The organism is Gilliamella apicola, from assembly GCF_003202655.1.
GTDB classification, from domain to species: Bacteria; Pseudomonadota; Gammaproteobacteria; order Enterobacterales; family Orbaceae; genus Gilliamella; species Gilliamella apicola_R.
Map to the genome: position 1 here is coordinate 57,672 of NZ_QGLR01000002.1, position 90,360 is coordinate 148,031.

Sequence of the window (90,360 nt, forward strand, 5' to 3'; positions counted from 1 at the left end):
TAAAAAAGCTTTTATCGCTGCAACTGCCGGTAGTGCGATTGCCTCAGCCTTCATTGCATTATTTGGGGTAAGGTTATATGGCTATATTCTATCGAGTATCTTTAGTTTACCTGCTTATATTGGTCCTTACTTTATCTTCGCAATATTGGGCGTATTAATATCAATTTGCTCCTCTTTCATCATGGCATATATTTTCGTTGGTAAACAACAGGCCGAATAAAGCAACAGCCCATCGTGTGTGGGCTGTTTTGATCAGGCTAAAAATTTTAAGAATGCCTTTATGATTGTAAAAATGTTAACTTAATAAGTAAATCACATTGGAAATTTTTCGCTGGCGGGATATTAAAAAATTATATTTATAAACCAGAAATTTAAAGAAATAATTAAATGTAATATTACTGATAGATAAACTTTTTATTCAGCATCCGGTTGAATTGAAGGATATTTAAATAACGCGTTGAAAATAAGTGAAAGTTAAAGTGAAAGAGAAAAAGAACAAATAGAACAAAATTATCGCCATTAAAAAAAATTAACCCAGTATAATTACTGGGTTAATCTAACTTATACTACGTAAACATTTAAAATATGTAAATTACATTTTAGTTGTGAAAGTACGAGCAATAACGTCGCGTTGTTGTTCAGCTGTTAGTGAGTTAAAACGTACCGCATAACCAGAAACACGAATAGTTAATTGTGGATATTTTTCTGGATGTTGTACTGCATCTTCTAAAGTTTCACGACGAAGTACGTTTACATTTAGATGTTGACCACCTTCAACTTTAATTGTTGGAGCAATATCTAATGGAATTTCACGATATTCTATTTGACCAAGTTCTGCTGTTGGTACAACTTGATCTTCTTTATAAACTGATTTAGCAGCGACGCAACGTGCTTCTTTTGTTGAATCATCTAATAACCAAAATGAGTTAAGTAGTGCTTGGTTGTCAGCTTTAGTAATTTGGATGCCTGTAATCATTTTTAAATCCTCCTAATGGATTGGGACCTTATTGTCCTAAACTATTTAAGCTTAATATAGCACTTTGAATATTTGATTAAAGTCAAAAAAAACTATTAATCTGATAAGTTTTACCGTTGATTAGCTTTTTAGGATCTTGTCGATATAAATAAAAATATTCCAATAACGCTATGAATTATCAGTGGTTCAGTAATTGACATAAATATGATCGGCTTGAAAGCGAATCTTGTCTTTATCTAATTTCAATAATTCTGCAAGTGTAAAAGCAAATTTAAATGCCATGCCTAATCCTTTACCACTAAAAAGATTGGCATCACAGACAACATCCTGATCAACAAAAATACCGTCTGATACGTTTTTATATAAATCACCAGAGCAGACATATTTACGACCATTTAATAAATTATTCTTACTTAAAACTTTTGCTGCTGCTGAACATATTGGGCAAATCCACTTATATTCTTTATCATGGCGTTTAATGAACTCAATCACATCGGCATTATTACCCAAATTAACCGTACCATCAGGTCCACCCGGTAGAATCACCGCATCATAAAGTGTGTTTGGTTTATTCTTAAGTAACGCATGTGCTCTCATCTCAATACCGTGGTAGCTCTTTACCTTAATATCATCTTGGCAGGCTAATAGATCGACATCTATTTTCACTCGGCAAAGTGCGTCATAAATAATAATGGCTTCGGCCTCTTCAAAACCTTCAGCTAACAAAATGGCTACTTTTGGAATATTCATCATAAGTACTCACAATAACAGTTGAAATTTGAATCATTGTTTCATAAATTTTTTTTGAAAATAGAATTTATTTCATAAAAATAAAATATATGTGAACAAAATCACATCGACTTTCAAAATTTTGCCATTTTTATAGAAAGTAGGCAGGTATATTAAAGTTTCAGGAAAGTTCCCACCATAGACTAGTCACAGTACTTAAAGGAGTTATTTATCTTTTGGAATAAGGAAAAAATGAGTGGGGAAAATATGAAAAAGAGAGTGATAGGATTAAAAAATTACTTAGCCTATGGCGCGGGTGATTTTTTAGGTGCCGGTACAACAGCATTGACGGCTGTATGGTTATTGTATTTTTATACCAATTTTTGTGGACTAACGCCAATTGAAGCCACATTTATTTTCGCGGCCGCAAGGGTTCTTGATGCGGTGATTAGTCCATTAATGGGTTATTTAACCGATAACTTTGGTCGAACTCGATTAGGAAAACGTTTTGGACGTCGTAAATTCTTCATATTGCTTGGTATTCCTCTCATATTCAGCTATAGCGTAATGTGGGCGCCCGGTATGAATTATCTCTACTACTTAATCACCTATCTTTTCTTCGACATGGTATACACCATGGTGCTTGTTCCTTACGAAACCTTAGTCCCTGAAATGACCGACGATTTTAAGCAAAAAACCAAATTCTCTGGTGCCAGAATTTCAATGGCACAATTGTCGGCAATATTAGCTGGATTCTTACCGGGAATTTTGCTCAACTATTTTGGAAAAGATAACGCAATATCATTTTTTTATGCCAGCTTAGTGTTCTCAATCTTATGTTCATTTGCCCTTTGCATGGTATACCTATTTACTTGGGAAAGACCGAATGAGCTTAAATCAAACGAAGCATTACTTGCCGAACAACTGGCTGCTTCATTACCATTTAAAGAAAGTATCCGCCATTTAGTCATCGAACTGTTATCCACGTTCAAAATAAAAATCTTTAGACAGCATTTAGGTATGTATCTGGGCGGATATATTGCTCAGGATGTTTTTAATGCGGTATTTACCTATTATGTAATTTTCGTTCTATTACAAGAACCAACCGTGGCTTCAATGCTAATTGGAACAATGTCTATCACACAATTCGTTGCTGTACTATGCATGATGCCATTATGCATCAAATATGGCCCCGCACCAGCCTACCGGGCTGTGGTCACAATCTTCGGTATAAGCTGCCTTTCGTATGGCGTCATTTGGTATTACAACTTAAGTCACGTTCATACCTTACTCGTTACTATCTCAGCCATTGCAGGCCTAGGTCGAGGCGGTATCAATTACGTTCCTTGGAATATCTATACCTATATTTCCGATGTTGATGAAATTATTACTGGCAAACGTCGCGAAGGTATTTTTGCGGGCGTAATGACCTTCACTCGTAAAGCTTCACAAGCTGGTGCGGTAATGTTGATTGGTGTGTGTTTACAATGGTCTGGTTTTGTTAGTGGTCAAAATCAACAACCTGAACAAGTTTCACTAACCATCTTATTTTTATTAGTGATTGGAACAATCTTTGTGCTCTCATTAGGATTTTTAATTTCATTAAAATTTAAATTAAATTTAACTACTCACAAAATTCTAATCAATGAAATTAATAATATAAAAGGTATTGGTTCTAGTTCTGAAAAACGAATTAGTGATGAGGGTAAACCTGTTGTTGAAATGTTAACCGGTATGCCGGTTTCCCAACTATGGGGAAATAATAATATAGGTTATAAAAATAAATAAATTCGTTTTTAATGATTAGTAGAGGTAAAAAATGCAGATATTTCCTGTAAAACATAGCAAATTACTTTGCAAACCAGAATATATAATTTCGCGTTCTGAATTGAAACAACTGATTCACAAAATTGTTAATAATCTCATTAATATTAAAGATGAAACCGGTGAATTTCTACTACGATTAGATGACGGGCGGGTAATTGATACCAAAGGGTGGAATGGCTGGGAATGGACTCATGGCATTGGACTTTATGGTATGTATCAATTTTATCAACAAACCGGTGATAAACCGACTCTCGACATTATAGACGATTGGTTTATACAGCGTTTATCAGAAGGGACACCAACCAAAAATGTTAATACCGTTTGCCCACTTTTAACTTTAGCCTATCGGTATGAAGAAACCAAAAACCCGGTTTTCCTACCTTATTTGGAGCGTTGGGCTGATTGGGTAATGTATGAGATGCCAAGAACCAAATTTGGTGGCTTACAACACATCGTTTATAACAATGAAAATCACCAACAACTTTGGGATGATACTCTCATGATGAGTGTATTACCTATCGCCAAGATTGGTAAATTGCTTAATAAGCCTGAATATATACAAGAAGCAATTTATCAAATACTGATTCATATCCAATATTTAATGGATCGCCAAACTGGGCTATGGTTTCATGGATGGACATTTGAAGGTAACCATAATTTTGCTAAAGCAAGATGGGCAAGGGGAAATAGTTGGTTGACAATCGTCATTCCCGAATTTATTGAATTACTTGATCTTGATCAACATGATCCTTTTAGAAAATTACTTATTGAAGTACTCAATGCGCAAATAGAAGCGCTTGCTAAATATCAAGATCAAAGTGGATTATGGCACACTATTATAGATGATCCCGATTCTTACTTAGAAACATCGGCAACTGCTGGCTTTGCCTATGGTATTTTAAAATCAATAAGAAAACGTTATATCTCGGCAGATTATGCATTAATGGCAGAAAAAGCAATTAAAGGCGTAATGACAAATATTGACGATAACGGAACACTGTTAAATGTTTCATTTGGAACCGCAATGGGTAGCAATTTAGAATATTATAAAAATATTCCGTTAACATCGATGCCATATGGTCAATCTATGGCGATTTTATGTTTAACTGAATATTTAAGAGTCTTTATTTAACATGGTTCAACATTGATTAGCATTAGGTTTATTATTATTTTTAGGTATAATTATTATCATCTCAATATTAGATAAAATAATAGTAAAGGTAAACTATGAGTAATCAATTAACCTGGAATGATGTTATTGGCTCTGAAAAAGAGAAACCCTATTTTCAACATATAATGCAGTTTGTAGCCACACAACGTGCTGAAGGTAAAACTATTTATCCACCTCAGCACGATGTGTTTAATGCTTTTCGTTTTACTGCATTTAATAACATCAAAGTAGTGATCTTAGGGCAAGATCCTTATCATGGTCCAAATCAGGCTCATGGTTTATCCTTCTCTGTTTTACCGGGAATTAAACCGCCTCCATCATTACTAAACATCTATAAAGAGCTGTCAACCGATATTGAAGGTTTTACTATTCCAAATCATGGTTACTTAGGTTACTGGGCAACCCAAGGGGTATTACTGTTAAATAATGTTTTAACTGTTGAGGCCGGACAAGCTCATTCTCATGCCAAACTAGGTTGGGAAACCTTTACTGATCATGTTATTGAAGCGATCGATAAACATTTGCAAGGTGTCGTGTTTTTACTTTGGGGCTCTCCGGCGCAAAAAAAAGGTCAATTTATTGATCGTCAAAAACACCATGTGTTAACCGCTGTACATCCTTCGCCACTGTCTGCTCATCGAGGATTTTTTGGATGTAAACACTTCTCAAAAGCGAATAATTTTATTTTACAACATGGTAAAACGCCAATTGATTGGCAACCAAGATTACCGGAAAATAAGCAATGAATAAAAAACGTCGACCAGGTTTACAAGAAATCGCCAATTTACTTGGTATCAGCAAAATGACAGTAAGTCGCTTTTTACGAGATCCCAATCTTGTATCGGAAGCACTACGATTAAAAATTTCATCGGCTATCGATAAACTGGGTTATATCCCTAACAAAGCCCCAGACATGTTATCCAATGCTAAAAGTTATGCTATTGGGGTGGTGTTACCCTCGTTAACCAACCAAGTTTTTGCCGACATTTTAAAAGGTATCGAAATGGTCACGGATGTAAAAGGGTACCAAACCATGATCACGCATACCGGATACAGTGCCGATAAAGAAGAGTTACGGGTTCGCTCATTACTGTCTTACAATATTGATGGACTAATTTTGACTGAAAGAATACATAATCCCGCCACACTTAAAATGATCGAAATTTCAGGCGTACCGGTAGTTGAAATTATGGACAGTGTCTCACCTTGTATTGATATGGCTGTTGGCTTTGACAATTTCACCGTCACCAAAAATATGATTCATCACATGATAGATAAAGGGCGACGTAATATTGTCTACTTTAGTGCCAGACAAGATCAGCGAAGCATTATTCGCCAGCAAGGTTATGAAAAAGCTATGCAAGAGGCGGGATTAACGCCAAAAACATTAGCGACAAAAGAAGCTTCATCCTATGAATTAGGTGCAAGATTTTTACACCAAGTTCTAGAAGAAAATCCAAGCGTTGATGGTATTTTTAGTACCAATGATGATTTAGCTATAGGCGTATTACTTGAATGTCAACGTATTGGTATTGAAATACCTAAGCAGATAGCTATAGTTGGATTCCATGGACACAAAATTGGTCAATATATGAATCCGAAATTAGCCTCCATACAAACGCCAAGAATAGAAATGGGTAACATTGCTGCCGAATTACTCCTAAAACGCATCAATGGTGAAAAGATAGATCAAAAGGTAATCGACTTACCTGTTGCATATCTAGAGGGTGAAAGTTTATAAAAAATAAAGACTTTTTTTAAAAATCTAGATTAACGATCTGCTTTGTTGGGATTTCTAGTTTTCATGATTTGATATCTCTGCTATAATTACCTCTCAGTGGTTATTTATACCTACTAATTAGATCATCAAAGAATAACACTGAGGCCCCCCAATGAAAATTGTTGAAGTAAAACACCCTCTAGTTCGCCATAAAATTGGCTTAATGCGTGAACATGACATTAGCACAAAAGATTTCCGAGACCTTGCCAGTGAAGTTGGCAGTTTACTGACTTATGAAGCAACAGCTGACTTACCGACTGAAAAAGTGACGATTGAAGGTTGGTGTGGACCAGTTGAAGTCGAACGCATCAAAGGGAAAAAAATTACCGTTGTTCCTATTTTACGTGCTGGTTTAGGTATGATGGATGGTGTCTTAGAACATATACCGAGTGCAAGAATTAGTGTTGTTGGTTTTTATCGTAACGAAGAAACTCTCGAACCTGTTCCTTATTTCCAAAAACTCACTTCTGATATTGAAGAACGTATGGCTTTAGTGGTAGATCCAATGCTTGCTACTGGTGGCTCTATGGTGGCTACTATTGATCTGCTTAAAAAAGCTGGTTGTAAAAATATCAAAGTACTGGTTTTAGTGGCTGCGCCAGAAGGTATTAAAGTATTAGAACAAGCTCACCCAGATGTTGAACTTTATACTGCATCAATCGATGAACGATTAAACGATAAAGGATACATCTTGCCCGGACTTGGCGATGCAGGTGACAAGATATTTGGCACTAAATAAAATCTCAAATTTTAGACCGGTTTATCCGGTTTTTTTATGTCTGTTAGTTAACAATGAAATTATATTAAACATGAAGTTCAATAAGAGAGGATAACGTGGCTAAAAACACCAATGACGAGATACAAAAAGATATTTCGCAATTAAAGCCATCTTGGCAAGATGTTTTCACCGGCGCACAAATGCTATTTGTCGCATTTGGCGCTTTAGTTTTAGTACCACTTCTAACAGGATTAAACCCAAACGTAGCACTATTTACCGCAGGGGTGGGAACTTTACTATTTCAACTCACCACTAAAGGAAAAGTACCGGTATTTTTAGCTTCTTCTTTTGCTTTTATTGCTCCAATATCTTTTGGGGTAGCGCAATGGGGAATACCAGCAACCTTAGGTGGATTAGTGGCAGCTGGCTTAGTATTTATGTTTTTTGCTTTTTTAGTAAAAATTAATGGTAACAATGTCATTGACCGGATCTTACCTCCGGTAGTCACTGGACCAATTATCATGGTAATCGGATTATCACTAGCGCCCGTTGCTGTTGGGATGGCCATGGGTAAAAACAGTGGACTTCAAGCCGAAAATTACCAACTTATTATTATCTCAATGGGCTCTTTACTAACCACATTAATTGTCGCTATCTGGGCAAAAGGTTTTTTTAGATTGGTACCGATTATTGCCGGTATTGTGGTTGGATACGCGCTTTCTTGTGTTTTTGGTATTGTTAATTTTCAACCAGTAATTGACGCACCATGGTTTAAAACACCCGATTTCACCTTCCCTGAATTTCAATGGCAAGCTATTTTATATATGATACCCATTGTTATTGCGCCAACCATCGAGCATGTAGGTGACATTATGGCAATTGGCTCAGTAACCGGTAAAGATTATACTCGCGACCCAGGTTTACAACGAACATTATTAGGCGATGGCCTAGCTACAAGCACGGCTGGATTTTTAGGGGGACCTCCTTGTATAACTTATGCTGAAGTAATTGGTGCGGTGACTTTAACGCGTAATTTCAAAACACAAGTAATGACATGGGCAGCAATCTGGGCAATCTTAATGTCTTTCATAGGTAAAATTGGTGCCTTTTTAAGTTCGATTCCTACAGTAGTGATGGGGGGAATCATGGTTTTACTATTTGGTTCCATTGCATCAGTTGGCATTAACATTTTAGTCAAACACAAAGTCGATCTTTCCGTATCACGTAATATGTGTATTGTCTCGTTAGTACTAGTATTTGGTATTGGTGGCATGATTTTTGACTTTGGATCTTATGCACTGCAAGGTATAAGCTTATGTGGAATTTTAGCGATTGTGTTAAATTTAATCTTACCTCATAAAACCAAATCAGCTGACTAATTAAGTCAAGTGGCCGTTAATCATTAAATTGATTAACGGCTAAAAGTGTAGATGACGTTTCTCAAAAAAGTTGCGCCATGCCGTTTTTGTCGTTCAATCTCTAGTTTAGCAATAACAAATTTTAGCCAGTAAGTAACAACTTTAATAAAAAGTTTCTTATCAATATGTTGATTTATTAATTGGACTTAATGCGTATTTATTATCAATAACATAATAATCAGTGTGTTGTGGCATAAAGTTAAGTGAGTAATAACTTTATGCGTTAAAAAGATCTTAAAAAAGTTGCGTAATGCTGTTTTTGCCATTGAATCTCTAGTTTCTTAATTTAGTCTTCAAGTAACAATTTTGCTAATAACTCTCTTATCAATATGCTTATTTAGGTATAGGATTTAATGCGTATTTTTTATCAATAACATGATACTTAGTGTCTTGTGGCATAAAGTTAAGTGAGTAATAACTTTATGCGTTGAATAGATTTTAAGAAAGTTGCACAATGCTGTTTTTGCCATTCAATCTCAAGTTTCTTAATTTAGCCTTCAAGTAAAAACTCTGTTATCAATATGTTTATTTAGGTATTGGATTTAATGCGTATTTTTTATCAATAACATAATACTTAGTGTCTTGTGTCATAAAGTTAAGTGAGTAATAACTTTATGCGTTAAATAGATTTTAAAAAAGTTGCGCGATGCCGTTTTTGTCGTTCAATATCTAGTTTAGCAATAACAAATTTTAGCCAGTAAGTAACAACTTTAATAAAAAGTTTCTTATCAATATGTTGTTTTATTAATTGGACTTAATGTGTATTTATTATCAATAACATCATAATTAGTGTTTTGTGGCATAAAGTTAAGTGAGTAATAACTTTAAGTGTTGAATGGATTTAAAAAAAGTTGCGCCTTGTTTTTTTCGGAGGAAGCTAATTGAGGAAAATTTAATATTATTCTATATATTAAATGATTAAAACTTTATTGAAACAAAAAAGTAAAATGAAACACCTAAAAAAACAGCTATGGCTTCCAATGATAACTACTAATTGTAACCTCTAACACAATATTTCTTTTCATCAAAATAGTTCGTTTTTTAACGATAAATAAATGGAGGTTTTCGTAGTTAGAATCGGCACTGGACGATCGATGTTTAGATCCTGTTTTATTGTCTTTACAAAACTTAACAATTAAAAATAACAAAAATATTGCATCGTGTTTTTTCAATCACTATACTTTTTATACCCCTAAGAGGTAAATGTATAAAAAATAAACATAATTTATTTTAAATTTTGTATAAATCAAAATTTAATTTGACAGGAAGTCAAGATGTACCATAATTTGCAACAGGCCGTAAAAGTAGCCTACAATTTAAATTCGTCGATATTACGCTCTCCGAGGTCTTTTTTTAACATAAAAATATTGCCTCATGTTTTTTCAGTCACTCTATTTTTTACATCATCTAGCATTTGCGAGTAAAACTTAATCAATATATAAAATTTAAATAAGTTATTAACCTATTAACCTATTTGACAGGATGTCGAAATGCATTGTAATTTTCAAAAAGCCGATAGACCAATCTATAATTTAACTTCGTCAAAGTTAAGCTTTCAACGATCATCTTTTAGCTTGGTATGTTTTTTATCAAGAGTGAACGCAATTCTGCGAAATTTATTACAATCCTTGCATCGCTCTTCTTTATCCCGACCGATGCTTGTAGTACTATCGTTCGGCCTGTCTCTAATGATGACATCCTATTCTAGTCAGGCGTTAACCGCTGAAACTGTGAATGTTATCCAGGGTAATGCGCCTTATTTTACCATTGATGGGGGGCGAACACGTTTGACTAACCTCGAAGATCTGCTTGAGATAACCCTTTCGAATGGCAAAAAATTTAACGCCTCTAACAGTTTAGATTATGATGAGTTCAACCCTATTTTGGTACCGGGAGGTGATAGTTTTGCCGATATTGCAATGACAATGCCAATTGATGCTGAGCAACTCGAACCTGAAGAGTATGGTGAATACCAAATTGATATGAATACACTTATCGGCCCACCTTATAATTATTGGGGGGATGATGATGGTGATGGAGATCCTACAGCTGACGGTTATTTATATTTGTATATAAGTGATTGGTATGGGAATGGTGTTCCACGTAATGAAGTCCTTAACATTTGTAAAGCACCTTATAATATAGACTTAACCATATCTGATGTTACATTAGAAACACGTTATGGTGTTCCAAAAAGTGATAGTTTTAAGGATTATTTACATGTGATATATACTGTTAGCCCTGATGTACCACCATCTGTGTGCTATGCTAAACCAATTTTAAAGCCTGGTGATAGCGATCGTTGGGAAGCTGAATATGCCGGCCCTCCTTCCATTTGGAGTCGTGATTACGGTTTTCTGACGCAGTCTTATAATCCTTCATCATATGGCCTAAATTTTCCAACTACAGGTAGTAATAATTTATACTTTGACCTAATTATATCCGGTAGTAAAGAGGCTCTTTCTTGGGATCCAGTTGCTCATGGTGGTATAACTGCGACTATGACCAATTCAACAAAAGAAAGTGTTCGTGTTACGTTAACTGGTCCGGTAGCTACACCATCGCAACGGGTTTCGGATAATCCGGGTTATCTACCTAAACCAGTATTACCACAAACTTTCGAGTTAGTCGGTAAAGACAGCAAAGGCAATGCTGTGGTTAAGTATGGTTTCCAGTTAAAGAAGTGGTTTATCACTAAAGGTGATGAATATGATACAAAAGGTGACTGTTTTACAATTAAATCATGGTGTAATAGCATAGGATACCGTATGGTGTTGGTAAATGATGTAACTAACGCGTACTATGAGGAAAATGGTATAAATTTAGGCGCTTTACCTTCCTCACAAAATTATAGTTTACAGCGTAATATTGGCGCAGGACTATTTTCAGAGTGGGGCTTTATGTACCATTATCCAAATGCCCACTATGGTAGCGACGAAAACGATGAGGTCCATTATTTTATGGATCGTTATACGCCGGGTTCTCGGTCGGAGTGTTATTTAGTGTACACTTGGGGTACTATTGACACACAACAAGATAATTACCCTGGGTATGGACTTTGTGTCTATCCTTAGGAATTATTTCTTAGTTCTTAATTGTTAGGTTTAAGCAACATAGACAAAAAAATAGAGTAAGTTTGCTAGAGACATGGTTGACTCATAGAGTCAACCAAACTGATCAAAAGGATAATAAAAAGTGATTTATAGCCTAGCCTCAACCACCAGCCCCAACTACTCAGGTTTATTTTGAGGCAATTTTTTTATAGCAAAAAATTGAGAAACGCCATTTTTATCGTTCAATATCTAGTTTAGCAATAACAAATTTTAGCCAGTATGTAACAACTTTGCTAAAAACTCTCCTATCCATATGTTAACTTACCAATTGGAGTTAATGATTATTTATTACTAATAACATCATAATCTATATATGCTGGCATAAACGTCATTGCGTGGTAGTGTTAAGCGTTGAATGGATTTTAAGAAAGTTGCGGAATGCTGTTTTTTGTCATTCAATATCTAGTTTCTTAATTTAGCCAGTAAGTAACAACTTTGCTAAAAACTCTCCTATCCATATGTTAACTTACCAATTGGAGTTAATGATTATTTATTACTAATAACATCATAATCTATATATGCTGGCAAAAAAGTAATTGCGTGGTAGTGTTAAGCGTTGAATGGATTTTAAGAAAGTTGCGCAATGCTGTTTTTTGTCATTCAACATCTGGTTTCTTAATTTAGCCAGTAAGTAACAACTTTGCTAAAAACTCTCCTATCCATATGTTAATTTACCAATTAGAGTTAATGATTATTTATTACTAATAACATCATAATCTATATATGCTGGCATAAACGTCATTGCGTGGTAGTGTTAAGCGTTGAATGGATTTTAAGAAAGTTGCGCAATGAGGTTTGTGAAACTAAAAAACTCACTTATTTAAAAAATAAGTGAGTTTTATTAAATTAGTAATGACTATTTAACTGGTCGCATCGTCGGGAATAAAATCACATCACGAATAGTGTGACTATTGGTAAATAACATCACGGTTCGGTCAATCCCAATTCCGAGTCCTGCTGTTGGTGGTAAGCCATGTTCTAATGCAGTGATGTAATCTTCATCATAGAACATTGCTTCGTCATCACCAGCATCTTTTTGCGATACTTGATCGGCAAAACGTTGTGCCTGATCTTCGGCATCATTAAGTTCTGAGAACCCATTTCCAATTTCTCGACCACCGATGAAGAATTCAAAGCGATCTGTGACAAATGGGTTTTCGTCATTACGACGTGCAAGTGGTGATACTTCCGCTGGATATTCGGTAATAAACGTTGGTTGGATAAGATTTGCTTCAGCAACTTCTTCAAAAATTTCGGTTACTACTCGACCAAGTCCCCAGCCTTTTTCAACTTTGATACCGACTGATTTTGCAATTGCACACGCTTTATCAAAGTCATCTAAATCGGCGTTATTGGTTTCAGGGCGATAATGGCAGATCGCTTCGCGCATAGTCATTTTGATAAAAGGCTTACCAAAGTCAAAACTGTGTTCGCCATATTGCACTACTGGATTTCCTGTTACGGCAATAGCTAAGCGGCGGAATAATGCTTCGGTTAATACGATCAAATCTTTATAATCGGCATAAGCCATGTACATTTCCATCATTGTGAATTCTGGGTTATGTCTTGGCGATACGCCTTCGTTTCGGAAATTCCGGTTGATTTCAAAAACACGTTCAAATCCACCAACAACTAAACGTTTTAAGTAAAGTTCTGGTGCAATACGTAAGTACATATCTAGATCAAGCGCATTGTGATGAGTGATAAATGGTTTAGCTGATGCCCCACCAGGGATAACTTGCATCATTGGTGTTTCGACTTCCATAAAGTGGTTTTCTAACATGAAGTTACGAATTTCAGTTACCACTTTTGAGCGAGCAATAAAGGTATCGCGTGATTGTTGATTAGTAATTAAATCAAGGTAACGTTGACGATAACGCATTTCTTGGTCAGCTAAGCCGTGGAATTTATCTGGTAATGGGCGTAATGCTTTAGTAAGCAGGCGGATTTCTTCACAATGAATGGATAGCTCACCGGTTTTGGTTTTAAATAAGTAACCTTTAGCGCCAACAATGTCACCAAGATCCCATTTTTTAAATTGTTCATTGTAGTAATTTTCTGGTAGATCATCACGCGTGACATAAAGTTGGATTTGCCCAGTGACATCTTGCAATGATACAAATGAAGCTTTCCCCATAATCCGGCGCATCATCATTCGACCTGCAACGGTTACGATAATTTTATTTTCAATTAACTCTTCGTTAGTTTTATCATCATACAATTTATGAAGATCGCTTGAAATGGCGTCACGACGGAAATCATTCGGGAAAGCAATGCCTTGTTCGCGAATTGCAGCTAGCTTTTCACGACGTATTGTAAGCTCGTTATTTAACTCTTCAATATGGTTTTGTTGCTCTTGCTGTGTTGACATAATTTTACCTTTTATTTTTTACCGGTTATAAACCGGCTTTTAAGCTTTCTTCAATAAATTGATCTAAATCACCGTCTAAAACGGCTTGGGTATTGCGTGTTTCAACGCCTGTGCGTAAATCCTTGATTCGTGAATCATCAAGTACATACGAACGAATTTGGCTGCCCCAACCAATGTCGGATTTGTTTTCTTCCATTTGTTGTTTTTCGGCATTTTTCTTCTGCATTTCAAGCTCGTACAGTTTTGCTTTTAACTGTTTCATCGCCTGATCTTTATTACTATGTTGCGAACGGTTATTTTGACATTGCGTCACAATTCCCGTTGGCACATGGGTAATACGTACAGCAGATTCGGTTTTATTAACATGCTGACCACCGGCTCCCGATGCACGATAAACATCGATGCGTAGATCAGCAGGATTAATATCGATATCAATATTATCATCAATTTCCGGGTAGACAAATACTGATGCAAATGAGGTATGCCGACGGTTACCTGAATCAAACGGACTTTTACGTACTAGGCGGTGAACACCGGTTTCAGTGCGTAACCAACCGTAAGCATAATCGCCAGAGACCTTAATTGTGGCGGATTTTATACCAGCCACATCACCGTCTGAAACTTCCATTACTTCGGTGCTAAACCCTTTTGATTCAGCCCAACGTAAATACATTCTAAGTAGCATCTCAGCCCAATCTTGTGCTTCAGTGCCGCCTGAGCCTGATTGAATATCTAAATAACAGTCTGCACTATCATAATCACCCGAGAACATGCGGCGGAATTCAAGACCGGCTAGTTTTTTTTCTAGTTGTTCTAATTCTTGATTGGCCTCGTCAAAAGTATCTTGATCTTCTGCTTCTATAGCAAGTTCAAGTAGACCTTCAACGTCATCTAGACCTTGGTCTAAAGAGTCGATGGTATTGATGATCTCTTCAAGCGTAACGCGTTCTTTACCTAACGCTTGAGCTTTTTCTGGATCGGTCCAAACTTCTGATTGTTCTAATTCGGCATTGACTTCCTCAAGACGCTCTTTCTTGAGATCATAGTCAAAGATACCCCCGAATGACATTCGTGCGTTCGGTAATTTCGGCTATTTTCAATTTGATAGGATTAATTTCAAACATGTTTGGTTAGATTTTAAATTTTTTTACTAATCGTATATTGTAACGGATTTAAGTATAACTTAGCAATTATTTTACTTGCATCATTTAAGTATAAGCGGGGAATTAAGTAGTGCTCAAAAATAAAAATGACGCATTAAGCGTCATTTTTTAGATTAATTTGCGATGATTATTTTTTGGCTGCTGCGTATAATTCTGCGACTTTGTCCCAGTTGATCACATTCCAAAATGCACCAATATAATCGGCACGGCGATTTTGGTATTTTAAGTAGTAAGCATGTTCCCAAACATCAAGGGCTAAAATTGGTGTTCCCGAAACCCCAGCAAATTTTTCGCCCATAATTGGCGTATCTTGGTTGGCGGTTGAAACCACTTCAAGTTTATCGTTTTTTAGTACTAACCAAGCCCAACCTGAACCAAAACGCGTTGCAGCCGCCGCTGAGAATTTTTCTTTAAACGCATCAACTGAACCAAAATCTTTTTCAATAGCTGTTTTGAGTTCACCTTTAAGTTCAGTTCCGACTTTTAATAACTCCCAAAATAGCGTGTGATTGACATGACCACCAACATTGTTTTTTACACCGGTCACTTTATCTGCAGGGACTTTATCTAAATTTTTTAATAATGTTTCCGGACAGAACTCACTCAATTCTGTAGGTAGCGTTTCTAATAGTGCGTTAGCATTATTTACATAAGTTTGATGATGCTTATCATGATGTAGATGCATGGTTTCAGTATCAATATAAGGTTCTAATGCATCATAAGCATAAGGTAGTGGGGGTAGTGTGTAAGCCATGAAATTGCTCCTCTCATCTAATAGGAATTGTTAACTACTTTATGTTACCGAGTATACGAACTATCAATTCATCTCACAAACTATTATTTAGATAGTTGATGACTATCTAAGTTGTAAATTATGGTTTAAATGGCAAGTCTTAATCTTGCTGATTTTTTAAATAAGGGACGTACATCATAATAGCATGATTTTCGCTAATCAGTTTTTCTTCTGTGTGGTTATCGATCATATCAGTTTTTCGTTGCCATATTTTATTATGCCGGGTGTATCCTCCCCACCATTGTTGTTCAATAATATGATCGGTTTCAAATATTTCATAATGGTGCGATAAAGGGGTATCGGCCAGCAGTTCGCCATGTAAATATTCATCATCTAACCATAAATTAAGTCGATATGTCATATTGGTACGATTAACCAATTGTAAATCAATATAGTTGTAAGATAATGTGGCACCACAAGCAAAGGGAATAGTGCGATTAATATCAGGAAACACATCAAAACTATGTCGCCATCGTTCGATAATGGTTAAATCAGAGTGTAATGCAATCCAGTAAATTAAATTACCCAGTTGACATAAACCGCCACCAATATCTTTACCGATTTGTCCATTATGTAGTGAGAGACCTTCTAAAAACCCACGTTTTTTCGATGGCCGCCCCACTTTTTGCCAAATTGAAAATTGTTGATTGGGCTTAATTATTGCACCGTTGATCTGTTCAATAGCTAATCTAAGGTTAGTAATTTTGTTATATTGCAAATACATATCAACATCTTTTAGTTGCCTTAACAATATAGATTGATGTTTTTTATGGGAATAACAGCAAGTATTATTATTCTTATCAATTACGCAATAGGCGTGACGATTGCGCCACCAATCTAACTTACGTTTAAGAATAAAATATTCTTTACCTAGTTTTAATCTTAATTTACTGCGTTTTTGGGGTTTATTTACCATAAGGTTTTGCATACCACAACTATCCTAACCACTAAATTGATTATTTTTTGATTAGTGATAAATAATTAAGGCTTAATTTATCTAAAAAACCAAAAAGCTTTTGATTCATCTCTGAATAGTCGTGGCAGCGGAGTTGATCGGGGGTATCTACAAAACGGAATTTTGCAGCCTCTTTTAGGTCATTTTCAGAGTGAGCAATAAGTTGTTCAACCACCGCATGGGTTAACTCCATATGGCATTGAAAACCATATACTAATTGATCATAAGCAACGATTTGTCGTGGACAACCTTCACTATAAGCAATAATTTGTGCCTCTTTAGTTAAACCCGGCATATCATTATGCCAATGACCGACGGCTAAACTATTGCCAAAATCGGCAAAGAGGGGATGATTTTGGCCAATTTCAGTTAAGGTGATAGGGAATTTACCGATCTCTTTTTCCGGACTATGGCCATGCGGTGCACCTAATGCTTCACCAATTAATTGCGAACCAAGACAGACGCCGATAACGATTTTTTGCGATTTGATTGCTGATAATATGCTAGCTTGCTCTGCTAGCGAATCAAAATACGGGCACTGTTGTTTGCTGGTAGCTGGCGATTGAGGACCCCCCATGATAATCAACATATCAATTTTATCTATCTTATCGGGAAGAGGTTCCCCAAGATAAACCCGAGAATAGCTGATAGTGTGATGGTGCATTTTTGCCCATTGCTCATAGGCACCAGGTGCTTCGAAATCTTCGTGAATAATAAAATGTATATGCATGGGTTCCTAATTCCTAGTGTGTTAAATTTATTAGATTAATAAACAATAAATTCAGTATTAATTATCTCAAAAACACTTAACAATATAGTAAGCAATAACAGTTATAAAAACAAAATATTACTGTTTCAATCATTGTCATTTGTCATGATAAATTCAATGTATGCCATTATAGTCATCTTCAATCATATTATTTTGAAATAAGAGAAGTAACGTTATCCTTTTTATATAAAATAATCTGCAACATTATTGTTAATAAAAGCTAATTTCTAGCCTTAAAATTAAATGAATAAATGTTACAGTTAATTGACATTCTGTATCCCTTATTTAGCTTGCTAACAGCGTAATTTTAATCATGCTAATAATGGTTATTTGACTATAAATTGATAAAAAAGAACACATAATTAAGTTAAAAAACACAATGACAGGTTGAAAATCATACAAATAAATTATATTCTTTAAACTAAATGTAACTTACTTATATTAAAGATAATATTGGTAAATATTTCATTTTTAAAAATAATAAATAGAATTTAGCTTGTTAGGATATGTAAGGAAGTAATGGAAACATCGTTTTAAAAATAACATTAGCCAGTGTTAAGGCAATCTCTAAAACGGTTTTAAAAAATCGTTACCCACTTAAAATTGATATTATAAATAATAGATTGATTGCTATTTATCTAGTTGCAATAGATGAACAATTAAATCAACTTTGCGATTATTCAATTATTTCCACTTTCAGCTACCAAAAGCTATCGGTCAACCCAATGTTAGATCAAAGTAATTCATTTATTAAAATCAACGAAAAGGAGCAACAATGCCATCACAATATCGCCCACAAATATTAGGCTGGATAGATGATTTAGATAAAGGTGCGAATTACCTTTCAGGTGCTGATGATCGCTTACTGTATGTCAACGATAACTATTGCGCTTTTCTTCGTAAAACCTCATCTGATCAGATTTTTTATTTTTGTATAAGTTTTTTTTGTACAATTGCAAGTATTTTTTCAATACCCTTGTTAAGTTATGCGCTTTCAGATTGTAATAGTAAAACAGTTTACTTTTTTTTATTAACACTTTTATTTTGTTTTATTTTACTTTTATATCTAATGATTCCCGAACTATACCAAAATATTTTTACACGGCGAGGATGTCCAATAATCTTTAATCGTAAAACCAAGAAAGTGTATATTAATGAGAGCTATTTCTTTAATTGTACCACGTTTAAAAATGCGATTTATTTTTTACACCCCAATAAAAAACGGATAAAAGAGTATGATTGGGCCGATTTACATGGGGTTGTGGTGCATAATTTTTTCACTTATTCACTCAATATCACTATTTTAATGGTGTGTGAACCGGGCACGCATAAAACTATTGACCATGTGCTATTAGATCCACTGCGTTCTGGTGTTGGTAGTTATCATGTATGGGGATGGGTCAATAATTTTATGTGCTTTAATGATTTAATTAGTTTAAACGACGGAAAATATACCTGGGAGCAAGAAACAGCCTTTAAAAAGGATATCATTCAAGGTCAAGGTTGGCCGGAATGGATGGTTGAAGCGTTTAACGCCCTATCGCCGGAACATCTGACAGAGATTAAACAAAAATATCATGTGCAATAACCAGATTAGCCAATAAAAACAAAGCAAAAGGAAGAGAAAAGGAATAATTAGGAGCAACAATGCCATCACAATATCGCCCACAAATATTAGGCTGGATAGGGGATTTAGGTAAAGGTACGAATTACTTTTCAGGTCCTGATGATCGCTTACTGTATGCCAACGATAACTATTGCGCTTTTCTTCGTAAAACCTCATCTGATCAGATTTTTTATTTATGTGTTTCTACAATTGTCATTATATGTTCATTTCTAGGGATTTATATATCTTTTCTGTTACTTTTTGAGTTTAATCCCGAAACTGAAAGTTTTTTATTTATTACTTTTCTCATTTTATTTATTACTTGTATTTTAGCTTTATACATTTTTATTCCTGAATTATACCAAAATCTTTTTACACGGAAAGGTAGTCCAATAATCCTTAATCGTAAAACCAAGAAAGTGTATATTAATGAAAGCTATTTCTTTAATTTTACCACGTTTAAAAATCCGATTTATTTTTTACACCCCAATAAAAAACGGATAAAAGAGTATGATTGGGACGATTTACATGGGGTTGTGGTGTATAACTTTTCCACTAAAAAACGGATAAAAGAGTGTGATTGGGCCGATTTACATGGGGTTGTGGTGCATAACTTTTCCACCTATCCACTCTGTACCACTATTTTAATGGTGTGTGAACCGGGCACGTATAAAACCATTGACCATGTGCTATTAGATCCACTGCGTTATAGTGTTGGTCGTTATCAGGTCTGGGGATGGGTCAATAATTTTATGTGCTTTAACGATTTAATTAGTTTAAACGACGGAAAATATACCTGGGAGCAAGAAACACCTTTTAAAAAGGATATCATTCAAGGTCAAGGTTGGCCGGAATGGATGGTTGAAGCGTTTAACGCCCTATCGCCGGAACATCTGACAGAGATTAAACAAAAATATCATGTGCAATAACTAGATTAGCCAATAAAAACAAAGCAAATGGAATAAGAAAAGGAAAAGGAATAATTAGGAGCGACAATGCCATCACAATATCGCCCACAAATATTAGGCTGGATAGATGATTTAGATAAAGGTACGAATTACCTTTCAGGTCCCGATGATCGCTTACTGTATGCTAACGAGAACTATTGCGCTTTTCTTGGTAAAATATAATGGTTATAACTAAGATTTGCTCTGTGATCTGAATAAAACAATCAGGGTTAGATTAAGCAAAAGACTGCCGTATTGAACACAAAACTGATAAAAGTGATAAATTATGCAGATCCATCTATTTTTAACATATTGAATAATTTTAACTATAGTGTGGAGTCAGTAATTTTTATTTATTCGTTTATTTATTATTTTTGAAAAATTGATTAATAGTGAAAAGTTAGAATAATAGTTGAAGTTTAGCGTTTTTATGGCAGATAACATAATGTGAGAAGTTGGCTCCTCCAACAGGACTTGAACCTGTGACATACGGATTAACAGTCCGCCGTTCTACCGACTGAACTATGGAGGAACCGAAATGTAGCGCGAATATTATAGACTTAATGGCGCTGTGTCAATAGTTAATTATCTGAAATTGCTTTTTTTGTTCAATTTTTAACTAATTATCTTTATTTGATATTATTTAAGTGTCAGGATTGTCTTAAATAGTTTTTTTTGTCTTAATAACTGTTGTGGGTGTGAGCCGAGTTCACCTTGAGGAATGGGAGCTTTGAGTTTGCGGTAGTATTCGATCCAATAAGGAAGAATTTGACCGGTGGCTAAATCGTTAAAATTCATCGGATAGCGTTGAAAATAGTCTTCACCAGATGGATACGTGAAGGCATGAGTAATTAGTTCACTACAGTAAAAGCCTTCATCATCCTCACGAAAACTATGGTTATAAGGCAACCCTAGGCAGGTTTGAACTCGCGTTAATGCGTTTTTGATGACGGTATCATCATAGATGGTTGCTAGCAGATTATATTGAGCGCTAGCTAAAAAGTCGTTGAGCTGCTGTTGGATTACGCCATACTTTTGAGTGGCTTCAATGACGATATTATTGCCAATATATAACCCAACATGGCTTATCTGATTGATAATGTCATCAGTGTTGGGTTGAGCACCAGAATGGATAATCGCGCTATTGAATTCGCTTACTTCATTCTGGGATTGGAAAATAATATCGCCAATTTGCATTGTTATTGATGTTTTTTTGCGTGATGGCGCCATAATGAGAACATAACGCAAGTTGCAATAATAAACTTAAGGGCATCCACACCGACAAAAGGCAAATAGCCTACTTGTAGCGCTGCAATAAGTGAAATATGCAAATAACCCATTAGGTAGAGCACACCAAAAACAAATAATAGTTGGTGTGCACAAGCGAAAGCGATTAAGCCAAGAATAAAGTGGCGATCGTAACCTTTTTCCGCCGCAAATCCGGCTAAATAGGCACTAAATACATAGCCATATAAATAACCAGATGATGGTGCAGCCAATGCCATAATGCCGCCGCTACCATTGGCGAATAGTGGTAATCCCATTGCACCTAAAAAGAGGTATTGCACGATGGCTAATGCACCTAGTTTACGACCTAAAAAAGCGCCAATTAATAAAACGGCTAACGATTGAAGGGTAAATGGTACTGGGTAGGTGGGAATGCTGATATTCGCTGCTAGCCCAAGTAGTAGAGCCGCCCCTGTGGTTGCACACAGTTTGCGTTGCCAAGATGATAAGTTAACTAGTGTGTTGAGGTAAGTTGGATAAAAAGTTGTTAATTTCATTATTTATTTACTACCATTAAAAGATAAACAGTAGTGCCATGATAATACAAAAATTTATAATGTAAACCATTTATGGTTAAAATAGTTTACATAAAAATTCCTTGGTTATCATTTAAATGAATAGCGGTGTTACACTAAGTAAGGATTGGTCATCCGTTCATTTCCAAAGCTCGACATCGGCCCATGACCGGGAACAAAGATAAAATCATCCCCCAGAGGAAAAAGTTTATGGGTAATTGATGAGATGAGATCCGCATGATTACCACGAGGAAAGTCGGTTCGCCCAATACTGCTTTTGAATAATACGTCACCAACAAAAGCAATTTTATCTTTAGCATTAATAAATACGATATGACCGGGAGTGTGGCCGGGACAGAATAGAATATCTAAAGTGATATTGCCGACTTTCACTTGTTCACCTTCCTTTAACCAACGATCCGGTAAAAAGCTGTCAATATATGGAAACCCAAATTGCATGCACTGTTGTGGTAAGCTAGACAATAAAAATTCATCTTCTTGACTAGGACCAAGGATCTCAACATTATAATGTTTCGCTAATTCAATCGCTGCGCCAACATGATCTAAATGGCCATGAGTTAGGAGTATTTGTTTGATGTTAACACCAAGCTTTTCAACTGCTTTTTTAAGTAGTTCAGCTTCGCCACCCGGATCGATAAATGCGGCTTCCTTTGTTTCATCACACCAAATAATGCTACAGTTTTCCTGAAAATGGGTAACTGGAATGATTTGATACTGAAACATAGTGTTTTCTCCTTATTGCTTAGTGCCGAGCCGTTAAATTTTGCCCATCTTCTTTGTTTAATTGCGCAAAGATTATGCTTGATAGCATAGTTACGATGCCTAGTATAACAAAGGTTAATTGAAATGCGTGAATGGTAGTTGTTGAATTGCTAAATAATCTTACTAATACCGCACCAAAACCAGTACCAAAACTGATGGCTAATTGTTGATTAACAGCCATCAAACTATTGCCACTGCTAGTACTTTCACCTTGTAAGTTAGCTAACGTTATACTATTCATTGAGGTAAATTGCATAGAATTAACGCCACCAATACAAAATAGCAATACCCCTAATACGGTAAGTGGTGTCGCTAGATTTAATAATGACATGAGAAGGATCAAAATTCCTGCCAAAATAGTATTTGCCACCAGTACAAAACGATAACCTAACCGAGCAAGTACTTTAGTAATAAAGAATCGGGTAAAAATTGAGGCGATTGCCATTGGCATTAACATCATTCCGGCAAACATCGCCGAATAGCCAAAACCAACTTGTAAAAATAGTGGAATTAGAAAAGGTACCCCTGAAATACCCAAGCGACAGACTAAGTTACCGATAATGCCAATTTTAAAGGTGCGGATAGTAAATAATGAGAGTGGAAACAGTGGTGCTTGTCTCTTTTTGGCATAGAGGCGATAAATAAATAGAAATATTAAGCTAATAATAGCCAGTGCTAATGGCAAATAATATTGTTGGCCTTGATTTAAACATTCAATACTCAGCGTTGCGCTAACAAAGGTGATAACAATAAAAATAAATCCAAATGAATCAAAAGGCAGACGTTCACCTTTTAGGTTGGGCATATATTTTAAGCTGACAAGCACTCCTAAAATACCAATTGGCAAATTAATCAAAAACACCCAATGCCAACTTACCATATCAACCAGATAACCCCCTAGTACCGGCCCGAGTACCGGTCCAATTAACCCCGGAATGGTTGCGGTATTTAATGCGGCTAAAAACTCATTACGCTTAAATGCCTTAATCAATACCAAACGTGAAACGGGCACCATCATTGAGCCACCAATACCTTGGATTACCCTAGATATATCTAAGAATATTAGGGAATTGGATAAAGCACACAGCAGTGATCCTAATGTAAAAAGCGATACGGCCATGACAAAGATGTTTTTGGTACCAAATTTATCTGATAAATAGCCACTTACCGGAATAAACAGCGCCAAGGTTAACGCATAGCAGATTACCGCTGATTGCATATTTAATGGCGATTCATTAAGATCTTTAGCCATGGTTGGCAGTGCAGTATTTAAAATCGAGGTATCAAGTGATTGCATAAAAAAAGCAAATGCTGCAATCCAAGGTAATATTCGATAGACAAAAGGTGGTAATTCGCTATTCATGTTATTCAGCCTAATATTGATTAATATGCACACACGATGTGCTTAGTGCTAAGTTTATATTCTCTTACCCTTTTATTATGAGGTAAGAGAATTGATGAATGCTAGGTTACGATGACTGATTATTCGCTTTTTGCTTATTTTTAACCGGTTTTCCTTGCCAATAACCGGCCAATAGTGAGCCTGAAATATTGTGCCAAACAGAAAACACGGCTGCCGGCAGTGCAGATAAGGCTGAAAAATAGGTGTTACCAAGTGTCGCGGCTAATGCAGAATTTTGCATTCCAACTTCTAGTGACATGGTTCGGCAAGTCGATTCATCAAATCCGAATAAACGTCCTCCCCAATAACCACCTAGCAAACCAATACCATTATGGATGATTACCGCAAAAATCACCGTTATCCCCACTTGTGCAATGCGATCATGACTACCTGCAACAACAATGCAAATAATTAATAAAATACATAACATGGATAATAATGGTAAAAAGCGTTCACATTTTTTTACCACTGAATATAAAAAGTGGTGAACCATTAAGCCTAAAACAATTGGAATCAGCACAATTTGGATAATATGCACTAACATCTTCCAGACTGGCACTTCAACAGTGGTACCGACCAGTAAAAGCGTAAGAATTGGGGTTACCACAACGCCAACCAGGGTTGATACCGATGAGATGGTGACCGATAACGCGACATCCCCCTTAGCGAGATAAATCATCACATTCGAGGCGGTACCGCTAGCGACACTACCGACTAAAACCATGCCGACTAATAATTCTGGTCGCATGGTAAATAATTTAGATAAGATTAAAGCAGTCAGTGGCATAACAATATAATGCAGTAGGGTACAAATTATTACCGCTTTAGGTTTGGTGACGACGCGTTTAAAATCATCAATACTTAACGTTACCCCCATAGTAAACATGACAAACATTAATAATTGTGAGGTATATGGACTAACCGGAAGGAAGACGTTAGGTGAAAAATAGGCGACTATCGCGCAAAGAATTGCCCATAATGGAAATAATCGCGTAAGTGAGATAAGGGATTGCACAAAAAGTTGACTATAGCGTTGCGACATAAGTACCACCTTGTGGCTTGATAAATTATTAATTATTATATATTTATCTTTTTATTGGATTTGGAATTTCCATTTTATTGATTCTACTAAATAGCGTCAAGGTATTTGTTAGTATTGTGTCGCGTATTAGCAGAGGATCTTCGCTGCGTAATTGACAAAGGATATTAAAAATATCGACAATGTTTTCCGGCCTATTGATTTGTCCTTGCCGGCCACTTAACGGCATGTCAGGTGCATCGGTTTCTAACACTAAACTTTCGAGAGGTAATTTGGCGATGGTATGACGAGTTTTATTGGCTCTGGCATAACTTATTACCCCACCGACACCAATATAATAGCCTAATTTAATAAATTGCATGGCTTGCTCATAGCTACCAGAAAAACCGTGGATCACGCCACGACACGGCAAATTTGCTAGATGTAATTCATGATAGATAACATCGTGAGTTTTGCGTGAATGAATTAAGACCGGTAAATCATGACGTTTGGCGATAGCCAATTGCCCTCGAAAAAACGCAAGTTGTTGTTGCCACTCAACAGATTGGTCATAACGATCTAAACCAATTTCGCCAATAGCAATTAGCTTTGTAGGGTGAGTACTAACTTCACTTACGATTGCCGTTAATTTTTCAAGATCAGCAGGAGAGTGTTGATAAATAGGGTGCAAGCCAAGTGCCGCATACAGTTCATCATATTGCTCTGTGAGTTGTAAAATTTCGCTAAAATGGTCGGCTAATACCGCAGGAATAATTAGACCAGTAATTTTAGCTTGTCGTATAAGGTTGATTGAATTATCTAAATCGGTAACAAAAGCAGGAAAATTAAAATGGCAATGCGTATCAATAAACATAATGCCTCCTATTGTTCGACTTGATGTATTAATATCGGCAGTAAAAAGCGCTGCGCAAAATGGGTTATTTGCTCAATTAATGAATCGTTCAATTCCGGATATAGTCTGGCGTAATAGCTGTCACATTCAGCCGAGTGGAATTGCCCACCTTGCCAAGTATTTAATAATTTGCTGATGGCTTTTTCGCTAGGCTCAATTTCTGCGGTATTGGGATTATATGCGGTAATTAACCAGCTCCATGCACTTTGTAGTGGGATTAACAGTGGTTGATTAATACCTTGTATATAGCCTTTAACTAAATCGGTCAATATAGTTAAAGCTTGGTTAGCATCAATATGTAAAAAACGCCATTGGTTATCTTCTCGCCCATATAGCCGACTTTGGCTTTCGGTTTTATCCCAATTTAAAATACAGTAAATTAAGTGGTCGATCCATAATGACATACCATCACGAATAGAAAGATTGGCTGGTCGCCAAGTTAAAATTCCATCTTCTTGAATATGGGTTAACCATCCTTGTAATGGATAGTGTTGACCATCTATCGGAATAGTTAAATTCACCTCTAATGTTGACAGATTGGTTCTCTCTTCGAGGATTTTATTGGCTAATGGTTGTAATGATTCGCATAGTTCATCATAAATAATCTCACCAAAAGCACCATCCGGTAATTCACCTGTTAGTGTGAGGCGTTGATAGAAATTATCAGAACCTTGCGACTCTTTGGTGATCATTTCATTTAAAATCTGTAAATTGAGTTGATAGCGTTTTAAGCTATCCAAACTAAAGTTTTCAGCATCGGGCAAGGTTTCATCTAAATAATTGACATAAAAATTAAAGCGTTTTTGTAAAAAGAATCGAATAGAATGTTGATAAAAACGCTTCAATTCATCCAGATTAATACTATCAATAACTATATTGCTAATATCACTGATAAACGATTGGCTAGCCCCTGATTTTAACGCAGCTGGCAACCATTCATCGGCATAACTTTTTGGTTCATTTAAAAAATTTTGTGGATTAAATGGTGTGCGGGTATGCAATGTTCTTAAGCCATCAATTAGCTCAGTTTGTTTATTGTTGTCTATATCAGTAGCATAATACTGCACAATATAATCCCAAAGTTCATCGACTAATACCGACGGGTAACGTTCGCTATCATCTTTCATATCCCGACCAATATAACTGATATAGAGTTGATTTTGTGCTGATAAGATCGCTTCTAAAAATAGATAACGGTCATCAATACGTCGGCTACGATCGCCTCGTCTTGGATTTTGCGCTATTAAATCAAAATCTAAAGGCAAAGAGGTTCTTGGATAATCACCATCATTCATACCTAACAAGCAAACCAATTTAAACGGAATAGAGCGCATTGGCATCATGGTACAAAAGTTTATTTTACCGACTAAGAATCGATGGGCTAAATGATTTTGTTCCAAGCGTGATTGCATTGCATCATGTAAAATAGTTATCGAGATGTTGTCGGTAAAATTGGCATTTAAACCACTACTGATCAGTTTTTGCCACTCTTCTTGAATCATTAGCAAAATCGACTCGCGCGAAGTATCGCTAACAAAAAAGTCATTGATAAGCTCAATACAGCAACTTTGCCATTCTGATAACGGTTTGTCTTCACTTAAAATAGTTAGCCATTTACGCACCGATTTTATAAATTCAGCTAATTGACCGATTAATTCGGCATCTAATCCTGTTGCACCATCATAAGGTAATATCTGCTGCCAACCACCTTGTTCGCTATTCATAGTATAACCGAGCAATAAGCGCTCAAGGCCAAATAGCCAACTGTGGGCATTTTCTAGACCAAAGCGAATACCAGACTCTATAATCCAAGTATGCAATAAGGTTAGTTGTGGCTCACTTATGGCAAATTTTTCAGCAATGGCGGGAATTTCTAATAGATTAAACAGCTCTTCGGCGGTAAAGCGGCTTGCAGTAAAGTTTAAAATAGCAAAAAATCCTTGCACGATTGGATCGATGTTGCGGGCCTTTTGATCGGAAATCGTGAATGGTAAATAACGTTGACCTTCGGCATTGCCAAATACCGATCGAATGTAAGGAACATACTTATCAATATCTGAAACCATGACAATGCAATCACGTAGTTCCAGTGTTGGATCGGCATCGAAGGCCGATAAGAGATAATCATAAAGTACTTCAACTTCACGCTGTTCGCTATGGCAGGCATGAAACGTTATTGATCTATCTGTTTTGTCTACTGAAATTTGGGTTTCATTGGTTTGGTATAGTTCTAAAATATCTTGCTGAATAGCCTGTAATAGACACTGGCGCTTATTATCGACAAAGATATCAATGTCTTGTTTATTATTGAACTCTTGTAATAAAAATAGGTTATCTCGCCCCAATTTCCCCCATGATGTTAGCAGTGGGTTGGGAATATTGTCAGGGCTATTTTGCATATCAGATAACTGTTTTTCAACAATATCACCCCAATACCATTTGCAAGGGTTGTTAAACATTAAGTGGACATCAATATGTTGCCCAAGTGCGGATAATAATGACAGATAGATTGGGGGTAATGAGGTAATACCAAAAATGTAAACCCGCTTCGGTAAATGGTTCAACCGCGAGCGATCAAAATCACTATCTAACATAATATCCAACATCTGTTGATAAATATTGGCACGATGATAAGGTTGACTGATTGAGATGAGTTGACGCCATAATTCTGCTTGCCATTTCTCATCGGGATGATTGTTTAATTCCATTACCGTTTGATTAGCTTCCCATTTTGCAAGCCAATCAGGACGATAGACTAAATATTGGTCAAATAGTCGAGCTATGCGCGTTGCTAATTGATACTGTTTTCGTTCTTCTTTATCAATATTAAGATAATGTTTGATGGTATCAAATTCAGGTCGCTCAATAATTTTCGGCAATAGATAATATAAACGCCAAGTCATTGATTCGACATTATAGCTATTTTCAATCGGTGCTTCAGGCAGCAGAGTTTGATATAACTGCCAAATAAATTGACTGGGAAAGGGAAAATCGACATTAGCTACAATACCCAGATCGTTGGCCAATTCGATTTGTAACCATTGTGCCATGCCTTGGCTTTGCACAATAACCATATCAGGTGTAAACACCTGTTCTAATGGCTCTCTGCGCATTAACTCGCTGACTAATGTTTTGAGTAAATCGACTTGATTTGAATGATAAATAGTAAACATAGTTACATAAATATAGTTACATTAGTATTAATCTAATTGAACTGATTATCGCCGATTGCTATTAATAAATCCAGCTAGCAATCGGTCATGGTTTTTTATAACGCGACAATTTTCATAAAATCAGCTAGTTTTTATAAAAAAGTTGCGTAATGCTGTTTTAGAGAAGGGAAAAATTGTATTTTTCGCTGGCAACATTTGCTTACTTAATTTGCTTACTTAGTTAAGTAAAGACTAAAAAACAGAAATGTTTGATTAATGATTTACGATGGTAAGCGAGAATAAATCAATTATTGCAATGTTAATTCCTCCCAAATTCAAGGGAATTAAAAACGGTGTTAGTTGTAAAAGTTTCGATCTGTCAACCAAGAGATGCAGTGATGTTATAGGTGTGATAGCTCTATATGCCCATATGTCACGGTGAATCTATTATTCTCAATTTTCTGTCTTACCGGCAATAAAATCATAAAAAATAGCTTTTATAAAAAGTAGCGGAACGCGGTTAATGAAAATAAAAATGCTGTTTAACAGATATGAATAGATGCAGTTAAGTTGCTAATGAAAAAGGCTACAATTTATTCATTTGTAACCTTTATTGTTTTGTTAAGTGATCAACGTATATTTATTGACCTATACGACGAGTTAACTCGATAACGCGTATTTTTGCTAAGGCTTTTGAAAGTTCAGCAGATGCTTGAGCAAAAGACATATCATCGCTAGGATGATTAATGTGTTCTTGTGCTTGTCTTACTGCTTCTTGCGCCCTTGCTTCATCTAAGTCTTCACCACGAATCGCGGTATCAGCTAAGATTGTTACTATAGTAGGTTGAACCTCTAAAATACCACCAGATAGATAGATAAATTCTTCTTGTCCATCGGCTTTTACAATCCCGACCATTCCCGGCTTAATGGTTGTCAGTAACGGAGTGTGACCAGGATAAATTCCAAGTTCACCTTCTCGTCCTGTGACTCTGATTCGCTGAACATCACCTGAAAAAAGGTGAGATTCAGCACTAACAACTTCTAATTGATAGGAAGTTAGTGCCATAATGCTCTCTCCGTTCTATAAATCTCTTAGAGAGATTTCGCTTTCTCAATCGCTTCGTCGATTGAACCAACCATATAAAATGCCTGTTCAGGAATATGGTCATAATCACCGTTCATAATACCTTTAAATGCACTGATGGTGTCTTTTAATGGTACGTATTTACCCGGTGAACCTGTGAACACTTCCGCAACGAAGAATGGTTGAGATAAGAAACGTTGAATTTTACGTGCGCGAGCAACAGTTAATTTATCGTCTTCTGATAATTCATCCATACCAAGAATCGCAATGATATCTTTTAATTCTTGATAACGTTGAAGAATTGACTGTACGCCACGAGCACAATCGTAATGTTCTTGTCCAACAACAAGTGGATCTAATTGACGACTTGTTGAGTCAAGTGGGTCAACCGCAGGGTAAATACCTAATGATGCGATTTGACGACTTAATACGATTGTTGCATCCAAGTGAGCAAAGGTAGTTGCCGGTGACGGGTCAGTTAAGTCATCGGCAGGTACATATACTGCTTGGATTGAGGTAATTGACCCAGTTTTTGTTGAGGTGATACGTTCTTGTAATAACCCCATTTCTTCTGCTAATGTTGGTTGGTAACCTACCGCAGATGGCATACGACCTAATAGCGCAGATACTTCGGTACCGGCTAAGGTATAACGGTAAATATTATCGATAAATAATAGTACGTCTTTACCTTCATCACGGAATTTTTCTGCCATGGTTAAACCAGTTAACGCTACGCGTAAACGGTTTCCTGGTGGCTCATTCATCTGACCATAAACTAACGATACTTTATCCAGTACGTTTGATTCTTTCATTTCATGATAGAAGTCGTTACCTTCACGCGTACGTTCACCTACACCAGTAAATACTGAGTAACCTGAATGCTCGATCGCGATGTTACGGATTAATTCCATCATGTTTACGGTTTTACCAACACCAGCACCACCAAATAGACCTACTTTACCACCTTTGGCAAATGGACAAATTAAGTCGATAACTTTGATACCAGTTTCAAGTAATTCTGTTGAGTTAGCCAACTCTTCGTATGTTGGTGCTGCACGGTGAATCGCCCAACGCTCTTCTTCACCAATTGGACCTGCTTTATCAACAGGATCACCAAGTACGTTCATAATACGGCCAAGTGTTTTTGTTCCCACAGGAACTTCAATGCCGTGACCTGTATTTACTACTTTAAGTCCACGTCTTAAACCATCAGATGAGCCCATTGCAATACAACATACAACGCCACCACCTAATTGTTGCTGAACTTCCAGAACTAATTTTTCAGTGCCAGTTTCCACTTCTAATGCATCATATACCTTTGGTACTGCATCTTCTGGGAATTCGACATCAACCACCGCACCGATGATCTGGACAATCTTTCCAGTAGCCATTTTTATTCCTCTACGTCTTTTTCTTAACTATAAGCCAATATTTAGCATTAACCTGAAACAGCAGCTGCACCAGATACAATATCAATTAATTCATTTGTGATAGCACCTTGACGGGCTTTGTTATACACAATTTGTAATTCATTAATTAAATTTGCACCATTATCTGTTGCTGCCTTCATGGCCACCATTCTTGCTGCTTGTTCACTCGCTAAATTGTCAACCACCGCTTGATAGACTTGTGATTCAATATAACGACGTAAAATCACATCTAATAATGATTTTGCATCCGGCTCATAAATATAATCCCACGATGAAGCTTTAAGTTCTTTATCTTCCGAAGCTGGTAATGGTAATAATTGCTGTATTGTCGGCTTTTGCGACATGGTATTAATAAATTTATTGGTTACAATATATAATCTATCAATTTTACCGTTGTCATATGCCTCTAGCATTGTTTTTACCGGACCAATTAAATCAGATAAAGTTGGTTCGTCACCTAAATTAGTTACTTGGGTTAAAATATTCGTTTTTACTGAAGAGAAAAACGACACCCCACGTGAACCAATTAAAGCCACATCGGCTTCAACTCCTTTCTCTTGCCATGCTGACATATCAGCAATAACCGTTTTGAAAAGATTGATATTTAATCCACCACATAAACCACGATCGGTCGAAATGATAAGATAGCCAACTCGTTTTACATCCCTTTCTTCTAAGTAGGGATGTTTGGCGCCTATTTGAGCTAACGCTAAATGTCCAATTACTTCACGAATCATTTCTGCATATGGACGGCTAGCGGCCATTCTGTCCTGCGTTTTACGCATTTTAGAATTGGCTACCATTTCCATCGCTTTAGTGATCTTTTGCGTACTTTGGATACTGGCAATTTTCGTTCTAATCTCTTTTGCATTAGCCATTTGTTACCTCACCCTTACCAAGTTTGAGTTGATTTAAAGCTTTCAAGCATTGCTTTTAACTTACTTTCAATCTCATCGTTGTAATTGCCTGTCTCGTCGATTTGTTTTACAAAATCGGCATATTGACTATGGGCATAAGCAAGAAGTGCTGTTTCAAATGATAATACTTTTGCAAGTTCAACATCTTCTAGATAACCACGTTCAGCGGCATAAAGTACAATTGATTGCTCAGCAACAGTCATAGGAGAATATTGCTTTTGTTTGAGTAATTCAGTTACTTTTTCACCGTGGCTTAATTGGTTTCTTGTTGCTTCGTCTAAGTCAGATGCAAATTGTGAGAACGCAGCTAATTCACGATATTGGGCAAGTGCGGTACGAATACCACCAGATAATTTTTTCATTATCTTAGTTTGCGCAGCACCACCAACACGAGAAACCGAAATACCAGGGTTTACCGCCGGGCGAATACCTGAGTTAAATAAGCTGGTTTCAAGAAAGATCTGACCATCAGTAATCGAAATTACGTTAGTTGGTACGAACGCCGAAACGTCACCTGCTTGGGTTTCGATAATTGGTAATGCCGTTAATGAACCAGTTTTACCTTTTACTTCACCTTTAGTAAACTCTTCAACATAAGCTTCGTTAACACGAGCTGCACGTTCAAGTAAACGAGAGTGAAGATAGAATACGTCACCCGGGTAAGCCTCACGTCCAGGTGGACGACGAAGTAATAATGAAATTTGACGATAAGCAACGGCTTGTTTTGATAAATCATCATAAACAATAAGCGCGTCTTGTCCACGGTCACGGAAGTATTCGCCCATTGCACAACCAGCGTATGGCGCTAAGTATTGTAACGCTGCTGATTCAGATGCTGATGCCACCACTACAATGGTATTTTTTAGCGCACCGTGCTCTTCAAGTTTACGCACTACGTTAGCAATAGTAGATTGTTTTTGTCCGATTGCCACATAGATACATTTAACACCAGAATTACGCTGATTAATAATAGCGTCAATTGCTAATGCGGTTTTACCGGTTTGACGGTCACCGATGATAAGTTCACGTTGACCACGACCGATTGGAATCATTGAGTCAACCGCTTTATAACCAGTTTGTAATGCTTGGTCAACAGATTGACGGTCGATAACGCCTGGAGCAACAACTTCTACAGGTGAGAACCCATCATGTTGAATCGAACCTTTACCATCAATTGGTTCACCAAGTGTATTGATAACACGGCCTAATAAACCATCACCTACTGGTACCTGTAAAATACGACCAGTACACTGCACTTTCATCCCTTCAGATAAGTCTTCGTATGGTCCCATGACCACAGCACCAACAGAATCTCTTTCAAGGTTTAATGCCATTGCATATCGGTTACCAGGTAATGCAATCATTTCGCCTTGCATTACATCAGTTAATCCGTGGATTCGAAGGATACCATCACTTACTGAGATGATTGTTCCTTCATTGTGAGCATTACTCACAATATTGAACTGAGCTATCCGCTCTTTAATTAGTTCACTTATTTCAGTTGAATTTAGCTGCATTATCAGTCCCCTTAAGACTGTAGAACGTCATTTAGTCGATTTAGACGTCCTCTGATACTACTATCAATAACCATATCGCCCGTACGAATAATAAAACCAGAAATGAGCGATTTATCAATATGACATTTTAGTTTTACTTTTCGTGATAAACGTTTTTCGACAGCGACAGAAATTTTATTAAGTTGTTCTTCGGTTAGCTCATTGGCAGAAATTACATCAACGTCTGCTTGTGCTTCTTTATCTAAACAGTATTGCTTAAACAATGTTAACACTTCAGGAAGAAGCGATAAGCGTTTGTTTTCAGCCATAACTTTAATAAAATTAGTGCTATACTCATCAAGTACATCTTTACAGATATTGATGAGTAAGTTAGCCACTGAATCGGTTTTCATGTCAGATGTTAAAACACTTCTGATTTGGGCATCTTTGCTCACTTCAGCGGTTAACACTAACATTTTATGCCATGATTCGATGCTGTTTTTTTCAACAGCAAAGTCGAAAGCGGCTTTAGCATAAGGGCGAGCAATCGTAATTAAGTCAGCCATTGCTCTATTCTCCTTATAGTTCAGCTACGAGTTTATCAATGATGTCGCTGTTAGCGGCTTCATTAACAGAACGTTCAATAATTTTTTCTGCACCGGCAATAGCGAGTGTAGCGACTTGTTGTTTAAGCTCTTCTCTAGCGCGTTTACGCTCAGCTTCAACTTCAGCAAGCCCTTGAGCAACAATCCTTTCTTTTTCACGAGAAGCTTCTTGTTGTGCTTCTTCAAGAATGGCTGCTTTGCGTTTATTCGCTTGCTCAATAATTGCATTAGCCTCAACCTTAGCCTGTTGCATTATGTCAGATGTATTTGCTTTGGCTAATTCCAAATCTTTTTTTGCTGTTTCTGCTGAAGCTAGTCCTTCCGCTATCTCTTTTTGGCGTTTTTCAATCGCTCGGATAACCGGAGGCCAAACAAACTTCATACAGAACCAAACAAACAATACAAATGTAATTGCTTGGCCGAGGAGAGTTGCGTTCATATTCATGAGACAATTCCTCTTAAGTTATTATTAACCAGCAACAGCAAAAATGACATATAACGCAATACCCACACAAATCATAGGGATCGCATCAACTAAGCCCATAACGATAAAGAATTGTGTACGTAACATAGGCATTAATTCTGGTTGGCGAGCAGCACCTTCTAAGAATTTACCACCTAGTAGACCAATACCAACTGCACCACCGATCGCAGCTAATCCCATCATTATGCCAGCGGCTACAAATAACATACTCATACTATCCATTATATACTCCAGTTTATTATCTAAAGAAAAGTTAAAATTAATGATCTTCGGTTGTTGAGGCCATTGCCAAATAGACAATAGTCAATACCATAAAAATAAATGCTTGTAAGGTGATTATCAAAATATGGAAGATAGCCCATGGTAATGATAGTACCCATTGTGACCACCAAGGCAATAATGCTGCTATTAAGATGAAGATAAGTTCACCAGCATACATATTACCGAAGAGTCGTAATCCTAAAGAAACAGGTTTAGCTAATAAGCTAACAAGTTCAAGGACTAAGTTAATTGGCGCAAATGCCCAATGATTAAATGGATGCAAGGTATATTCTTTAATAAATCCTGAAATACCTTTATATTTGATTGAATAAATGATGATGAGTGCAAAGACACCTAATGACATTGACATGGTAATACTAACATCAGCTGTCGGTACGACTCTTAAATGAGATAGACCTAAATATTGCCCTGCGTAAGGTAGAAAATCGACCGGGATAAGATCCATTAAATTCATTAAGAATACCCAGATAAACACAGTAAGTGCTAAAGGGGCGATGAGTTTATTTTGACCAGTAAACATATCTTTGACAGTATTATTAACAAATTCAAAGATCATCTCTACCGCACATTGAAGTTTACTTGGTACACCACTCGTCGCTTTCCTTGCTACACGATGGAAGATCCATAAGAAAAGCACACCCAGTACAATTGAAAAGAACAACGAATCAAGATTAAAGGTCCAAAAACCAGAACCGACTTGCAAGTTCTCCAGATGGTGTTTTATATAAGCTTGCGGTGAAGCTGGAGAGGAAACTGCCATATAACCCTCTTACCTATTTCTAAAAATGAACACTACAGATTTTGTCTTACTTAAAAGGTACGAACAATCACTGCAATAACCGAAGCTATTATTTTAACCCCAATCACCTATAATAAGTCAACAACTGATTAAAAAAATAAAGAATTTAGACACTTTTTCATAATATTGTGTAAATATTGAAAGTATTACTAAATCAGTCCAATAAAGCTATTATTCCTCAATAGCCGAATGAATGATAAAAAAATAGTCTAATTTGAGGCTTCAACTGCACAGGCAATTTGTTCCGCTAATTTTTGCACCTCAGATCGGTTGCTTCCTTCAACCATCACACGAATAAGTGGTTCGGTGCCTGATTTACGAATTAAAACACGCCCTTCATTACCGAGTTGCTTTTCTGCTTGTTCAATTGTAGATTTTACTGTCGCATTAGTTAATGGGTCATGTTTTCCGGCAAAACGGATATTTATTAATACTTGAGGTAGCATTGTCATGCCACTACATAAATCGGCTAATGACATATCATTGCGTATCATGGCAGCGAGCACCTGTAACCCAGCAACAATTCCATCACCAGTAGTGGTTTTATCCAGTAATAGAACATGACCTGAATTTTCTGCGCCTAATCGCCAATTCTTTGCAACCAACATTTCAAGCACATAGCGGTCGCCAACTTTTGCTCTTACAAACGGAATACCAAGATTTTTAAGGGCGATTTCTAGCCCCATGTTACTCATTAAGGTACCGACAACACCACCTTTGAGCTGACCTTGCCTTAAAGCTTCGCGGGCAATAATGTAAATAATTAAATCACCGTCAACTTTATTCCCTTGATGATCAACCATAATAATACGATCGCCATCACCATCGAGGGCAAAACCTAAATCGGCTTTCTCTTCGAGAACTCGTTTGGTTAATGCTTTTACATCAGTTGCACCACAATTTTCATTAATATTGACGCCATCAGGATCACAACCAATTTTAATTACTGTCGCACCGAGCTCACGCAGTACTTTGGGGGCGATGTGGTAGGTGGCACCATTGGCACAATCCACCACGATTTTTAAACCGGCTAAACTTAAATCATGATCAAAGGTACTTTTGCAAAATTCGATATAGCGACCAGCGGCATCAGTAATTCGGCTAGCCCGACCAAGTTGTTTTGATTCAACACAATCGATCTGTTTTTCGAGTTGTGCTTCGATTTCTAACTCAATAGCATCATCGAGTTTGCGACCTTCAGTTGAGAAAAATTTAATACCATTGTCATAAAAAGGATTGTGGGATGCAGAAATAACCACACCCGCATCAGCGCGAAAGGTACGAGTTAGATAAGCAATGGCTGGCGTTGGCATTGGACCAGTAAAAGCGGCGGCAACCCCGGCTGAGGCAAATCCGGCTTCTAATGCCGATTCAAGCATATAACCTGAAATACGGGTATCTTTACCGATGAGGACTTTTTTAACACCATCTTTAGCTAGTACTCGCCCAGCGGCCCAACCTAATTTGAGCGCAAAATCAGGAGTAATAGGATACTCGCCAACTTTTCCACGAATACCATCTGTACCAAAATATTTCCGATTAGACATGTTATTTCCTCATACTGAAATTGTTTATTTGACCAATTGCCAGTTTTATAATGTTAAGTTATTTTTTATTTTATAAAAAATGCAAGCTAAGTAAACTTATTCTCGATTGTCGTTAGCAAATTTTAATAGCACTTGGCTCTCTTTAATAAAACGTTCGGCATAACGACCAAACCATTGGGTTACTTGATTGAAATTCTCAATGAATTTGGTTTTATCTCTTTGTTCAATTAGTTTAACCATTTGTCCAAAACATTGGTAATAGCGTTTAATTAATTCAATATTATCATCTGACGCCATAATGATATCTGCATAAAGTACCGGATCTTGAGCAAACAAGCGACCAACCATCATTAATTCCAAGCGATAAATAGGTGAAGAGAGGGTAATTAATTGTTCTAGATCTGCGTGTTCTCGTTGTAAATTTACGCCATAGGAAAACGAAGTAAAATGGCGTAATGCTTGAATAAACGACATACATTTATCATGCTCTTTCGCATCAATAGCACATAAGTTGGCTCCCCAAATCCGCATCTGTTCAATTAACCATTGGTACTGTTCAGGATATCGACCTTGGCAGTAAACAATAACTTGTTTGGCTAAATTTGGCACATCGGGACCAAACATCGGGTGCAAGCCAACCACAGGACCGGTATGTTTAGCCAACATCGCTTGTAAAGGTTTAACTTTGATTGAAGTAAAATCAGTTAAAATACAATCTTTAGGTAATGGTGGTAATTGTTCAATAATTTCACATGTTTTGTTGATAGGTACGGTAACAATAACGGCAGCAGCATCAGCAACGACTTCGGCTGCTTGATGCATGGTTTTTGAACCCAAGGTTTTGACTGTATAACCTGACAGGGTAAATAGTCGGGCAAATAGTCTACCCATTTGTCCATTACCACCAATGATGACAATCGATCCTTTGCCAGTGTAAACCTTTTTAAAACCTTTGTCGTTTTCACTTATATAAGATTCACGCATTAAGCGGCGTAAAATATCTTCAATTAACGCTGATGAAATGCCTAAATTTTCAGCTTCTTGTTTGCGTTTAGCTATCATATCCGCTTCACGTTTAGGATCGTAAATCGGAATTCCATGCTCGCTTTTCACTTCGCCCACTTTGGCGACTAATGCTAATCGTTGATTAATTAAAGATAAAATTGATTGATCAACTTCATCAATTTTATCGCGCAATGCAAGTAATTCCTTTGACATATTCGGTTATCTCTTTATCACAAGTTATAGCTTTTACTGTAATTGCTTAACAGTATAACGTATTTTTGGTAGCATGGGTCAATTGCAAAATTAAATCAAATACAATAAATTTATGATTAAAGTTATCTCATTTAATATTAATAGTCTACGCGCTAGGATCCATCAATTAGCCGCGATAATTGATAAGCATCAACCTGATATAATTGGATTACAAGAGACTAAAGTTCACAATGATCAATTTCCAGTTGAGGAACTTGCACACTTTGGTTATCACTTACATTATCACGGTCAAAAAGGACATTATGGCGTAGCATTATTGACTAAGCAAAAACCATTATCGGTACAATGTGGTTTTCCGACCGATGAGGAAGGCGCACAATGTCGATTAATTTTAGCGGAGTTGCCAACTAACCAAGGTAATTTAATGGTTATTAATGGCTATTTTCCCCAAGGTGAAAGTTTACATCACGAAATTAAATATCCGGCTAAACGCAAATTTTATCGAGATTTAATCGAATATATACAATCTCAACAACTTAATAGTCAATTATCACTTATTATGGGCGATATGAATATATGCCCAACGGATTTAGATATTGGTATTACTCAAGATAGTCGTAAACGATGGTTAAGAACGGGTAAATGTTCATTTTTGCCGGAAGAGCGTGAATGGATAAATAATTTAATGGCATTGGGTTATACCGATACTTATCGCCATGCTAACCCAGATTCACAAAGATATTCATGGTTTGATTATCGTTCGAAAGGTTTTGCTAGCGAAACTGGATTAAGAATTGATTTAATACTAGCTAGCCAAAAGCTTATGCAATATTGTGGTCAAACCGGTATCGATTACGATATTCGAGGAATGGAAAAACCGTCAGATCATGCGCCAATTTGGGCTCAATTTGATTTAGATTAATTTTTTTACCATAAGGATAATAGTATGCAAAGCAACTCGATTTTATCGGTCAAAGATCTTAACCAAATCGTTAAAGATTTGCTTTCTGATGCTATTGGACAGATTTGGTTAGTCGGTGAAATTTCAAATTTTTCTCGCCCAGCTTCAGGCCATTGGTATTTTACCTTAAAAGATGAAGTTGCCCAAGTGCGTTGTGCTATGTTTCGTAATAGCAATTTTCGTACTGGATTTACCCCACAAAATGGTCAACAAGTGTTAGTTAATGCTTCGGTAACACTTTATGAAGCCCGTGGTGACTATCAATTAGTTATTAATCAATTACAACCCGCTGGCGCAGGCTTGTTACAACAAAAATTTGAACAGTTAAAACAAAAACTGTCAGAAGAAGGGTTATTTGATGCGGTTTATAAAAAGGGGTTACCTGATAATATTCGTACAGTCGGTATTATTACCTCATCAACAGGCGCAGCGCTACATGATATCTGTCAGATATTAAACCGCCGCGATCCAAGTTTACAGGTGATTATCTATCCTACGCAGGTACAAGGTAGCGAAGCGCCAGCCCAAATAGCCAGAATGATCCAAATTGCTAATGTTCGCCAAGAATGTGATGTATTAATTGTCGGTCGCGGTGGTGGCTCAATTGAAGATCTTTGGGCATTTAATGAAGAAGTTGTGGCAAGGGCTATTTTTGCAAGCCAGTTACCGATTGTCAGTGCTGTTGGTCATGAAGTTGATTTTACCATTGCTGATTTTGTTGCGGATGTCCGCGCAGCTACACCATCGGCAGCAGCTGAGTTGGTTAGTCGTGATAAATTAGAACAGATTAAAAGTTTACAAGTTCAAGAGCAATATCTATGTATGGCGATTGATTACTATTTAATGCGTCGACGAGAATTTTTAAATAAGCGTTATCAGCGATTACAGGCACAGCACCCACAAGCAAAATTAGCAAAACAATTAAATCGTTTATTAACTGGTCGTCATGCCTTATTTGAAAATATTCAGCAATACTTATTAAGGCAATCTTATCGCCATAATCTACTTGATAAACGTTTGGTCGCGGTTTCACCACAACATAAAATTGTTTACTATGGCCAACGCCTTGAACAAAAACAGCAACAACTGCTTAATTTAATGCAAAAAAGGCTGACAGATGCTAAGCATCAATTTGTATTAAAAACATCTCAGCTTAATAGTGTAAGTCCACTTGCGACTTTAGATCGTGGTTACTCAGTAACCACTGATCAGCAACAAAAAGTAATACGCAGTGTTGAACAGGTATCGATTGGTGATTTTATTTCAACGCAATTGAAAACGGGTAGATTAATTAGTCAAGTTGTTGAGATTGACAAAAAGGCTTATTGATAATAGTCGTGTTTAAGTTTTAAAAATTAACTCCTGATAATTTAATCGGAAATTAGCGTTTTATTCAGTTATTTTCTTTTTATTAATAATCGACATTTTTAATAAAATTTAATGTTGGAAATTGGATAAAATTGCACCTTAAATAGTATTAAGGATATAATATCCAAAAAATTTATAAAAAATATTAAGAGAATAAAGTGGTTATGCATCCTCCAATAGGTATTGATTTAGGTACTACCAATAGTTTAATTTGTGTTTGGCAAAATGGTCAATCGACGCTTATTCCCAACGCGATCGGCAAAGTGGTTACACCATCGGTAGTCAGCATTGATGAAGATAATTCTATTTTAGTCGGTCATGCTGCTTTATCCCGTTTAACCACGCATCCAAGTCGTAGTGCTGCGGCATTTAAACGGTTTTTAGGATCGAGTAAAGTGTTTACGTTAGGTGATCAAAAATTTACGCCAACCGAGCTTTCGGCCTTAGTTTTAAAATCACTAAAAGCGGATGCTGAAGCTTTCTTAAAACAAGAAATTCGAGATGTGGTGATTTCAGTTCCCGCCTATTTTAATGACGAGCAACGTAAACAGACCCGCTTTGCTGCCGAGCTTGCCGGATTAAATGCGGTACGTCTAATTAATGAGCCAACGGCTGCTTCAATGGCTTATGGATTACATGAAGAACAATCAGGTAATACCTTAGTTTTTGACTTAGGTGGTGGTACTTTTGATGTGACCGTATTGGAATATGCTATGCCTATCATTGAGGTACATGCATCAGCTGGTGACAACTACTTAGGCGGTGAAGATTTTACCCATGAAATTGTTAAGGCATGCCTAAGCGAATGGCAACTGAAACAAGAAGATATTCCAGTTGATGACTATGCGCGTTTATTAGATTTGGCTGAACAGTTAAAGTGTAAGCTAAGTGGTGAGCAGATGCATAATTTGACTTGGTTCTGGCAAGACAAGCAATGGCAATTTTCATTAAACGAAGTAAGAGCTAAATCAATTTGGTTACCTTTGCTTAATCGATTACGAGCACCTGTTGAACAGGCATTAAGTGATGCTCGCTTAAAAGCTAATGAACTTGAACATATTGTCTTAGTTGGCGGTTCATCACAATTGGGTGTGGTTCGTGAGTTAGTGACAAAGTTATTTGGTAAACTACCTTATCGTCATATCAATCCAACAACTATCGTGGCACAAGGTGCTGCCGTTCAGGCTGCTTGTCGTTTGCGTGATGCTGATGTTGAAGAGGTTATTTTAACCGATGTCTGTCCATATACACTGGGAATTGCAAGTTGTTCTAACAATATTAATGGCTTGTTCTCACCGATTATTGAACGCAATACGGTTGTACCAACTTCAAAAGTAAAAACGTTTTATACTTCAGGCCCACAGCAAAAAAGCATTATGCTTTCGATTTATCAAGGTGAAAATCCTCTAGTTGAAAATAATGTTCTAATTGATCAGTTTGAAGTGCCATTAACTCCTATGGAAAAAATTCAAGGGATTGATGTTCGCTTTAGTTATGATTTAAATGGGTTGCTTGAAGTCGATGTTGTGTTATTGGAAACCGGTGCATTGCATGGCAAAGTGATTGATCATAGTCCGATTGGATTAACCGATAAACAAAAGCAAGAAAGCCATGACAGATTAGCGGCAATTAAAATTCATCCGCGTGATGAAATGCCTAATCGAACCTTATTAGCGCGATTAGAGCGAGCATGGGCTCAGGCATTGGGTGATGAGCGACTACTCATCCAGTCGTATATTGAAGCTTTTCTGGAAGTCCTAGAACAGCAAAATCAAGAAGAAATCGAAAAAATACGTAGCGAAATAGAAAAGGATCTTAACGAGCTTAATCGATAAGTTTTGTAAAATTATCCCCTTTATCAATTAGAAAATAGCGTTGTAAAGGGGATATTGAGATATCTTATCTTTGCTTATTATTCTGTTATTGGTGGTCCATAACGGTTTGTCTCATCGACAGATGAAAGCCAACATGGCGACAATAGAATTGGTAGTGCAAGTGAGGCTGATATAAAATAAAAGATGCCGCTATTATAATAACCGTCATTTAAGCGTCGTTTTATCGCAAAAATAATATTGATTATTGCAACTCCCCATAATATATCAGTAATAGTATTATCTAAATTTGTTTGGCTCGCACTTATTAGTAGTAAAAGAATAAGTAAACAAGAAAAGCTCATCTGTTTTAAGAAGCCAATTAAATTGGTTCGACCATTCCAGCGCCAAATTTGCCACCACTTATTGGCTGGAAACGCTTTAGATTTAAGTTTTTTCTGGTGATCCATATTTTTGGCTAGCAGCAATGTTGAGCATAATTTAAGTGTAATATCACTATTATGTTTAATTTCTATAAGTGTTTCGATATCTTCTTTTTCATATATCGCATCATCTTTATTGAGTTTTTGATTTAAATTTTTTAAGGTGTCTATTTTTTGCAATTCATCATTATCTTTTTTGAGAGATGATGGAATAGATATTTTTAACCTAAATGATTCGACGATTTTTTGTAACTGGGTATTATCACCAGCTAGCTTTTGTAGTATTTCTTTTAGTTTTGTTTTTTGATTGGCTTTGTCAAAAACAATTGAATACAGTAACATTAAACCAGCGACAGATTTGTTTGCTAGTTTATTTGCCCATCTTTGTTCAACTATTTGCTCAATTTCATCCCAATTAATTTCATCTGATGCGTAGATAACTGCTTCAATTGAATTTGGGTAATTAACCAACATAGAGCTAATCTGTCGATTATCACTATCGATAAGATTATATAATTCCGTATCATTTTGCCATTGGCCAGACTTAAAGGTATCTATAAGTGACGCAAGAGGATCATTTTCAGAGAGTAAAAATAAGTTATCTTTCTCTCGAATAAAGTTGGCAGCTTTTATTGGTGAATCTGCAATACTGATGATTAATAAACAGTAACGATACCATTGCCAATAAGCATTGTTATCAGCAGCAATAATTGATTGATTAGGTGATTGGGGTAAGGTGTTGTCTCCTCTAAATTCATAGTAGATAGGCCAATCAAACATCTCCATATTTCGATAAGCTACATTGTCATATAAATGTAATTTAGCGATAAATGGGATATCATCGAATCTATCGAGCCATAACCGAGCATATAAAAATAGCTCCCCCTCTTCAACATTCGGATCAAATTTAGTCGGAATAACTGCATTTTCATCACTTTGATACAACCACTCTGTGAACTCTTGTACTGGTGATAGATTGGTTAGCCACTCAAGGTTTTGTCTAGCTTGACGCTGTAAATTTTCTAAAATAAATTGGTCAAATTTATCTTCACATGATTCAGCTAAGATCTCTTGCAATAGTTTTTTATTACCGTGACGTAACATGATTGCATGTCGGTATAAGCGGTATAATCGGCTGTTACCATCATCACATAATAAGGCATAGATGACTTGTCGATAATTCCAATTATTATCGACAGCCCAACTTATAACAGCTGCAATTTCATCACTAAAATCTTGTTTGTTTAGTTCCAGTAATCGAAAAAGGGTAGATGGTGTAAGTTGAGGAATACTAAATATATAGTTTTCAGGATTTTCTTTTTTTAAACAATAAGATTGATTTAATGCAAGAATTAATAATGGCAGATATTCAAACTGATTTTTAGCACACCACAACATTAACCAACCGGTAGCTTTTTCTTGATATTGTGGTAGATGATAGAGTTCTAGCCAAAGTAATAAGGCATTATGTTCGTCTTCAAGCAGTGAATATTGCATTGCGGCGACTGCTTTCCACTCTTCCTGCTTTTGTTGGTCTTGATTAGGATCTGCAATACAACTTAAAGCATAGTCTAATAATCCTCTATTTGGGGTTTTACTAAAATAATGCCAATTGGCTAGTTCTTGTATAAATTCGGAATCATCAGGCAAGTAAACCACGCTATGAATAGATAAATATTCGTTTAATTCCTGAGATGGTTTTTCCCAGAAAAGCCATCTAGCACAACGAGCATAATCGATGGTTACATTTTGTACGGTTTTATTCGTTCTTGGTAAGCTGTCATAATCAAAAAAATCACCACGATCAATATGATCAAAAAAATTGGTATACATCTCAATGTTAGTGGGAGAATGATTAATGATTTGCTGACGCCAGCGTAAATTATCCGCTAATATTTTCACACAAGATAGTGATATCGTTAATGTGTCATAACTGATGTCTAACATCTGCCATTTAGCAATTTCCATTATAGACATTGGATAATCATAAAATGAAGCAACAAATTTATGCCACTCATTAACATTATGACAGCGAAGCGGATCGTCGAGTAAAGCCTGATAATTATCACAGATTTCTTTGACTTGTCGCTCTTCTTCGGTAAGTGGTGTAATAACTTCTTCAGTAGGCTGTTCTTGATTTAAATCATCAGCCATTGATTCGGGTGATTTTGCATACTGCATAGCTGATTCATAGGCTTCGCGTAACGCTTTAAAACCATCAGGATCAGTTTCTGGATGATATTCCGGCAGTTTTGCTCGATAAGCTTGTCGAATCAGCGCGATATCGGTAGTTTTCTCAATTGCTAATAATTGCCAAAAATTGTTATTCATGACCAATCATACTCCATTAATGATTCAGGTTTTTCCAATTCTTCTATCTCAATATACCAAGGCAGGTGATGATGAGGGGAATCTTCATTGTTATATAATTTATTCATGGTCCATACTTGTGATGAGCGGCATAATTCACAACGCAATATTTCTAAATTTTCTTTGTTAGAAAGTGATTTCCAATATTGATAACCAATAAACCAGCCAGAATAATAACTTTGCCAGGACGAATAATAGTATTGTGCGCGCAGTGCAATTCGATAAAAAATCCAGAGGGCTTCTTGTTCAGTAATAAATTTATTAGTGGTGCCATTACGTAATATATAGCCCATACGAGCATAATCCCAACTACGGATGCCACCAACTCCACATTCTAAATAACTCTTTTCAACAAGTTCTAGTAAGACTTTTTGGTAATTAGTATGTTTCTCTGTGTATTTCAACCAATCGATTGCTGATAGGCGAGGGTACATAAAGTAGTGGTTAGATAAAGCTGGTGCATGACCATTGTCGATCATATTAAAGACCATTGCTAATAGCGTTTCTCGCGAATCAATGTCCCAGTCTTTTTTCAAATCGGTATATTTATCCTCAGGAAAAAAAAAGGGTGATGTATAACTAGCGCCACACTCTTTATTTAATGCAACCATTGGTGCCGATAGACCATATAACCAATCGATATAATCTTGATTCATAGTTTTATTCCATTAAATTTTTATACAACTTCTTATTAAAAGATAACAGATTTTATAAAAAAATAAATATTTGTTCTAACAAATCGCCTTATTATTATATTGATATCTATCAATTAAAATTATCGAAAAATTTTTACATTTGCTAACCATAAAATTATGTTGCAAATCACTATCTACAAGGCATAATGACACGTATTCATCAGTGTTTGAATTTTACTGAGCAGTAAATAAAAGGAGTAATAATGAAAAAATTTGTTTTAGTCGCCGCGTTAGTTTCGGGAGCGTTAATGTTGCAAGGTTGTGTTGCTGCCGTTATTGGTGTTGGTGCAGGAGCTACTGCAAAAGTGGCTACCGATCCGCGTACAGCTGGAACGCAAGTTGATGATACAACCCTCAATACCAGAATGAATACAAAATTAAAAGAAAATGCTCCTTTCTTTATCGGTTCCCGTATTTCTTCGAGCACTTATATGGGTAACATTATTTTAACTGGTCAAGCGAATGCTGAGCAAATCGAAAAGGCTGAACGTCTTGCTTATCGAGTCGAAGGTGTTAAAAAAGTTTATAACCAAATCCGCGCCAGTGAGCCAGTTGGTGCAGCAACTATCAGTAATGATATGTGGATCACCACAAAAGTTAAATCTCAATTGGTGATGAATTCCCAAACCAAAGCCCGCAATATTAAAGTTGTTACTGAAGATGGCGAAGTATTTTTAATCGGTATTGTAAGCAGCGAAGAAGGGCAAGAAGCTGCATCGTTGGCAAGTAAAGTTGCTGGTGTGAGGAAAGTGGTAACATTATTTACCCAACGATAATTATTTAGATTTGTTAATAGGGAGAATTTATTCTCCCTTTTCTATGTCATTGACTCTTAATTCGTTCAATCAATTTATCCAGCCCTTGTAGCCTAGATTGGCTCAATTCATCAGTGATTTTTAATTGCTTTAATATCGCATGAAAATCAAGCGCTTTAATCTGTTCCGCTGTCTTATTATTGGCAATAATAATTAAAACTGTGAGTAATCCTTTAACAATTCTACCTTCACTATCACCCTGAAAAATAAAAGTATTATCAGATTGTTTATTGGCTGTTAGCCATACCCGGTTTTCACAACCATAAACCTGATTAGCCTCAATTTTTTTTTCATCAGCAAAATCCGGTAATTGTTTTGCTAAAGCTATCAATTGTCGATAACGATCTTGCCAGTTATGTTGCTTGGAAAATAATTCAAATAGTGTTTGTTGTGATAGCATAATTAAAACCAGTTATATGTTGAAGATTGGGTTTAAAGATAGTAATTATTAATAGATAGTAGTTAATAATTACTAATATAGTCGCTATTAAAAGATAATCGTTAGCGACTAACATGTTAAGCTACGTTAATAGCTCAATAGCATTTTGTAGTGCGCTAATAAAACTATCAATATCTTGCTGATTATTATATGGCATTAGTGAAATGCGCATAACCCCATGACAACCAAGTTTATCCATCAGAGGCTTGGCACATAATTCACCGGTACGGATAGCGATATTTTGTTCGCTCAATAAAATAGCGATATCATTATGGTGAATATTTTCTATAGTAAAGCTTATTATTGGACTATTTTTAACCTGGTAGAACTGAATATGCTTTAATTGCGCTAATTTTGATTCGGCATAATTTACCAACTGTTTTAAATAACAATCTAATTGTGCTTCATCCCATTTTTTTAACCATAATAACGTTGCTTGAAAGCCGAGGATTCCGGCGATATTTTGTGTACCGGCTTCGAATTTATAAGGCAGTTCTTCAACTTCAAATCCTAAAAATGAAGCATTTTTCAACATTTTACCGCCACCTTGCCAAACGTCCATCCGTTCAAGCAAATGTTGTTTTCCGTATAGTACGCCAAGCCCCGTTGGGCCATATAACTTATGGGCAGAAAAAGCGTAAAAGTCGATATTTAACGCGGTAACATCAATTGGCTGATGTACCACGCCTTGTGCACCATCTACTACTAAAATCGCATTATATTGGTGGACTAGCTGACTAATTTTCGCTAAATCAGGACAAAAACCGGTAACATTAGACATTTGGGTGATAGCTACAATTTTGGTTCTGTTTGATAGTAATGATGAAAGCTCATTAACCTCAGCAGACCATTTAATGAGTTTTGCCCCAGTTTGTTTGGCGACGATGAGCCAAGGTAATAGATTACTATGGTGCTCTAATTCACTGACAATAATTTCATCATTAACTTGTAGCAAAGGCCTTGCATAGCTCTGAGCAATTATGTTTATTGATTCAGTGGTTCCTCGTGTCCAAATAATTTCATGGCTTGATTGGCTATGAATAAAATCAGCAACACTCTGCCGCGCTTCATCAATAGCGGCCGTCACCTTTAGCGCATCTTGGTGTAAACTACGCTGAGCAGTTGCGGTGTGATGTGCATAATATTCAACGGTTGCATTGATCATGGTTTGCGGTTTTAACGCGGTAGCGGCCGAATCAAGATAGACATTGTTATCTAGAGCAGGAAAATCTGCTCTAAAAATTTCAGCTAGCGGATGTTTATTGTGTAAGTTCAAGTCCAGCAATCCCATTCCAATAACCATTACAGTCTCGTTTATGTTCAATATGTAGCGGGTTGGTGCCGTCTTCATTAGCTCTAAATTGTTTAACGATATCAAGCGTCTGAATACCAAGTGGTGAAATACGCACAATATCAACTAAGCCATGCATATCCTTTAAATTGTTCCCTAAATTGTAACAATAACCACTTTGCGTTTGAATGCCGTTTAATACAAATACTTTCTGTTGTTCTTGTGAAAATACTTCTCGTCCAACTGGATATTTAATACAGCAAGTTTCACATTTATCTTTTGGTCTATCTTCTGATCTGGCGGTAAAGCAACGCGCAGAGTAAGCTAAGGGTAAATAGCCATAACTAAATACTTCGACCTCAAAATTACGATCAATTTTCAAAGAATCAAATTGTTTTAGCACATTACTCAGCCAATCACGAGACAGTTCGACCGGCATACACCAACGCACCATACCTTGCTTTTGTAATAATTTTAGCGTTAATGCGTTATAACAGTTTATAGCTGGGCCGGCGACAAACGGTAAGTTATTGTCATGGGCAATATTAATTGCCGCCAAATCATTCGCTTCAACTAGGAAGTCACCATTATTGACTAACTGTCTTAAATCAGTCAGCTCTGAAGGCGCTTCAAGTAACGCAAGAGTAGAAAGTACCACTTGCTTACCTGACTTAGCAATTTCTTTAGCTAAATCTAGCCAATTAGGTACTTTCATTTCACGGCGTTTGGTACAAACTGTTTCGCCCATATAAATAATATCCGCTTCACTTTCCTTAGCGGCTTGATAAAAGGCTTCGGTTTCGATTTTAGGCCAATAATAAAGTATTGGTCCTAATGCGTATTTCATAGTTTTGCTCACTATATTTAAATTTCTAAATAGTCAATTTTTTATAGCTAATCTCTGATACTAATGTGAAAAATCACCTAGATGAGTATCGAGTTTTATTTTGGTTGTAAATTTTAATATTAAAGCTGGTCAATTATTGCCATTTACGGTGATAAGCACCTAATGTTGTTTGGGTCCCTTCGGAAACAGATCCTAAAGTATCCATCCAATTTTTTTCAGCTTGGAAGGCTTGAGGATTCGCTTTATAGCGATCAATAGCTTGTCGCCATACTTTCGTGACCTGTTCAACATAAGCGGGGCTGCGTTGTCTTCCTTCAATTTTAACCGAAGCAATATTGGCCGCAAATAGGTCTGGTAACAGTTCAATGGTATTTAAGCTAGTCGGTTCTTCAATCGGATGATAAAGCGCATCGCCAACAAAATAACGCCCTTTACAAAGTGTTGGGTAGCCAGCATTTTCCCCTTTTTTATGGCAATCAATTAAAACATTATTGAGTCGTGATTCGAGCCCTTTATCGGTCTCTTCCCAACGGACAAACTTGGCTGGCGAGCAAGCGCCAACGGTATTGGGTGATTCGCCGGTTAAGTATGACGATAGATAGCAGCGACCTTCAGCCATAATACATAAACTACCAAATGCAAAAACTTCCAAAGGCACAGGCGAAACCTGTGATAATTGTTTTACTTGATGCATAGATAACACCCTAGGTAACACAATACGATGTACTTGAAAGTTATTATGATAAAACTTAATTGATTCTTCATTAGTTGAAGAAGCTTGTACCGAAACATGACGCTCAAGATTTGGATACTTCTGAGCTGCATAATCAAGCATCGCCAAATCAGCAATGATTAAAGCATCAGCACCAATGTTGGCAGCAGTATCAACAGCATATTGCCAGCGTTCAAAATTTTCGGGGTGAGCAAATGTATTAATAGCGATATGTAACTTTTTACCGCGTTTATGAACATAATCTGCTGCTTCAACTAATCGTTTTTCATTAAAATTTAAACCAGCAAAATGGCGAGCGTTGGTATCATCTTTCAAACCAATATAAACTGCGTCAGCACCATTATCAATCGCCACTTTGAGCGATGGTAATGAACCAGCAGGGCAAAGAAGTTCCATATTTACACCTTTAAATTCTGCATTTTATTCGTTGTGTATTATGCAATAATTCTTATTTTAAAGCGAATAGAAAGCGGTTTGTTTATCGCAAAAAGTAATTAAAAACTAATGAAAATTTGATTAATTACATAATGACAACAAGTTGATCGAAATAATTTAGATAACTGTCAAGAAAATCGTGAATAACTCGATAAAGCAAGGTATTAATTTCCTTAATATTGTGGTTTAGGTCAGTAAATTAATTCAATGCGCTTTCGAGTTTACTAAGGTTTTTACTTGATTTTAAGCGACTCATACATGCATTTATCGCTTTGGACATTGCATTTTGTACTCATTGGTAATTATTATTTTCCTAGTCAGTATATGGTTTTGGTTTATCGTCTTCAACATATTGTCAGTTTATTTTTTATCCTCAAAATGACTTAAAATATAGTTAAAGACAAACTGATGCAACCTTGAATAACGCTGTTTTTTAGTATGACAGAGTAAGACTTTCCAATAAATTGGATCATCAAAGCGACGTTCAACAATATTTTGGTTAGAGTAAATATCCAAGATTGGTGATGGTAAAATCGTTATAAATTTGGAATTGGTTGCTAAAAGTAATAAAAAGTCCCAAGATGCAGACATCGTATATTTTTGTGGCTGAATATTATATTCGCTAAATTTTTTCATTAATTTATGATGGATCATAAAACTTGGTTCAAAAATTGCTAACATTTGATCATTTAAATCTGACCATGTTAGCGTCTGTTTTTGTGCAAGGGGATGCTCGTGATTAAAAAAGACAGATAACTCACTTTGTTGTATAAGATGTTCATCAATAATAGTTGAACTAATATTAGTCGGGTCGAGCAAAATAGCAAAATCAAGCTCATCAACCATACACATTTGACTTAATTCATAGGCGCCTTTTTCGATAATTTCAACTTCTATATTGGGATGATTAATAATCAAATCAGCGATCACTGAAGAAAACACCACACCTAAAATTAATGGTGGAATACCTATTCTTACTTTGCCTTTCAATTGACCGGCATCCTCACGAATGGCAGTCAACATATCGTTATATTGAGTAATTAGTTTTTGAACTTGTTCGTAAAAAAGCTCACCGGTAGGAGTCAAACCTTGTAAACGACCTTTATATCTCTCAAACAGTTCTACTTTTTCTGATTCCTCAAAAGATTTAATAAATTGACTTAATGCCGGTTGGGATATGTAAAGTCTTTTTGCTGCCAAAGACAAATTAAAATCGGCTTTGATGATTGCAACAAAATACTGAAAATGTCGAATATCCATATGTTTGTTACCTTTAATAATTCCTATTTAATAAAATCTATAAGATTAACTTATAGATTGTATAATAAATCAGACTTGGACAGAGGTAAATCAATCATCTAGCATAAGTTAAATTTATCATATAAGTAAAAGGATGATCTTATGCAAGATGTTGTCATTGTATCAGCGGTACGCACACCAATTGGCAGTTTTGGTGGGGTTTTTAATAATGTCCCTGTAGTTGATTTAGGTGCTATAGCGTTAAAAGAGGCGATGAAAAGAATAAATCTTGATCCTAAAGAGATAGATGAAGTTATATTAGGAAATGTGTTACAAGCAGGACTCGGTCAAAATGTGGCAAGACAGATCGCAATTAAAAGTGGGATACCTGAAGAAGTCTCAAGTTTTACAGTTAACAAAGTCTGTGGTTCAGGATTAAAAACCGTGCAACTTGCGGCACAAGCCATCGCAACAGGTGAAGCCGATGTTGTAATTGCAGGTGGTGCTGAAAATATGAGTTTATCGCCATATGTGATCCCGAATGCTCGCTTTGGCCTAAAAATGGGTAATGCGCAAATGATCGATACAATGATTTGTGATGGATTAACAGACGCCTTTAATCATTACCATATGGGAATCACTGCCGAAAATGTTGCCGAGCAATATGGTATTTCACGGCAAGCTCAGGATGAATTAGCTTTAGCTAGTCAGAAAAAAGCAGCAATAGCATTACAGACAAACCGTTTTAAAGATGAAATTGTTCCGGTAACCATTGCTAATAAAAAAGGCGAAACGACCGTAATTGAAACTGATGAATATCCAAAACCAAATACCACAATAGAAAAATTAGCCTCTTTACGAACTGCCTTCAAAAAAGATGGTACTGTTACCGCAGGTAATGCATCAGGTATTAATGATGGTGCGGCAATTTTAATTTTAATGAGTCGCAAAAAAGCAGAAAAACTAGGACTAGAACCGTTAGTCACAATTAAAAGCTGTGCAGCGGCGGGAGTAGCTCCAGAAGTGATGGGAATTGGCCCAATTCCAGCTACCCGAAAAGCGTTAGATAAAGCTGGTCTGACTATTAATGATATCGATTTATTTGAAGCTAATGAAGCCTTTGCTGCACAAGCATTAGCAGTTTGTAATACCTTAAATATTCCAGCAGAAAAAGTGAATGTTAATGGCGGCGCAATAGCACTTGGTCATCCAATTGGTGCCAGTGGAGCTAGAATTTTAGTGTCACTTATTTATGAAATGAAAAAGCGAAATGCCAAAAATGGCTTAGCCACGCTCTGTATTGGCGGTGGTCAAGGTATTGCGATGGTGGTTTCTCAATAGGGCAAGTTTTATGGATAAAGTAGTAAGTATTGAGCAAGCACTATCATCAATCAAAGATGAAACCACTATGATGGTCGGTGGCTTTATGGCTAGTGGCTCACCAGAAACATTGATTGATTATTTATGCCAAACAGAGGTGAAAAACTTAACGTTAATTTGCAATGATACTGGCTTGATTGATCAAGGCGTCGGTAAGATGGTTATGTTAAAAAAGTTCAGAAAAATTATTGCTTCACACATTGGTTTGAATAAAGAAACCGGAAGGCAAATGAATGCCGGCGAAACGCAAGTCGAATTAATTCCGCAAGGTACTCTTGCCGAGCGTATTCGCTGTGCCGGTTATGGATTAGGCGGTGTTTTAACCCCAACTGGGATAGGAACATTAGTAGAAGAAGGTAAGAAAAAAATTGAGGTTGATGGTAAACAATATTTACTAGAAACACCATTATTTGCTGATGTTGCTTTACTTTATGCGGCAAAAGTCGATCGAGCTGGCAATATTGTTTATAAAGGGGCAATGAATAACTTTAATAACGTTATGGCAAGTGCCGCTAAACTGACTATCGTTGAAGCTGGTCAAATTGTGGATATTGGCGAACTAAATCCACAAGAAATTGCGACACCGGGTATTTTCGTTGATTATATCGTCAAAGGAAGAGGCTGCTAATGGATAAGGAACAGTTACAAAATTATATTGCATCCCGTGTTGCTAAAGAGTTATCCGATGGCGATATCGTCAATTTAGGTATTGGACTACCAACGCGAGTAGCTAATTTTATTCCTGAAAATATTGAAGTTATTCTTCAATCTGAAAACGGTTTTTTAGGATTAGGCCCTACACCAACGGCGGACAATTATGATCCAAGCATCATTAATGCCGGCGGTCAACCTGTAACCATTTTACCGGGAGGTTGTTTTTTTGATAGTGCAACATCTTTCGGAATTATCCGTGGTGGTCATATTGATGTATCTGTCCTAGGTGCATTACAAGTTGATGAGAAGGGTAATATTGCCAATTATATGATCCCAGGAAAAATGGTGCCAGGCATGGGTGGCGCAATGGACCTTGTTACAGGAGCCAAAAAAGTCATTGTAGCAATGGAACATACAGCTAAGGGCGCACATAAAATATTAAAAGAGTGCTCTTTACCATTGACTGCTGTTAATGCTGTTGACCTAATTATTACAGAAATGGGCGTTATTAAAGTAACCGCAGAAGGACTAAAATTAATTGAAATTAATCCTGAATATACGGTTGAAGATATCAAGGCGGCTACAGAGGCATCTCTAATTATTGAATTATAGTTGTTGATTGCAATTATTATTAATTTTTTACACATCCTAAAGCAAAAATCATTAGTTTCGGCTAATGATTTTTTTTATCTTCTATCAATATAAATAACTTTAGCCTTGCTGATAGCAATCTATTGCATAGCATACTTCTCATAATCATGGGTATTAGCTTTATTGAAGGATTTTTCAAATTGTTATTAGCAAGAGTGATTGAGGGGCGATACTGTTCGATTATTGTTTAAACGCTATGAGGGCAAAGATGTCTAATTTGATAACGCATTTTACTATGTAGATTGCTGGAAATTTTTCAAACCAAGTTAATCAAATGACTTTAGGTTGATGCTTTGATTTTAGGGGGATTAAAGATGAGTGTTATCTTTGAGTTTTGCTAGAAAACTCGATACCTTATATCAAAATTAGTAACGTTATTTTTTAAATATTGGTCAGATCAAGTGAGATCTTGGCCATCTTCGTTAATTTTGGTTTAAAATAATCCTAGTGTTACTGCACAAATAAAACCATTATGATTAAATTCAAAAAGTATCGAATAAGATCCCATATCATATAATATCCAACGTTTAATATAGCCAAGAAAATAATTTGGTTTGTCATCATCTATTATTGATGGTTCTCCCAACAAATTGATAAGCATTTGTTTATTATATTCTGGACCAATACCATCAAGTATTTTCCCTTGGTATATAGAATAACTGTCTGTTTTTTCGAAATAAAAACGAATATAACGTATTACTTCACTGCAACCGATAAGAATCCCGGTGTTAAAAAATTTATAATATTTAGTTCTTTCGGGATCATTCCATTCTGTAAGATTTTCTGAAATTTCAGGTTTCTCTTGCATAAAGGATAATAAATTTAAAAACTCTGCAGAAATTTCAGTTTTCCCTATAACGTTGATAAATTCTTGCCATTCAATCATTTAATTCATCCTTATTCTCTATTTCTTAGTATGATTTTATCTATCACATCTTCAACTTGTTTGGGATGATATCCGGTTTCTATCCTATTTTTTTGAAGGGTTTTTGTATCGCTTTTAATCGTTGCAGAAAGTTTTCTGCATCTTTCTTGATTTGTTCGCGGTATTTTTACCATTATATGTAGGTTCAGCTTTGCGAACATCGTTAGGAACTTCAATTATAGTTGCCAATTATATTGTTTTTTTGTTTCTTCAGAAGTTAATTTCCATCCTTTATCTAATTTCTGTTATTTCGTTAAAGCACCAAATGATGGGGGCATGCTGATTATTAGGATTCAGACGCTGAGCTAAGAACTACAAGCTAAAATAAAATCCTCACGGCTGAGGTGGGATTTATTCATTAGTAGATGGTTTCACACTGTATGCTTGATAGTTTTATTTTTCTTAAAAAAACACCCATTTTTTTTAAATACCAATTAAAATCTGGAATATCTTCCCCAAATAAATACTGACGATTTATTGACAATGACATAGATAAATAGTTAGGGTAAATTAATAAATTACCCCCTGATTCATTATCATAAACCATCACTATACCGACTTTATCCATAACATTATGAGAGTTTATAAACTCGTCTAAATTGAACAGACTCATGTCTATATTCAACCAGTTATAATCATCAATATCATTTGACGATAGATAAGTAACCATATTTTGATAATAAATATTCCAGCCACTATTTATTAGGCATTTTAATATCTCTTTAGGAGAATATTCTTGTGCAAAATTTATATCTATGCTGACTTGCATTCCCATATTAATATTCCTTAAAAGTATGTTCTTTGATGTTAACCAGTCTTTAACATGCTGATAGATTAGTGTGTAAAAATACAGAGCAAAATACGTATCATTTCCTTTCAATACAAGTTTGTGCATGATCTTACCAATCACTACTCTATTTCATGAGCAGCATATTTATTATTTAATAAATCTTCCGCTTTAGCGACAAGTTTATTAAAAATAGCTAGGAACAAATGCTATTATTTCGTCTTTACTCGCGCACCATTATCATACAAATTTAGAAGAGCATTTACATTAACAGGAGCTATTGCAGAATCAATAATATTAAGTTTTAGAAGATTAAACTGTATCTCTTCATGACGAAGACCTTCTGCTTTCTAAGTATCAATTGTTTAGTATTAAGGTGTATTGCCCGCTTACTATTTTTTAGTATCACGTTGATTATATTTATTATAGGAGTTACTTTGATTTGATTGTGAGCGATTAAAGACTAACATTACTTTTTTGTTTTGATTGAATATTCGATACCCTATCTCAAAACTAATAACGCATGTTTTTCAAGTTTCTGTGTAGATTAAGTTAGAACTAATATACTCACATCTAATTTTTTCTTTTATTAGCATAAAATATTCATTAGTAAAAGCTATTTACGGCTGAATAAATTCGGATTCACTACAGATAAGTCCATCACGATTAACACTAAAAAGGTAAGTTAATTTTCTAACTTGCTAAGGAGATCACATAATTGACAAATAACTGATCCAGTTCAGTAATGGAGAACAGTAGAACTGAGGCTTTAAAGTGAAATTTTATTCACTTAATTCTATGACATTAATATCATTGCATATTAATTTGATCATGTAATCACCATAAATATTTATGATATGACAGGGGGCTCCAGAATTATAACTATAAGGATAAATTTCCATATCTTTAGGATCAAGTGCTCTATATTCATGAGAAATATCAATAGTATCTCCAATCTCTTGAAGGTCATTATATTGACTCTCTATTGACATAAACAAAATTACATTAAATTCAATTTGAATAATTTTATCTAAAGCAATTGCTTTAACTTTCAACTGATTATTCGATACATTTAATTCACAAATCCAGCTAATTGATAACTTTCCTATATCTAACATAATTTATTAACCTTATTTAAAATTTGTTGTTTCTGTTGGATGTAACTCATGAGATAAATTTCTTGGAATTTCAGAGCGATTTGAATCAAATCTCTGTCCTTCAAATAGTTTTCTTGCTTCATTTGGTGAGCACCGGTACCACTAACACCTTTTTTATCCCCCTTATTATACGAATCATTTTTATCTTTCTTATCATTATCATCAGGTGGTAAATTTGCACTACTACTTGTAGTTGATAAATTACTAGCTGAAGCATAATTATTGGTATTATTTTTTTATAACAAGCTTTATTCTTCAAATATTGATTGTAGTAAAGTTCACAAGTCCTTAATACAGCATTTACATAATTTTCATTACCACCTAGTTCAATTACCTCTAGATCCATTAATTTTTTATTGATTTATGTTTAAACTCTCTAAAAAGGCTTGTGCTTCTTCAGCATTGTCAAATAAACCTTTTGATATAAGTACTTCTTGAACAGTATTGGTAATTGGTTCACCGCCGAGTTTACTTGGGCAAATTATTTGCCAAGTAACCATAGCAACAGAGCGGATGCTAGTTGGGATAAAATACTGATGGTTTGTTTTTCATCTTAGGTTAACTCGCTGCTATCTTTACCCATATGCCCGGTGTGCAATTTTATCTACTTAGTTAGCTATAGTGTACTGGTGCCAGCAAGGCCGTCGGTCATATCGCTGGTGATAATGCGGTAATAATGCGGTAATAATGCGGTAATAATTTAATTTGCTAAGTTTATTTCTTAATAGATATAGAATTTTGTTGTTGAGCTTAGCTGGAAAAGCTTATATTAGGTCCATTCTAATGTCCCATCATTGTGAACCCATACAACCCCTGCAGGACAAGAGTCATCATAGAACCAATAATCTTCCATCAAGTGTTTAGGGTCATACAAACCATCCTCATTGTTAGGAAACGCATCATGAAATATTTTTAGCTGCTCATCAATTGTACCGGTCAACAGATGACCATTTTTAGCTAATTTAATATGCCCTTCATTCAATAATCTTTGTACAAAATAAAAAAATATTTCTTTTCTTGTTTGAAAAGGAAATTGCTCTCCAGAAAATTTTAATGATGGAATCATATCCGGGCAAATATAATTCCATAATCCCCTAAAAGATCTTAATTCAGAGCATTCAACAACCTCTTTATAATCATGATCATTTATCATAAATTTCTCCTATCTAAATTTAATTTCTGTACCCGTTCTTAATCCTCTATATTCTATAGCGCCTGACAAACAACGAAATAAATAATGACCATTTTCTTCTTTTATTCGCCACCTACTGGGATAGGTTGAAAATTCTCCGGACTCTAAAACAAGCTTAACTGTCATAAAATGTTCTTAACCTTCAAAAACTAATCCCGATTTAGTAATTATTTTAACTTTTTCCCCACATATAGTTTTCCTCAAAAATTATAATGTTTTTTTAATTCAAAACTTCTCCTTCCTTAACTTTGGTTAAATCAAGTAGGATTAACTATGGGGATACACTACTGATTATCCGTATGATGTGCGATATTTTGGTCATCATCACAATGCCTAAGCAGCCAAGTGATAATCGTCAGTTACTCGAAGAGATAAAAAGACTCAACCTCGTATCTGTGATATCACAATTAAGTTTAATTCGTGTAAATGAAAACAACAGACCAACCATTATGTTGAGCCTAAATAATTACAATTTAAGTTGAATAATATTAATTTATATTATTTTAATTTATCAGTTATAGATTACTTAAAGTTTAAAACTCTCTTTAAGATCTTTATATTCTCTATCAGATAATTTATTAACCTTAATAAATATTAACTCATTTTCAAAACCAAAACCCATATCAACTCTCCCCATATTAATGATTGTTTTTACTCTGTTTTTTGGGGTTATAGCGACTGTCACATTATCAACTGTCAAAGATACATAATATTCTGAAAAATAATCGAAGATTTTATTTTTTATCAATGAAATATCAAAGATGGGGATTCCGCTTTTTGTTTCTAAAGCTTCATAGTTTATGCCATTAGTATAGACTTGATTGACCATGGTAAGCGTAATATTTTGCAATATTCCTGATTTTTCTCCAATTCCAATTTCTAATAATGAAGTATCAAAATTACCAGTTCGCCAATATATACTATTTTCATTGGTAAAATTCTGCTCTTTTACATCTACTATAAAAGGAACATAATAATCAATTTCAACATCATTTATTAGCTCAGGGCTAGTATCAATAAATTTAAGCATTATTTTCCTCTTAGTTAGGGTTATATCTGGCATGTTTTACGATAATGTTCTGCCCAGCCTTCCATGGTGCTGAAAGTATAATTATTTTTTTAGATAATGGTTATTCTGATTTGGGTTATTGAGATGTATTGGCGAAAATAATTGAAGATTGTATACCGTTTCATGATTATTTGAACGCTATGATGAAAAAGATGCTCATTTGATAGCACCTCTTTATATGAAGACATTTTGAAATTTTCAGCTCAAGTTAATAAGACAAACTTTATGTCTTATTCTTTAGTAGTAGTATTAAAGATAAGCGTTACTTTTTTATTTTCATTGAATATTCGATATCTTATCTCAAAACTAGTAACGCTCTTTTTTAAATATTGGTCAGATTAAGTCGGAACCAATATATATTATTTCAAATCTTTTTCATTACTTAAGCCATCAGTCCAATAATCTTTATCGATGATATACTCATCAATATGAAAGTCATTTGGATAGTCAATAAAACCTGGTTTATCTTTTATTCTGTTTATAGCCTCTTCGGCTAATTGATAACTAGTATAGGTACCAATTTCTTTAGTGTCTTCATCTGCAGTACCTTTATCTCTAATATGATTTAAAAGATAAACTTTTTGCCTATTTCACCTCTACTATTGTAAAAATTATTTAATCTGATAGATCTATCTAGGTAACAAAACCATCAACCCAACCGTCTCGATTCGGTACATCTTCAACAATTTGGAAATCATCAGGAAAATCAATAAATCCTAATTTTTTTTCATTCGTTCCTTAGCTAATTTAGCCTTTTTACGAGAACTGTAAATACCAATGACCTTTACTTCTTCATCATCAGTATCTTCGTAAATAACATGGTATAGAAAATATACTTTTTGCATTTGTATCTCCATGGCTATCTGAATTATTTTTTCTATTAGATAGATCCCCGTTCAAGGTTAGATCGGGGAGGGGGAGCCTGTAATTCAACTTTGTTGATAGCGTTCGTCTTGAATAATATAAGGCTCAGCAATTTCAGTCCATACCATTTGAGCCATTTTTTGCCACTCTGTTGGATTTTCCTGTTTTGCTATGTAGTCCCTAATTAATCTTACTGACTGGTTGAATTGTTCTTTATTCAATTCAACAAATGAATAAAATTTTAAATATTCACCTTCTTCTGATTTTATGATTTCATGTAATTGAGGATAATCAGGTAAAAATACGGCATCAAGTAAATCACCAAATGCATCCCAATAACTGCTATGAATAAATGTAGAGCTGAATTTATCTTCTGGTTTTTCAATAGATTCATCTTTACTAAAAAAATATTTGCACCCATGTTATTACCTCACAATGATAATTTTGTTTTGCTATGATATAGGTAGTGTTTTTATACATTCTATAAAAATTTTTTGTGTTGATTATCAGGATTGAGGGGCTGAGCTAAGAGGTAAAACAAGATCCCCATGGGTAAGGTGGGAATTTAGCGATCTTAATCAATAAAACTGATAGAGCAGGAGCCCGCCAACTGAGGAGTATTCTACTGAATATCAAAATTAAACCTTTCCTCTAGACCAGATTTTATATCTTGCTCCCGAACTAATTCAAAAATTTTCACAATATGATTAAAAGTATTACCTAAATATTTTTTTGAATAATCCGAGTTCTTCCAAATAACTAGAACCGGGCGATCTAAGTCATAACTTAAGCAGTCCCATAAAGCATCCAGATTCTCACCATAATATTTACTAAAACTCAGTAAAAAAGCTATTTCTTTATGAAAATCAGATTCCGAATGAATATTTTCTCCATTTAATGTTATTAGTTTCATGATTATTTCCATCGTCCAATTTGTGTTGTGGTTTTATAGTGGTCGGTCGTTATATGCAGTATACCGTCATTTGAATACAATAGCCTTGTTCCTTGTTGGTTACTTCTGGACATTGTATTACTTAGACCAATATCAGCTTCATATCAAATACGATCAGGGGCGGTAGATAATACTTCTGTCGTATGAACCCTTTGATTGAGTATGCAACTTTTGAGGTTCATTTCATTAGGCCAGAAGATGATTAGTTTGCCAGTTTTTCTAACTCTAAAAGACGCTTTTTAGCATTTTCGATGAGCTGTAAGAATTCATCATAATTAAATATATATGTATTCTCTAGGGCTGGATAAAAAGAATATTGACCGACTTTCTGTCTTCTGAAAGACAAATTCAGCAAACTGAACACGATTATAAGAGAGCTCCGCATATAATCTTTTCTATCCATTGAACTACCGACACTATATTCTAACATTCTTACTCCTTAACTTATGGTTCTCTGAAACCAATTAATTTAGTCCCGACCTCATTAAATCTTAATGCTCTTCCGTCTGGGGCTGTGGCCTCAATTACTTTGATACGTTGTTTATTTTCTTTAATAATTCTGATTTCTATTTTTGTTCCGGGAATTGTCAGGATATCATCGATAATATGCTGAGCTTCTTTATTTACAGTAAAAGCCTTCTGACCAGTATAGGTATAAACGACGACGACCATGTTTTTGTAATGCTCGACCGACATCAGTTAAACCATTTTTATTAGCAGAAGTCGCTGCTTGACTTAATTAATCTAGTGTAGGGATAGTTCCCTTATTAGTTTGTACTTAAAATAAAAGCCTTGATTATGCATCAACAAAGCTTCTAGTTTTACTTAGTGGATAATGGCGTGTGGTTAACTAACCGTGTTCCTATTAAATTTTTGATATTTGATTAATTCACTCAGATTCAGCCCGTTCAGCTTTATATTGGGCTGATTCTTCTTTGGCTAGTTTTAACCATTCGTCAAAGTTGTTTAAGTGGTATCTCTTGTCCCAATCAGGATACTGCTCGTTATAACCATAGTCATGAAAATATACTTTTGTATTTCCACTATGATCGTTACCATCAAAACATGCTAATTCAACATAACTACTAGGGAAGGAAAATCCTTTTGGTAGAATTGGTTGTTCACACAAAAATAAACCAGACATTTCTTACTTACCTTTAATTTTTGGTATTTGATTAGAGCCATTAAGGTTTTGTTTTCCAAAACCTCCCGTTTGATTCATTATCTGATTATCCTTAGTTATATCTCCTGTTTTATGGGTGTTTTCAGCTTCTTTTATAAAAATTGTCCAGTTTTTGTCTCTATTTTTATCATTTTACCACCAATTTTGCTGTAATTAAAAACGGGTAGGAGCCCCACACATGTATCGCATATTCATCCCATGTTTCAGCATCGCTAAATGCTAAATAATCACTATATGGAATAGTTAATATTGCTACATTCTCAGGTGAATTTTTCAAATCTCTCTTAGATGGGCATACATGAACCGACCTGAGTTCATATCGTCCATTAACTGAATAATTTCTTCCTCTGTCAAATAACCTTGAGCATAGGCATTGAGGTTACTATCTAAATTTGCTCCAGTTTCATGTGGAATTCCTATAAAATCACCGTCATTACCACTAAAAAAAGAAATTGATTGTTGAAATTGCGAGGTAGATCCTGAGTTGATTAATATTCATTATTTTTAATATTTCATTGATATTGTTTAGGTATATTAGCTAATTGTTCATTTAGAGACCAACTATTTGGTTGGCACTTTTTACAATTCCATTTTGCCCCGCCATCTAACCATTTTTTTCTATAACTTTTAATTCCAATCAAAGTACAATCTTCATAACCAAATTCCACGCCGCAACAATCACAAATATTATATGTTGGCGTTTGTTCATCAATTCCCCATTGAGGTTCATTTTGCTTAAGGCCGCAAACACGACAGATATATGCTTCATTATTATTTTTGTGCATTAAAATATTCCAAATTAGTTTTATTCCATGTTCAGCCGGATTAGGCTTAAACATTGTTTTAGGCGTACCATCTGCATTTTTTACAGCAAAAATATTAGAGCTAGGATTGTAAAAAACTGTATCGCCATTTTTTCTAGTAATAACTAGCGTGTCTGCTGGTGGATTATTAACAAAATTATGTGTCGCATCTACATATTGTTTTGCATTTTGGAATTCTGGAAATTCTAACTTATGTTTATTCCAATGGCTATAAGCATTTTCGACAGGATCTTTTTTATTGGTTTCTGTCCAAATTTGCTCATCTTTTTGCTTTCCTGTACCAACAGTATCACTAGCTTTGTTACTGCTATTTGTATTCAAAGAATCAGTTGGTTTTTCCTCGCCACTACCTGCTTGAGAACCCGGATTTGATGGCATCTTGCTCGTAAGTGTACTATTTTTAACAACTGTTGTTTCAACTTGTGTAGATTGGCTAACAACTTGATTCATTAATCGATTGCCTTCTGCTACATTACCAGCCTTGTATGCTGCCTCAGCATCTTTTACTAAAGTTTGTGCTGCTTTAGTTTCAACCTTAACAACTTTTCCTGCTACCTTGATATATTTTGCAAAAGGTAACACTCCAGCAGTTGCTATTGCATAGTCCCCCCAACTATCAGCATCCCTAAAGGCAATATAATCTCCATACGGTGTTACCAAAATAGCAAGATCTTCTGGAAACGTTTAAAATCCTCTCTTAAAGGGTCATACATGAACCGTCCTGAGTTCATATCGTCCATTAACTGAATAATTTCTTCCTCTGTCAAATAACCTTGAGCATAGGCATTGAGGTTACTATCTAAATTTGCTCCAGTTTCATATGGAATTCCAATAAAATTACCACCATCAGCCCAACTCAAACCATTATTTTCCACCGCATTTTTACTACTACTAATAGCCGCACTAGCATCACCAAAATTACCGCCGCCGGCAGCTACCGCAAGGCCGGATGCTAGTTGGGATAAAATACTGATGGTCTGTTTTTCTGCTTCGGTTAAATCTTTGGCTTCTTTGCCATATAGTTGTTTGCGGATGATATCTGCTGCAACTTCACCGACACTGATTGCCGAATGCGTAATATTCGAGAGGTCATAAATGGGGGGATAGCTTCAACGGCGCGCAAGTCAACCCCAGACCACAACTGACCATTAAAGGCTGCTGGCTGGAAGCCTTCGGCTTTACTACCGGTCAGCCAGTCATCATCGATACGCAGCTGGGGGGGGTGATTATCAGGGGGGAGATATTGGTATAGACGCCAAAGTAAGATCCCCACGGGTTAGGTGGAGATTTTTACATATTGCGATTAATCGTGCTCATAGCGTTCATCTTGAATAATATAAGACTCTGCTATTTTGCCTTATACAACCTAAGCCATCTTCTGTTATCCTATAGATAAGTTTCCTGATGGTAAGGCTGAAAATAAGTTAGTTCATTTATAAAAAGTGATTTATAGCATTCATTCTTTCCACATCTTCTTTTAATACTATTTTTGCTCTATCACTCAGTCCCCCTGAATTTTGCTCTGCAAAATGTTTAAGTAATAAAAATGTTTCCTTGGTAATATAACCCTTGACCTCATGACCAACCAATATTCCTAAGGCTTCAATTAAAGATTCTTTAGGTTTTAATTTTAATTCTTTAACTAGTTCTGCCTCTGCTTCAGGGGAGATTCTATTTAAAGCAATACAGGCGGCATAAATATAATCTAGTGCATCAATTTCATCACTAATTTCAATGTGCGAATATTTTATTACATTAAGTAAACCAGAAATCATTAATTGCTTTTCTTCAAATGAAAAATCTCTATTTTTATATGCTTTCCATTCAGCGAAATTAAACGCTGGACATTTTAAATAATGTAATGCACATAGTCCTACTAATATGCTGCCAATATCTTCTCTTTCAGGACATAGGGTAAAAATTTGCCCCAAGGACAAATTTGGCATGTCCTCTATAGAATGGAGAATAAAATCAACTTCAGTAATTGTTCCTGGTTTTGAAAGATCTATTTTTTTTAATTTATTATTAATAATCAATGGAGAACCTCGTTAGTAGATATGTTTTTAATATTTATATTTGATAAGTGTAATTCTATTACATTTAAATTTAAAAATAAAAAAATAGACCTGTTTTATACTTTATTGCATTAGCTAGTAACAATGTTTAGTCTGGTCTGCTCATCCTCTTTATTAAAGATTGGTTTGAGTTTGTTATGGGCATTTTCGGTATCATGACTGAGTTCATTAATATCTTGTGTTTGTTTATCTTGGTCTCGAATGATTAACTCACCGTCACTGATTGCCGCATGGGTAATATTCAAGGCTTGATCGTTGTGGTCATAAATGGTTGGTTACAGACCCAACGTCTAGCAATTCAACCTTAAACCACAACTGACCATTAAAGGCTGCTGGCTAGAAGCCTTCGGCTTTACTACCGGTCAGCCAGTCATCATCGATATGCAGTTGGGGGTGTTGATTATCAGGGGTGAGATATTGGTATAGACGCCAAAGTAAGATCCCCCACGGGTTAGGTGCGATTTTTACATATTGCGATTAATCGTGCTCATAGCGTTCATCTTGAATAATATAATGCTCTACTATTTTGCCCCATACAACCTAAGCCATCTTCTGTTATCCTATAGATAAGTTTCCTGATGGAAAGGCTGAAAATAAGTTAGTTCATTTATAAAAAGGGATTTATAGCATTCATTCTTTCCACATCTTCTTTTAATACTATTTTTGCTCTATCACTCAGTCCCCCTGAATTTTGCTCTGCAAAATGTTTAAGTAATAAAAATGTTTCCTTGGTAATATAACCCTTGAACGAATGACCAACCAACATTCCTAAGGCTTCAATTAAAGATTCTGTAGGTTTTAATTTTAATTCTTTAACTAGTTCTGCCTCTATTTTTTCAGGGGAAATTTTATATAAAGCAATACAGGCGGCATAAATATAATCTATTGCATCAATTTCATCACTACTTTCAATGTGCGAATATTTTATTACATTAAGTAAACCAGAAATCATTAATTGCTTTTCTTCAGATGAAAAATCTCTATTTTTATATGCTTTCCATTCAGTGAAATTAAACGGTGTACTTCTTAAAAAATAAAATGATGCACATAGTCCTACTAATATGCTGCCAATATCTTCTCTTTCAGGACATAGGGTAAAAATTTGCCCCAAGGACAAATTTGGTATGTCCTCTATAGAATCGAGAATTAAATCAACTTCAGTAATTGCTCCTGGTTTTGAAAGATCTATTTTTTTTAATTTATTATTAATAATCAATGGAGAACCTCGTTAGTAGATATGGTTTTAATATTTATATTTGATAAGTGTAATTCTATTACATTTAAATTTAAAAATAAAAAAATAGACCTGTTTTATACTTTATTGCATTATCAACTTGAGTTAATAATTGAATCAACGCTTCGCTATTATTTGATACTATTGAATTTTGAATAATACTTTTAGCCTTTATAAGCTTATCAAGATCGATTATCTTTTCATCTTCATAATCATCAATGTTTATATCTAATTCATTATTAAGTTGATTAATAACATTACTCTCTAACAGATTTGTATAATTATCTTCATCAAGAATTAACTCAATCAAATCACCATCCACACAATTATCCAAATCTAGGCTTTCCATTGCACTTTTATTTACTGGAACGGATATATATTTCATACTATTTATTCTAAGACAATATTTTTGCACTTTTATTCTCTCTGACTAATGATCGTATATTGTTAGCTGAAGCATTAGGCGGTAGTTTAGTCGTCTGGCAAGTCAAAGAACCACTCGTCCCCTTACCAACTAAAAACCACCTCACGCAAAGCACAATGCTGTAAATCCTACGAACGTTATTATACCGCAGGGCATTAATGCCACCCCAAGCCCCTAACTGACGATTAAAGGCAGTTGACTTAAACAACTCGACTTCTACACCGGACTGCTATTTATCGTAAAAGTGGAACAGAATAAACTGATTATTGAGCTGGCTGTTGCGGATTTTGTGAAACAAAAAAGATCCCAGTTTTTACGCGGTGATCTTTTAATTAGCCATGTTTAATTAATTTTTACAATGAGCCCTTCTAAAATACGTTTTACTGGTGGGCTGGCTTTTCCTAATAAAGTTTCTATTTTTGATAATAACCAATCTTTCTTTAAATTATCCAAACTTGATAAATTTAAAAACCTTAATGAATCAACACAAGTAATAAATAAATCGTCATCATCTGTATTAATAAGATCTAAAATTATTTCTAATTCGTAAGGGTTATGCAAATCATCTAAACATTCTACAAGTCTCTTTTGCCAAAAAACAGGCTTAGAATTTAATTGCTTTAATAATAAATCCCAGTCGTTATTATCAAATTGTTTAAGTATTTTAGTGGACTCTAAAATAGCACAATCATACCAATAATCACCTGGTTCACTTTCATGGCTAAAATCAGATATACAAGTATCAAATTTGTTATACATATTTTATCTCTTTCATTTTATAGGACTAAAACCTGGCGTTGGTTTTCCTCCAACAGGATAACCGGCCGTGATATTATTACCACTTTTAATCACATCGATTTCCACCCCATTAACTGTTCCTCGATGAAGAGTCTCTCCAGTTGAAGGTCTTACACCAATAGGTTTAGTATTCCCAATTTAATTAATAGAATCGATTATACTTTTATCTGGCCAATTATCAGGGAATAAAGTACTTGTTTTTATTTTTGACAAATTATTAAAGGAAGCAGGCTTGAGCAGCTCAGCTTTACTACTGGCCAAGTGGTTACGATCACCGCTAAAGAAGCTAAGTTAATTATCGAACTTGCAAACTAGATCTAGAAACGGATAAAAATAAGATTCACACTAATTAGTGTGGAGATATTGTAGATCTAGTTTATTCAACTTCTTTTTTATAAAAACTAAATTTATTAGATCGTGGAGACTCTTCAATTAATAATCTTTTACAAGATGGACATTCGTATACTTCAATGCTCTCTTGATTAAAAGAATCCATGAACTTTTCAGAAGTAAATTCTTCCTTTTCTGAGAATATATCGATTATGTCCCATAAAACATTTTGTGAAATGAGATCATAAGCAAAGTCTTCATCAAATGAGCCAATATTCATTACGTGCCCACATTTGCATGCAATTTTCGGCATAACTAATCCTAATTATTTTCTATCATAATGATGTATCGTACCTTTTGAATCTTGGAAAAATAGAGTTTTAATATTTTGAGCATTTGGTTTACCTCATAATCTTGAGGCCATACCCTGCATTTCATTTCCAGATAGATCCATTTGTAAAATAACGCCGGCTAGGCCGCCGGTCATATCGCCGGTGATAATGTCGGTAATAATTGATACGGCTGAGTCAACGCCTTTACTAAAGTCATTGCCCATTTTGCCATCTTTTGAGTCTTTACCGGCATCTTTATGAATAGTGCGTTCGAGCTCTTTAACCTGCTCTCCTAACTCTTTTAAGCTAGTGATAATGTTTAATCTGGTCTGCCCATCCTCGTTATTCAAGATAGAGAACATGATGACTTCCTTCTAAACTATTATAGAGATCAACCGCCTCTTGCCCTTCGGCAATAAACTCTACATCTATCGGAGCGGGTGGATTATTAGGATCTTCATAGTTCCCTTCTAAAAAGGCTTTATATTGTTCCAGAACATATAAAAGCTGTTCCCTAGTAAGGATAACCTGTTGCTCTTCAACATATTCAGTACCAATAAAAACGTAATCGCCGGTAATTAATACCCAATGAGCATTACCAACACCAAACATGCCGTCCGGTGCTCGACTATTTGCTAAATCGGTTAGATTATTAATCCAGATATTGACTGAGTTAACTGAGTATTGGATTTCATCTAATAGCAAAGATGCAATCTCACATACACCGTAACCTTGTTTAGGTGTGTATCGAATATTTTCCTCAGGCAACATTCCTGATGGACAGAATTCATCATAAAAATCAGACCAATATAAATATATTTTTCTATTTTTCATACATTATTTACCTTTATTATAAATCGGCCACGCCGTTGCGCCAGTACCATTTGGTATTTTATAGAAACCTTGCATTTTTATTCCACTTGAAGATATTCCTATCCACCTCTCTTTATTATTAGGATCTGGTTTTGAATTTTCAAAAGCACTTTTTATTTCCCTTTCAGTTTGACGTTTAGACCAATGCTTAGGGAAGAATGTTGTTTCAGCCTGCTTTTCATACCACTTACCTGTAGCAGGATCTCTGACCGATATATACCCTTTCGTGACACCATTTACATCGGCTTCACCTGTCCATTTATATACTTGAATATTTGGATCTTTTAAATAATGTCCTCCTGTTCCAACCTTCGTGCCGTCTCTATAAGTCTTAATCTCACCATTTAAAATGTGATCGGTATTGATTGTTACCTGAGTATCTTTACCTGCTTGTTGTTGAACTAACTCGGTCGGTGTTGGTTGAAGTCTTCGAGATACTTGGGTTTTATCCCGGATTACCTGTCACCATTAAGATTGAGCAGAACAAGTTAATTATTAAACTTGCGAGCCAGATCTAAGATATTAAAAAAGCCCGCTGATTTATCAAAGGGCTTTTGAGTTATTACTACTCTAATTCGGTTATACTTGCCGATCCGGTTTTTATTTCTTTTGGTAATGTATAAACTATTTCCTTTATATTTTTCGGTAGCTCTCTTAAAGATAATGGACTCAGCGGTTTTGCAACTAAAAAATAACTATTATTTTCATAATTAACATCATAACTAAATAAGCCCCTTGAAGCTGCATCAATATAACTTCTTAAATATTCTTCTCTTTTAATTTGATTGAGAAACTCAGGCAAATTATCCTCAATAATTTCAATACCACATCGTTTCTTTAAATCAAAAAAATAATCATATAGTTCTTCATAATTCTTAATCGAATCAGCTACTTTTTCAGGTACCGCGGTTGTACCACCCGAAGTAAAGTGTGCTAGATTGCCATTATAAAATGCAGCAAACCAGTCAAGATCGGTAGTGCTTATAAACTCATCAGTCATTCTCATTATTTTTCAACTCCAAATATGTTTGTGCAATTTTCACAACGAGGCACGGGGTTCCCATTACGAGGACGTACAGCTTGATTAAATTGAATATCTTTTAATTTAAGATTAGGATTATTTAATAACAATTCGTTAGCTGCTCCAAATTCAGCACAAGCACCTAATACGTTACCACATGAAGTTTTAACACCTAACCCACCTAATTTATCAGCATAAGCTTGTAGTTCTGGCGCTATTTTAGTGGGATCAGTTCCACTTGATGCAGTAACATCAGGATCGGGGATTAAGTTTTCGAACCCACTTTTTATTTCCATTTCAGTTTTATACTTAAGTTAGATGATAAAGTTAATAAAGATAATTTTTATATTACCTAAATTTTAGTTCTCTATTCTTAAGACCCGTCACTAGCCTCATCATTTGAGGGTTCCCTTTTATATCAAAAGTCCAACGTGCTCCACGTTTTGTCCACTAATTTAGTTTATTGAGGTGTATTTGTAAAAATAATTGAGGAGTGTATACGGTCTTATTGATATTTGAATATGAATGAACTGGTCATAATTTGGGGGAATTATGCGTAAAAGAGTTGACTATGACTAAGGCACATTCTACCCTAAAAATCACCGTTACTAAAATCCAAACGGTAAAACCACGACTGAAGCACTGCATAACGGTCGGTTACAGCCCCAACGGAGGCAATTCACCCTAGACCGCAACTGACCATTAAGGGCGCTGGCTGGAAGCCTTCGGCTTTACTACCGGTCAGCCAGTCATCATCGATGCGCAACAGGGGTTATTGATTATTAAACTTGAGATGCTGACTTAGAAGTCAAAATAAGAACCCAGTTTAAAATTGGGATCTTAGGTTTTAGATATTGATTAATTCACCATATTGTTCAGGCGTAACTTGAATTTTGTAGTTTCTTGTATCCAAATCAATAGACTTTCTTAGGTATTCATTAAAAGTCCATTGTGTTGTTTCAACCGTTTCTTCATTTTCATCGTAATGATAAACTAAATTTGGATTATCCGATTTTGTAAGTAAAAAATAAAATTGAGTTTCCCATTCAATAGAAATGAAAAATGGCTTTTGTTTAGTTAACTCATAATGTTGTAACTTTTTTAACTGATCAGTGAAACCAGCTTGAAATAAGATATGTCCCCGGACACTCCATTGATCTCGATAAAATAATAAGGGAACATCACCAAATAATCCGCCACTACAACGCCCCATACAACGAAGAAAATCATATAGCTGATCTGTGACTTTGATATCATAAAGTCGTTCAATCTTAGCTAGTTCGTCATCTGAATAGCCTTTAATAAAGTTAGTATCAATAGGTAATTCAGGATACACTGAATGTAAATAGGTTATTAGTTTTTCATTAATCATGGATTTTTTCCTGTTGTTCCCTGAAAAATATTTATATTAAAATTTTTATTGGCTTCAACAAAATGTTGAACTAACTCGGTCGGTGTTGGTGATGGTTTAAAGTCTTCGAGATACTCTCCTACTTTACTTTCTGTACTCGTCGTTCCCTTTCCAGCATTTGCGCGTCAGGTCTAGAAAACGCTAAAAACCCCCGATTCATAGGAATAGGGGGTACTAAATCGAAGCTATAATTTTAATCAGTAATTAAATCAGACATATGTTTAATGCTAATATCATTAACATCCATCTTTAATTCATTGCAAATACTAATTGCAATATCATATTCTTCCTTTGTAATTGGCACTTCATATTCACTAATTTGATCACAAATTGTCTCAAAGGCTAACCCTCTTTCATTGCAATCAACATAATAAATAGCATCTTGTAATAGATCGTTATCTAAGCGATCTTTAAATAAACCGCCAAATTCTTTAATTTTTTCATCTAAATATTGCATTTTTTACCTTTACTTTATTGGCTTGTAACTATTAGGTATGGGAGCATTGTCAGGGAATGCCGTTATTATTTTTCCATTCGCTGGTTGATAAACAACTCTGATTCTTACCCCATCACGAACTTCATAAGAAACCCAATTTGCAGGTTTACCTTTTCCTGTGTAAATACCGCCAGTACCTGTTTGTGCATACCATTGTGTATTAGGTGATGTTGCAATATCTCCAATTTCGTGAACAGCTTTATCCGCTGACCAGTTTTTAGGAAAATAGTTTTTCCTGGGTTTCCTGGATATAAATGCCCGCCACTGGTTAAACTGTCACCATATAAAATATGTTGCTTAGCTTCTGGGGATAAAATATCTACATACTTCTGATTTTCAGGGGATATTTTTACTGTCGTCCCTTTTCCAGCATTCTCCAAGCCTTTCTCATTTACTACATGTTTATCAAAATTACTGCTTTTATTAGCCTGTTGATTTGCTGCATGATTATTATTTATATTATCCTTTATTTCTTTATAATCACCAAATCCTTGCTCAACATTATTTTTACCATACTGATTTTCAAAATATTCTTTGTCTAATTTGTTAGCATCAGATAATGCCTCATCCAATTTACCTGCTTTATTAGCATCTGAAATAACTTTATCTGATTTATTAATAAGTTTTTCTGTCTTACCTACATTTCCCAATCCTTTAGGCGGTGTAATTATACCAATTAACAATGCCACTGAATTCTCAAGGGCTATCTGAACACCATTAGCAGTTTTAACAAAATTATCTTTAATTGCGTCCCATGCTTGGCCGTTAATGATCGCATTTACGGCGTTTGCTACTGTTTGATCTGCTTTTCTTAGTTGGTTATAGCATCAACGGCGGGCAACCCAACACAACTCACCATTAAAGGCCGCTGGCTGGAAGCCTTCGGCTTTACTACCGGTCAGCCAGTCATCATCGATGCGCAACAGGGGTTATTGATTATTAAACTTGAGATGCTGACTTAGAAGTCAAAATAAGATCCCAGTTTAAAATTGGGATCTTAGGTTTTAGATATTGATTAATTCACCAGAATAATCAAATGTCATATTTTGTATATAATGTCGAGTGTCAGTATTTACTGAATGTCTTAAATACTCATAAAAAGTTTTATTTGTCTGTTTTATCGTTTCTTCATTTTCATCATAGTGATAAACCAAATTTGGGTTATCTGAATCAGTTAACAAAAAGAAATACTGGGTTTCAGATTCAAATGAAAATGCAAACGGTTTTTGTTTAACTAATTCCCATTGTTGTAATGCACATAGATCTTCACAAAAAGAATATTGAAAAAAAACATGAGAACGTACAGTGTTATTTGGTCGATAAAACATCAAGGGATCATCACCAAAAAATCCACCACTACAACGCCCCATACAGGATAAAAAATGGTAGAGTTGTCCTCTAATCTTAATATCATAAAGGCGTTCTATCTTATTTATTTCGTCATCTAAATACCCTTTTATGTAGCTAATATCAATAGGTAATTCAGGATAAACTGAATGTAAATAATTGATTAGTTCCCGATTAATCATGGCCTTTTTCCTGTTGTTCCTTGATACATATGTATATTGGCATTTTCGTCCATTTCTTCAGCAAACTTAACTCCTGAACCATTACACATGGCAGGTTTTATTTTGAAGTATTTTCAACTGATACTTTAATATCCACTTTTTGCCCTGCATAGTTATCTTTAGCATAACTCATTAATTTATGTTCAGCATGGTTAAGGTTAGTTTGTGTTGCTGATGACGGATAATTACGGATGCTTTGCGAGTCTTCAATAATGACTTTGTAATTTACGCCATTAATATTAACAGAAGTTGGAGCATTCCCTTTACAGGATTTACCACTTACAGCCAATACATATTCAGTTTTACCATTTACAGTAATGGAACCTGTGGGATAGAAATATTATCTACTTTATTCCCTTTTACATATGCCCCTAATTGCCCTCTGATTTCGGAAACATTTAATGCCTTATCATCAATTTTTGATAAATCACTAACTTTGTAATTAGGCAAAATATCATTACCTTTTACAGTGCTCGTCCCCTTTCCAGCTAAGGCACAGTCTAAGCTAAAATCAGGCACTTGCAAAGCTCTGGCACCGCAACCCACCGAACGATTTTACACCATTGGTTACACGCCCCAAGGCATAAAACCCAACCCCAGACCTCAGCTCACCATTAAAGGACGCTGGCTTGAGCAGCTCGGCTTTACCACTGGCCAAGTGGTTACAATCATCGCTAAAGAAGGCAAGTTAATTATCGAACTTGCGAAGTAGATCTAAGAACAGATAAAAAGAGGATCCTAGTTTAAAGCACTAGGATCTTATTTTGTTCAGACTTTATAAGAACTACTAATTTTTATTTAACAGGTTCTAATGAAACGGCCATTTCTAAAGCAATTTGATTATATTTTTGACCAAAATTGAGCATTGCCTCTGGTTTAAGTTCATCAAGAGCATAGACGATACTTGTTATATGCCCCTCTTTAAAAAAATCTGAGTCTTCTTCTTGATTAGTATAAATACCAATAGATTGGATAGTTCCATCATCAAGTAATAGATCAATAGTATTATTAAAATCCGAAGGATCTTGCCCTGTTACATAAGCTCTTTTTATTATCCCAGACAAGAATAACAAGGGCATTTTCCCTCGGTTGATACTATCCCACCATTCTTGTGATCCAAAAAGGCCATAAGTCCCATTCAATCCGACATAAGGCCTTGATCGATCCAGTGTTAAAGCTTGAGTAAGAGAAACATATTCAGGATCAGCCTTTAACTCTTCGGAAAGAAGATATACTAATTTCATGGGTACTTTTGTGTTTTCTAACTTTAATAGCATAATTCTTTCCTCTTATTGAACCTTTTCAAAATGAACAATATTTTTATTAAAAATCTCGATTCCTTTACCTTGTCCAAGCTGGGTTGTCATTTGTCCACCTTCAACCTTAAATCGGGTATTAGTATCCATCCATTTTCCGGTTTGGGTCGACATGTTAGGTAATTCTTTTGCTGCCGCTGAATTCGCTGCAATACCTATTTTTTCAAGCTCAGAGAATGTGCCTGGTTTAACGGTTATTTTTATGGTTACTCCATCGTATTTTGATGAGTAACCTAATACTGGTGAAACAGAGGTTTCTGTTGTGGCTGGCATTACACCGGTATTTAAAAATTTCTCGTATTGTTTTTGCGACATAGTCCGATAAACAATCTCATTTCCATATGCATCATATTGCTGTACTGGATTGAACGGTTTTTTAGACTGCGTTGCAGGAACACCAACAGCTTGTTTTCCTGCCTGAGTCGTTCCACTCGTGCCCTTTCTAGCATTCGATTTGCTGAAAAACGGTTAAGCCTACCTATGCGGTGATACTGTGGTTACTTTGCTTATGGTTGATGAACTGGGATAGAGCTATGTTGCGGTAAACAATATGACAACTGGCACCCACACCCTTTATGTTGCCGCCCACCGTGGTTAAGGAACCGCCCTCATCGAGCACACCATTATTGGCAGCAAAAATATCACTGCCCGCAGTATGAGCGTTTTCAGATAGTTTAATTCGTAGTAGGTTATCAATATATTCACTACAGGAGCTTTTGTTACGCACATAAGGCTTATCAAAAGGGTAACTAATGTTAGCAATATCATATGATTTCCTTATGTTTTCAGAAGCGTTCTGATTGAGTTGAACTCCCAACTTTTAGGCTGGGAGTTGGCTTCATTGCTTACGAATAACGTTCTCTTAGCCTCGACATATAATGTTCTACTGTTGCTTTATCCTTGGGATATGCTTCAACATAACTATCTGAAATCACTTGCATGAGTTTGATGAAGTGCTGAGGGGTAATTGTAGCACTCTCATATTCCCCAAGAAAAAAAATAACTTCTACAAATTCGCTAGGATCATCCCAATCATTATCTAATGAATAGCCTGTTCCTTCTGAAGGAAAAAAACCCGATCCTTCACTAGCCATTTTTACGAATGAAATATAACTCATTTTATCATTCGATAAAGTTGAATAAATTATATCATATAAGTCTCTTCCTTCGTTTTGATATAAGTAATCTTGATTTTGTATCAACCAACTTAATTGTTCATCCTTCATTTTGAACCTCTTGGTGGTATAGTAAGAAATGCTTTATTAATTTTACCTATTTTAGCATATCGAGTTACTTGGAACCAGTAACCATCAACTTTGACAGAATACTGCCTATTATTTGGATTCTGTTTAAAATAGCTTTCTGCTTATTGGGCTGCTTTATTTGACATATTTGTAACTTTTGTTTCAGATAATATGTTAGTGTCATAAGTTGGTTGGCTTTATCATCGGTCAGCCCGTCATCATTAATGCGCAGTCGGGGGATTGATTATTAGGATTCAGAGGCTGAGCTAAGAAGTAAAACAAGATTCCCACGGGTTAAGGTGGGGATTATTTATTAGTAGATGGTTTCACACTGTATGCTTGATAGTTTTATATTTCTTAAAAAAACACTCATTTTTTTTAAATACCAATTAAAATCTGGAATATCTTCCCCAAATAAATACTGACGATTCATTGACAATAAAATAGATAAATAGTTAAGTAAAATTAATAAATTACCCCCTGATTCATTATCATAAACCATCACTATACCGACTTTATCCATAACATTATGAGAGTTTATAAACTCGTCTAAATTGAACAGCTTCATGTCTATATTCAACCAGTTATAATCATCAATATCATTTGGCGATAGGTAAGTAACCATATTTTGATAATAAATATTCAAGCCATTATTTATTAGGCACTTTAATATCTCTTTAGGAGAATATTTTTGTGCAAAATTTATATTTGTGCTGACTTGCATTCCCATATTAATATTCCTTAGGTTGAGCAGGATAAGTTAATTATTGAGCTTGCTATACAGATCTAAAAAGAGATAAAAGCTCCCCGACTGGAGGGAGCTTTACTATTTAAAGTAGCTTAATGGGGAACATTACATCATTTCCCTTTATATAATCCCATACAACATTATATAGCTTCTTATATATTGCAGGTTCATAAGGCATTAGTGACATTAATAATTCTGATAATTCATCTGATGAAGTCATTACAGGTATATCACCATCCTTCGGTATTGCCGTAAATGTTTTATGAATATTATTAATAAGCAAGAATAAACTAACAATACCATTTTCATACTTAATATCATTAAGATAAATATTATTTATTGAAGACAGCAACTCCATTCCAAGTCCCCTTAAATTCTTTTTGAGTCATTTTATAACTAGTACCTTTCCAAGGGGCATGAATTAGTACATTACCAGCCTTATCAGTACCTTTTACAACAACCCAGTGACCAACTTTATTACCTTTATCCCACATCATGGCACTCCACGAACCTGTTTTATTTAGTGCATCAAAAGCTTGCTGACCAACAAAACCACCGTCCCAATTTCCACCTTGCTTACTTAGATCTCTTGCCAGTTGTTCTGGACTTTTCAACGAAGTTCTTAGTTTTGTTTGGTTAACAAAGATATTTCTATCCTTTAATAACATTTGACCGCAGGCAGCACCACAAGATGTTGGAGTAACTTGTTTAATCACATTAGGATCTGTTATTTCATCAATCACTTTCCAGTTTCCGCCTGCACCACCTTGAGTTGGTGAACCAGTCGTGCCTTTTCCAGCATTCTCCAAGCCTTTCTCATTTACTACATGCTCTCTAAAGTTAGAAGATTCTCGAGCTTTTCCACTAGCATCAATATTATCTTTAACTCTGTTAGCATCAACACCGGCTTGTTTATTATTACTTCCAGTATCAATTTCTATTTGCTTTCCTGTCGTCTCATCAACTTTCTTTCCATATTTTGATTCATAAAATTTCATCCTATTTTCTAGTGCTTCTGACATGGAAGCTTTTGTGCCATATACTGCCCAATATACTATAGCGAAACTATTAATTAATTCTTGCGTTTTTGAATATTTATTGTTAATTGCCTCATAACCACGCTTTGCCTGTTCATATAAAATAAATTCAGCTTCTTCTCGAGACATATTAGGGTTATCAGATATTAAATTTCTAATATCTTGTTCATAAATGATATTTTCATATTCTCTACCTTTAAAAAGAGCACTTATATTTTCATAATCATTTAGAAAATAATGCTCATATTTATAAAATCTGTCAGAACCTGCTCGCCATTTTTCATATTCTTCTTTGGTTTTTCGGGCTTCATCAAGCAAACTTAGGCAACGATTACTAATTAAATTAAATCCACACAAGCTTGTTCAATCTCCTCATTTGTTATTTTATCTTTCTCATAAATAGATAATAATTCGATCATCTCTTGTTCTGTTAAACTGCCAGTTTTTAATTTAAATTCTAAATCTTTTTTTCTTTTGGCTTCATAAACAGACAAATAATTATTCTCAACCGCATTTTTACTACTACTAATAGCCGCACTAGCATCACCAAAATTACCACCGCCGGCAGCTACTGCAAGGCCGGATGCTAGTTGAGATAGTGCGCTGATGGTTTGTTTTTCATCTTCGGTTAACTCGCTGGCATCTTTACCACCATAAAGGGTGTTGATAATTGCTTTACTCGCTAGCTCTCCGCTTACTGCACCAACACCTCCTGATAATGCTGAGTTGCCTTGTAGTTCAGCCACTACTGCACCAAGTATTGCATGAGCAATTAAGTTACCGGCAATATCATCGGTTTGCCATTTACCATCTTCACCCATATGCCCGGTGTGCAGTTTTATCTGCTCCGCTAGCCATGGCGCACTGGCGCCAGCTAGGCCACCGGTCATATCGCCGGTGATAATACCGGTAATAATTGATACGGCTGAGTCAACGCCTTTACTAAAGTCATTGCCCATTTTGCCATCTTTTGAGTCTTTACCGGCATCTTTATGAATAGTGCGTTCGAGCTCTTTTACCTGTTCGCCTAACTCTTTTAAGCTAGTGACAATGTTTAATCTGGTCTACTCATCCTCTTTATTAAAGATTGGTTTGAGTTTGCTATGGGCATTTTCGGTATCATGACTGAGTTCATTAATATCTTGTGTTTGTTTATCTTGGTCACGAATGATTAACTCACCGTCACTGATTGCCGCATGGGTAATATTCAAGGTTTCATCGTTATGGTCATAAATGGTTGGTTACAGACCCAACGCGGGCAACCCAACACAACTCACCGTTAAAGACCTCTGGTTGGAAGCCTTCAGCTTTACTACCTGTCAGCCAATCATCATCGATGCATAGCAGGGGCTGTTGATTATCTGGATTGAAGGGATGAGCTAAGAGGTAAAATAAAATCCCCGCGGATTAAGGCGGGGGGGATTAAGGAAAAATATGAGTAAAAAATTAGATATTCGCCGCTTTATTAATAGCAAATTAATCGAGGTAGCATGATTATTGGTAAACATATACGTTATATTATTCTCTATCCTTCTTAACTCAATACCCATAAGTTACATTACCATCGAAGTTAGAGATATCACGCTTCGACTGTTTGATTAGGCTTAGCGTATATCTTTATTTCTTATACATTCTCAGAAAGTATTCGTTTATTTTATCATTATCAAGCAATCTATCAGTAGTAAAATCAACCGTGTCAGAAACGGCTATCCCATGTCGAAGTTCTTCAGGAAAATCCTCAATTGAGGCATATACAGTTGGCATTAAATATCTAAAATAATCGCCCATTTTGGTTACTCCCTCATAACCTATCGGGTAATCTTCTCCTTCGATACTACCTTCAATTGCTTGGTATTCAAAAAAACCCTTATTTATTGCTAAATTAACATCACTATAATGGCCAGATTGAATAAAGTCATTTGTTAAATCTGCTAAAACTGTTTTCTTATCAGGTATATTTTTATGACGCCAATAAGAATATAAATCTAATTTAAAATTTCCTTTTTTATTTTTGGGATAATTAGAATAAATGGAAGATTCTTCCCACATATATTCATTTAAATGATCAAGTAATGATTCAACATTTTCTATAGAAAGCAAACATTTTGGTAAATAACCGTAACAATTATTAATCATTACAGCAATTTTTCCATTTTTGTCCATAGCAAACCAAGTAAATATTGCTCCAAATTCCGGTTTCCAATTTATATTTAATATACTCATATCTATTTATCCTTCGGCCATGTTATCTGACAATTTTCACATCTAGGAATGATAGCATCATCAGGGATATGATTTTTTCCCCAAACTTCTCTAGGTCTTACTGCATTTGTAAATTTTATATTTTTAGGATTAGAACCCATCCGAATTAATTTATCAGCTGCAGACACCTCTGCACAAGCACCTGCTTTATTTTTACAAAAATTAGTAAATTCTCCTATTTTAACACCTAATTGAGATTCAATGTATTCTATCGTTTTTGGATGTAGTGCTTCTGCTGATATATTTGCATTACTACTACCAATAACTTTATTTCCTGTTATAGGATCATATGCAGCTACCATTGTTGCGTTTTTTGCTGCTTGATTTTTTGAAGTAAAGCTATTAATTTCATCTATTAACTCTTGTTGTGCTTGCGCTTTGTATTTTTCAGCATTTAAAACTGATAACTCTTTGTTTATTTTATCGAGTTCTTTAACTGATAGTTTACTTGTATTTACGACACTATTTTTAAATAGTGATGATGATCCTTTTAATGTAGCTGTCGCTCCCGCTAAATCAAATATCATTTCAGCATCAGTTTCACTGATATTTAATAAATCTGATAAACTTTTAGCTGTTAACGTTTTATACTGTTTCCCATCAATAATAATCGACCATGCTGTACCACCGCTATCCGCTGCATGCCAAATCATTGCTCCAGAAGCAATACATCCAACACCTGTTTCACAAGTCGGTATTAGGGCTATTCCAGCTGCGCCTTCTGTCAATGCAAAACCTAGTTGAAACGCACCTCCTGCTCGTGTCATGATGCTATATTCATTGTTAGCATATTTTAATGTATCTAGTACTTTATCTGTATCAGTATAATCAAATAATTTCTCAATAGTCTCATAGGTAACGGGCATAAATCCTATCATATCTGGCGCAAAGTTAGTTTTTACATAATCAATATCACGTAATATTTTTCTGTAAGATTCTAACTCTTCGCTATTACCCATTGCCTCAATTTCTTGAAACTTAGCTTTATTTGGGTCATCATCAGCAAGCTCTGCCGAGCATTTTTTTATTGCACATGCTGCTGCATATAATTTTGCAAACTCTTCAGTATTACCATCTGCAAGTTCGGTGATTTTGTTTATATGCTTTTGTTGTAGTAAGGCATTATTCTCAACCGCATTTTTACTGCTACTAATAGCCGCACTGGCATCACCAAAATTACCACCGCCGGCAGCTACTGCAAGGCCGGATGCTAGTTGAGATAGTGCGCTGATGGTTTGTTTTTCATCTTCGGTTAACTCGCTGGCATCTTTACCACCATAAAGGGTGTTGATAATTGCTTTACTCGCTAGCTCTCCGCTTACTGCACCAACACCTCCTGATAATGCTGAGTTGCCTTGTAGTTCAGCCACTACCGCACCAAGTATTGCATGAGCAATTAAGTTACCGGCAATATCATCGGTTTGCCATTTACCATCTTCACCCATATGCCCGGTGTGCAGTTTTATCTGCTCCGCTAACCATGGTGCACTGGCGCCGGCTAGGCCGCCGGTCATATCGCCGGTGATAATGCCGGTAATAATTGATACGGCTGAGTCAACGCCTTTACTAAAGTCATTGCCCATTTTGCCATCTTGTGAGTCTTTACCGGCATCTTTATGAATAGTGCGTTCGAGCTCTTTTACCTGCTCTCCTAACTCTTTTAAGCTAGTAACAATGTTTAATCTGGTCTGCTCATCCTCTTTATTAAAGATTGGTTTGAGTTTGCTATGGGCATTTTCGGTATCATGACTGAGTTCATTAATATCTTGTGTTTGTTTATCTTGGTCACGAATGATTAACTCACCGTCACTGATTGCCGCATGGGTAATATTCGAGGCTTCATCGTTGTGGTCATAAATGGTTGGTTACAGACCCAACGTCTAGCAATTCAACCTTAAACCACAACTGACCATTAAAGGCCGCTGGCTGGAAACCTTTGGCTTTACTAACTGTTAGCCGGTAATCATTAATATCCAACAAAGATTGTTGATTATCAGTAATTGAGGGGCTGAGCTAAGAGGTAAAATAAAATCCCCCACAGGTTAAGTAAGGGGGATTAATTCTATTCCTCATCATCCTCAATCACTGGTATACAAGGCGATAAGAACGTATCTTTTTCTTTTCTAACTTTCCCTCTTGCTAAAACCAAAACTTCAAATTCATTGCAAGCATCTAGTGATTCATCATTTCGAATATATAACAATCCATATGAACCAATAGCTATCCTTGCTATATATTCATAGAGGTTAAAAATCTCTATTACATCCTGAGATAAATGGTTAGTATTTCCACTAACCATTACTTGGTAAGAACCATTTACCTCATGAACATTGATAAATCCAGATGCATTTTGTACTTTATATTCTGTGATGTATGAAGATAATTTATTTAATATTAAACTCATTTCGCCATCATCACTTTCATATGTTGAATCACTTATAGATATCCAACCGTAATATTCAACCATTTAATTACCTTATTATTTTGGGTTAAGAGGTTTAGTATCGATAACAACTTTTACTCCGTAACGGTTACTATATTCATTAAGTTTATTAATTACGGATTGAGACGGTTGCCCCTCAAAGTGATAATATACTGATCTATTTGTATCTTTCGCAGCTTCAAAGGTAGCTTTCATTTGGACTCTAACACTCTTATTTAATTGCTGTAAAGCTGGCTTGGTTTGAGCAATGTACATATCACTGATGCAATCAAATTCCCTTCCATCATTTGCAAACCTAACTCTAGACACTCCACCTATCCTTTGAGCAAGTGCATCTGCTGCTGCATCAGGTTTATTTACTTTAACTAGCCCACCAGAATACTTGTTATTAGATTGAGTAGCAGCTCCAGTCCCCTTTCCGGCAGCATTACTAGCTTTGCCTACAAGTTTATTAAAAATAACAGTAGATGCAAATGCCATTATTTGGTCTTTACTCGCACCATTATCATACAAATTCAGAAGAGCATTTACATTAACAGGCGCTATTCCAGAATCAATAATATTGAGTTTTAGAAGCTTAGACTGTATCTCTTCATTACTAAGACCCTCTGCTTTCCAGTCCTCAATCATTATATCATATCGTATAGCACTCAGGTATGAATCACTTATTAATCCCATTGGAGTCCAAAAATGTCCTGAAAGATCATATATTTCACCTGCAAGATTAAATCCTGTATTATGTAATTTTTGTCCTTCTCCAGCTCCATACATCATGGCTTCGGCATAATAGGAGTTAAGGTATTCAAATTCTTCTCTACTTAATTGTCCTGTTTGATATAGTTGAGTTAATATTTCACCTGCTTTTCGCTCTTGTTCTCTAAATTCATTACGAACATCACGTTCACAGTCACTATTTCCATTACATTCCTCAAATTTAGCTTGTAGTTCATCTATATCACCAATACCGGCATCCTTTAATTTTTTATATAAAGCCTTACCTTTTTCGTCTAATTTTTCAACACCATATTTATTTGACAAAAAGTTATTCTCAACCGCATTTTTACTACTATTAATAGCTGCGCCAGCATCACCAACACTACCACCACCGGCAGCTACTGCCAGACCTGCTGCTAATTGCGATAGTGCACTGATGGTTTGTTTTTCATCTTCGGTTAAATCTTTGACTTCTTTGCCATAAAGTTGTTTGCGGATGATATCTGCTGCAACTTCACCGGTCACTGCACCGGCACCACCGGCAAGTCCTGAGTTACCTTGTAGCTCAGCGACTACTGCACCAAGTATTGCATGAGCAATTAAGTTACCGGCAATATCATCGGTTTGCCATTTACCATCTTCACCCATATGCCCGGTGTGCAGTTTTATCTGTTCAGCCAGCCATGGTGCACTGGCGCCAGCTAGGCCGCCGGTTATATCGCCGGTGATAATACTGGTAATAATTGATACGGCTGAGTCAACGCCTTTACTAAAGTCATTGCCCATGGTACCAATATTGTTACCTTTTTGCTTATTTGCTTCTAACTGTGTATCAACAGCCGCGTAATACCAATAATCCTGATTATCCGTATAAAATTCTTCAAAAGAAATTTTTGCCTTGTCTTCATCGCTTAAATCATTATATTGTTTCAAAGCTTCTGCTTTGGATAGAAGTTCCTTATTGTTTTCGATATCTTTTTGTGCCTGTATTCGGTCATACTTTTGTGTGATGCTTTTTGCTTGTTGGGCGATATCTTTTATTAGCTCAACGGTTTCTATTTTATCCAGCTCTTTTTGCTTATCAAAAATCTGTTTTAGTGGATTATTGGCACTTTCGGTATCCCGACTTAAATCAGCAATATTTTGTTGTTGCTTATCTTGATTACGGATGATTAATTGACCTTGCTCAACCGCGGATTTGGTAGTGCTTGATGCTGAATTACTGTTTTGGTAAGCTGTCGGCATGCCCGGACCGCCGGTACCACCACTGACCGATACATGCGTAACGTTAAAGTCGGCTTTGTTTTCGATATCACTAAAGCTTATTGTGCCGGTATCGAGCCTGTTTTTGCGGGTATCGTCTGCCTCAGAGGCAATCACCGCCCCTTTTAAATCTGTATTATTACCAACCGTGATATCATATCCGCCTTTGCCGGCAACATCCCTAATTGGTAATTATATTTTTTAGATAATAGTTATTTTGAGTTGGTTTATTGAGATGTATTGGTAAAAATAATCGAAGAGTGTATACCGTTTCATGACTATTTGAACGCCATGATGAAAAAGGTGCTCATTTGATAGCACCTCTTTATATGTAGACATTTTGAAATTTTCAGCTCAAGTTAATAAGACAAACTTTATGTCTTATTCTTTGGTAGTGCTATTAAAGATGAGCGTTACTTTTTTGTTTTGATTGAATATTTGATACTTTATCTCAAAACTAGTAACGCTTTTTTAAATATTGGTCAGATTAAGTCTTAACCAATGTATATATTATTTCAAATAATATTAATCACTAAAACCATCAGTCCAATAATCTTTATCGATGATATACTCATCAATATAAAAGTCATTTGGATAGTCAATAAAACCTGGTTTATCTTTTATTCTGTTTATAGCCTCTTTAGCTAATTGATAACTATCATAGGTACCAATTTTTTTATCATTTTCATCCGCTGTTCCTTTATCTCTAGTGTGATGTAACTCATAAACTTTTTGCATTTTCATCTCCATGGTTATCTGAATTATTTAATCTATTAGATATTAACAAGTAACAAACCCCTCTAACCATCCTTCTCGATTAATAACATCTTGAATAATCTGAAAATCGTCGGGAAAATCGATAAATCCCGGTTTTTTTTTCATTCGTTCTATAGCTAATTTAGCCTGTTTACGTGAACTGTAAATACCAATAACCTTAACATCTTCATCGTCGGTATCTTCATAACGAACATGGTATAAATAATATATTTTCTGCATTTTTATATCCTCATCGATTATTTGGGGTTAGTAAATGATCTATCACCCCATTTTTTGATTTGATTAAACTCCGTTCTAGCTCCTTTTAACCATTTATCTTTTCCATATTTGCTATCCAATACTCGTTTAGCAAAATCTTTTCCATTTTCACCTACATATGGCCTATATCCTCTAACCCAATCAGGAACATCGTTTGCACCTTCTTTACCACTAATTCCTGATTTTTTAACCTTATATTTTCTGTCTTTATCATTATCATCATCTGGCTGTAAATTTGCACCACCACTTGCGGTTGATGAATCACCAGCCGAGGCATAATCACTGGTCTTATTTTTTTTATTACTAGCTTTTTTCTTCAAATACTCATTGTAGTAAGTATCATAAGTCTTTACTACAGCGTTTTCAAAATTTTCATCACCAGTGGGATCAACTAAAGCTAATTCAATTAATTTTCTTTGTTCTAAGGTTAAACCTCCTAAAAAGGCTTCTGCCTCTTCAGTATCAGCAATTAAACCTCTTGCTATTAACACATCTACAGCAGTAATGGTAACTGGCTCGCCGAGTGCACTTGGGCGAATTACTTGCCAAGCAACCCTAGGAATTAGAAGTAAATTATTATTCTCAACCGCATTTTTACTACTATTAATAGCCGCACTGGCATCACCAATATTACCACCGCCGGCAGCTACTGCAAGGCCGGATGCTAGTTGAGATAGTGCGCTGATGGTTTGTTTTTCATCTTCGGTTAACTCGCTGGCATCTTTACCACCATAAAGGGTGTTGATAATTACTTTACTCGCTAACTCTCCGCTTACTGCACCAACACCTCCTGATAATGCTGAGTTGCCTTGTAGTTCAGCCACTACCGCACCAAGTATTGCATGGGCAACTAACCTCGCGGTTTCGTTATCACCAGCTTGTATCTTTATCTGCTCAACTAACCATGGTGCGCTGGTGAACTTAAGAGGTAAATACTAGATGTAAAAAATCCCAGTTTTTAGACTGGGATCTTAATTATTTGCCATAAATATTAATTCTCATACGGCGGTATTCTAAATACCATATTCCTATTCCAATTGGGATACCCACCGCACCTAACTTACAAGCTATATAAATATCTTCCACTTTGAATAGAAAATCTCCATACATTAAATAAAAATATATTGATAATAGAAATATAACTGCTATATAACATACAAATAAACAAATTGATAAAATAAAACATGTAAATAGTAATGCTACTAAATATTTTTTATTTATTTTCATTTTTCTTTCCTATAGACTCGTTAATCCTATTTCCAACAATTTCTCCGACAGAAGAATTAACTGCAGTGCCAGCAACAGATGGAATAGAACTTTCTGTATAATGACCAGTGATCCCCAGAAATCCTCTGTTTGTTTCATGAATATATTTATTAGCAACTGGATTCAACCACGATTGTAATGGGTTTTCTACTAATTTTCCTACGCCATAACCAACAAATGATGAACTACCACCTATCAAGCCTCCCATAATAGGGTTTTCATCTTTCAAATAACTCGATGTAGCACCTCCTGCTATACCCCAACCAGTAGTGCCCCACAGCCCAGTACCATAACCACCAGTAAACATTCCGACGCCTGTCCAAATAATGACATCATTACTATTAACTTTTCCAGTAGTTAAATATTGTCCTGCAACCTTTCCTTCGCAACTTATGGTACCATCAATTATTGCTGATTTAGGAAGAACAGAGATTAAGGCTGGCAATGATACTGCTGCGGTTTCAGCGATTATTATAGGTTTACCATATTTATCCATAAATTCTTTTTACCCTTGCATTATTTCCATTGTAGTTTTATTAATACATTCAGGGTCATTTCCACATTTAGTTTTTGAAGCGTTATAGAAAGCATACCCCACATAATCACCATAATTGTTCTCAACCGCATTTTTACTACTACTAATAGCCGCACTGGCATCACCAACACTACCACCGCCGGCAGCTATCGCAAGACCTGCTGCTAACTGCGATAGTGCACTGATGGTTTCTTTATTTAATTGGGTTCCCTAGTAAGCTAATTATTTTATTTTTATCATAAGATAAATCTATTCCTGAAGGTAATTCACTAATATAAGGAGAATAATTAGGTTGATTATTAGTTAAATACAAATGTATTCGTTTTAAATTATTGTTGATTAATATAAGTCCAATTCCCTAGCGTAAAGATTTATAATATTTGAATTTTTCATGGCCGCTATATTCTTTAGAATCTTCTGATATCACTAGTTTTTCTCCTATAGAATTCATCAAAACAACAAATTTATCGGATGTTTCGGATGTACTTAAAGCTTCAATAAACTCTTTCCATTCTAACATAATGAATAAATCCCCCTTTTCTTTGTTACGTGTTTTTATCTTATTAATACAGCCAATGTTATCAAACAAAGAGTCCCATTTTTATTAAACTCAAAATGTAATGAATAATGTGTCATATGATATAATATCCAACGATTCACATATCCCAAAAAAGGACTTTGTTCATTTCCACCCACTTTTAATGGTTTCCCTAATAACTCAATGACCATTTTTTCAGTATATTGAAAATCGATCCCATTCAATAATTTTCCATGATATATAGAATAATTATCCTTTTCCTTACAAAAGAATTGAATATGATTCAGATATTTTTTTCGAAAACCGATAAGCATACCTGTTTGAAAAAACTCATAATATTTAGTTCGATCAGGATCATTATATTCAATAAGATCTTCTGATATTTCAGGATTTTCACCAATTTCATCTTTTAGCGTATAAAACTCTGAAGAATTTTCAGATTTACCTAATACATTAACTAATTGCTGCCATTTAATCATGATCAATAGATCCCCTTTTCTTTGTTACGTGTTTTTATCTTATTTATGGCATCTTCTATTAATTTCGGATCATACCCTTTTTCTATCATATTTTTTCGTAATGCGTCTGTATCTCTTTTAACTGCTTCATAAAGGTTTTCTGCATCTTTCATGATTTGTTCTGCAGTGTTTTTACCTCCATATGTTGGTCCTGCTTGATGAACATCTCTAGGAACTTCAACAGCTGTTGCTTCTGCATATAGTTTTTTCGTTTCTGTTGGAGTTAAAGGTCGTCCAAGCCTGGTTTCTTCAGCCTTTTTTAATGCAGCAAATGATGGAATGTGATCATGCTCTAGTCCATCACCAACTTTTGCCTTTGCTTTAAGTTCCCTAAAAGTGCCGACATCAAGAGCTTTTACTTTATCCTGAGCTTCTTGAGCCAACTCAATGGCTTTTTTCGTATCGCCTACTTTTAAAGCCGCTTTCGCTTCTTTTAAGAGCTTACCAACTACATCACCTAAACCAGGTATTAATCCAACTGCTGCAATGGTATAATCAATACTGTCTTCAGCTTCAGCAACAGCTT

Annotated in this window: 105 protein-coding genes, 1 tRNA gene and 5 pseudogenes (1 of these 111 cut by a window edge); 23 read left to right on the forward strand and 88 right to left on the reverse strand. The window is 35.6% G+C overall.

From position 1 onward, the window contains the following. A protein-coding gene (locus DKK70_RS00390; protein WP_110432269.1) for a PTS transporter subunit EIIC crosses the window boundary here: on the forward strand, positions 1 to 220 show its final stretch. 1,169 nt of this gene lie to the left of the window's left edge; 220 of the gene's 1,389 nt are visible here — the last part of the coding sequence; its start codon lies beyond the left edge, outside the window; it ends in the stop codon at positions 218 to 220. A gap of 372 nt (positions 221 to 592) precedes the next feature. Here DKK70_RS00390 and grcA read toward each other — a convergent pair whose 3' ends face one another. Further along, on the reverse strand, positions 593 to 976 hold the full coding sequence (gene grcA, locus DKK70_RS00395; RefSeq protein ID WP_110432270.1) for an autonomous glycyl radical cofactor GrcA: 384 nt from the start codon (positions 974 to 976) through the stop codon (positions 593 to 595). 186 nt (positions 977 to 1,162) lie between these two features. Next, positions 1,163 to 1,729: a DJ-1/PfpI family protein gene (locus DKK70_RS00400; RefSeq protein ID WP_219999625.1), complete on the reverse strand. Its 567-nt coding sequence runs from the start codon at positions 1,727 to 1,729 to the stop codon at positions 1,163 to 1,165. A gap of 243 nt (positions 1,730 to 1,972) precedes the next feature. Between DKK70_RS00400 and DKK70_RS00405 the strand changes: the two genes are divergently transcribed. From DKK70_RS00405 to DKK70_RS00435, 7 genes are all read left to right on the forward strand, one after another. Continuing rightward, positions 1,973 to 3,493 (forward strand): MFS transporter, encoded by a 1,521-nt coding sequence (locus tag DKK70_RS00405; protein ID WP_110432344.1) that lies wholly within the window; start codon positions 1,973 to 1,975, stop codon positions 3,491 to 3,493. 31 nt (positions 3,494 to 3,524) lie between these two features. Next, on the forward strand, positions 3,525 to 4,664 hold the full coding sequence (bglB, locus tag DKK70_RS00410) for a beta-galactosidase BglB (RefSeq protein WP_110432271.1): 1,140 nt from the start codon (positions 3,525 to 3,527) through the stop codon (positions 4,662 to 4,664). Between the two features lie 95 nt (positions 4,665 to 4,759). Continuing rightward, entirely contained in the window at positions 4,760 to 5,449 is a 690-nt protein-coding gene (gene ung / locus DKK70_RS00415; protein ID WP_110432272.1) for a uracil-DNA glycosylase, read from the forward strand. Then, complete coding sequence (gene gntR, locus DKK70_RS00420) at positions 5,446 to 6,444, forward strand: gluconate operon transcriptional repressor GntR (RefSeq protein WP_110432273.1); 999 nt, start codon at positions 5,446 to 5,448, stop codon at positions 6,442 to 6,444. Before ung ends, gntR begins: the two co-directional genes overlap by 4 nt. Positions 6,445 to 6,595: 151 nt before the next feature. Further along, a complete protein-coding gene (gene upp, locus DKK70_RS00425; protein ID WP_034883276.1) occupies positions 6,596 to 7,222 on the forward strand; it encodes a uracil phosphoribosyltransferase in 627 nt (208 codons plus the stop codon). A 95-nt stretch (positions 7,223 to 7,317) separates the two neighbouring features. Further along, positions 7,318 to 8,580 carry a uracil-xanthine permease family protein gene (locus DKK70_RS00430; protein ID WP_219999627.1) on the forward strand — a complete coding sequence of 421 codons (1,263 nt, stop codon included), beginning with the start codon at positions 7,318 to 7,320 and terminating at the stop codon, positions 8,578 to 8,580. 1,727 nt (positions 8,581 to 10,307) lie between these two features. Next, the gene (locus DKK70_RS00435; protein WP_146210833.1) at positions 10,308 to 11,693 is read left to right on the forward strand and encodes a hypothetical protein; all 1,386 of its coding nucleotides are present in this window, start codon (positions 10,308 to 10,310) and stop codon (positions 11,691 to 11,693) included. Between the two features lie 895 nt (positions 11,694 to 12,588). Here DKK70_RS00435 and lysS read toward each other — a convergent pair. The 5 genes from lysS to DKK70_RS00460 all read right to left on the reverse strand — a co-directional run bounded on the left by lysS (position 12,589) and on the right by DKK70_RS00460 (position 17,744). After that, entirely contained in the window at positions 12,589 to 14,103 is a 1,515-nt protein-coding gene (gene lysS / locus DKK70_RS00440; protein WP_110432275.1) for a lysine--tRNA ligase, read from the reverse strand. A 25-nt stretch (positions 14,104 to 14,128) separates the two neighbouring features. After that, positions 14,129 to 15,227 (reverse strand): peptide chain release factor 2 gene (gene prfB, locus DKK70_RS00445; protein WP_110432276.1). Its coding sequence is split into 2 segments (ribosomal slippage): positions 14,129 to 15,151 and positions 15,153 to 15,227, totalling 1,098 coding nucleotides; the frame shifts between segments, so codons are not numbered across the junction. A gap of 166 nt (positions 15,228 to 15,393) precedes the next feature. After that, on the reverse strand, positions 15,394 to 16,020 hold the full coding sequence (locus DKK70_RS00450) for a Fe-Mn family superoxide dismutase (RefSeq protein ID WP_110432277.1): 627 nt from the start codon (positions 16,018 to 16,020) through the stop codon (positions 15,394 to 15,396). A 139-nt stretch (positions 16,021 to 16,159) separates the two neighbouring features. After that, entirely contained in the window at positions 16,160 to 16,987 is an 828-nt protein-coding gene (locus DKK70_RS00455) for a VanW family protein (protein WP_110432278.1), read from the reverse strand. 28 nt (positions 16,988 to 17,015) lie between these two features. Then, positions 17,016 to 17,744: a type 1 glutamine amidotransferase gene (locus tag DKK70_RS00460; protein ID WP_110432279.1), complete on the reverse strand. Its 729-nt coding sequence runs from the start codon at positions 17,742 to 17,744 to the stop codon at positions 17,016 to 17,018. 814 nt (positions 17,745 to 18,558) lie between these two features. Here DKK70_RS00460 and DKK70_RS00465 point away from each other — a divergent pair. The 3 genes from DKK70_RS00465 to DKK70_RS17095 all read left to right on the forward strand — a co-directional run bounded on the left by DKK70_RS00465 (position 18,559) and on the right by DKK70_RS17095 (position 20,519). After that, positions 18,559 to 19,371, forward strand: a complete 813-nt coding sequence (locus tag DKK70_RS00465) for a DUF6708 domain-containing protein (protein WP_110432280.1) — start codon at positions 18,559 to 18,561, stop codon at positions 19,369 to 19,371. A gap of 59 nt (positions 19,372 to 19,430) precedes the next feature. Next, positions 19,431 to 20,318 carry a DUF6708 domain-containing protein gene (locus DKK70_RS00470; protein ID WP_110432281.1) on the forward strand — a complete coding sequence of 296 codons (888 nt, stop codon included), beginning with the start codon at positions 19,431 to 19,433 and terminating at the stop codon, positions 20,316 to 20,318. Positions 20,319 to 20,384: 66 nt separating this feature from the next. Further along, complete coding sequence (locus DKK70_RS17095) at positions 20,385 to 20,519, forward strand: hypothetical protein (protein ID WP_258363882.1); 135 nt, start codon at positions 20,385 to 20,387, stop codon at positions 20,517 to 20,519. A gap of 273 nt (positions 20,520 to 20,792) precedes the next feature. Here DKK70_RS17095 and DKK70_RS00475 read toward each other — a convergent pair. The 18 genes from DKK70_RS00475 to tyrA form a co-directional block, all read right to left on the reverse strand. Next, positions 20,793 to 20,868, reverse strand: a tRNA-Asn gene (locus DKK70_RS00475). 107 nt (positions 20,869 to 20,975) lie between these two features. Beyond that, positions 20,976 to 21,566 (reverse strand): YiiX/YebB-like N1pC/P60 family cysteine hydrolase, encoded by a 591-nt coding sequence (locus DKK70_RS00480; protein ID WP_110432282.1) that lies wholly within the window; start codon positions 21,564 to 21,566, stop codon positions 20,976 to 20,978. Then, positions 21,536 to 22,120, reverse strand: coding sequence for a biotin transporter BioY (locus DKK70_RS00485; protein WP_110432283.1), 585 nt, complete (start codon positions 22,118 to 22,120; stop codon positions 21,536 to 21,538). The genes DKK70_RS00480 and DKK70_RS00485 overlap by 31 nt, the downstream gene beginning before the upstream one ends. 129 nt (positions 22,121 to 22,249) lie before the next feature. Then, complete coding sequence (locus tag DKK70_RS00490) at positions 22,250 to 22,882, reverse strand: MBL fold metallo-hydrolase (protein ID WP_034883263.1); 633 nt, start codon at positions 22,880 to 22,882, stop codon at positions 22,250 to 22,252. A gap of 19 nt (positions 22,883 to 22,901) precedes the next feature. Continuing rightward, entirely contained in the window at positions 22,902 to 24,284 is a 1,383-nt protein-coding gene (locus tag DKK70_RS00495) for an MFS transporter (protein ID WP_110432284.1), read from the reverse strand. Between the two features lie 106 nt (positions 24,285 to 24,390). Next, positions 24,391 to 25,365, reverse strand: a complete 975-nt coding sequence (gene panS, locus DKK70_RS00500) for a ketopantoate/pantoate/pantothenate transporter PanS (protein WP_110432285.1) — start codon at positions 25,363 to 25,365, stop codon at positions 24,391 to 24,393. Positions 25,366 to 25,408: 43 nt separating this feature from the next. Continuing rightward, complete coding sequence (locus DKK70_RS00505; RefSeq protein WP_110432286.1) at positions 25,409 to 26,215, reverse strand: TatD family hydrolase; 807 nt, start codon at positions 26,213 to 26,215, stop codon at positions 25,409 to 25,411. 8 nt (positions 26,216 to 26,223) lie between these two features. Next, the gene (gene recC, locus DKK70_RS00510; protein WP_110432287.1) at positions 26,224 to 29,427 is read right to left on the reverse strand and encodes an exodeoxyribonuclease V subunit gamma; all 3,204 of its coding nucleotides are present in this window, start codon (positions 29,425 to 29,427) and stop codon (positions 26,224 to 26,226) included. A 619-nt stretch (positions 29,428 to 30,046) separates the two neighbouring features. Then, positions 30,047 to 30,472, reverse strand: a complete 426-nt coding sequence (locus DKK70_RS00515) for a F0F1 ATP synthase subunit epsilon (RefSeq protein ID WP_034883253.1) — start codon at positions 30,470 to 30,472, stop codon at positions 30,047 to 30,049. A 26-nt stretch (positions 30,473 to 30,498) separates the two neighbouring features. Next, complete coding sequence (gene atpD, locus DKK70_RS00520) at positions 30,499 to 31,881, reverse strand: F0F1 ATP synthase subunit beta (RefSeq protein WP_025314341.1); 1,383 nt, start codon at positions 31,879 to 31,881, stop codon at positions 30,499 to 30,501. Between the two features lie 47 nt (positions 31,882 to 31,928). Next, on the reverse strand, positions 31,929 to 32,798 hold the full coding sequence (atpG, locus tag DKK70_RS00525; RefSeq protein ID WP_034883246.1) for a F0F1 ATP synthase subunit gamma: 870 nt from the start codon (positions 32,796 to 32,798) through the stop codon (positions 31,929 to 31,931). A 14-nt stretch (positions 32,799 to 32,812) separates the two neighbouring features. After that, positions 32,813 to 34,354 (reverse strand): F0F1 ATP synthase subunit alpha, encoded by a 1,542-nt coding sequence (gene atpA, locus DKK70_RS00530; protein WP_110432288.1) that lies wholly within the window; start codon positions 34,352 to 34,354, stop codon positions 32,813 to 32,815. An 11-nt stretch (positions 34,355 to 34,365) separates the two neighbouring features. Continuing rightward, positions 34,366 to 34,899 (reverse strand): F0F1 ATP synthase subunit delta, encoded by a 534-nt coding sequence (gene atpH / locus DKK70_RS00535; RefSeq protein WP_110432289.1) that lies wholly within the window; start codon positions 34,897 to 34,899, stop codon positions 34,366 to 34,368. A gap of 13 nt (positions 34,900 to 34,912) precedes the next feature. Then, positions 34,913 to 35,383: a F0F1 ATP synthase subunit B gene (gene atpF / locus DKK70_RS00540; RefSeq protein WP_034883242.1), complete on the reverse strand. Its 471-nt coding sequence runs from the start codon at positions 35,381 to 35,383 to the stop codon at positions 34,913 to 34,915. A 24-nt stretch (positions 35,384 to 35,407) separates the two neighbouring features. Then, on the reverse strand, positions 35,408 to 35,644 hold the full coding sequence (atpE, locus tag DKK70_RS00545) for a F0F1 ATP synthase subunit C (RefSeq protein ID WP_065563772.1): 237 nt from the start codon (positions 35,642 to 35,644) through the stop codon (positions 35,408 to 35,410). A gap of 37 nt (positions 35,645 to 35,681) precedes the next feature. After that, the gene (gene atpB, locus DKK70_RS00550) at positions 35,682 to 36,464 is read right to left on the reverse strand and encodes a F0F1 ATP synthase subunit A (protein WP_110432290.1); all 783 of its coding nucleotides are present in this window, start codon (positions 36,462 to 36,464) and stop codon (positions 35,682 to 35,684) included. 248 nt (positions 36,465 to 36,712) lie between these two features. Beyond that, positions 36,713 to 38,050 (reverse strand): phosphoglucosamine mutase, encoded by a 1,338-nt coding sequence (glmM, locus tag DKK70_RS00555; protein ID WP_110432291.1) that lies wholly within the window; start codon positions 38,048 to 38,050, stop codon positions 36,713 to 36,715. A gap of 96 nt (positions 38,051 to 38,146) precedes the next feature. Continuing rightward, positions 38,147 to 39,268: a bifunctional chorismate mutase/prephenate dehydrogenase gene (tyrA, locus tag DKK70_RS00560; RefSeq protein WP_110432292.1), complete on the reverse strand. Its 1,122-nt coding sequence runs from the start codon at positions 39,266 to 39,268 to the stop codon at positions 38,147 to 38,149. A 115-nt stretch (positions 39,269 to 39,383) separates the two neighbouring features. Between tyrA and xthA the strand changes: the two genes are divergently transcribed. The 3 genes from xthA to DKK70_RS00575 all read left to right on the forward strand — a co-directional run bounded on the left by xthA (position 39,384) and on the right by DKK70_RS00575 (position 43,432). Further along, on the forward strand, positions 39,384 to 40,190 hold the full coding sequence (gene xthA, locus DKK70_RS00565) for an exodeoxyribonuclease III (protein ID WP_110432346.1): 807 nt from the start codon (positions 39,384 to 39,386) through the stop codon (positions 40,188 to 40,190). 24 nt (positions 40,191 to 40,214) lie between these two features. Next, complete coding sequence (gene xseA, locus DKK70_RS00570) at positions 40,215 to 41,558, forward strand: exodeoxyribonuclease VII large subunit (RefSeq protein ID WP_110432293.1); 1,344 nt, start codon at positions 40,215 to 40,217, stop codon at positions 41,556 to 41,558. A 203-nt stretch (positions 41,559 to 41,761) separates the two neighbouring features. Then, positions 41,762 to 43,432, forward strand: coding sequence for a molecular chaperone HscC (locus tag DKK70_RS00575; RefSeq protein WP_110432347.1), 1,671 nt, complete (start codon positions 41,762 to 41,764; stop codon positions 43,430 to 43,432). Positions 43,433 to 43,509: 77 nt separating this feature from the next. Here DKK70_RS00575 and DKK70_RS00580 read toward each other — a convergent pair whose 3' ends face one another. Together DKK70_RS00580 and DKK70_RS00585 are read right to left on the reverse strand one after the other, a co-directional pair. Continuing rightward, positions 43,510 to 46,182, reverse strand: a complete 2,673-nt coding sequence (locus DKK70_RS00580) for a J domain-containing protein (protein ID WP_110432294.1) — start codon at positions 46,180 to 46,182, stop codon at positions 43,510 to 43,512. Continuing rightward, positions 46,179 to 46,877, reverse strand: coding sequence for a DUF1266 domain-containing protein (locus tag DKK70_RS00585; RefSeq protein ID WP_110432295.1), 699 nt, complete (start codon positions 46,875 to 46,877; stop codon positions 46,179 to 46,181). Before DKK70_RS00585 ends, DKK70_RS00580 begins: the two co-directional genes overlap by 4 nt. 242 nt (positions 46,878 to 47,119) lie before the next feature. Here DKK70_RS00585 and dolP point away from each other — a divergent pair, with 242 nt between their 5' ends. Beyond that, positions 47,120 to 47,692 (forward strand): division/outer membrane stress-associated lipid-binding lipoprotein, encoded by a 573-nt coding sequence (dolP, locus tag DKK70_RS00590; protein ID WP_110432296.1) that lies wholly within the window; start codon positions 47,120 to 47,122, stop codon positions 47,690 to 47,692. Positions 47,693 to 47,738: 46 nt separating this feature from the next. Here the strand turns inward: dolP and csdE are convergent, their stop codons facing one another. The 5 genes from csdE to DKK70_RS00615 all read right to left on the reverse strand — a co-directional run bounded on the left by csdE (position 47,739) and on the right by DKK70_RS00615 (position 52,736). Then, positions 47,739 to 48,131 carry a cysteine desulfurase sulfur acceptor subunit CsdE gene (csdE, locus tag DKK70_RS00595; protein ID WP_110432297.1) on the reverse strand — a complete coding sequence of 131 codons (393 nt, stop codon included), beginning with the start codon at positions 48,129 to 48,131 and terminating at the stop codon, positions 47,739 to 47,741. A gap of 121 nt (positions 48,132 to 48,252) precedes the next feature. Beyond that, positions 48,253 to 49,461, reverse strand: coding sequence for a cysteine desulfurase CsdA (csdA, locus tag DKK70_RS00600; RefSeq protein WP_110432348.1), 1,209 nt, complete (start codon positions 49,459 to 49,461; stop codon positions 48,253 to 48,255). Next, on the reverse strand, positions 49,430 to 50,308 hold the full coding sequence (locus tag DKK70_RS00605) for a U32 family peptidase (RefSeq protein ID WP_110432298.1): 879 nt from the start codon (positions 50,306 to 50,308) through the stop codon (positions 49,430 to 49,432). The genes csdA and DKK70_RS00605 overlap by 32 nt, the downstream gene beginning before the upstream one ends. 133 nt (positions 50,309 to 50,441) lie before the next feature. Then, positions 50,442 to 51,437 carry a ubiquinone anaerobic biosynthesis protein UbiU gene (gene ubiU, locus DKK70_RS00610; RefSeq protein WP_110432299.1) on the reverse strand — a complete coding sequence of 332 codons (996 nt, stop codon included), beginning with the start codon at positions 51,435 to 51,437 and terminating at the stop codon, positions 50,442 to 50,444. Between the two features lie 399 nt (positions 51,438 to 51,836). Continuing rightward, positions 51,837 to 52,736 (reverse strand): LysR family transcriptional regulator, encoded by a 900-nt coding sequence (locus DKK70_RS00615; RefSeq protein WP_110432300.1) that lies wholly within the window; start codon positions 52,734 to 52,736, stop codon positions 51,837 to 51,839. A gap of 141 nt (positions 52,737 to 52,877) precedes the next feature. Here DKK70_RS00615 and DKK70_RS00620 point away from each other — a divergent pair, with 141 nt between their 5' ends. The 3 genes from DKK70_RS00620 to DKK70_RS00630 are packed head-to-tail and all read left to right on the forward strand — an operon-like array spanning position 52,878 to position 55,361. Then, positions 52,878 to 54,056, forward strand: a complete 1,179-nt coding sequence (locus DKK70_RS00620; RefSeq protein WP_110432301.1) for an acetyl-CoA C-acetyltransferase — start codon at positions 52,878 to 52,880, stop codon at positions 54,054 to 54,056. Positions 54,057 to 54,066: 10 nt separating this feature from the next. Beyond that, a complete protein-coding gene (locus tag DKK70_RS00625; RefSeq protein WP_034883214.1) occupies positions 54,067 to 54,723 on the forward strand; it encodes a CoA transferase subunit A in 657 nt (218 codons plus the stop codon). Continuing rightward, the gene (locus tag DKK70_RS00630; RefSeq protein ID WP_034883212.1) at positions 54,723 to 55,361 is read left to right on the forward strand and encodes a 3-oxoacid CoA-transferase subunit B; all 639 of its coding nucleotides are present in this window, start codon (positions 54,723 to 54,725) and stop codon (positions 55,359 to 55,361) included. Before DKK70_RS00625 ends, DKK70_RS00630 begins: the two co-directional genes overlap by 1 nt. A gap of 472 nt (positions 55,362 to 55,833) precedes the next feature. On the opposite strand, the gene DKK70_RS00635 is transcribed toward DKK70_RS00630, so the two are convergent. The 17 genes and pseudogenes from DKK70_RS00635 to DKK70_RS17365 form a co-directional block, all read right to left on the reverse strand. After that, positions 55,834 to 56,286: a hypothetical protein gene (locus DKK70_RS00635; protein WP_110432302.1), complete on the reverse strand. Its 453-nt coding sequence runs from the start codon at positions 56,284 to 56,286 to the stop codon at positions 55,834 to 55,836. 397 nt (positions 56,287 to 56,683) lie between these two features. Then, entirely contained in the window at positions 56,684 to 57,100 is a 417-nt protein-coding gene (locus tag DKK70_RS00645) for a hypothetical protein (RefSeq protein ID WP_146210834.1), read from the reverse strand. A gap of 794 nt (positions 57,101 to 57,894) precedes the next feature. After that, positions 57,895 to 58,230 (reverse strand): hypothetical protein, encoded by a 336-nt coding sequence (locus DKK70_RS00650; protein ID WP_110432305.1) that lies wholly within the window; start codon positions 58,228 to 58,230, stop codon positions 57,895 to 57,897. Positions 58,231 to 58,622: 392 nt separating this feature from the next. Further along, positions 58,623 to 58,769 (reverse strand): hypothetical protein, encoded by a 147-nt coding sequence (locus DKK70_RS16610; protein WP_181415871.1) that lies wholly within the window; start codon positions 58,767 to 58,769, stop codon positions 58,623 to 58,625. A 269-nt stretch (positions 58,770 to 59,038) separates the two neighbouring features. Then, positions 59,039 to 59,422, reverse strand: a complete 384-nt coding sequence (locus tag DKK70_RS00660) for a DUF596 domain-containing protein (RefSeq protein WP_110432307.1) — start codon at positions 59,420 to 59,422, stop codon at positions 59,039 to 59,041. A gap of 565 nt (positions 59,423 to 59,987) precedes the next feature. Further along, on the reverse strand, positions 59,988 to 60,491 hold the full coding sequence (locus DKK70_RS00665; RefSeq protein ID WP_110432308.1) for a hypothetical protein: 504 nt from the start codon (positions 60,489 to 60,491) through the stop codon (positions 59,988 to 59,990). Between the two features lie 398 nt (positions 60,492 to 60,889). Further along, positions 60,890 to 61,099, reverse strand: a pseudogene (locus tag DKK70_RS17765) (hypothetical protein); the annotation flags it as partial. 147 nt (positions 61,100 to 61,246) lie between these two features. Beyond that, positions 61,247 to 61,375 (reverse strand): DUF7336 domain-containing protein, encoded by a 129-nt coding sequence (locus DKK70_RS17100; RefSeq protein WP_258363883.1) that lies wholly within the window; start codon positions 61,373 to 61,375, stop codon positions 61,247 to 61,249. Positions 61,376 to 61,459: 84 nt separating this feature from the next. Next, positions 61,460 to 61,615, reverse strand: coding sequence for a hypothetical protein (locus DKK70_RS16905; protein ID WP_219999630.1), 156 nt, complete (start codon positions 61,613 to 61,615; stop codon positions 61,460 to 61,462). A 401-nt stretch (positions 61,616 to 62,016) separates the two neighbouring features. Next, a complete protein-coding gene (locus DKK70_RS00680; RefSeq protein ID WP_219999631.1) occupies positions 62,017 to 62,307 on the reverse strand; it encodes a barstar family protein in 291 nt (96 codons plus the stop codon). A 241-nt stretch (positions 62,308 to 62,548) separates the two neighbouring features. Beyond that, the gene (locus tag DKK70_RS00690) at positions 62,549 to 62,776 is read right to left on the reverse strand and encodes a hypothetical protein (RefSeq protein WP_110432312.1); all 228 of its coding nucleotides are present in this window, start codon (positions 62,774 to 62,776) and stop codon (positions 62,549 to 62,551) included. A 14-nt stretch (positions 62,777 to 62,790) separates the two neighbouring features. Next, positions 62,791 to 63,018 carry a hypothetical protein gene (locus tag DKK70_RS00695; protein WP_146210835.1) on the reverse strand — a complete coding sequence of 76 codons (228 nt, stop codon included), beginning with the start codon at positions 63,016 to 63,018 and terminating at the stop codon, positions 62,791 to 62,793. Between the two features lie 217 nt (positions 63,019 to 63,235). Continuing rightward, positions 63,236 to 63,490: a hypothetical protein gene (locus tag DKK70_RS00700; protein ID WP_110432314.1), complete on the reverse strand. Its 255-nt coding sequence runs from the start codon at positions 63,488 to 63,490 to the stop codon at positions 63,236 to 63,238. Positions 63,491 to 63,656: 166 nt separating this feature from the next. After that, positions 63,657 to 63,806: a hypothetical protein gene (locus DKK70_RS16615; protein WP_181415872.1), complete on the reverse strand. Its 150-nt coding sequence runs from the start codon at positions 63,804 to 63,806 to the stop codon at positions 63,657 to 63,659. A 235-nt stretch (positions 63,807 to 64,041) separates the two neighbouring features. Beyond that, a complete protein-coding gene (locus DKK70_RS16910) occupies positions 64,042 to 64,935 on the reverse strand; it encodes a hypothetical protein (protein ID WP_219999632.1) in 894 nt (297 codons plus the stop codon). 71 nt (positions 64,936 to 65,006) lie between these two features. After that, positions 65,007 to 65,213: a hypothetical protein gene (locus DKK70_RS17105; protein WP_258363884.1), complete on the reverse strand. Its 207-nt coding sequence runs from the start codon at positions 65,211 to 65,213 to the stop codon at positions 65,007 to 65,009. 6 nt (positions 65,214 to 65,219) lie between these two features. Continuing rightward, positions 65,220 to 65,450: pseudogene (locus DKK70_RS17365) on the reverse strand (VENN motif pre-toxin domain-containing protein); the annotation flags it as partial. Positions 65,451 to 65,473: 23 nt separating this feature from the next. Here DKK70_RS17365 and DKK70_RS17370 point away from each other — a divergent pair. Continuing rightward, positions 65,474 to 65,605, forward strand: a pseudogene (locus DKK70_RS17370) (SymE family type I addiction module toxin); the annotation flags it as partial. A gap of 181 nt (positions 65,606 to 65,786) precedes the next feature. Here DKK70_RS17370 and DKK70_RS00720 read toward each other — a convergent pair. Then, positions 65,787 to 66,389, reverse strand: a complete 603-nt coding sequence (locus tag DKK70_RS00720) for a hypothetical protein (RefSeq protein ID WP_110432315.1) — start codon at positions 66,387 to 66,389, stop codon at positions 65,787 to 65,789. A gap of 110 nt (positions 66,390 to 66,499) precedes the next feature. Further along, positions 66,500 to 66,673 carry a hypothetical protein gene (locus DKK70_RS16620; protein ID WP_181415873.1) on the reverse strand — a complete coding sequence of 58 codons (174 nt, stop codon included), beginning with the start codon at positions 66,671 to 66,673 and terminating at the stop codon, positions 66,500 to 66,502. A gap of 70 nt (positions 66,674 to 66,743) precedes the next feature. On the opposite strand from DKK70_RS16620, the gene DKK70_RS17375 reads away from it, so the two are divergent. After that, positions 66,744 to 66,854, forward strand: a complete 111-nt coding sequence (locus DKK70_RS17375; protein WP_219999639.1) for a SymE family type I addiction module toxin — start codon at positions 66,744 to 66,746, stop codon at positions 66,852 to 66,854. A gap of 181 nt (positions 66,855 to 67,035) precedes the next feature. Here the strand turns inward: DKK70_RS17375 and DKK70_RS00730 are convergent, their stop codons facing one another. From DKK70_RS00730 to DKK70_RS00770, 9 genes are all read right to left on the reverse strand, one after another. Beyond that, entirely contained in the window at positions 67,036 to 67,644 is a 609-nt protein-coding gene (locus DKK70_RS00730; RefSeq protein ID WP_110432316.1) for a hypothetical protein, read from the reverse strand. Positions 67,645 to 67,714: 70 nt separating this feature from the next. After that, entirely contained in the window at positions 67,715 to 68,047 is a 333-nt protein-coding gene (locus tag DKK70_RS00735; RefSeq protein WP_110432317.1) for a hypothetical protein, read from the reverse strand. Positions 68,048 to 68,428: 381 nt separating this feature from the next. Next, positions 68,429 to 68,845: a hypothetical protein gene (locus DKK70_RS00740; protein WP_110432318.1), complete on the reverse strand. Its 417-nt coding sequence runs from the start codon at positions 68,843 to 68,845 to the stop codon at positions 68,429 to 68,431. Between the two features lie 415 nt (positions 68,846 to 69,260). After that, positions 69,261 to 69,527 carry a hypothetical protein gene (locus DKK70_RS00745; protein WP_110432319.1) on the reverse strand — a complete coding sequence of 89 codons (267 nt, stop codon included), beginning with the start codon at positions 69,525 to 69,527 and terminating at the stop codon, positions 69,261 to 69,263. Between the two features lie 93 nt (positions 69,528 to 69,620). After that, positions 69,621 to 69,908, reverse strand: coding sequence for a hypothetical protein (locus DKK70_RS00750; RefSeq protein WP_110432320.1), 288 nt, complete (start codon positions 69,906 to 69,908; stop codon positions 69,621 to 69,623). Next, a complete protein-coding gene (locus DKK70_RS00755; protein ID WP_110432321.1) occupies positions 69,889 to 70,380 on the reverse strand; it encodes a hypothetical protein in 492 nt (163 codons plus the stop codon). Before DKK70_RS00755 ends, DKK70_RS00750 begins: the two co-directional genes overlap by 20 nt. Positions 70,381 to 70,383: 3 nt before the next feature. Continuing rightward, the gene (locus DKK70_RS17380; protein WP_146210836.1) at positions 70,384 to 70,875 is read right to left on the reverse strand and encodes an EndoU domain-containing protein; all 492 of its coding nucleotides are present in this window, start codon (positions 70,873 to 70,875) and stop codon (positions 70,384 to 70,386) included. A 109-nt stretch (positions 70,876 to 70,984) separates the two neighbouring features. Further along, positions 70,985 to 71,425, reverse strand: a complete 441-nt coding sequence (locus DKK70_RS00765; protein ID WP_110432322.1) for a hypothetical protein — start codon at positions 71,423 to 71,425, stop codon at positions 70,985 to 70,987. Continuing rightward, a complete protein-coding gene (locus DKK70_RS00770; RefSeq protein WP_110432323.1) occupies positions 71,425 to 71,736 on the reverse strand; it encodes a hypothetical protein in 312 nt (103 codons plus the stop codon). Before DKK70_RS00770 ends, DKK70_RS00765 begins: the two co-directional genes overlap by 1 nt. 419 nt (positions 71,737 to 72,155) lie before the next feature. On the opposite strand from DKK70_RS00770, the gene DKK70_RS17385 reads away from it, so the two are divergent. Continuing rightward, entirely contained in the window at positions 72,156 to 72,245 is a 90-nt protein-coding gene (locus DKK70_RS17385) for a hypothetical protein (RefSeq protein WP_110432352.1), read from the forward strand. 42 nt (positions 72,246 to 72,287) lie between these two features. On the opposite strand, the gene DKK70_RS00780 is transcribed toward DKK70_RS17385, so the two are convergent. The 3 genes and pseudogenes from DKK70_RS00780 to DKK70_RS17390 form a co-directional block, all read right to left on the reverse strand. Beyond that, on the reverse strand, positions 72,288 to 72,812 hold the full coding sequence (locus DKK70_RS00780) for a hypothetical protein (RefSeq protein WP_219999633.1): 525 nt from the start codon (positions 72,810 to 72,812) through the stop codon (positions 72,288 to 72,290). Between the two features lie 232 nt (positions 72,813 to 73,044). Then, on the reverse strand, positions 73,045 to 73,308 hold the full coding sequence (locus DKK70_RS00785) for a MafI family immunity protein (RefSeq protein ID WP_110432324.1): 264 nt from the start codon (positions 73,306 to 73,308) through the stop codon (positions 73,045 to 73,047). Positions 73,309 to 73,317: 9 nt separating this feature from the next. Then, a pseudogene (locus DKK70_RS17390) lies at positions 73,318 to 73,673 on the reverse strand (EndoU domain-containing protein); the annotation flags it as partial. Between the two features lie 489 nt (positions 73,674 to 74,162). On the opposite strand from DKK70_RS17390, the gene DKK70_RS17395 reads away from it, so the two are divergent. After that, positions 74,163 to 74,309 carry a SymE family type I addiction module toxin gene (locus tag DKK70_RS17395; protein ID WP_219999634.1) on the forward strand — a complete coding sequence of 49 codons (147 nt, stop codon included), beginning with the start codon at positions 74,163 to 74,165 and terminating at the stop codon, positions 74,307 to 74,309. A 42-nt stretch (positions 74,310 to 74,351) separates the two neighbouring features. Here the strand turns inward: DKK70_RS17395 and DKK70_RS00800 are convergent, their stop codons facing one another. The 3 genes from DKK70_RS00800 to DKK70_RS16635 form a co-directional block, all read right to left on the reverse strand. After that, the gene (locus DKK70_RS00800; protein ID WP_219999635.1) at positions 74,352 to 74,876 is read right to left on the reverse strand and encodes an SMI1/KNR4 family protein; all 525 of its coding nucleotides are present in this window, start codon (positions 74,874 to 74,876) and stop codon (positions 74,352 to 74,354) included. 97 nt (positions 74,877 to 74,973) lie between these two features. After that, the gene (locus tag DKK70_RS00805) at positions 74,974 to 75,204 is read right to left on the reverse strand and encodes a hypothetical protein (RefSeq protein ID WP_110432325.1); all 231 of its coding nucleotides are present in this window, start codon (positions 75,202 to 75,204) and stop codon (positions 74,974 to 74,976) included. Between the two features lie 20 nt (positions 75,205 to 75,224). Next, positions 75,225 to 75,434, reverse strand: coding sequence for a hypothetical protein (locus tag DKK70_RS16635; protein WP_181415877.1), 210 nt, complete (start codon positions 75,432 to 75,434; stop codon positions 75,225 to 75,227). Between DKK70_RS16635 and DKK70_RS17400 the strand changes: the two genes are divergently transcribed. After that, complete coding sequence (locus DKK70_RS17400; RefSeq protein ID WP_219999636.1) at positions 75,385 to 75,627, forward strand: SymE family type I addiction module toxin; 243 nt, start codon at positions 75,385 to 75,387, stop codon at positions 75,625 to 75,627. The genes DKK70_RS16635 and DKK70_RS17400 overlap by 50 nt on opposite strands. 82 nt (positions 75,628 to 75,709) lie before the next feature. Here the strand turns inward: DKK70_RS17400 and DKK70_RS00815 are convergent, their stop codons facing one another. The 22 genes and pseudogenes from DKK70_RS00815 to DKK70_RS16655 form a co-directional block, all read right to left on the reverse strand. Further along, on the reverse strand, positions 75,710 to 76,192 hold the full coding sequence (locus DKK70_RS00815; RefSeq protein WP_110432326.1) for a hypothetical protein: 483 nt from the start codon (positions 76,190 to 76,192) through the stop codon (positions 75,710 to 75,712). Positions 76,193 to 76,204: 12 nt separating this feature from the next. Further along, positions 76,205 to 76,546 carry a hypothetical protein gene (locus tag DKK70_RS00820; RefSeq protein WP_110432327.1) on the reverse strand — a complete coding sequence of 114 codons (342 nt, stop codon included), beginning with the start codon at positions 76,544 to 76,546 and terminating at the stop codon, positions 76,205 to 76,207. Positions 76,547 to 76,709: 163 nt separating this feature from the next. Further along, positions 76,710 to 77,048 (reverse strand): hypothetical protein, encoded by a 339-nt coding sequence (locus DKK70_RS16640; protein ID WP_110432328.1) that lies wholly within the window; start codon positions 77,046 to 77,048, stop codon positions 76,710 to 76,712. Positions 77,049 to 77,076: 28 nt separating this feature from the next. Continuing rightward, the gene (locus DKK70_RS00830) at positions 77,077 to 77,457 is read right to left on the reverse strand and encodes a hypothetical protein (protein ID WP_110432329.1); all 381 of its coding nucleotides are present in this window, start codon (positions 77,455 to 77,457) and stop codon (positions 77,077 to 77,079) included. Between the two features lie 331 nt (positions 77,458 to 77,788). Continuing rightward, complete coding sequence (locus DKK70_RS00835; protein WP_110432330.1) at positions 77,789 to 78,205, reverse strand: hypothetical protein; 417 nt, start codon at positions 78,203 to 78,205, stop codon at positions 77,789 to 77,791. Between the two features lie 100 nt (positions 78,206 to 78,305). Further along, positions 78,306 to 78,581 (reverse strand): hypothetical protein, encoded by a 276-nt coding sequence (locus tag DKK70_RS00840; RefSeq protein WP_110432331.1) that lies wholly within the window; start codon positions 78,579 to 78,581, stop codon positions 78,306 to 78,308. Beyond that, entirely contained in the window at positions 78,556 to 79,617 is a 1,062-nt protein-coding gene (locus tag DKK70_RS00845) for a cysteine peptidase family C39 domain-containing protein (protein WP_110432332.1), read from the reverse strand. The genes DKK70_RS00840 and DKK70_RS00845 overlap by 26 nt, the downstream gene beginning before the upstream one ends. After that, a complete protein-coding gene (locus DKK70_RS00850; RefSeq protein ID WP_110432333.1) occupies positions 79,599 to 80,219 on the reverse strand; it encodes a VENN motif pre-toxin domain-containing protein in 621 nt (206 codons plus the stop codon). Before DKK70_RS00850 ends, DKK70_RS00845 begins: the two co-directional genes overlap by 19 nt. A 105-nt stretch (positions 80,220 to 80,324) precedes the next feature. After that, positions 80,325 to 80,471: a hypothetical protein gene (locus DKK70_RS16645; RefSeq protein ID WP_181415875.1), complete on the reverse strand. Its 147-nt coding sequence runs from the start codon at positions 80,469 to 80,471 to the stop codon at positions 80,325 to 80,327. A gap of 406 nt (positions 80,472 to 80,877) precedes the next feature. Next, positions 80,878 to 81,483 (reverse strand): hypothetical protein, encoded by a 606-nt coding sequence (locus DKK70_RS00855; RefSeq protein WP_110432334.1) that lies wholly within the window; start codon positions 81,481 to 81,483, stop codon positions 80,878 to 80,880. Between the two features lie 2 nt (positions 81,484 to 81,485). Further along, on the reverse strand, positions 81,486 to 83,105 hold the full coding sequence (locus tag DKK70_RS00860; protein ID WP_110432335.1) for a VENN motif pre-toxin domain-containing protein: 1,620 nt from the start codon (positions 83,103 to 83,105) through the stop codon (positions 81,486 to 81,488). Between the two features lie 479 nt (positions 83,106 to 83,584). Beyond that, entirely contained in the window at positions 83,585 to 83,989 is a 405-nt protein-coding gene (locus DKK70_RS00870; protein WP_034884919.1) for an Imm7 family immunity protein, read from the reverse strand. A gap of 12 nt (positions 83,990 to 84,001) precedes the next feature. Continuing rightward, complete coding sequence (locus tag DKK70_RS00875) at positions 84,002 to 86,059, reverse strand: restriction endonuclease fold toxin (RefSeq protein ID WP_110432336.1); 2,058 nt, start codon at positions 86,057 to 86,059, stop codon at positions 84,002 to 84,004. A gap of 408 nt (positions 86,060 to 86,467) precedes the next feature. Beyond that, positions 86,468 to 86,680 carry a hypothetical protein gene (locus tag DKK70_RS00880; protein WP_110432337.1) on the reverse strand — a complete coding sequence of 71 codons (213 nt, stop codon included), beginning with the start codon at positions 86,678 to 86,680 and terminating at the stop codon, positions 86,468 to 86,470. A 42-nt stretch (positions 86,681 to 86,722) separates the two neighbouring features. Next, positions 86,723 to 86,938: a DUF7336 domain-containing protein gene (locus tag DKK70_RS00885; protein WP_110432338.1), complete on the reverse strand. Its 216-nt coding sequence runs from the start codon at positions 86,936 to 86,938 to the stop codon at positions 86,723 to 86,725. A gap of 17 nt (positions 86,939 to 86,955) precedes the next feature. Further along, positions 86,956 to 87,801 (reverse strand): VENN motif pre-toxin domain-containing protein, encoded by an 846-nt coding sequence (locus DKK70_RS00890; protein ID WP_110432339.1) that lies wholly within the window; start codon positions 87,799 to 87,801, stop codon positions 86,956 to 86,958. 151 nt (positions 87,802 to 87,952) lie between these two features. After that, positions 87,953 to 88,204, reverse strand: coding sequence for a hypothetical protein (locus tag DKK70_RS00895; protein ID WP_110432340.1), 252 nt, complete (start codon positions 88,202 to 88,204; stop codon positions 87,953 to 87,955). Beyond that, positions 88,191 to 88,739 carry an adhesin gene (locus DKK70_RS00900; protein WP_110432341.1) on the reverse strand — a complete coding sequence of 183 codons (549 nt, stop codon included), beginning with the start codon at positions 88,737 to 88,739 and terminating at the stop codon, positions 88,191 to 88,193. The genes DKK70_RS00895 and DKK70_RS00900 overlap by 14 nt, the downstream gene beginning before the upstream one ends. Positions 88,740 to 88,748: 9 nt before the next feature. After that, a complete protein-coding gene (locus tag DKK70_RS17405) occupies positions 88,749 to 88,964 on the reverse strand; it encodes a VENN motif pre-toxin domain-containing protein (protein ID WP_110432356.1) in 216 nt (71 codons plus the stop codon). 172 nt (positions 88,965 to 89,136) lie between these two features. Beyond that, positions 89,137 to 89,298 (reverse strand): hypothetical protein, encoded by a 162-nt coding sequence (locus DKK70_RS16650; RefSeq protein WP_181415876.1) that lies wholly within the window; start codon positions 89,296 to 89,298, stop codon positions 89,137 to 89,139. Between the two features lie 35 nt (positions 89,299 to 89,333). Continuing rightward, positions 89,334 to 89,795 carry a hypothetical protein gene (locus DKK70_RS00910; RefSeq protein WP_086362884.1) on the reverse strand — a complete coding sequence of 154 codons (462 nt, stop codon included), beginning with the start codon at positions 89,793 to 89,795 and terminating at the stop codon, positions 89,334 to 89,336. 2 nt (positions 89,796 to 89,797) lie between these two features. Continuing rightward, positions 89,798 to 90,360, reverse strand: a pseudogene (locus DKK70_RS16655) (hypothetical protein); the annotation flags it as partial.

What these genes read in the sequence shown, in the direction of transcription:
- grcA (WP_110432270.1), bottom strand. Translation starts at nt 976, where the DNA reads ATGATTACAGGCATCCAAATTACTAAAGCTGACAACCAAGCACTACTT.
- DKK70_RS00400 (WP_219999625.1), bottom strand. Translation starts at nt 1,729, where the DNA reads ATGATGAATATTCCAAAAGTAGCCATTTTGTTAGCTGAAGGTTTTGAA.
- DKK70_RS00405 (WP_110432344.1), top strand. Translation starts at nt 1,973, where the DNA reads ATGAAAAAGAGAGTGATAGGATTAAAAAATTACTTAGCCTATGGCGCG.
- bglB (WP_110432271.1), top strand. Translation starts at nt 3,525, where the DNA reads ATGCAGATATTTCCTGTAAAACATAGCAAATTACTTTGCAAACCAGAA.
- ung (WP_110432272.1), top strand. Translation starts at nt 4,760, where the DNA reads ATGAGTAATCAATTAACCTGGAATGATGTTATTGGCTCTGAAAAAGAG.
- gntR (WP_110432273.1), top strand. Translation starts at nt 5,446, where the DNA reads ATGAATAAAAAACGTCGACCAGGTTTACAAGAAATCGCCAATTTACTT.
- upp (WP_034883276.1), top strand. Translation starts at nt 6,596, where the DNA reads ATGAAAATTGTTGAAGTAAAACACCCTCTAGTTCGCCATAAAATTGGC.
- DKK70_RS00435 (WP_146210833.1), top strand. Translation starts at nt 10,308, where the DNA reads ATGATGACATCCTATTCTAGTCAGGCGTTAACCGCTGAAACTGTGAAT.
- lysS (WP_110432275.1), bottom strand. Translation starts at nt 14,103, where the DNA reads ATGTCAACACAGCAAGAGCAACAAAACCATATTGAAGAGTTAAATAAC.
- DKK70_RS00450 (WP_110432277.1), bottom strand. Translation starts at nt 16,020, where the DNA reads ATGGCTTACACACTACCCCCACTACCTTATGCTTATGATGCATTAGAA.
- DKK70_RS00455 (WP_110432278.1), bottom strand. Translation starts at nt 16,987, where the DNA reads ATGCAAAACCTTATGGTAAATAAACCCCAAAAACGCAGTAAATTAAGA.
- DKK70_RS00460 (WP_110432279.1), bottom strand. Translation starts at nt 17,744, where the DNA reads ATGCATATACATTTTATTATTCACGAAGATTTCGAAGCACCTGGTGCC.
- DKK70_RS00465 (WP_110432280.1), top strand. Translation starts at nt 18,559, where the DNA reads ATGCCATCACAATATCGCCCACAAATATTAGGCTGGATAGATGATTTA.
- DKK70_RS00470 (WP_110432281.1), top strand. Translation starts at nt 19,431, where the DNA reads ATGCCATCACAATATCGCCCACAAATATTAGGCTGGATAGGGGATTTA.
- DKK70_RS17095 (WP_258363882.1), top strand. Translation starts at nt 20,385, where the DNA reads ATGCCATCACAATATCGCCCACAAATATTAGGCTGGATAGATGATTTA.
- DKK70_RS00480 (WP_110432282.1), bottom strand. Translation starts at nt 21,566, where the DNA reads ATGGCGCCATCACGCAAAAAAACATCAATAACAATGCAAATTGGCGAT.
- DKK70_RS00485 (WP_110432283.1), bottom strand. Translation starts at nt 22,120, where the DNA reads ATGAAATTAACAACTTTTTATCCAACTTACCTCAACACACTAGTTAAC.
- DKK70_RS00490 (WP_034883263.1), bottom strand. Translation starts at nt 22,882, where the DNA reads ATGTTTCAGTATCAAATCATTCCAGTTACCCATTTTCAGGAAAACTGT.
- DKK70_RS00495 (WP_110432284.1), bottom strand. Translation starts at nt 24,284, where the DNA reads ATGAATAGCGAATTACCACCTTTTGTCTATCGAATATTACCTTGGATT.
- panS (WP_110432285.1), bottom strand. Translation starts at nt 25,365, where the DNA reads ATGTCGCAACGCTATAGTCAACTTTTTGTGCAATCCCTTATCTCACTT.
- DKK70_RS00505 (WP_110432286.1), bottom strand. Translation starts at nt 26,215, where the DNA reads ATGTTTATTGATACGCATTGCCATTTTAATTTTCCTGCTTTTGTTACC.
- recC (WP_110432287.1), bottom strand. Translation starts at nt 29,427, where the DNA reads ATGTTTACTATTTATCATTCAAATCAAGTCGATTTACTCAAAACATTA.
- DKK70_RS00515 (WP_034883253.1), bottom strand. Translation starts at nt 30,472, where the DNA reads ATGGCACTAACTTCCTATCAATTAGAAGTTGTTAGTGCTGAATCTCAC.
- atpD (WP_025314341.1), bottom strand. Translation starts at nt 31,881, where the DNA reads ATGGCTACTGGAAAGATTGTCCAGATCATCGGTGCGGTGGTTGATGTC.
- atpG (WP_034883246.1), bottom strand. Translation starts at nt 32,798, where the DNA reads ATGGCTAATGCAAAAGAGATTAGAACGAAAATTGCCAGTATCCAAAGT.
- atpA (WP_110432288.1), bottom strand. Translation starts at nt 34,354, where the DNA reads ATGCAGCTAAATTCAACTGAAATAAGTGAACTAATTAAAGAGCGGATA.
- atpH (WP_110432289.1), bottom strand. Translation starts at nt 34,899, where the DNA reads ATGGCTGACTTAATTACGATTGCTCGCCCTTATGCTAAAGCCGCTTTC.
- atpF (WP_034883242.1), bottom strand. Translation starts at nt 35,383, where the DNA reads ATGAATATGAACGCAACTCTCCTCGGCCAAGCAATTACATTTGTATTG.
- atpE (WP_065563772.1), bottom strand. Translation starts at nt 35,644, where the DNA reads ATGGATAGTATGAGTATGTTATTTGTAGCCGCTGGCATAATGATGGGA.
- atpB (WP_110432290.1), bottom strand. Translation starts at nt 36,464, where the DNA reads ATGGCAGTTTCCTCTCCAGCTTCACCGCAAGCTTATATAAAACACCAT.
- glmM (WP_110432291.1), bottom strand. Translation starts at nt 38,050, where the DNA reads ATGTCTAATCGGAAATATTTTGGTACAGATGGTATTCGTGGAAAAGTT.
- tyrA (WP_110432292.1), bottom strand. Translation starts at nt 39,268, where the DNA reads ATGTCAAAGGAATTACTTGCATTGCGCGATAAAATTGATGAAGTTGAT.
- xseA (WP_110432293.1), top strand. Translation starts at nt 40,215, where the DNA reads ATGCAAAGCAACTCGATTTTATCGGTCAAAGATCTTAACCAAATCGTT.
- DKK70_RS00575 (WP_110432347.1), top strand. Translation starts at nt 41,762, where the DNA reads ATGCATCCTCCAATAGGTATTGATTTAGGTACTACCAATAGTTTAATT.
- DKK70_RS00580 (WP_110432294.1), bottom strand. Translation starts at nt 46,182, where the DNA reads ATGAATAACAATTTTTGGCAATTATTAGCAATTGAGAAAACTACCGAT.
- DKK70_RS00585 (WP_110432295.1), bottom strand. Translation starts at nt 46,877, where the DNA reads ATGAATCAAGATTATATCGATTGGTTATATGGTCTATCGGCACCAATG.
- dolP (WP_110432296.1), top strand. Translation starts at nt 47,120, where the DNA reads ATGAAAAAATTTGTTTTAGTCGCCGCGTTAGTTTCGGGAGCGTTAATG.
- csdE (WP_110432297.1), bottom strand. Translation starts at nt 48,131, where the DNA reads ATGCTATCACAACAAACACTATTTGAATTATTTTCCAAGCAACATAAC.
- csdA (WP_110432348.1), bottom strand. Translation starts at nt 49,461, where the DNA reads ATGGGATTGCTGGACTTGAACTTACACAATAAACATCCGCTAGCTGAA.
- DKK70_RS00605 (WP_110432298.1), bottom strand. Translation starts at nt 50,308, where the DNA reads ATGAAATACGCATTAGGACCAATACTTTATTATTGGCCTAAAATCGAA.
- ubiU (WP_110432299.1), bottom strand. Translation starts at nt 51,437, where the DNA reads ATGGAACTTCTTTGCCCTGCTGGTTCATTACCATCGCTCAAAGTGGCG.
- DKK70_RS00615 (WP_110432300.1), bottom strand. Translation starts at nt 52,736, where the DNA reads ATGGATATTCGACATTTTCAGTATTTTGTTGCAATCATCAAAGCCGAT.
- DKK70_RS00620 (WP_110432301.1), top strand. Translation starts at nt 52,878, where the DNA reads ATGCAAGATGTTGTCATTGTATCAGCGGTACGCACACCAATTGGCAGT.
- DKK70_RS00625 (WP_034883214.1), top strand. Translation starts at nt 54,067, where the DNA reads ATGGATAAAGTAGTAAGTATTGAGCAAGCACTATCATCAATCAAAGAT.
- DKK70_RS00630 (WP_034883212.1), top strand. Translation starts at nt 54,723, where the DNA reads ATGGATAAGGAACAGTTACAAAATTATATTGCATCCCGTGTTGCTAAA.
- DKK70_RS00635 (WP_110432302.1), bottom strand. Translation starts at nt 56,286, where the DNA reads ATGATTGAATGGCAAGAATTTATCAACGTTATAGGGAAAACTGAAATT.
- DKK70_RS00645 (WP_146210834.1), bottom strand. Translation starts at nt 57,100, where the DNA reads ATGGGAATGCAAGTCAGCATAGATATAAATTTTGCACAAGAATATTCT.
- DKK70_RS00650 (WP_110432305.1), bottom strand. Translation starts at nt 58,230, where the DNA reads ATGTTAGATATAGGAAAGTTATCAATTAGCTGGATTTGTGAATTAAAT.
- DKK70_RS16610 (WP_181415871.1), bottom strand. Translation starts at nt 58,769, where the DNA reads ATGGTTACTTGGCAAATAATTTGCCCAAGTAAACTCGGCGGTGAACCA.
- DKK70_RS00660 (WP_110432307.1), bottom strand. Translation starts at nt 59,422, where the DNA reads ATGATAAATGATCATGATTATAAAGAGGTTGTTGAATGCTCTGAATTA.
- DKK70_RS00665 (WP_110432308.1), bottom strand. Translation starts at nt 60,491, where the DNA reads ATGCTTAAATTTATTGATACTAGCCCTGAGCTAATAAATGATGTTGAA.
- DKK70_RS17100 (WP_258363883.1), bottom strand. Translation starts at nt 61,375, where the DNA reads ATGCAAAAAGTATATTTTCTATACCATGTTATTTACGAAGATACTGAT.
- DKK70_RS00680 (WP_219999631.1), bottom strand. Translation starts at nt 62,307, where the DNA reads ATGAAACTAATAACATTAAATGGAGAAAATATTCATTCGGAATCTGAT.
- DKK70_RS00690 (WP_110432312.1), bottom strand. Translation starts at nt 62,776, where the DNA reads ATGTTAGAATATAGTGTCGGTAGTTCAATGGATAGAAAAGATTATATG.
- DKK70_RS00695 (WP_146210835.1), bottom strand. Translation starts at nt 63,018, where the DNA reads ATGGTCGTCGTCGTTTATACCTATACTGGTCAGAAGGCTTTTACTGTA.
- DKK70_RS00700 (WP_110432314.1), bottom strand. Translation starts at nt 63,490, where the DNA reads ATGTCTGGTTTATTTTTGTGTGAACAACCAATTCTACCAAAAGGATTT.
- DKK70_RS00735 (WP_110432317.1), bottom strand. Translation starts at nt 68,047, where the DNA reads ATGAAATATATATCCGTTCCAGTAAATAAAAGTGCAATGGAAAGCCTA.
- DKK70_RS00740 (WP_110432318.1), bottom strand. Translation starts at nt 68,845, where the DNA reads ATGTATAACAAATTTGATACTTGTATATCTGATTTTAGCCATGAAAGT.
- DKK70_RS00745 (WP_110432319.1), bottom strand. Translation starts at nt 69,527, where the DNA reads ATGCCGAAAATTGCATGCAAATGTGGGCACGTAATGAATATTGGCTCA.
- DKK70_RS00750 (WP_110432320.1), bottom strand. Translation starts at nt 69,908, where the DNA reads ATGTTCTCTATCTTGAATAACGAGGATGGGCAGACCAGATTAAACATT.
- DKK70_RS00755 (WP_110432321.1), bottom strand. Translation starts at nt 70,380, where the DNA reads ATGAAAAATAGAAAAATATATTTATATTGGTCTGATTTTTATGATGAA.
- DKK70_RS00765 (WP_110432322.1), bottom strand. Translation starts at nt 71,425, where the DNA reads ATGAGAATGACTGATGAGTTTATAAGCACTACCGATCTTGACTGGTTT.
- DKK70_RS00770 (WP_110432323.1), bottom strand. Translation starts at nt 71,736, where the DNA reads ATGGAAATAAAAAGTGGGTTCGAAAACTTAATCCCCGATCCTGATGTT.
- DKK70_RS00780 (WP_219999633.1), bottom strand. Translation starts at nt 72,812, where the DNA reads ATGATTAATGAAAAACTAATAACCTATTTACATTCAGTGTATCCTGAA.
- DKK70_RS00785 (WP_110432324.1), bottom strand. Translation starts at nt 73,308, where the DNA reads ATGCAATATTTAGATGAAAAAATTAAAGAATTTGGCGGTTTATTTAAA.
- DKK70_RS00800 (WP_219999635.1), bottom strand. Translation starts at nt 74,876, where the DNA reads ATGATTAATCGGGAACTAATCAATTATTTACATTCAGTTTATCCTGAA.
- DKK70_RS00815 (WP_110432326.1), bottom strand. Translation starts at nt 76,192, where the DNA reads ATGCTATTAAAGTTAGAAAACACAAAAGTACCCATGAAATTAGTATAT.
- DKK70_RS00820 (WP_110432327.1), bottom strand. Translation starts at nt 76,546, where the DNA reads ATGTCGCAAAAACAATACGAGAAATTTTTAAATACCGGTGTAATGCCA.
- DKK70_RS00830 (WP_110432329.1), bottom strand. Translation starts at nt 77,457, where the DNA reads ATGAAGGATGAACAATTAAGTTGGTTGATACAAAATCAAGATTACTTA.
- DKK70_RS00835 (WP_110432330.1), bottom strand. Translation starts at nt 78,205, where the DNA reads ATGGGAATGCAAGTCAGCACAAATATAAATTTTGCACAAAAATATTCT.
- DKK70_RS00840 (WP_110432331.1), bottom strand. Translation starts at nt 78,581, where the DNA reads ATGGAGTTGCTGTCTTCAATAAATAATATTTATCTTAATGATATTAAG.
- DKK70_RS00850 (WP_110432333.1), bottom strand. Translation starts at nt 80,219, where the DNA reads ATGGGCAATGACTTTAGTAAAGGCGTTGACTCAGCCGTATCAATTATT.
- DKK70_RS00855 (WP_110432334.1), bottom strand. Translation starts at nt 81,483, where the DNA reads ATGAGTATATTAAATATAAATTGGAAACCGGAATTTGGAGCAATATTT.
- DKK70_RS00860 (WP_110432335.1), bottom strand. Translation starts at nt 83,105, where the DNA reads ATGGGCAATGACTTTAGTAAAGGCGTTGACTCAGCCGTATCAATTATT.
- DKK70_RS00870 (WP_034884919.1), bottom strand. Translation starts at nt 83,989, where the DNA reads ATGGTTGAATATTACGGTTGGATATCTATAAGTGATTCAACATATGAA.
- DKK70_RS00880 (WP_110432337.1), bottom strand. Translation starts at nt 86,680, where the DNA reads ATGCAAAAAGTTTATGAGTTACATCACACTAGAGATAAAGGAACAGCG.
- DKK70_RS00885 (WP_110432338.1), bottom strand. Translation starts at nt 86,938, where the DNA reads ATGCAGAAAATATATTATTTATACCATGTTCGTTATGAAGATACCGAC.
- DKK70_RS00895 (WP_110432340.1), bottom strand. Translation starts at nt 88,204, where the DNA reads ATGAAAATAAATAAAAAATATTTAGTAGCATTACTATTTACATGTTTT.
- DKK70_RS00900 (WP_110432341.1), bottom strand. Translation starts at nt 88,739, where the DNA reads ATGGATAAATATGGTAAACCTATAATAATCGCTGAAACCGCAGCAGTA.
- DKK70_RS16650 (WP_181415876.1), bottom strand. Translation starts at nt 89,298, where the DNA reads ATGTTAGAATGGAAAGAGTTTATTGAAGCTTTAAGTACATCCGAAACA.
- DKK70_RS00910 (WP_086362884.1), bottom strand. Translation starts at nt 89,795, where the DNA reads ATGATTAAATGGCAGCAATTAGTTAATGTATTAGGTAAATCTGAAAAT.